Source organism: Nocardiopsis sp. iso_40, assembly GCF_056173285.1.
In genome coordinates, this window is sequence record NZ_CM149666.1 from 4,468,361 (window position 1) to 4,583,703 (window position 115,343).

Genomic DNA, 115,343 nt, shown 5'->3' on the forward strand with positions numbered 1-115,343 from the left:
AGGCGTTCTCGCTGCGCATCGCCGACGACGGGAACGAGGAGGAGTAGGCACCGGGCGGACCCCGCACCGGGGTCCGCCCGCGCCGCCTCCGCCAGGGCCCCTCGCCCCTTCGGCTCGGCTCCCTTCCGCCGAACGGGAACGGCGGAACGGAAGGTGACATGAACCTATCCACCGCCCGCGCGGCTATGGACTTCTCCACCGGGGTGGCGTACCACGGGAAGGACCTGGATCCGGTACCCAGAAGCCTTTCCCGCCCCGGATCCACACGACCGAGACCCGGCGCGGCCGGATTGGGGAGTGCCATGGCGAAGGCGTGGATGCCCGGTGCCGAGAGGATCGACGGAGGGGCCGTCCGAACCGCCACCGGGGCCGGCGCCCCGCGCGCAGTCTGGACGGTGACCGGATCGGACCCGAACGCGTGGTCGGCGCGGGAGGAGGCACACCGGCTGGTCCAGAAGGGGGAGGGCGTCCACCTGGTGTGGAACCCGACGACCGGTGCCGTGGCGCAGACCCTGGCGGCCACCCGGCGGAGCGGACTCGCCCTGGGCAGCACCTCCCGGCACGGACTGTGTCTGGAGCACGGCGACGAGGGCCGGGTCTGCCTGGTGGTCGCCGTGGTCGCCACCGAGGAGGAGCCGTTCACCGACGGCTCCCTCGTCGGACTGGCCCCGATCGTGGACTGGCTGGAGTCGTGGGGTGTGTCCAGGAGCTGGCCGGCCGGACCGCCCGGTGTCCGGGGCGAGCGTCCCCCCTCCCCGGAGGAAACGGTCAGGGTGTGGTCCCGGGGCGGCCACTTCGGCCACGACCAGGTTCCGGGTTCCCTGTCGGCCGCGCCCGGCCGGGTGGCGCCGGAGCGTGTGCTCACCGCCGGTCTGCGCGGGACGGTTCCGGCGGCGAGACCCTCCCAGTTATCACGGAAAGACCCTGACCCACAACCTTCCGTAACCACATGAGCGCCCAAGCAGGGGCATAAAAGCACCAAACCCCCACCATCGCGAAGAATCGGATACCACTGGTTAAGTACAGCGCCAAAACCCCTTAGTCTGTCGCCCATGGGTGGATCTATCGAGCCGGGTTGGTACGCCGACCCGCAGGGCGACGCGCAGACGCTCAGATGGTGGAACGGTGACGAGTGGACGAGGCATACCCGTTCACTGAGCGAACTCCAGGGCGGCGCCGACGGCTCCGACGAGGAAGCCGCCACCACCGACCTGGGCGACCAGAACAGGGACGGCTCCCCGTTTCCCGACGACGACGAGGAGGACACGGTCCGCCTGGGCTCCTCCTCGCCGTCAGCACCGGTCGACGACGAACCCAGCACCATGCGGATCAGCCCGTCCTGGGAGCAGACCTCCGCGCCCTCGCAGCCCTCGTCCTCCACCCCCACCCCCACCCCCGGCGACGACGAGCCCAGCACCATGCGGATCGACCCGTCGTGGGCCCGACAGGCCTCGGAGCCGGACAGCGCGGCCGGTCCCCCCGCGGCACCGGTCGACGACGAACCCAGCACCATGCGGATCAGCCCGTCCTGGCGCCAGGACCCGGCCGACGAGGAGCCGACCGCCGACCTGGCCGACGACGAGGCGACCGCGGACCTGGGCGGCGGCCCCGGAGCCACGATGCGGGTCAGCCCCTCCGACCTGCCCGGCGCGGGCGACGACACGCCCGATGCCGGTGACGACGAGGTCCCCACGGCCAACCTGGCCGACGAGGGCATCGGCGACACACCCCGCACCGCCGTCTTCGACCCCGGCAGCATCGGGGACACCCCGCGCACCGCCGTGTTCAACCCCGGCGGCGACCAGCCCGGCGGGCCCGGCGGCACCGCCGTCTTCGACCCCAACGACCCGGCGTTCTCGGGCGGTACGGGCGAGGACGACGGCAAGGGCGGCAAGTTCAACAAGTTCCTCGGCAACCTCAAGGAGGGTTGGTCGGACCTGTCCGAGGAGCGCAAGGAACAGCGCCGTCAGGCCGAGGCGGAGGCCGCCCAGAAGCGCGAGGAGGAGCGGGTCCGCAGGGAGGCCGAGGCCAAGCAGCAGGCCGAGGAGGAGCGCAGGCGGGCCGAGGAGGCCCAGCAGCAGGCCCCCGCCGCCCCCGAGCAGCCCCAGGCCGGCGCCCCGCAGTCCGCGGGTGTCCCGCCCGCCGGATGGACCCCGCAGAACCCGGGCCAGCCGCAGCCCCCCTCCGGACCGAACCAGCCCCCGTCGGGCGCGAACCAGCCCCCGTCGGGCGCACAGCAGGGCCACGGCCCCGCCGTGCCCCCGGGCGGCCCGGCCCAGGGGGGTTTCCCGGGCCAGCAGCCGCCGTCCGGCCCGCAGCACCCGCAGTCGGGGCCGAACCAGCCGCCCTCCGGTGCCCAGTACGGCTACCAGCAGCAGGGCTACCCGCCGCCCGGACAGCCGCACCAGCAGTTCGGACCGCCGCCCGGCGGCTTCCCGCCGCAGCAGCAGATGGGCCACCGGCCCCCGATGCCCCCGCAGGGTCCGCCGCCCGGGCAGTGGGGACCGCCCGGCGGCCCCGGGCCACGCCCCGGCCAGCCGCACATGGGCGGCCCTCCCGGAGGTCCGCCGCCCGGAGGCCCCGGCCGTCCGCCGCAGGGCTCCATGGGCGGCCCTCCCGGCGGACCGCCCCCCGGCGCCCCCCAGTGGGGCCCGCACGGCGGCCCCGGGCAGAACCCGTACGGGCCGCCGCCCCAGCAGCCGCCCACACCACCCACACCGCCCAAGAAGAAGCGCGGTTGCGGCTGCGGCTGCTTCTTCCTGGTCCTGATCGTGCTGGTTCTGCTGGCGCTGGCCTACCTCCAGTTCTGGGACGTGTGGGACTGGATGTACGACATCTTCGATGTCGGTGAGCCGCAGGGCGTCTCAGACCCCTACGTCTGGGACTGACCCGGCAGCGAGCAACGATGAGGGGCGACGGGCCGAGGCCCGCCGCCCCCTTCGCGTCTGCGGGCCGGTCCGCCCAGCCTCTAAGCTGACCGGTATGAATGACAGTTTGGTGTGGATCGACTGCGAGATGACAGGCCTCGACTTCGAGAACGACGCACTTATCGAGGTGGCCTGTCTGATCACCGACGGGGACCTGAACATCCTCGACGAGGGTGTGGACGTCGTGATCAAGCCGCCGCAGGAGGCCCTGGACCGGATGGGCGACTTCGTCCGGGACATGCACACCAGCTCGGGGCTCCTGGAGGAGCTGGACAAGGGCGTGACCCTGGAGGAGGCCGAGGACCGCGTCCTCGAACACATCCGCCAGTACGTGACCGAACCGCGCAAGGCACCCCTGTGCGGCAACTCCATCGCCACGGACCGCACCTTCCTGGCACGCGACATGCGCCGGATCGACGATTTCCTGCACTACCGGATGGTGGACGTCTCCTCGATCAAGGAGCTCCTGCGCCGCTGGCACCCGCGTGTCTACTACGCCAGCCCGGAGAAGAAGGGCGGCCACCGCGCCCTCGCCGACATCACCGAGAGCATCCGTGAGCTGCGGTACTTCCGCGCCGCGGCGTTCGTCCCCGAGCCGGGACCGAGCTCGGCCACGGCCCGCGCCATCGCCGCCGAGGTCGTCGACGGGGGCACCGGTCTGACCGCACGTGACGCGGCTCTCGCCAAGACGGACCCGGAAAACTGATCGAAGCACTCCTCGGAGTCCGCTAAGCTTTCATACGTACGCAGGGCCGAGAGGCCAGGCGGACGTGGTGGGTGTAGCTCAGCCGGTAGAGCACTTGGTTGTGGTCCAAGAAGTCGCGGGTTCAAGTCCCGTCACTCACCCCAGAGGCTCAAGCCCCTGACCAGCGACAATGTCGCAAGGTCAGGGGCTTTTGCGTTGTCGGGGGTGCACCGGAGGGTGCACGGGACCCAAAACCCGGGCCGGTGAGTGCGCACCACCCATCCCGTCACTCACCGATGTGGTGAGGGTGCACGCCCGTGCACCCCCGGACCGGACCCGCCCCGAAGCCGCACAGACCCGCCACCAGTAGGCACTTGCGGATCGACCGGACACCCGTCCTGGCCTGTGGAAAGATTGTCGAGAACCTCCACCCGCCCCTTCTCCACGAGCATCCGCGCGGGTCCGTGGATCCCCTGGACCGGACACTTGCCTTGTGAAACAAAACGTATACAGATAATGTTACCTGTATACGGAACGGATCACGGAGGTGAGCGCCTTGGAGATCGTGCGACCCAAGCAGACGCCCGACCTCGGCATGTCCAAGAGCACCCTGTACCGCGCCGCCCACGAGGGAAAGTACGAGCGCATCGCACGAGGCATCTACCGCTCCGCTGACGCACCGACTGCGGACTGGGATTGGATCGAAGCAGCGAGCCGCCGACCCGAGGCAACGATCTGTCTCACCTCCGCGCTGGCCTACCACGACCTGACCGACTCCATCCCGGACGCCGTGGACATCGCGATCCCGCGCGGCACCCGCATTCCGGCAACCCGAGCCGCGATCAAGTGGCACCTGCTCGCGAAGCAGACCTTCGGCCTCGGACGCTCTGAGATCCCCATTCCAGGGTCGGAACTGCACATCGGCATCTACTCGCCCGAGCGCAGCATCGCGGACGCGTTCCGGCTCCGGGGCGACCTCGGGTACGAACTGGGGAGGGACGCCTTGCGCGAATGGCTCCGCCGTGGCGGCAAGCCAGCCCGCCTCATGTCGGTCGCCGCCCACCTTCCCCGGGCGAAGGGCCCGGTCCTGCAAGCACTGGAGGTGCTCACGTGACCAGTGGCGATGAGGTGTTCCGGCAGATCCAGAAGAAGGCCAGGGCGGCCTCGGCCACAGAAGGCAGACCCGCACCGACCGCCGAGTACCTCACCAGGCACGCGCTCGAATCGTTCCTCGACCGGCTGACCCGAACGGCGCACAAGGACGACTTCGTATTGAAGGGCGGCATCCTCCTCGCCGTCTACGGAGTCCGTCGTCCGACCAAGGACGTCGACGCGGAGGCGATCAGGACCACGGTCACGCCCGAGGTCATCACTCAGGTCATTCGTGACGCGGCTGAAGTCCAGGTCCCCGACGGCCTGGTCTTCGATCTCGACACGATGCGCGTGCAGGAGATCCGCGACCAGGCGGACTACCCGGGTCTGCGCATGCGGGTCACCGCCTACATCGGCTCCCAGAAAACCGTCATCGCCTGGGACATCTCGACCGGAGACCCGATCGTCCCGTCACCGAAGCCGGTCAGAGTACCCCGCATCCTCGGGGGCGAGATCGAGATGCTCGGTTACGCCCCCGAGACAACGGTGGCCGAGAAAGGCGTGACGATCCTGGAACGCGGCATCGCCAGCACCCGCTGGCGCGACTTCGTCGACATCGTCCAGTTGGCCGCACAGCACGGCCTCGACGAGGAGCAGCTGCTGGAGTCCGCGCGAGCCGTCGCCCGCTACCGCAGGGTCGAACTCGGGCCGATCTCACCCGTGATAGAGGGGTACGGCGCCGTCGGCCAGACCAAGTGGAAGGCGTGGCGGCGCAAGGAAGGCGTTGAGGACATCAGCGAGGCCAGCCTCGACGACCAGATGGCGAAGGTCGCGGAAGTGATCGATCCCGTGTTCTCGCATGGCCCGGGCACCGCCAGCGCAAAGACATCGACCACAGGGATCTAGCGAGAGTCGGGCGTACGGAACGACCACGCAAGGGCATCAAATACCGCGTCCTGGACATTAAGGCGATCAGCTGAGGAAACGGTTACCCGCCCTGGCCTGCGCGAAGATCTTCGAGGACCTTCGCGGATTCCCTTCGCTTTGGCCCGCACCCAAGCGACGGTCCACCCATGGCAACCATCAACCAGCGCACCCTGGCCGACGGACGCACCCGCTACTGGGTCAAATGGCGGCTCGGCGGCACCCGTGGCGGGCCGCCCCAGTCCGAACCCTTCGACACCCGCGCCGACGCCCACACCTTCAAACTCCACGTCGGGGCCACCCTGCACAGCCACCGGTAATCCGTTACGCGACGACCTCGCCGTTCTCCAGGTAGAGCGTGGTCCCCTCACGGCGTGCACGGTCCCCCTGAGCGATCCTGCGGGCGAGCCGGGGGATCGTTACCGTCCCAACAGCGGCCACCTCGTGGAACCCGTACCCCGCCAACTCCTCCTGGTCGAGGACGATCCGGTCCAACCAGTGTTGGTCGAGCATTCCACCGTCGAAGACGAACAACTGCTTGTCCCCCTCTGCTGGTGTGGGCGCCCAGTCCACGACCAGCAACCGCCCGATCGGCGGGATGATCCCCAGTTCTTCCTCCACCTCACGCGCCACGGCCTGAGTCGGTGTCTCCCCGTGCTCGATGTACCCGCCGGGGATCTCCAGATGGTCCTTGTAGGTCGGGACCACCATCATCACCAGCCCCAGCTCATCGAAGAACAGAGCACCGGCAGCCACCCGGGGGCGAGCGAAGGATTCAGCGGGATCAGAGGCCATACCCCGACACTAACGATCTTCGCATCAGAGCATCCGTATCCGGTGTGCCAGATCCGCCAGCCTCCCGTCCCGCCTACCTGACGTGGTCCGCAGCATGCGTCCCACGACCTGATGGCTCATCGCATGCTGGTGGACTTGGAAGGCGACCGCCCCCTCTGTCCGCTGCTGGCCTACGCAGGACCCTCACCGTCCAGGCGGGACCACACAAGCAGTATCCGGGGCGGTTTCCCCAGGTCCGTCCATGCCCCGCACGGACTGCTGTCCACCGGCCGCGGGGTCGTCGCACGCGGGGCTCCGGCCGTCCGGCCCGGCATCGCGCTCCCGCCCCGCCCCCACCGCCCGATGACAGCGGCGTATCCACCGCCACACGGCCGGTACTCCTCAGAGCAGACCTCGGTACCAGTCGAAGGTGGCGGCGAGGCCGCCTTCCAGCTCGGTCGGGTGCACCCCGAACTCGCGCTGGAACCGGGAAGAGTCCATGATCTGGGGCTCGGTGTGCTGGTAGAACAACTCGGCGTACTCGTTCATGAAGACCTCGTCGAAGGGGCCCCACGGTCGCGGTTCGGCCATGACGTGCACGTCCAGGGGCCGTTCCGCGTGGGTTCCGATGAGGCGGTGCACATCACGGGTCGTCACGGCCTCGGCCGTGGGCAGGTGCCAGACGCGCCCGTCGCCGCGGGGGTTCTCGCCGAGCGTGGCCAGGCCCGCGGCGACGTCGCCGATGTAGGTGTAACTGTGCGGCAGGTCGATGTCGCCGAGGCCGAGAACCGTCTTGCCGGTAAGCGCGCCGGGGAAGACGGCACCGCCCAGGGTGGAGTTGAGGACACGGGGCCCGTAGAAGTCCGCGGAGCGGCCCAGCACGACCCGGGCAAGGCCTTCGTCATGGGCGCTCAGGTAGGCACGGTCCAGTTCGGCGCGCATCCGGCCCTTCGCTGTCGTGGCGTTCCAGGCGGTGTCCTCGGTCATTACCGCCCCGCCGGTGGGGCCGTAGGGGTAGAGGGTGTCGAGCACGACCAGGCGTGCGCCTTCCCTCTCCACCGCGGCCAGGACGGCCCGCTGGATACCCGGCATGAGTTCGACCTGGCGGTGGTAGACGACGTTCACGGCGTGGTAGACGACCGCGGCGCCGTCGACGGCGTCGAGTGCTCCGCGTTCGGTGCTGACATCACCGACGACGCGGGCCACACCAGGGAGGGGATCACCGCCGTGGGAGCGGCTGACGAGGCGAACCTCGTGGCCGCGGTGAGCGAGCTCCTCGGCGAGTGCGGTGCCGGCCGGGCTGGCGCCGAGAACGACGTGCAGGTCGCGAGACGGGGTTCTGGCTCTCATTGCTGCTCCTGGGTCGTGGTGAGGGGAGTCGCGAGACGAGTTAGTTACAAATCCTCACTTTAGTTACGAGTCGTAACTATTGCTAGGCTGAATCGCAGAAATGTGCGCCTTCTCACCGAGGTGAGGGCGTGAAACGAGAGGAAGAGCCGATGTCTCCGGCGCAACACGGCCCCCGAGCCCGATACCGGGAACACACGAAGGAGGAGATCAAGCAGATCGCACTGGCACAGATCGCCGAGGGGGGCATCGGCTCGGTCGCACTGACGCGTGTCGCCAGGAGCCTGGGCATGTCCGGACCGGCGATGTACCGCTACTTCGCCAACCGTGACGACCTGATCAGCGCGCTGATCCGCGACGCGTACGACGACGTGGGCGCTTCCACCGCCGAAGTCCCCACCGACGTTCCGCCGCGCGAGCGCCTGCACCGGATGAGCGCCGCCTACCGCGCCTGGGCCCGGAAGGAACCCCACCGCTACCTGCTGATCGCCGGTGACCCGCTACCCGGATACCAGGCCCCGGCGGACACCCTGCTGCGGGCCCGCGCCGCGCTGGGGCCGTTCCTGACGGTCTTCGCCTCTTCGCGGCCCTCAGAACACGTACTGCCCCTGGCACGCCAGATGACGGCGTGGGCTCTGCGGGAGCCGGCCGTCTCGGAGTGGGTGCTCAGCTACACGGGCGGAGACGGTGATCCGGAAGCTGTCGGCAGGTCCCTCGCCGGCGGGCTCCTGGCCTGGACTCGGATGCACGGGCCGGTCAACCTCGAAGTCAGCGGCCACTTCGAGGGGATGGGCTTCGATCCCGAGGTGCTGTTGCACAGCGAGTTCGAGGCCTTGGCCGACCTGTTCGGCCTTCCCTGAGCGTCAGCGGCAACGAACCGGCCGCCCGGCGTGACACCCGCACCCGCCTGTGGTGGGCACGCCCGGACACCCCGGGGAAGAAACTCACCCGCTGGCGGCAAGAGCATCCCGCCCGCGACCCGCGGGGGCGCGGGCGTCCGCATGTGCCCGGCACACCCAGACACGAAGCGTGTTCGAATGACAACTACACTACGCTTTGCACCTACTTCAGCGGTTCCGTCCCGCGAGCCACGGCACGAGCCGACCGCGGCGGGGCTCCCCTCATCCTCACCACGAAGGCCCCCATGTACCCCCAGCCTCCGCAGCCCGGCCCGACCCCCTCCCTGGAGCAGGCCCCCGCTCCCGGCCCGGTAAACATCGTGGCCGTGATGCTCTGGCTCACCGTGACCGTCGCGCTGATCGTCCTCACCGTCAACATGGCCACCGCGCCCATGGCCGGTGTGGAGCCCGGTTACGCGTTCGGCGCCTCTCTGCACCACCTCGTGATCGCCGCGCTCCTGGGTGTGACCGCGGTCCCCCTCATCCGCGGCCACTCCTGGGCGCGAACCATGACCAAGGTCGTCCTGATCATCCAGATCGTCCTGCAGTCGCTCTCCCTGCTCGGCGGAACCGGTTTCCTCTGGGCGCTGCTCCTGCTCCCGATGGCCATCACCGCGCTGGTCCAGCTGCACCACCCCCTGTCCAAGTGGTTCTTCGCGGTCCACAACCCGGCAGCCAACCAGGAGTACCTGCGCCAGCACGCGGTGTCCTACTACCCACAGCAGCAGTACCCGCCGCAGGGTTACGGCCAGCAGCCCCCGCAGTACGGCCCCTGGAACCAGAACCCCCACCAGCAGTAACGTGGTCGGTGTGCACACCGGCCACGGCGGAGAACCGGTCAGGTGCTGTCGTGGTTCCGTGGGTGCTGCCAGGACTGGCTGGACCACTCTCAGCGGAACGCCCCCGCCCCCCTCCGACCGAGGTCAGCTCTGGATCAGACGGCTGTCGAACCCTGATGCGACAAGGGCCCCGTAGGCCTCACGTACCGCCCGGGGGACGTCCTGCCCGATAGCGAACCCGAGCTTGGGATACTCCATCACCCGCTGGAGGTCACCGACCATCATGTCGATGACGAGCCCGGCGTCCCCGATCTCCCTGACGTAGTCGCCCAGGCCCAGCGGCGCGGAGGCACACACCACCTCGACCTCGGGCCACAGTTTCCGCGCGGTCGCGAAGGCACGCCGTTCCATGTAGGGCATGCAGACCAGGAGCACGGTGGTGGGGATGATGCCGTTCGTCGCCAGGGCCCTGCGGGAGAAGGTGATGTTCTGGCCGGTGTTCGATGCCTCCGGCTCCACCAGGACCACGGAGTCGGGGACACCGAGTTCCAGGGCCCGCTCGCGGAAGTGCACCGCCTCCCCCGACGGGAACACCTTCGCCGTCGAGGGGCTGTTCCCTCCGGTGAACACCAGAGCCGGAAAGAGCCCGGCGTGGTACAGCTCGGCGGCATACTCCGCGACGCCGATGTCGTTACAGCCCAGAGCGATCGCCACGTCACACCGCCGCACCCGGTGGCGCATGCGGTGGTACTCCCAGATCGATTCCGCGTGCCGCCACTGCTCCCGGGTGATGGCCCCCATGTACCCCTCCTCTGGTCATCGGACCAGGTCTCCTGCTCGACCCCGCGGCCCACCGGCTTCCGTCTCCACCACACCTCGGCCCGCTGGCCGGACTGGTACTGCTGCCGGTGTTCGGCGTCGGGGCCGGGGCACTGTCGTTCACACTGACAGTTCACCCCGAGAAACAGCAGACCCTGTTCCGAAGGAAAGACCATGACAACACGGACCGTGGACTTCTGGTTCGACCCGGCCTGCCCCTACACCTGGCTCACCTCGCGGTGGCTCCTGGAGGCGGCGAAGGTCCGGCCCCTGGAGGTGCGCTGGCGCATCATGAGCCTGTCGGTGCTCAACGAGGACCGCGACGACGATCCGGAAGGCGACCCCGAGGGCTACCTCTGGATACCCGTGCGCATCTGCGCGGCGGTGCTGCGCGAGCACGGGCAGGCGGCACTCGGCGAGTTCTACGCAGCGCTCTGGGCGGACCGCGGCGGCGACGGGAAGCAGTGGCTCAATGATCCCGCTACCGCGCTGATCCATGCGGGGCTGCCCGTGGAGCTGGCCGAGGCCGGGGCGTCGTACGCCTACGACGGTGCGGTGCGCGCCTCGCACGCCGAGGGCGTCGCCCTGCTCGGCGAGCGCACCGGCACCCCGATCGTCGCCGTCGCGGCGCCGAGGGATGACCCTGGAGCACCGGTCGCGTTCAACGGTCCCGTCATCTCCCGGGTCCCCCGGGGTGAGGAGGCGGGGCGCCTGTGGGACGGGGCGCTGTTGATGGCGGGCGTTCCGGGTTTCCACGAGCTCAGGGGTACGCCCGCCGACCCGAACCCTGACGTCGGCGGCTGGGACGCCGGTCCGGCGTAACGGGACCCGTGGTGGGCGCATGGCAGCAAGCACTTGGAAACCACCAGAAACATCAGCCACACGGGCTGATGATCGGCACACCAGCCAAAGAGCGACCACGGGCACCAATTTCCGAGAATAGCTTTTTGTTGAACTGACAAGAAGTTAGGCTCACGGCATGCCGAACGAAACGTGGCAACCACCCCCCGTCCTGCTGACCGTGGATCTGGTGATCCTGACCCTGCGGTCATCGGCCCTCCACGTCCTGGTCATCGAGAGGGGCATCGCCCCCTACAAGGGCCGCTGGGCCCTTCCCGGAGGGTTCATCTCAAACGCGGGCGAGGACATCGTCGACGCGGCACGAAGGGAACTCCGCGAAGAGGCCGACCTCGACGCGACCTCGCTGCACCTGGAGCAGTTGGGCACCTACGGCCGCCCCGACAGGGACCCGCGCGGGCGCATCGTCTCCGTCGCCCACCTCGCCATCGCGCCGGGGCTGCCGGAACCGGAAGCGGGCACCGACGCCTCGGCGGCCTCCTGGTGCCCCGTCGAAGAGTTCACCTCGGGTCGAAGACCCCTCGCCTTCGACCACCACCAGATCCTGGACGACGGCCTGGAACGCGCCCGCACGAAGATCGAACACACCTCGCTGGCCACGGCCTTCTGCGACGAGACCTTCACCATCACCGACCTGCAACGCGTGTACGAGGCGGTGTGGGGCTTCGAACTCGACCCACGCAACTTCTACCGCAAGGTCCAAGCGGTACCCGGCTTCCTCACCCCCGTCGGCTCGGACAGACGCACCACCAGAGGACGCCCCGCCCGCCTGTTCCAAGCCGGTCCCGAGCACCTGCTACGCCCCCCGATGATGCGTCCCCTCCCCCCGGACCAGAACCCCCCGACCCAGAGCGAGACGGAATGACGAGCAACGACCTGGTGGTGGTCCTGACCGCCCTGAACCTGGAATACGAAGCCGTACGCGAGCGCCTCACCTCCCCCGAGGTGTACCGGCACCCCCGGGGCACCCGGTTCGAAATCGGTTCCCTGCCCGGCGGCCGCGGACGCGTCGTCCTCGGTCTGACCGGCAAGGGCAACCAGTCCTCCGCCGTTCTGACGGAACGGGCCATCCAGGAATTCTCACCCGCCGCCCTGCTCTTCGTCGGAGTGGCCGGAGCCCTGTGGAACACACCGCTCGGTGACGTGGTCGTCGGAACGCACGTGTACGCCTACCACGGCGGGACCAGCGAGGACGACGGGCTCAAGGCCCGACCCCGTGCGTGGGAGTCACCGCACGGGATCAGCCAGACGGCCGCGCACCTGGCCAGGATCGGTACCTGGGACCGGTTCACTCCCGCGGAGCGGCCCCGGCCACGGGTGCACTTCGGCCCCATCGCCGCCGGGGAGATCGTGCAGAACTCCCGCGTCTCCCACGAGGCCGAATGGATCAGGCAGACCTTCAACGACGCCCTGGCGGTGGAGATGGAGGGGGCGGGGATCGCCCAGGCAGGACACCTGAGCGCGACACCGGTGGCGATCGTGCGCGGAATCAGTGACCGCGCGGACGGCGCGAAGGCCACCGAGGCGGATCGGAAGTGGCAGCCGATCGCCGCCGCGAACGCCGCCGCCTTCGCCCTCGAACTCGCCACCGAACTCATCGAAGCGGAGCCCTCCAGCATGCGCGAGAACAGCACCCCCCGCGACTCCGGCAGTGTCACCAACACCGCCCATGGCAGCGTCGGGGTCCAGGCCGGCCACGTCAGCGGCGGCACGTTCCACGTGGCGCTCAACTCCGCCGATCCCACCCCCGTCGACCTTCCCGACCAGCTCGCTTCGCTGCGGGAGGAAGTGTCCCGGGAGCGTTCCGCGGGCCGCATCGACGAGGAGACCCACGAGGCGGCCTCGAACGAACTCGACATCGCGAGCAAGGGAATCGAGGAGGCCACTCCTCAGAGCAGGAAGACCTCGCTGCTGGCCCTGAAGCGACTCATGGGGCTCCTGGGAGATCTGGCGTCGCTGGCCACCAAGGTCGGAACGCTGATCACCGCGGTGAAGGGGCTCTCATGAACGGATACGACACCTTCAACACCGCCGGACCACACTCCTGGGTCGGAGCCCAGGTCGGGCACATGCACAACTCCAACATCTATGTGGTGAACCCCGACGACCCGCCCGAAGAGGACTACAAGGTGGGCGTGCGCTACCTCGCCGACGGAGTCCCGAGCAAGGCGAGGGAGCACCTGGAACAGGCCCGCGCACGCGGCTTCGCGGGCCCCGAGGTCCTCTTTCACCAGGCCCTGGCCGTCCTCAGCAAACGCTCCTACCGGGACCTGGCGAAGGAGGACAAGGCGGTTCTGGCGAACCTGTCAGTCCGCGCAGACCCGGCCTCCCACGACGAATGGAGCCAGGGGCTGGTGGTCGTCTTCGCACTGCTGTCCTGCGTGGACGGATCCGATGGCGACACCGGGGCCGCGGTGAGCGAACTGGAAGCCCTACCCGCCGCGCAGCGCGACCTGATCCTGCGCCACCTCGACCTGGTTCTCACCGGCAGCATGAAACAGTCCGTGTGGCACCGGGTCCGGAAGAACGCCAAGGAGGAGCGGTTCTCCAACGACCGGGTGAACCGTGTCTGGGCTTATTTCGAAGCCGAACCCGCAGGGCCCCGGACAGAGCACCCCAAGCCGTGCTCGACCAGTGGCCGGGACTTCTTCGGCGGGCTGCTCCTGGCGGCGGCGGCGCTGACCCCCGTCGCGGTCATGACCGGTTCCGCCCTGGCGCAGGGAAGCCTGACAGCACTGCTCGCCTGCCTCACCATGCTCGTCCTCGGTCCGGTCGCGGGATGGCACGTCGCCTCCTGGCACCACCGGTACCGACGCAGGGTAGCCCTGGAGCGCGCATACGGTTACGGGTGGTCGCCCGCAGCACCCCCCAAAGGCGGTTTCGCCGATCAGGTGGATCGCGAGTTCGACCACTACTTCGCCAAGTACGCTCCCGAACCACGCGACGAGAACGCCTGGTTGGAGCGGACGAAGGGCGTGCGCCGTTCCCTGCGTGACGAGGTGGTCCGGATCTACCGGGAGACCGGGATCGAAGCCGATCGGGTGAAATGGCTGATCCGGTTCCTGGTGCGGGACGTGCGCAAGCGCCTGCGCACAGGGCAGCCCGTGGAGCCGGACGAGATCCACCGCGTGGATTCGACGCTCAAGGTCCGCTGCGCGCTCCTGTGCCTGTCCACGGCCGTGGCGACGGCGTCAGTCGTGGGCATCGCGCTCCAACAGGCGCCGGTTTCCACCGTGGGCTGTCTTCTGGTCAGTATGGTCTCCGCCAGGTTCGCTGTCCCCCTGTGGCTGAGGATCCACAGTGAACGCCGACGTGTCAGTGAGGAGTCCCAGGAGCGTGAAGCCGTCGACGCCGCCCGCAAGGCGGAGCACGAGCGGTGGAAGAACAGGCTCGGCCGCCTGCGTCCCCGTGAGGATGAGATGGAGGCCTGGCTGAGCGCGGACAAGACGCTGATCCTCGACGAGACCCTGCGGAACCACCGTCTGGTCTGGCACGAGATCGTCGCCCACGCCTTTCTGCCGACCCCGAAACAGCCCTGCAAGTCAGCGCACGTGAGCAAGGGCCCCTGGCGCTATTCGAGGTATGAGATCAGGGTCTTCCTGGTCACCCAGGAAGGCGTCCGGGAGGCCAAGGCCGTGCTCGATTTCTCGCGGTCCCGATGGCGGATCACGTCACGGAAGAACTACAGGTTCGACGCGGTCTCCTCGGTACAGGTGGAGATAGCCAGCACACGCCGCTACATCCTGAACATCACCCTGAACAACGGACCGTCGGAGAGCATCGTGGTGTCCGAGGCCGCCAACCTTGACGCGGCAGTGGACGAGGAGTCACAGACCGAAGAGCCCGACATCAACCTCGAAACCGCCGGGTTCTCCCACACGCTCCGGGTGCTCGAAGGCATCGCGGCCGAGGGCAAACCCTGGTTCGAACGCACGACGGAGCCTCCCCCCGCCTTCGTGTCCGACCGCCCCGAGACCGATGCGTCTGCAGCGGGCACCGCCTCACCAGCACAGGACGACACGTCACGACCCGAGCGGTCGGCTCGGCCGCTTGCGGGCCGGGTGGCTCCTGTGCCGTGAGCTCGTGGTGCACCCGCGGAGGTGCTGCACACCTTCCGATCAGAAACCGGGGACCACGGAGACGACGGCCGCTGCCGTGATAGCCGTTGACAGACACAGCCTCCCCCCTCTTCCCCGGCCAAGGGCCGGGTCCGCCCGGGGCCGCCGAACCCCGCGCGGACGCCGGTGGCGGCCCGGAACCCTCCTGTGTGGTGCCCACGCGCACAGGTGGTTCCGGACCACCGCGGCTCCCCAGCCAGAAGCCCTACCCGACTCCAGGCGTGGGTGCGTCCGGTCTCTGGGACGGACATCCTGTCGGCTGCGCGGAATCGTCCCGTCACCGCAGACGGCCACTGCGCCCTGTGGCCGGTGCGGCTGGGGCACGACTCCTCGACCGTCCCGGGCCCCGCCCACCGTGGGGCTCGGGGAACGGCCCGCCCGACTTCCTCGGGTTGCCACCGATGCGGTCCGCCGCCCAACCGGATCCGCATCGGGAGAGGGGGTGTCGTCTGTCAGCCGGTTTCCCGCGGTCGGTGAACCGGGGGGTGTCTTCACTACGGCGTGGTGACCGGAGGTCCCCGGGCCCTGGGCGCGGTGTCCCCGGCCTGCCGCCGGTGGCCGTCCGGAGGGATCGGACGGCCGATGCGTTCCCCCTGCTGGGAACGGTCCGGCTCACCACCGGCCGGGAGCCGAGCGCCGGAGTCCGGTTCCCGGACACGGGCGTCGTCCGCTCCCCCGGACCTGGGGACGGTGTCGACGGAGTGGGCCCCGCCCTCCGCGGCCTGTTGAGGCGCGGGGGCTGAGGCGTGCTCTTCATGGACGGTGGCTTGACCGCCGGGGGACACGGCTTCCGGTGGCCCGCCCGGGTCAGGGGGCGGGGCCGGGGTTCGTGACGGGCTGTGGTCGACGACCAGCACCGGAGGGTTGTCACGGACGTCGAAGCGGCGCCAGGCCGCGCTCCCGGACTCGTCCCGTTCGCCGAGCCGCAGGTGGATGTGGGCCTCTCCGTTGTCCACGGCCCGCTGGTAGGCCTCGGTCACGTCGAACTCCACACCGCCGGTCGCCGGGCAGGCGGTGTGCCCGCCCCTGACGTTTCGCGTGTCGAGCAGGGCACGAGCCGTCGGCTGGTCGTTCCAGGTGGTTCCGGTGTGGAAGGGATCGACCCGGTGCAACTGCACGAAGGAGTCGCTGCCGCAGTCATAGGACCACGCCACCTCGGCGCGGAGCACGGCGGAGTCCACGACGGTCTCGGGGCCGAGGGCCACCGGGAACCGGAACAGGGCCCTGCGGATGTAGACGCGGTCCCATGCGAGGCGCCCCGTACCCACGGTGTCGGTTCCGGTGCCGCTGTGGGGACGGTCGGGGGAGGCGCGGTCCACGTAGGTCCACAAGGAGTTCTCGACCTCGGTTCGGCCACCGCCGGAGCTTGCCGGGACGCGGGTGCCGTCCGCGGGGGCGCCGTCGGATCCGGTCGGACCCGCGGTGATCTCGTCGGTCGGCGCGGGCCAGGCCTGTACGCCGACCGGGCCCCCATAGGCAACCGTGTCCTCGGGGGTGGCGGGAGCCTCCTCGCCGACCGTGCCGGGCGCGGGTCCCCCCAGCAGAAGGGCCAGGGCGCAAGCCGCACCAACTGCCGTCGCGCGGGCCAGGGAACGACGCATTACGGGTGGTGCCTACACATTCCATGTATGACTGAAAAGAATTCTGGCGGGGCCTGTGCACCCCGCTCCAACCACAAGGAATTTACCAAACTCCCACAGCACCCCACAAACATCTGGAACATAAAAGCAGACCAAAAACCAAGGTTAATGACAACAGAAACATAGACGCCAAACACCCCTTCGCAACCACCCGAAGCCACGGCGTTCTTCATTCGGCAAACACCGAACACCAGTTCACTTCGGACCAAAACCCAGCACCCCCGAAGGGCCGACGAACTCCCGCGTCAGACACGCCCTCGCACCGGAACGGCGCCCCGCCGGAGCTGTTTCGGTCCGGCCCTCACCGGCGGACGGGCGACCCGGCCGCCGAGCACGGCGGTGTCCCGCCCGCTTTCTCGAAGACACCCGGACCCAGGATGCGGCCAGGCCGGAAAGCACGACGGGAGAAACACCCCAGTTCCACACGGACACCGATTTCGGAGAGCCCACGAGGAAGCGGTGGCAGCAGAAGCACCTCGACCTGTTTCAGCACGCCGAAAAACGCGCATACGCGAGCACCAATTTACGTGGAACCTTTTTCCGTCCCGTCGGAAACCGGATCCGCCCATCACCCCCGGGCCCGCCCCTCCGGGCACCGCCCGCGCCGAGGGGGCGAGGGTCCCGAGCCCGGGGGCGGCGAACCCTCACCGAAGGACACGGCGGCACGGCAGGGAGGCAGCTCGTACCGGCCCGGTCGAGAACCGGCCGGGAAGTTGTGAGAGTTGCCATGTGAACCGGAGGGCGCCAAGGGAGAGGTGTTGTCCGCAGGGTCCTGGCCGCCAACGATGCCCGCACCCGTGAACAGCCTGTTCGCCGGAGGGTTCACGGAGGTCCGGTCTCCGCGCCCTGGAGGCGCGGAGGGCCGCCAGTGGTTTTGATATACCCGATTTGTGGACTTGGATGATTCCGGACCCGTCACCGCCGGAAGGCGTCTGCCGAACCCGGCGGCCGCGACGGGGTCCTTACCTCCACATCTCCCACGCTGACTAGGGAACCCCTGATGCCGGAATCCCCATCCCGCTCCTCTGCTCTCCGGAGGGGCACCCGCCTGAGCGGGGCCGCCCTGCTCGCCTTCGCCCTGGCCGCTCCGGGCACCGCCGCCGCAGACACCACCGTCAGCCCCCTGGCGGGCGGCAACGGCTTCCTCGTGCTCGTCGAGGGACGGGCCGAGCTGGCCGGAAACGAATCCGAGGGCCCCGTCGCCGTCGGTGGCGACCTGGCCTTCGGCTCCTACAACGTCGCCGCCCACACTCCGGGCACCTACGTGGGCGACGGTGACGAACAGCCCTCCGCGCTCGTCGTCAACGGCGGCGTGGACCTCGACGGCAGCGAAGGCCACCTCAAGGTCCTGCAGGACGGTCATGTCAAGGTCGGCGACCCCACCGGGGCCGAGATCAGCACCACCGACGCCAACGGGGCACAGGTCTCCACCGTCGTCTCGGCCCCCGGCGGGCGCGAGTCGACACCGCGCATCTCCCTCACCACCGGGCAGCCCGAGGAATCGGTCACCGCGGAGGCGTTCGACGTGGCCGCCCTGTTCCCCGAGTACCGGCAGCGCGCCGCCGGCATGGCGGCCTGCCGGGGCAACCTGATCCCGGTGCGGACCGGCGACGGGGAGGAGGCAGCCCCTCCCTTCGGTTCGGGGGCCAACGTGACCCTCCCCCTGGCCTCCGGGCCCAACATCTGGAACGTGGACGCCGCGGACCTGGCGGACCTGGAGGTCATCACCTTCGAGGACGAGCCCTCGGCCGACGCCCCGTTGCTGGTGAACGTCGACACCTCCGGCGTCGACGGTGAGTTCGAGTGGCGCACACCCAACATGGCCGGTGTCGGCCTGGCGGAGTCGCGGTACGTCCTGTTCAACTTCGGCGACGCCACCGGGGTCACCTTCGCCCCCGACAGCCGCACCCTGGAGGGCACGGTCTTCGCCCCGGACGCACGCGTGCGGTGGCTGTCCCCGTCCAACGTCGAGGGCGCGGTGGTCGCCGCCTCCTTCGAGCACGGTTCCCTCGCCGAGGGCGTCACCGGCAACGGTGAGCTGCACAACGGTGCCTTCGAGGGCGAACTGCCGCTCTGCTCGGGCGGCGGGGACCCGGAGAAGCCGGAGAGCCCCGAGCCCACACCGCCCGCCGACGAGCCCGGGGAGCCGACCGAGGAGCCCGGCACGGAGGAAGGCCCCGGGCAGGAGGTGCCGGATTCCGAGGAGCCCGGCACCGAAGCCCCGGCCGACGAGCGGGCCGGTACGGACACCCTGCCGGTGACCGGTGCGAACCTGGCTCTGCTGGTGGTCGCGGCCGTGGCCGCGATCGCGGGCGGGATCGCCGCCTTCGTCGTGGGCCGACGCAGGAGGGCCTGAGTCGGCCGCCGCTCCCCCGTCGAACGAACCTTGATGTTGGGAGCGGTCCCGGCGGTACTGGAGGCACCCGCGGCCGAGTTGTGGTCGGCGGCGGGTGCCTTCGCCGTTCCCCCGGCGGGCTCGACCGCGGTGGGGCCCGTGTTCCCCCCGGGACCGCTGGTCCGTCGCATGAGGGCCGAGCGCTCTGTTCGAGGCGGAGCGGCGGAGCACCGGTCCGGGCATCGCTGTAGGTTGCGGGTCGTGACTGACGAACACGGCACCGAAGGTCTCACCGTCGCGCAGATGGCCGAACGGACCGGGGTCAGCGGCCACACGCTCCGCTACTACGAGCGGATCGGCCTGCTCCGGCCGGTCGGGCGTTCGGCCGGGAACCACCGCCGCTACCGGGACGAGGACATCGAGTGGTTGCGGTTCCTGCTCCGGCTCAGGGAGACCGGGATGCCGCTCGCCCGGATGCGCCGCTACGCCGAACTCCGCGAACAGGGCGCGGGCACCCTGCGCGCCCGGATGGAGATACTGGCCGACCACCACGAAGACCTCCGTGAGCGGATCTCGCTCCTGTTGGGCCACGAGAGGGCCCTGGAGGCCAAGGTCGCGGCCTACGAGACGCTCATCGACGCCCGAGAGGGTTGCGGGACGGGCGAGGGGGCCGGGTGAGCCCGGCCCCCGCACCAGGGCCGTCCCGCACCGGCCGTCTCATACGGGCCGCATGACCCAGTGCTCGACCACCTCGGTGAACTCGTGTTCCAGGTACGAGCGCGTGTGCCGGTACTCGAAGTGCCGCCGGAACGCCTCCTCGTCGGCGAAGACCTCCCACAGCACGAACGAACCGGGTGCTCCGGTCTCCTCGTGTACCGAGAACGCCAGGCAGCCGGGCTCGGAACGGGTCTGTTCCGCCAGGGCGCCCAGGGCGGTGCGCGCCGGTTCGGCACGGTCGGGGTCGGTGCAGCGGATACGGGCGGTGACCTCGTAGGGCGAGGCGGTGGTCTGCTTCATGCCGGGAACGTTAGGACTTCGAGCGCGCTCGAAGTCAATCCGCTTCCGGACGCGGGGCGGGTTGTGCCTCCCCCGTTACGGTGCCCTCCTGGCGTTCGGCGTGCCGACGGAACCAGTCGAGCGCGAAGCGGTGCGCCGCGATCCCGTAGTCGAGTGTCGCGAACTGGTGCCGGGCGACGTCGCGGAGCCCCTCCGGGATGTCCCGGCCTTCGAGGTGTTCGCTGAGTCCGGTGAGCCGGGCCAGGTCCGCCTCGATGCGCGCGGTGATGCGGTGGAGCACCGGTGCGCGCTCGTCCGGCTCCAACAGCCCGAGGAAGTAGAGCCTGGGCAGCGCCACGGCCTCCAGGTCCTGCCCTGCCGGTTCCCCCGTCATCCACGCGCGGAACTCCTCGTGGCCGGCTTCGGTGACGCGGTACACCTTTCTCCCGCGCGCCCCGGGGTCGACGCTGGCGACCTCGATGAGCCCCTGCCTGAGCAGGTTGTCCAGGGCGCGTTTGATGCTGCCGGAACTGGCGCTGTAGAAGAGCGAGACCCCCGCCTCGAACGCCTTGACGAGGTCGTAGAGGCTCATCGGGGAGATCAGGAGCAGGCCGAGGATCACATGGGACATGGCCCGAGTCTAAACCGTTGACTCTAATAGACATGTCTATTAGACATATAGAGCAGAACGCCCCCTCCGACCCCCCGATGAGGTGTCCTGCCATGCCCTCGACCACGACCCGCCACGCAGCGAACCGCCTGCGGACCTGGCTCGAACGGACCGCCCGCCGCCGCCACGGCATGCCCGAACCCCAGGTACTGGTCCGGGCGCCCGGGCTCGGGTTCGACTTCGGCGACCTGTCCACGCCCTTCCACGCCGCCAGCGTCGGCAAGCTCATGACGGCCGTGCTCATCGCCCAGCTCGCCGAGGAGGGCCGCTTCGACTTCACCACGCCCCTCGGCGCGTTGCTGCCCCCGGGCGACCTCACCGGCCTGCCCGCGGCCCCCGGCGCGGACGTCGCCGCGGACGTGACGGTCGATCACCTGTTGACGCACACCAGCGGGATCCCCGACTACTTCGAACCCCCGGGCCGCGTTCGGACCGCCGCGTCGAGCAGCGCGGTCGCCGCCGACCGCGGCCGCCGCTGGCGCCCCACGGACCTGCTCGACCAGGTCAGGGGGCTCCCAGCCGCCGGACGTCCCGGAGAACGCTTCCACTACGCGGACACCGGCTACGTCCTGCTCGGGAGGATCGCCGAGGAGGCCGCCGGCGGACGGTTCTCCGACCTCCTGCGCGGACGGGTCCTCGACCCCGGCGGCATGACGGGCGCCTCGACGCCCTACGACCCCGACGACGCCCCCGAGGACCTCGCCGGACTCGACGTCGCACCGTTCTGGCTCGACGGCCACGAACTCAGCCGCGCCCACTCCGTGAGCATCGACTGGGCCTGCGGCGGCGTCGTCGGTACCGCCGAGGACTTCCTGCGCTTCCAACAGGCCCTGCACGGGGGACTGCTCGTCTCCCGGGAGAGCCTGGACCACCTCCTCCGGCCCCGCCGCCGGTTCCGCCGCGGCATCCGCTACGGCGCCGGCTCCATGACACTGAGGTTCGGCGAGTTCCTCCCCCCGCTGATGCGCGGCCTCCCCCAGCCGGTGGGACACAACGGCGTCTGGGCCACGCACCTGTACCACTACCCGGAGCAGGACGCCCACGTGGTGCTCAACTTCCACTCCACCCGCCAGGTGAACCCGAGCTTCATGGCGCACGCCCGCATCGCCCGGCTGCTGACCGGGCTCGACTGCTGACCGGTCCCGGCTGGGCCCGGGCCGCCCCCGCCTCCCTGTCCCCGGGGTGCACCGCGGGTGTCCGAGGACCGCCGATCGGGTGAACGTCCCATGGTCGCCCCCCGCACGTGTGGACACCGGCGGCCCGAGCGCAGCAGGATCGGTTCCCTGCCGGACCACCGAAAGCCCACAAGCCCGGCACACAAGGAGAATCCAGACGTGCGGGAGGGTGACGGTGAACCGACGGTCCGACGGTTCGGGCGTTCCCCCGCGTCGGCAGTGGCGGCCGGTCCACACCGGACTGGTCGGCGGGCTGGCGACGCTGGTCGGCCTGGGCACGGCGGCCCAGGGGGTCCCCGACCTGGCACCCGGGGACGGCGGGCTGCTGCTCGCGGCGGTCGGACTGCTCGGGACCGGGACCGCGGTCACCGCCCAACTGCTCCTGGAACGCCTCGACCAGGCGCCAGGTTCCGAGGACGCCCCGGCGCTGAGGCGCCGCCTGCCCCCGCCGGTGGACCACTTCACCGGGCACGAGGCGCTCATGGCGGAGCTGGTGGAACAGTTCGAGCGCTTCCCCCGTACCGGGGCGCGCGGCCTCCTGCGCCGCCCGTTCCGGCGGGTTCCGGGGCGCCGCTCCCGCGGTCCGCTGGTCATCGCGGTCACCGGGGAGGGCGGCACCGGGAAGAGCCAGCTGACCGCCCAGGTCGTGGACCGGGTCGCCGACCGCTTCCCCGACGGCAAGATCGAGTTCGAGCTCTACGGTGGCGCGGACCGTGGTTCCTCGGGGCGCCGGGAGCCTCGCAGACCCGAGGACGTGCTCGCGCAGATGGTCGCCGAACTCGGCGGGCGGCCCCCGGACGGCGCTTCCCTGGACGAACTCTCCGGGCTGTGGAAGACCGCCACACAGGACCGCAGGCTGCTCGTCGTCCTCGACAACGCCAAGGACTACGCCCAGGTGGAGCCGCTGCTTCCCAGCGGTCGGGGATGCGCCGTGCTGATCACCGGCCGCAACGGTTTCCCCGACGCCGAACAGCCCATGCTGCAGCGCGGACTCGCCCCGCTGTCCCCGCGGGAGAGCCTGGAACTGGTCAACCGGCTGGTCGAGGCCTCGGGGCGGAAACTGGCCGCCGCGGACCGGGACGCCCTGCCCGAACTGGTCCGGGCCTGCCACGGGCTGCCCCTGGCCCTCTGCCTGGCGGGGACCCAGATCACCAGGGAGGACGGCCCGGGAGCCGCGGACCTGCTGGACCACATGAGGGGGCTGGACGTCCCCGGCCCCCGGGCCGTCGCACGGTCGCTCGCCTTCAGCCTGCAGCAGTGCGAACCAGCGGAGCGGCTGCTCCTGAACAGGCTGGCCGCCACCGGGCTGACCACCTTCGCCGCCTGGGCTGCCGCCGCCCTGCTGGACACCTCCGAGGACGAGGCCAGGCGGATGCTGTTGCGGATGAGCCACCGCTACCTGGTGACGTACCTGTACAGGACGGGCGGGTTCGACCGCTTCCAGCTGCACGACCGGGTCCGGGACACCCTGCTGACCGCGGGCCCGCACGTCCTGGGCGTCCCGGAGGAGGAACGGACGGACTGGTCCGCGGAGGCGCTCGCTCCGGCGGTGGATCGGCTGCTCGGCGCCTTCGAACGCATCGGTGAGGCCGCCGCCCGCCGCGCGGCCCCGCACGAGTGGAACTTCGGCGCCCCGGTGCCCGGCCGGGGCGGGGAGCGCGTGGCGCCCTCGGCGTCCGTGCCCGGCCCCGCGGATCCCCTCGCCTGGTTGGAGTCCGAGCGCCGGGGGTTCGAGGTCTGTTTCCGGTGGACCGCGCCCGGCGGGGACGGTCCGCGGTTACCCGCGCACGGATGGCGGCTGCGGCGGGCCTTCGCGGTCCTGTGCCGGACCGGGCGCACGCACTGGGACGCCGTACGCGGAGCCACCCGCCAGGCCACCGGCCTGGCCCTGGAGATGGCGGACCCGTTCGCCTACGGGGTGGCCCTGCTCGACAGGGCCGAGGTGGCCAGCGGCCACGGCGACCACGACACCGGCTACGAGCGCGCCCTGACCGCCCTGTACGTGCTGGAGCAACTGGACCCCTCGGTGGACCCGCGCTGGTCGGCGCGGGCGCACCGGGCCATCGGGGTGAACCTGTACCGCCGCGGTGACCTGGACGACGGCCGGGCCGAGATCGAGCGGGCGGCGCGGATCTTCGAGGAGCACGAGGACCGCTGGTGGTGGGCGCGGACGCTGTGCAACCTGGCCGAGGTCGACCGGTTCCAGGGGCACCTGGAGCGCGCCTACTCCCTGCTCTCCCGGGCCGAGGAGCTGCTCGTGGGGTCCCGGGACGTACCCGAGCAGCGGGCGAGGGTCCAACTGCAGCGGGGCGAGGTACTGCGGTTGCGCGGGTACACGCTGAACGCCTGGTTCGTGCTCGCCGACGGCCTGGAGCAGCTCTCCCAGGCCCCGAAGGAGAACTGGTACCGGGCGCGCTACCTGCGTTCGCTGGGCCAGCTGTCCACCAACGAGCTCAACCGGGAGGCCTGGGCGTGTGAGCTGTTGCTGAGCCCCGGGCGGGAACGGGACCGCCGTCGGCTGACCGCGCGGGACCCGGAGTGGCCGGAGCGGCAGCGCGCCAGGGTGGCCGGGCTGTTCGTCGACGGCTCCGCCGGGTACGCGCAGCGGTGTGCCGAACCGGGGCCGGGGCGGGGACCGCTGCGCGGCCGGAGGGAGCTCAGGGACGCCTGGCAGGGCGAACGGCAGCTCGACCGGTTACGGGAGGCGGAGCGGGCGTTCGAGGAGATCGGTGATGAATGGGGGCGGTGGCGTACCTGTCTGGTGCTGGGGCAGGTGTTGCTGGCGCACGACCGCAGCCGGGGCAAGGAGGAGTTCCTGCGGGCCGCCCGGGGGTTCCGGGAGCTGGGTGACAAGTGGTGGCACGCCAGGGCCCACCGGATGGCGGCCGAGTCGTTGCAGCGGGTGGGTCGGCTGACCGAGGCCGAGGAGCTGGCGCGGGTGGCGATCGAGGGGTACCGCGGGTTGCAGCACCGCTCGGGCCAGCTGCGTGCGATGCGGCTGCTGGCCGGGATCGTGGCCCGCCGCGACCTGTTGGAGGCGTGGCGGATCCTCAACCGGGCCGAGGAGCTGGCACGGGAGGGCGTCCGGCTGGGGATCGTGCCGGAGTCGCTGCTCGTGGAGGTGAAGGACATGCTCCGGGTCGTCGAGCACGGCTCCGACTCGGCGCTGGGCGCGAACCCGGCGGAGCGGGCTGGCCGGAAGGCACACCCTGACTTTCGACGGGCGACGCGGCGGGGTCGGGCGGGTTAGTTTCCGGGGTATGCGTCCTTCCCGCGTCCCCTGGGGCCGCCTGGCCCCGGCCGCCGTGCTCGTCCTGCTGGCCTCGGCCGTGTTCTGGCCGCCGCTGCTCCTGGCCGTGCCCCTGCCCGCCCTGCTCACCGGCCGCCTGTCCGGGGACCCGCGGGTGGCGGGTTGTGCCTGGCTGGCGGCGGCCGCCGTGGGGGCGGCGGCCCTGGCCCTCGGCGGTCAGCCCCTGGGCATGTGGGTCACCTCCGGGATCCTGGCGGTGTTCACCGTGCTGCTGCCGTGGCTGGTGGGGTTGTACATGCGCAGCACCTCCGCACTGGAGCGGTCGGGGTGGGAGCAGGCCCGGATCCTGGAGCGCGAGGGCGAACTCATGGCCGAACGGGCCCGGATGCGGGAGCGCTCGCGCATCGCCCAGGACCTGCACGACGCCGTGGGGCACGAGCTGAGCCTGCTCGCCCTGGGCGCGGGTGCCCTGGAGATGGCGGAGGACCTCACCGGGGAGCGCCGGGCCCAGGCCGGTCGGCTGCGGGAGGTCGCCGGTCGGGCGGCCGATCAGCTCATGGACGCGGTCGGGGTCCTGCGCGCCGACTCCGGGGCCGCCCCGCTCGACCCGGCGGGCGACGGTGTCGCCGCGCTGGTGCGGCGTTCGGTCGAGGCGGGCATGGACGTGTCCCTGGAGCGGGAGGGCGAGTTCCGCGAACTCCCCGTGCTGGTGGACCGGGCTCTCCGCCGGGTGGTCCAGGAGGCCCTGACCAACGCCGCGAAGCACGCGCCGGGGTCGGCGCCGCGGGTGGTCCTGGCGGGGTCGCCGGACGCGGTGTCCGTGCGGGTGGCCAACACCGTGGCGGCGGGCGCCCGTTCCCCCGACCGTGCTCCCGGCGCCGGAAGCGGACTCGTGGGCCTGCGCGAACGGGTGCGCCTGGTGGACGGTGAACTTTCCGCCGGACCGGAGGGCGGCCTGTGGGTGGTCTCGGCCCGGATGCCGGTGCGCGGACCCGGCTCCCGGACGTTCACCGGGCAGGACCAGCGGGAGGACTCCGGAGCGCGCCGGGCCGAGGGGGCTCCCCGGGTCCACGCGCGCCTGCTCGGCTACCGCCGGGCCCGCCGTCGGGCACTGTGGGCGATCGGTGTGGTCGTGGGGGTCCCGGCCCTGGCCGCGGTGGCGGGGTACGTGCTGGTGCTGGTGCTCACGGCACACCAGGCGGCCACCGCCACCCTCGCCCCCGATGTCTTCGAGCGGCTGCGGCCGGGACAGGACAGGGCCGGGGCGGAGGCGCTGCTCCCCGAGGGGGAGCTCTACCCGGAGCCCGCCGGGGAGGGCACCCCTCCCGGAGCCCGGGAGGGGCTGGAGTGCCGCTACTACCGGTCCAGCGCCGACGTCTTCGCGGGCGGGTACGACCGGTACCGTCTGTGCTTCGGCCCGGAGAGACTGGTTTCGGCCGAGGTGCTGGTGAGGTGACGGGAGACCGGGCGTGATCAGGGTTCTGCTGGTGGACGACGAGGCGATGGTCCGTGCGGGTGTGCGGGCGATCCTGGCGAACGACCCGGAGGTCGAGGTCGTCGCCGAGGCCTCCGACGGCCGGGAGGGCGTCCGGATGGCCGGGTCCCACCGTCCCGACGTGGCCCTCGTCGACATCCGGATGCCCGGGATGAACGGTCTGGACGCGGCCGCCGAGATGCGTCGGTCGGCCCCCGGGACCGCCGTGGTCATCCTGACCACCTTCGGCGAGGAGGAGTACGTGGTCCGCGCCCTCGACGGGGGCGCCGACGGGTTCCTCCTCAAGACCGGTGACCCCAGGGAGCTGCTGCTGGGCGTGCGGGCGGTGGCGGAGGGCGGCGCGTTCCTCTCCCCCAGGGTGGCCCGACGTGTCCTCGACAGCCTCGACCACGCCCGTTCGACCGGCCGTCTGGACGCCCGGGAGCGGTTGGCCGGGCTGACCGACCGCGAGCGCGAGGTACTGGCCCTGCTGGGTTCGGGCCTGTCCAACCAGGAGATCGGCACACGGCTCTTCCTCGTGGAGGGCACGGTGAAGGGCCACGTCAGCACGATCCTCAAACGCCTGGGGGTGCGCAACCGGGTGGAGGCCGCCGTCCTGGCGTACGAGGCGGGCCTGGTCGGCGAGGACCGGGAGCGGGACTCCTGAGGGGCTGACCGGATACGTCGCCGGTGTGGGCCAGGGGTCCCCTCGTCGGTGATCCTGCTACCAAAGGCGATTTCAGCGCCGAAGTTGCCCCTGGTAGCAGGATCACCGCGGTCGGGCCGGGCCCGGCCCCGGTCAGTCGCCGCTGAGCCCTTCCGCCGGAGCGATCCGGGCGGCACGGCGGGCCGGGAACAGGGTGGCGGCCGCCCCGATCACCAGGGCCGCGACCAGTACCAGCCCCAACCGTCCCCAGGGCACCGCCACCACCAGGGGCGCCGTCCCGCCGACGATCGCGTCCACCCCGACCACCCCGTAGGGCACCCCGACCAGGACCCCCAGGACGGCACCGAGCAGGGCGATCACCACCGCCTCGACCGCCAGCGTGCCGCGGAGCCCGCCCCTGGTCAGGCCCAGTGCCCGCAGCAGCGCCAACTCCCTGGTCCGTTCCAGGACCGACAGGCCCAACGTGTTCGCCACCCCGACGCTGGAGATGACCACGGTGACGAGCAGCATCACCAGGGCCAGGTTGACCATGATGTCGAGGACCTCGGTGATGTCGGCGCGTTCACTGAGCGCCCCGCTGAGAGCGATGTCCGGGTCTGCCCCGGCGACCAGGCTCATCTGCGCGGCGAGGTCGTCGGCGTCGGCCCCCGGGGCGGCCACGCCCCACACCATGCCGCGTTCGCCGCCCCCGGCCACGGTGTCCAGGACGTCGGCGCGCACCACCGGGGCCGGGGTACCGGAGGCGGTGGCCAGGTGGGACGGGTAGACGGTGAAGGACCGCCGGACGCTGTCCACGGTGAGTTCGACGGTCTCCCCCGCCTCGGCCCCGAGCTCCTTCAACTGTGCACCGGAGACCAGCACGACCGGGGTGTTCACGGCCTCCGCCAGCTCCCCGGCGCCCGTCGCGGCGGCCAGCTCCGGGGAGATCCCGACCAGGGTGACCTCGTCCAGTCCGGCCACCGCCACCCGTTCGGTGCGGGGCGCCTCGACCAGTTCGAGCCCGTCGACGGCGCGGACCGCGGCCACGGTCTCCGGAGCCACCGAACCCTCGTCCACGCGCGCGCTGACCTCCACCGGGTAGCGGTCGCGCAGGTCGCTGTCGATGGTGGCGCGGCCGGTCGCCGCGGCCGTGGTGAGCGCGCAGATCAGGCCGAGCCCCAGGACGAGGGCGAGCGCGGCTGTGGCCGCCCGGCCCGGGTCGCGTCGCAGGTTGGCCCCGGCCAGTTCGGGGACACCGCCCATCCGGCGCAGCAGGGGTTCGACCGCCCCGAGGAGGCGGGCGATCAGGTAGCGCAGGGTCAGGAGCAGGCCGAGCGCGCCGACGGAACCGCCGCCGACCGCCAGGGGCAGGGTCTGCGCCGCGACCCCGGCGGCCATGGCGGCCGCCCCGAGCAGCGCGGCCGCGGCACCGAGGACGTGCACCGGGCGCAAGCGCACCCCGCCCTGGAGGGGCGCCGCGCGCAGGGCCTCGACCGGAGCGGTCACCGCCGCCCGCCGCGCGGGGAACCAGGCGGCGCCCACGGTGGTGGCCACACCCACCAGGAAGGCTCCGAGCAGGGCGACCAACCGGACCTCGGGACCGCCGCCGGCCAGCCCCGCCAGGGAGGCTCCCGCGTAGCCGACACCCACGCCCGCGCACACGCCGATCAGGGAGCCGACGGTACCGACGATCAGCGCCTCGGCGACGACCAGGTTCCGTACCTGGGACCGGTCCGCGCCCACCAGGCGCAGCAGGGCGGTGTCGCGGCGGCGCTGGGAGAGCAGGATCGTGAAGGTGTTGGCGATGACCGCGGAGGCCGCGAGCAGGGCGATGAGCGCGAAGACCAGCAGGATCATGCCGAGCTGCTGTGAGCCCCCCGCGAACCGGTCGGCGGCGAGCCGCGCCTGTTCCTCCGCGGTCACCGGGTGGAGGCCCTCGGGCAGGGCGGCCCCGAGGTTCGCGACGGCCTCCGGCGCGGAAACGCCGTCGGCCGTGTCGGCCAGGACGCTGAACGCGCTGTCGCCCTCGAAGTGCGCCTCGGTGGCGTAGAGCGTGTACTGGACCCCGGTCAGCGGCTGGAAGCCCGGGTCGGTCGCGCCCACCACGGTGGCCCGGGTGTCCTCCCCCTCCCGGGGCAGGATCCGTACGGTGTCGCCCACCGAGATCCCCAGGGCGTCCAGTGTCGCGGTGTCGGCGACGATCTCGTCGAGGTCGGTGGGCCAGACGCCCTCTGCCAGGTCGAACCAGCGCAGCGCGGGGTCGTCGGCGAAGCTGTAGACGTTGGCCTCGCCCCGCCGTTCCCCGGTGGCGAGTTGGACGGTACGTGCGTGGTGGGCGGTGACGGCGCCGATGTCGGGATGGTCGGCGACCACGTCGGGCCAGTCCGGCCCGGGGTCGGCCGACTCGGGGTCGCGGTCGACGACCACGTCGGCGGCGGCCAGCGGTGCCGCGGCCACGGCGCGCATACCGGCGTCGGAGGTCGCGGAGAACACGGCGGTCGCGGCCAGGAAGAGCGTGCCCAGGACGATGGCCGTCAGTACGGCGGCCAGCCGGGCGGGATGGGTTCGGGTCTGTGCCCAGGCGAGGCTCAGCACCGGCTCTCCGCCCGGGCCACGGCCGCCAGGACCTGCTGGGTCGTGGGGTGTTCGAGGGTTCCGTGCAGGGCGCCGTCGGACATCAGCAGGACGCGGTCGGCGTAGGTGGCGGCGACCGGGTCGTGGGTGACCATGACGATGGTCCGACCGAGTTCGCTGCTGGCCGTGCGCAGGCGTTCGAGCAGTTCACGACCGTTGGTGACGTCGAGGGCCCCGGTGGGCTCGTCGGCGAGGAGCACCGCAGGCCGGGTGAGCAGGGCCCGGGCGAGCGCGACGCGCTGCTGCTGTCCGCCGGACAGTTCCGGGGGCCGGTGCCCCAGCCGGTCGCCGAGCCGCAGGGAGCGCACGACCTCGTCGAGGCGGTCGCGGTCCGGGCGCTGTCCGGCGAGCCTGAGCGGGAGCAGGATGTTCTGTTCCGCGGTGAGGGCGGGCAGCAGGTTGAAGGCCTGGAAGACGAAACCGATCCGCTCGCGCCTGAGCCGGGTCAGTCTGCGGTCGTCGAGCCGGGCCAGGTCCTGCCCCTCGACCAGCACGCTCCCCGAGGTGGGGGTGTCCAGCCCGGCCAGCAGGTTCATGAGCGTGGACTTGCCGGAGCCGGAGGGGCCCATGACCGCGGTGAACTGTGCCGGTTCGAATCCGAGGCTCACCCCGGCCACGGCGGTGACCGCGGTCTCTCCCGCGCCGTACCTCCTGACCAGGTCGACCGTCCGGAGTGTGCTGCTCCGCTGCCCTGTAGGTGTGTTCATCCGGCCCTCTCCGCCCGCACCGCGTCCCGGCCTCGGCGGCCTCGGCGGTGCCTGCTCCCTCGCGTGTCCTGCTGTGCGTGGACAACGCTAGGAATCGGCGGCCCGGGGGCGACAGTGGCGACCGACGGGGCACCACCCTGACGAAGGTCAGGGTGCGGTGCGGGCCCGGGGGCGGGTCGGTGTGCGGGTACGGGGCCGGGGTCGTCCTCCGCGGAGCGCGTGCCTGAGGACGTCGGCGACCCCGGACCCGGTGAGTTCCTCGTCCCCGAGAAGGATCCGGGCGCGACGACCGGATCACCCGTATCCAGGCCGCGGGGGTCGCCCTCACCGTCACCGGGGTCCTCGCCCTCCGACTGGGCGGCTGAACCGGCCGGGAGGGACGGGGCGGGCAGGAGGGCGGTCCTACTGTTCGGGATACACCGACTGGATGCGCTCGGCGACGTGGCCGAAGCCGGTCCGCTCCAGGATGTCCACCTGTTCGCGGACGAAGGCGGCCCGCTCGGCCTCGTCCTCGACGGAGTCGATGAGCCCGCGCAGGATGGCGACCTGGACGTCCTGTTCCATGGCGTCCGCGCCCTCGCCCGCCTCCTGCTCGGCTGGCCACCAGTAGCTCTCGTAGCCCTCCTCGTCGACCCCGCTCCCGGGCATCGGGATGTCGGGCTCGGGCGGCTCGAGGTCGGACAGCCCGAGCACGTCGGGGTCCTCGTGCCCGGCGTGGTGCGGCCGGGCTTGCGGGGGGAGTTCGGGGGACGGTGTCGGCCCGGGCTCACCGGACACCGCCGCGCGGCCCCGCGCGGCCTCGTGCTCGGCGGTCCACAGGGCGCGGTCCTTGCGCAGACGGGCCATGCTGCGGAGGCGTTCGTCGTCCTCGGCGGACAGTTCCAGCCGGACCTCGTCCGCCCACACCTGGATGGTGCCTCCGGCGACGGGGGCCTCCACCGCGAACACCGACCCGAGTTCACTCTCGGTCACCGAGCGGTCCTCGGGGTGCACCTCGCACAGGATGTCCCGGGCACGCAGCACGATCGAGTGGACGGCCGGGCCCGCGGGGTTGCGCAGGCTCAGGTCGACCCGGTGGGCCCAGCGCCAGTGGACGAGCGCGGAGAACTCGAACACGTAGTCGTCCAGAGCGCTCGGCAGTTCGGTGCGGCGCGTGCGGACCCCCCGGGTCCCGCTCTCGCCGCGCGGCGCCTCGACGGGCGCGGGCTCATCGCCCCGGTCCGGCCGGTCCGAACGGCCCCGGAGGTCCTGCCCCGGAACCCGCACGTCCCCGGCCTTCCCGTCCCCGGCCGGGCCCCCGCCCGTCACCAGGCCCAGGAGCGCCTCCAGGGCGGCGTCCAGCGGGGCGGGGCGTGCCAGGGCCGCGCCCAACAACATCAGGGCGAACGGCAACCACAGGAGCACCCATGGCCCGACCAGCGGAAACAGCACCGCGGGGACGGTCAACACCACGATGACCGCCACGAGGCGGGTACGGGCGAAGGTGGCCACGGGGGTGTCTCCTAGGTACGGGGGCAGGGGGCTCGCGACAAAGGGTCCTCTGGCAAGTGTGCCCGAGAACCGGCGTGCACGTGCCACCAACGCCGACTCCGGGGCACTCCTCCCCCTGCCTGTTCGCCGTTTCCCGCACCGATCACTCGGATATGACCCCGTTGTCCCGGCCTCCCCGGAACACCGGGAAAGGACCTGGCCGACGAGAACGGCGGAGCAGGCCGACGGCGAAGACGCCGGGGTTCCCCTCCGGAGTGCGAAGAATCGGGAAACACTCGCGAAAGGCCCTGCTTTCCCCTTCGCACGGCCGGCCCCAGCACACATGATGACCCCATGCGATCACCCCATTCCCCTTCGCCAAGGGCCGTCCTGTCGAGTCGGCCGGGTCAGCGCGGACACGGGAACCTCTTCCGCCCCGAGGTCCAGGGGCTGCGCGCCGTCGCCGTACTGCTGGTACTCGTCTACCACCTGGACCCGGACCTGCTCCCGGGCGGTTACGTGGGCGTCGACGTCTTCTTCGTCATCTCCGGTTTCCTCATCACCTCCCTGCTCCTGCGGGAGGTCCGCGCGCACGGGCGGGTGTCACTGGCCGGGTTCTACGTGCGGAGGGTCCGGCGCCTGCTGCCCGCCGCCACGGTGGTGCTCCTGGCGACGGGGGCGACCGCCCTGGCGGTGCTGCCGGTCACCCGGCTGGGTGACACCGCCTGGCAGTTGTTCGCCTCCGCCGCGTACGTGGAGAACCTCTACCTGGCCGACCAGACGCTGGACTACCTCGCGGCGGAGATCCCGCCCAGCCCCGTGCAGCACTTCTGGTCGCTGTCGGTGGAGGAGCAGTTCTACCTGCTGTGGCCGCTGCTCTTCCTGCTGTGGGCGCTCCTCCTGCGGCGGCGTTCCGGGGCCGGGACCGGGGCGCTCACCGCGGTTCTGGCCTCGGTGTTCGCCGCCTCCCTGGTCTGCTCGGTGGTACTGACCGCCGGCGGCTCCCCCGCCGCCTACTTCCTGCCGACCACCCGTGCCTGGGAATTGGCGGCGGGCGGCCTCCTGGCGGTGTTCCTGTCCGGACGGGGCCTGCCGGGACCGCTCCGGCTCCCGCTGGGCTGGGCGGGCCTGGCCGCCATCGTCGCCTCCGCCGTGCTCTACGACTCCAGCACCCCCTTCCCCGGGTACACCGCCTTGCTGCCCGTCCTGGGATGCGCGGCGGTGATCGCCGCGGAACGCTCCCCAGGCCCGTCGGCCTCGACGCTGCTGAGCACGGCGCCGGCCCGGTTCGTCGGGGACATCTCCTACGCCCTGTACCTGTGGCACTGGCCGCTCGTCGTGTTCGCGCTGGTCCTGCTCGGCCGGGACACCCTGGGGCCGCTCGGTGTCACCGGTGTGGGGGCCCTGTCGTTCCTGCTGGCCTGGGCGACCAAGCTGTGGGTGGAGGACCCGGTGGCGCGGCACGGCCTGGTGCGCACGGGGCGCGGCGCCTCGGCCGTGGCCCTGGCCGGGATCCTGGCGGTGGCCGCGGTCACCGCCGCGGCCCTGGTCCGGGTGGACCGCTTCCAGTCGACCGAGTTCGACCCGGAGGTGCACGTGGGCCCGGAGGCGATCGGCCTACCGCCGTCCCAGGACGAAGCGTGGATGTACCCCTCCCCCGTCGAGGCCGAGGACGACGTCCCCCAGGCCTACGCCGACGGCTGCCACGCGGGGTTCGACCAACGGGCCCCCTCCGAACCACCGTGCGTCTACGGCCCCGAGGACGCGGCCACCACGGTGGCGCTCACCGGGGACTCGCACAGTACCCAGTGGTTCCCCGCGCTGGCGCAGATCGCCGAGGAGCGGGGGTGGCGGCTCACCGTGTACAACAAGTCGGCCTGCGCGTTCACCGCGGTCCCCGTCAGCAAGGGGGGCGAGCCCTACCCCGAGTGCCAGGAGTGGAACAGGGCGGTGGCCGAGGAGCTCCGGCGGCTGAAGCCGGACCTGCTGGTCACCAGCTCCTCGGCGGCAGGGGTGCCGCACGGCCACGAATCCGGATCGGAGGCGCGGAGCGCCATGGCCGAGGGCATGGCCGAGCAGTGGGAGCGGGTCACCGCCGCCGGTGTCCCCATCCTCGCGATCCGGGACACGCCCCGCACCAGCTCGGACGTGCTGGACTGCCTGGCCTCCTCCACCCGCGACCTCTCCGCCTGTGACCGGCCCGCCTCGGCGGCGCTGGAGCTCGACGACCCCCAGGAACTGGCGGTCCGGGAGGTCGAAGGGGCCGAGCTGATCGACCTCACCGACCTGATCTGCACCGACGACACCTGCCCCGCGGTGGTCGGCAACGTCGTGGTCTACCGGGACTCGCACCATCTCACCGAGACCTACGCGCGCCTGCTCGCCGACGCCCTCGGCACCCGGATGGACGAGGCCCTGGGCCGGGACTGACCGACTCCGGATCTCCGCGCCCCGGCTCCGAGGCCGGGTCGCCGCCCACGGCCGAGGTCCTGTTGAACACCGGCGCCATCCCGCTGGCACTGCCATCCGGAGCCCCGGCGTTCCAGCGCGGGAAGACGCGGGGCGGGAAGAACCCGGAAAGGCACCGTCCGAGCCAAAGGCACTGATCCTCCTTTTATTCCGTGATGTCACCTCTTCTTCCGCGATGGAACCGAGAATCCGTTTTCCTCGTGCGGCATCCACCCCGAAGCCGGATCGTTACCGGTTCGGGGACCGCCCCGAAAATCCACCCCTGGGACAAAATTCGCGAACAATCACACCTCGCCCCAACCAGACTGACACCCGACACCAACGGACATCACTCCACCAGGACCTTCAGGAACCCGGAAGGCAGACAACAACCGGGATACCGGACACGGAGTTAAAGGACACAACAATTCGCCGCAGCCTTTCCCGGGACAAACCCGTCTGCCCGTAAACGGAAAGGCGTTTCGGCGCGTTCGGACAACACGCTCCGGAGTATGCTCGTGCAGACCTCACCGGCGGGGCCCCACATCCGCCGTTCTCGGCCCGCCCCGTCGGACACCCCAGCCAGAACGGCGAAAGGCCGCCCGATGGAGACCACCGACGAACCGGAGCGTCAGGCCCCCGAGGCCACGACCTCCCCCTCCCCCTCGCCCGAGACCGCGCCCGTCCCCGCCCCCGCATCCGAGCCCGGCACCACCGGGGTCCGCCGTCCGATCCCGCGCCCGCGCCGCGGACCGGGTCGCCGCCACCGGGCGCGCGGCTACGTCCGTCACCTCCCCGACGCCAACGAACCGCTTCCCGCGACCGCCCAGGAGGAGTCGGCCGCGAACCGGCCGGAACAGGCGGCGGCAGGGGCCGGCACACGGGGACGAACCGGTTCGGCGGTGACCGCGATCCGCGCGACCGACAGGAGCGAACATGGCCTGGGACCAGCGGATCCACAGCCGGGACGAGCGGCGAGCGCAGGAGGACCCCCGGCAGGGGGAGGTGCCGACGGACCGGTCCGGTGAGGACGCCCCCGGCCGGAGCCGTGGCGGCTCCGGCCCGGACACCGCCTGCCAACGGTTCCAGGCGCAGACCGCGACGGAGGGCGGGGCGGCCGTCGAACCCGCCCCGCCGCAGGAGGCGACAGCCCGGGTGGACGGGCGACGGGTGGTGGTGACGTGGCGGCCCGGCACCCGCCCGGGCGAGCGGGCCTCCTACCGGGTGACGCGGCGGACCGGGCACGGGGCGACCGCGCGGGAGAGACCGGTGGGCGAGGTTTCGGGTACCCGGGTGGTCGACGAGGATCTTGCCGTGGGCAGTGAGGCCGTCTACACCGTGGTGGCGGTGAGCGACGGCCCCGGTACGTCCTCGGCCGCGCGGAGCCAGCCGGTGATGATCACACCCGAAGTCGCCGACCTGCGGGTACGGTCCGACGAGACGTCGGTGACCGGTTCCTGGCGGACGCCGCCGGAGGCGGTCCGGGTGGAGGTGCTGCGGGCGGAGGGCGGCCCGCCCCGGGGAGCGGGCGACGGGGTGCCGATCGCCCACGACGGGACCGTGTTCGTGGACACGGACGTCCTCCCGGACACGGAGTACCACTACCGGGTGCGCGCGGTGTACGTGACCTCGCGGGGCCTGGCCCGGAACTCGGCGGGACTGGTTCGCCGGGCCAGCCCCGGACCCGTACCGGCCGCGGTGCGGGACCTGACGGTGGACGCGGTCGGGGCCGGGTTCGTCGCCTCGTGGTCCGCGCCGCCCCGGGGCCGGGTGGTGCTGTTCACCTCCGAGCGGCCGCCGCCGTGGCCCCCGGGCCGGTCCGTGCCCGCCGAACGCTGGGCGGATCTGGGTTCACAGGTCCCGGGAGAGGTGTCGACCGGTCCCGACGGCCGGGCCGCAACCGGACTCCACCTGCCCGCGGGCACCGTGTACGTGCTGGCCGCGACCGTGGCGGGCGGTCAGGCGGTGGCGGGCGCCCGGACCCGGGTCGTCGCCGCTCCCCCGGTCACCGGCCTGCGCGCCGAACGGTTCGACACGGTGGTCCGGCTGAGCTGGGACTGGCCCGAGCACACCGCCACGGCGGTGGTGTCCTGGCGGGACGCCCGGAGCTCCCCGGACGCCCGGGACCGGAGCCCCGCCGCTCCGCTGGAGGGTGCTGGCGCCGGTTCCGGCACGGTGCGCGGATCACGGCTGCGCTACGAGGCCGAGGGCGGGTTCGAGGCGCACACGGGTCCCGGGCCGGTCGTGGTGACGGTCCGGACCGCAGTGCCCTCCGAGACCGGTGAGTCGCTCAGCGCCCCGGTGACCGTGCACGTGCCGGGCAGGGCGGTGCTCGACTACCGGGTGGAGGCGGTCGGGCTGCTGCGTCGGGAGCGGGTGGTGCACCTCAGTTCCCGGGACGCCTGCCACATGCCCGAGGTTGCGGTCGTGTACACGTCGGGCAGGGTGCAGCCGCACTCGGGGGAACAGGGCCGGGTACTGGCCACGTTTCCGGCCCGGCCCCTGGCCGCGGGCGAGCGGGTGTCGGTACGGGTCCAGCCGCCCCGGGAGCCCGGACCGGCCTGGCTGATGTGCTTCCCCGCGGACGGGGGCACGGCTGTGGGTCTGCGCCAACCCCCGGTGAGGGAGCTGCGCCTGTGAACCCGTGGGACGGGCCCCGGCTGGTGTGCCCCTACTGCTACTCGGCGTTCCCCGAACGCCGTATCCGTTTCCGCTGCCTGGGCAGGCCGGGCCCGTCGGGCGAGATCTGCCCGACCGCCGAGGACCAGGCGCTCCGGAACCACCTGGGGCGACGCGAACGGCTCCCCCCGGTCTTCGAGGCCAACGGCAGGCGCCCCAGGGCGGTGTGCCCCGCCTGTTCCGGGACGACCGACCGCAAGGTGTGCGCGGTGTGCCACGCTCGGATGCCGGTGAACTTCGGACGGATGCGCGGCCGCACGATCGCCCTGGTGGGGGCTCGGGACGCGGGCAAGACCGTGTTCATGACGGTGCTCATCCACGAGCTGAGGAACCGGGTCGGTGACCGGTTCAACGCGTCCGTGGGCGGTTCGGACGACCACACCCGGCACCGTTTCGGCCCCGACTACGAGTCACCCCTGTACGAGGAGGGCCGACTGCTCCAGGGGACGCGCCGGGCCGCGGGTGCGGCCCGCGCCCCCCTGCTGTTCCGGTTCACCGGGCGGCGGCGAGGACTGGCCGGACCCCGCCCCAGGCACACCCTGTTGTCGTTCTTCGACACGGCCGGGGAGGACCTGAGCGACGAGGAGAGCGTGGAGGCCAACCTGCGCTACCTCAACAACGCGGACGGGGTGATCGTGCTGTTGGACCCGCTCCAGATGGAAGGCGCCCGCCGGGCGGCCGCGTCCGGGACCCGGCTACCCGTGCCGGAGGGCCCGGAGAACCAGCCCGTGCACATGCTGGAGCGCGTCACCGACCTGCTGATGCGCCGGGAGGGCAGACCGAACCGGCTGATCGGGGTGCCCATAGCGGTGTGCCTCACCAAACTCGACGCCCTGCGCGCGGAGATGGACGAGGGGTCGCCGCTGCACCGCCCGCAGCCGGGTGCACCGTTCTTCGACGAGTCCGACAGCCAGGACGTGCACGCCCAGATCCAGCAGCTCCTCCACCGCTGGGACGGGCCGGAGATCGACCACCACGTGCGCAACCACTACCGCAACGCCCGCTACTTCGGGGTGTCCGCGCTGGGCGGTGCCCCCACCGGAGACAACAGGGTCCGGGGCGGGGTCCGGCCGTACCGGGTGGCCGACCCGTTCCTGTGGTTGCTCTCGGAGTTCGGGGTCGTCCCGGCCGGAAGCGCGCCCCGGCCCCCGCCCTGACCGCGGTGTCCGTACCCGCGCCCCGCAGCCCGCGCGTCCCACACCCCCGCACCGGCCTCACGGAAAGGGCACGGCCGATGGGTTCACCCCAGCTCTACTACACCTCGTGCGAACACGGCCTGTCGGGTTGCTCCGGCTACCAGTTCAACGCGGCGACCCCAGGGGTGGACCCGCGGGTACTGCGCGAGGTGGAGCGTTTCACCGTCTACGAGCCGCCTCGGCCGCGGGACGCCGAGGACGTCGGCCGACACCCGGTCAACCTCTGCTACTCCCCCGACCTGGCCGGGTACCCGGTGCTGAGCCGGGTCGTCTCCAGCGGCGAGGACCCCTCGGGCCGACCGGGGAACTACTTCGCGCACAGCCTGCTGCTGGTCGAGGGCGGCGCGTTCCTGCCCGCCGAGCAGTGGGGGGCGGGCTTCTGGGCGAGCGCCCCGGTGACGGCCCCGGACCTGCCCGGGATCGTGCTCCCGCCGGGTCCGCTGGACCGGCGGCGAACCGCCCTGTGGCTGCTCGGCCGCCCGGAGCACCTCCTCGGGCGGCTGCTGGCCGCGGTGGACGGGGCGATCGACGGCGGTCCCCCCGTGCTGCTGCTCGCCGACGACGAGGCCGCCGCCCACTGGGTGGCCGCCCTGTCCCACCTGCTACCGCCCCGGCGCGCTCGGGCGATGTCGTTCGCCACCTACAGCGGCAACCCCGAGGACTCCCCGGTGCACGTGGTGGCGGTGCCCCCGCACACCGACACCCGGCTGCTCCGGAGCAGGTTCACGGTCTTCGACCCCGACGGTGGGCACCGCACCGGCCCTGCCGGGGGGACGGCCCCGGACGGGACCGCCGCCACGGAATCCGCCGGAGCGCCCCGCCCGGGCGCCGAACCGCCCGGACCCGACACCGCGGCCGTGGTGTCCCTGCTCCTCGCGGCGGGGGTGGAGGGCGCGCCCGCGCTGTGGGCCGCCGCCCGCCCCTACTCCTCGGGGGCGGAGCGGTCGTTGGCCGACTGGCGTCCGGTGCTCGCCGCGGCCTCCCTCGCCGAGGGCTCCGACCGCGGTACCGGCCCCGACCTGGGCGCGGTACGCGCCTGGCTGCCCGGGGCGGTGTCCTGGCTGGCTCCGGGACGGGCCCGTCTCCTCCTCGGGCGGCTGTTGGACACCGGCACCGGGCACCTGCGCGACGACGAGCTGGTCCGGTTCCGGAAGGCGGCCCTGGACGCGGGGTCGACCGAGCTCACCGCACGCCTGGAGGGGGAGGCCGTGCACCGGTGCCTGGAACGGATCGCGGCCGGTTCCCCGGCGCCGCAGGCGCCACCGGTGCGCTCCGAGCGCGTGCGGGAGGCCGCCCGCGACCGTGTCCGCGACCTGCTCGACGGTGCACCCGGCCGGGTGCCGCCGCCGGAACGGGCGGTGGAGCTCCTGCGCTGGGCACGGACCGCGGGCATGGTCCCGCCAGCACCGGCCCTGGCACGGTACGGGCGCGACACCGTTGCCGCGCGCCTGGCCGCCGCCCCGCCGGACGCCGAACCCGACCCCGTCCTCGCCCGTCTGGTCCACGGGTACGAGGCGCTGCGCGGGGGCGCCGCCACGGGGCTGGCGGCGCTGCCGCGGCCGGTGCTGGCGGACCTGGCGGCGGGCCCGACGGGGGCGCTGTTCACCGAGGACCGGAGCGGTTCGTCCGCCGTGCTGCGCGAACTCCGGCTGCTCGCCGCCGGTGACGATGAACCGCTGCACCTGCTGCGCGGGGTGGTGGCGCTGCGGCAGGAGGCCCGCACCTGGGACCCGCCCGGGCCGGCCGCCCACGACCTGGACGAGGAACTACTGCTCCGGGTGTGGGGGCCCGGTCAGCGCCCCGGCGCGGTGTCGGCGGTACTCGGGCTGGCCGGTGAGCAGACCCTGGTCTCACCCGGTGTGGGCCGCTGGATCGCCGGGGCGCTGATGGCCGAACCGCACGAGGACGAGGACGGCGACTGGCAGCGGGCACTGCACGAGCTGGCCCGGCACCGCCTCGGGCGGCGACTCCCGGAGGACGCCCGGAGGCTGGTCGACGGATGGGCCGGGGCTTCGGCGGCGCTGGCCGACCTGGACCGGCCCGGGGACGCGGAGGGGTCCGCACGGCTTCGGCCGGTCGCGGCGGCCGTCCTGGGGGGCGAGGACCGGTTGGTCGCCGCGGTCGCGTTGCGGGGGGTGGCCGCCCGGTTGCTGCGGTGGCGCCCCGAACACGCCGCGGAGGCGCTGGCCGACTGTGCCGAGGAGGTGTTCGGCGCCTACTGCCGGGCGGCGTACCGGCGGTTGGCCCTGCCGCCGAGGCGGGGGCTGGCGGGCCTGCGGAGGCGGCCGTCCGAGACGGAGCTGGCCGTGCGCGTGTTCCGGACCGCCCTGGCCCTGGGTGCGGGAGCTCCGCCGGACCCGGCCGCTCGGAACGCCCGCCTGCTCGGGCAGGTGCTGGGACCGGCGCTGCGCACCTGGTCCCGGCGTGAGACCGGTCGGGCCCGCAGGGCCTTCGGGGCCGACGGTAGGGGACAGGAGTTCGGGGCGTGGGCGCGGTCGGTACGGGACCGGGGCGGGGGCGGCGGCCTGTTCGGGCGCCTCCGGAAGGAGTCTCGCGGAGCTTGAACGGACACTCTCCCGCCTCCGCCGCCTCCGATTTCCTGGTGCCGGGGCTGATCGTCCTCGTGCCCGGGTTCGTCGTGGCGCTGGGCGTCGTCTTCGGAGGGGACCCCGCCAAGGTGCTGGCCTTCCTGCTCAGCACCCTGACCGTCGTGGCGTCCATTGCCCTGGCCTGCGGTTTCGCCGTCCTCACCCGGGTCTACGTCCGGGCCGTCCAGGGGGTGCTCTTCCACGGGGACAACCCGCGTGTGCCCGAACCCGGGCCGGAGGACCCCGCCGAGTTCGGCTATCACGGCGGCCCGGCGTGGTGGGACCTCGCCGAGGTGAGCTCACGGGTCGCGGTCGGTACCGGCCCGTTCGCGGTCCTGCTGTTGCCGCACCTGGCCGTACAGGCCGTGCTCGTGCTCGCCCACCTGGCCTGGGCCTGGCCCGCGGTGGCCGTTCTTCGGCTGGTGGACGGCGGGCTGCTGCGGTACCGCAGGATCCGCATGCTGTGCCCGCGCTGCTTCGAGCACATGACCTACCCCTCGCACGAGTGCGACCGCTGCGGACGGGTGCACCGCGACGTCCGGCCCGGCCGCCGGGGGCTGTTCCGGCGCCGGTGCCTGTGCGGGCGGAGCATGCCGACACTGCTCCTCCTGGGCGCCGCCGGGCTGGGCGCGCTGTGTCCGCACTGCGGTCAGGGCATGGAGCACCGGCCGGGGGAGGCGCGGGAGCTCCCGGTCGCGCTGTTCGGGGGGACCGGGGCGGGCAAGACCCGGCTCACCCACGGGCTGTACGCGGCTCTGAAGCACGCCGCCGCTGACCGCCCCGGGGCCCGGGTGGAACCGGCGGGCGAGGACACCCGGCACCGGTTGGGGGACAGCGCGCTGGCTCTCTCCCCCGGACGGAGGGTGCCCCCGACCCAACCGGGGCGCCGGGCGCGCGGGCTCGCGCTGCGGGTGACGGCCGGGCCGCGCACCCTGCTCCTGCAGGTGTACGACGCCGCCGGGGAGTGGTTCGACCGCACTGACCGGACCGAGGAGCTCACCTACCTGGGCCGGACCGGGACGTTCGTACTGGTGGTGGACCCGTTGTCGGTGCCCGCGGTGTGGAACGCGCTCGGCGCCGGGGAGCAGCGGCGCCTGGCCGGGGAGCGTTCGCTCACCCCCGACCCCGAGCGGCCGTACATGCAGGTGCGCGACGAGGTCCAGCGGCAGTGCCTGACGTCGGGGCGGGGGCCGCGGCGGACCCGGCTGGCGGTCGTGGTCACCCGGGGCGACCTGTTGGCGGGGACGTCCCTCGCTCCCGCCGGAGTGCCCGCGGAGCGGTGGGTGCGGGGGGTGATGGGGCTGAACAACCTGTTGCGGGCGGCCCGGAGCGACTTCGGCTCGGTGGAGGTGTTCGTGACCGGGGCGGTCGTCGGCCCCGGGGGAGACCCGGACCCCAGTCTCACCACCCTGCTGCGGTGGCTGCTGGCCCCGGAGGCGGAGACGTTCACCGGTCTCGCGGGCCCCGGCCCCGCACCGCCCCCGCTCCCCGGATCCGTTCCGGGCCCGGGTACGCACACCGCGCGGGCAGAGCCGGCGCGGACGGGGCGGGCCCGGTGACCGGGTCCGGTCCGCGTCCGCGCACCGCACGCCGGGCCACCGCGGTGCTGCTCCACACGGTGACGGCGGTGTTCGCGGCCCTGGTCCTGGCGGGCCTGGGCGCGGTGGCGCTGTGGCTGGTCGGGAGGATCTGGGAGGGCCTCGTCGGCCTCTGAGCCGTCCGCTCCCATAGGATGGCGCCGCCCCTCACGGACTGCCCCTGGAGTGACCGTGCCCGAGCCCCGCCCTGCCCGCTCCCCTGCGGCGGGCATGGACCCTGTGCCCCGGAACGGACGGTCGGCGGTGCCGCGTGCTCCGGGGACTGGACCGGCCATCCGACCGGTGCGGCCCGGTGGCCCGGCGCGGGTCGGCCCGTACAGCGTGGTGGGTCTCCTGGGATCGGGCGGCATGGGAGCCGTCTACGCCGGTCTGGGGCCCTCCGGTACCGAGGCCGCCGTCAAGGTGGTGCACCGCGAGTACGCCGCCGACCCCGACTTCCGGGCCCGGTTCGACCGCGAGGTGAAGCTACTCCGCGAGGTCCGGAGCCCCTGCGTGCCCCGGTTCCTGGGTGCGGACACCGATACCGGACGGCCCTGGCTGGCGATCGAGTACGTGCCCGGACCGACCCTGCGCCAGCACCTCCGGGCCCACGGTCCGCTGCGCGGCGGCGCCCTGTGGGGGTTCGCGGTCGGGGTGGCGGAGGCTCTGGTGGCCGTGCACGCGCGCGGTATCGTGCACCGCGACCTCAAGCCCGGCAACGTCATCCTCGGTTCGACCGGACCCAAGGTGCTGGACTTCGGGATCGCCCGGGCACTGGACGGCACTGCGATCACTCGGACCGGCGGTGCCTTCGGCACACCCGGCTGGGTGGCGCCCGAGGTGTACACCGGCGGACCGCCCGACCCCGCGGCCGACGTGTTCGTCTGGGGCTCCCTCGTGGCCTGTGCGGCAACCGGACGCGACCCGTTCGGCACGGGCGGGGCCGAGGCCAAGGCGCTGCGGATCGTCCGAGGCGAGGCGGACCTCGACGGGGTTCCCGAGGACCTGCTGCCGATCGTGCGGGCCGCCATGGGCCAGGAGCCCGCGGCGCGGCCGGACGCGGTGGCGGTGCTGCGGGAGGTGCTCCGGGTGCGTACGGGCCGGGTGCCGGAGTCCGCCCGTGCGGCGACCGTGGTCGTCCCCGACTTCCTCGGCCAGGAGTGGAGCCCGCCTGAGGAGACCGCCACTGGCGCACTGGTCTGGCGCGAGCACACCGACCGGCACCTGCGGTCCCGGGTGCGGCGGCGCCGGTTCCGAGCAGTCGCCGCGGCGGCGACGGTCCTGGTCGTCTTGGCCGGTGCCACCGTCGCCGGGTCCCTGCTCCGATCCGGCCCCGGAGAGGACGGTCCCGGCTCCGCCGGAGCCGGTTCGGGCGTGTTCGGTTCGGAGGAGGCAGGTCTGGCAACCGATGTCGACGGGGAGGCCGACGACGTGTCGGACGCCCCCCTGGCCCCCACCGGCGGCAAGGCCTTCGACGAGGTCGGGGTGGGCACCAACGACGGCGGTGACTTCCTGGTCTACGCCGCCGAGGACGGCGGGATCGGTGTAAAGCCGGGGCTGAGTGAGTACGGGATCACCTCCCACGAGGTGGAGGGCTCCCGACCCCGCCTCAACAGCGACCAACGCGCCCAGTACCAGCAGGCGATCCTGCGCTTCCACACCAACGAACGGGACGGGGACGGTGCGGCGACCTTCACCGCGGAGGCCGCGCTCCTCCACGAGGCCGGTTCCTTCACCATCCGGGAGGGCGACTTCACGGCCTACGACGGCTTCCCCCGGGGCTCCGCACCACTCGGAGGGGACCAGTTCCCGCCCGACCCCAACAGCCCGGAGCACGGGAGTGTGACCGTACGCGCCCCGGATTCGGACGACGTCCTCGCTGTCCTGACGCCCGGTGAACCGGAGGCGGAGATCACGGTGACCATGCCCGACGCCGCGGCCTACGGCTACCTCGTCTACCGGCCCGAACCCGAACGTGTGTGGGGGCCGGCCTACGTGAACGCCGCCCTGGAATGGACCCACAGCTGTTACGTCCTCCCGGAGGCCCGCGAAGGGTTGTTCTCCGGACCCTTCAGCGGCAGCCACCACAACAGAGCGTGTCAGGAGCCGATCTCATGACCGACACTGCCGCAACCGTGTGGAACAGGCGTTCCGGCCCGGCTGTCGCCCGCTTCGCCCCGCTCCTGCCGGGCGACCCGAGAAGGGTCGGCGGGTACCGGCTCCTGGGCCGGGTGGGCAGTGGCGGTATGGGAACCGTGTACGCGGGCCGCCGCCGACGCGGCGGGATCGCGGCGGTCAAGGTGGTCGGCCCGCATCTGGCCGACGCCCCCGAGTTCCGGGCCCGTTTCGCCCGCGAGGTCACCCTGGCCTCCCGGGTCTCCGGCTTCCGGGTACCGGCGCTCCTGGACGCTGGACCTTCCGACAGCGCACCCTGGATGGCCACCGAGTTCATCCCCGGCCGCACCCTCGCGGAATACGTCGGTCGAGGCGGCGCTCTCCCCTCGCATCTCGTGGACGGGCTCGCGATCGGGGTCGCCGAGGCGCTGCGCTCCGTCCACGGAGCGGGGATCGTCCACCGGGACCTCACTCCGGGCAACCTCGTGCTCTCCGAGCGGGGGCCAGTGGTTCTGGACTTCGGGATCGCGCGCGCTCTGAACGAGACCGGGCTGACCCGGACCGGAGGGCTGGTCGGTACCCCCGGATGGATCGCCCCGGAACTGCAACGCGGAGCCCCGGCCACCCCCGCCGGTGACGTCTTCTCCTGGGGAGCCCTGGTGGCCTACGCCGCCACCGGCCGTCCGCCGTTCGGTGCCGGGCCCCCGGAGGTACTCGCCTACCGGATCGCACACGAGACACCGGACCTGGACGGGTTGCCTGACTACCTGCTTCCCCTGGTGCGGGCGGCGTTGCAACCCGAACCGCAGCTGCGTCCGACCGTGGACCAGGTCCTGGGCGAACTCACCCGGGGCGAGCCCCCCGAAACGTACCTGTCGCGTACATGGACCAGTGTGCGCGCGCCGGTCCCGCGTCCACCGAAGAGGCCCCGCCGTGCGGTGCTCCTCACCGTCGCCGCGGCACTGCTCGCCCTGGTCACCCTCGCCGGATACCTGGGCGGACGGGCTCTGGAGCAGGAGGGGGCCGGGTCGGCTTCCCCGCGGGGAGGGGCGTCGACCGGCAGGGCCGCCGCGGAGGGCTCGGCGGAGGCGCTGGAGGAGCCCTCGCCAGGCTGGGGCGACCCAGTTCCCGTAGAGGAGGACGAACACGCGGCCTACGGTGCCCGGGCGGGTTTCATGACGGTGGAGCCCACGGACGACCGGGGTGTGGCGGCCCTCGTCGAGCACGGGTACGAACCGGAGGACGAGTTCGCCTACCTGTCGTCGTACTCGACCACCGGCCGATACAGCAGGTTCCTCGCCCTGACCGGCGTACGGCTGACCGACACCGGTGTGGAGGTCGTCGGGCTCACCACGACCAACCCGATGGGCATCACCGTGGGAGAGGTGGCGGAGATGATGACCCTGCGCGGTAGGGACGGCGCCTCGGTTCGCCACACGAGCACCGAACCGGACAGCGAACAGGGAAGCGGTGTGTGGGCAGACACGGTCATCCGCTTCGACGGCGCCCCCGAACGCGGCCTGATCACCTACATGGACGACGCCTATGAGGAGAACGTGGAGGGTTCTCCCCCGGTCAGCATCTGTTATGACGCGGTCGAGGGCAGCTTCTCCACCGACTTCGACAGCTGCGGGTGAGGCGCGGTCGCGGAGCAGGACCGTCCGGGTTCAGGGAGTCCAGTCGGCGGAGGCGGTGATCACGTCGGCGATGGCCGAGGCGGGGTCGGTCACCGGGATCGGCCAGCCCGTGTACGCCTCGGCGAGGCAGCTCCGACCCGCCCTCGAACCCGTGACCTGGTCGATCTCGGCGAGCTGACGGTGCAGCCCGAAGGGGTCCCCGTCCGCGGCCGTGTGCAGCATGGACGTCATCCACCAGGAGAAGTGCTGGGCCCGCCAGACGCGGTCCGCGGCGGTCCGACCGTAGGCGGCGAGCAGGTCCGCCGAACCCCGGTGGAAGAAGCGTTCGAGCGCCTGGCAGAGCACGGCGGCGTCGGCGACGGCCAGGTTGAGGCCCTTGGCGCCGGCGGGCGGGACGACGTGCGCGGCGTCCCCGGCGAGGAGGAGGCGGCCGTGGCCCATCGGGGCCAGGACGTGGCTGCGCATGGGGATGACCCCGCGCTGGATGATCGGGCCCTCCCTGAGCTTGAACCCGTTGCCATTGACCCGCGCGCGCAGTTCCGTCCAGATCCGGTCGTCACTCCAGGCTCGGGCGTCCTCGACGGGATCGCACTGGAAGTACATCCGCTGCACGCTGGGGGTGCGTGAGCTGATCGGCGCGAACCCGCGCTCGGAGTGGGTGTAGACGAGCTCGTCGGAGCTGGGCGGGGCCTCGGTGAGGATGCCGAACCAGCCGTGTTCGTAGGCCCGGAAGTAGTCGGTGCGCACTCTCTCGGGGACGGCGGAACGGCTGACGCCGCGGCTGCCGTCGCATCCGGCGACCACGGCGCAGGAGAGTTCGATGCGGGTGCCGTCGGCGTCGGTGAAGTGTACGGAGGGGGTGTCGGTGGTGGCGTCGTGGACGCTGACGCCGCTCACTCCGAAGCGCACGTCGCCCCGGGCCGCGATGAGGTCCTTGAGCACCTCGTGCTGGGGGTAGAGGTGAACGGAGCGCCCGGTGAGGCCGGAGAGGTCGATCCTTCGGATCTCGCCGCGGCTGCGGATTCCGATGCCGCCGTGGCACTACCCCTCGGAGAGCGCGCGTTCGCCCACCCCAATACCGGTCATGAGGTCGACGGTGCCCTGTTCCAGGATCCCGGCCCGGACGGTGGTCTCGATGTCGGCGCGTTCGCGCAGGTCGATGACGACGGAGTCGATACCAGAGAGGGAGAGCAGGTGGGAGAGCATCAGCCCCGCGGGCCCGGCGCCGACAACGGCAACCTGGGTCCTGATCTGGCGGTGTTCCGTGTTCATCGGTTCGTCTTCTCCGTCCCTGGGTGCCGGGTCCGCCCTCAGCATGGGCGCAGGGAGCCGGTCGGCACCAGGCCTGGTTCCACTGGGCGAGAAACGGAGCCAGCAGAAGTTCACCCAAAGGACACATGTACGCTTTGCGCACGAACAGGAACGGTGAAGCAGCGGAGAGGTGGACACGGCCGTGCCGACGACAGGAGATTCCGTGCTCAGCCGCGCCATGCGGATCCTGCGCACCTTCAACGCGCCCAGCGCCCCCGGGGCGGGCCCGCCCTCCGGTTCCGCCCCCTCCCTCACCGCCTCCGAGGTCTCAGCCGCGCCGCCCTCCCCTACATGGAGGGCCTCCAGGCGGTGGTCCGGGGGCACACCCAGATCGGTGTCCTGGAGGGGTCCGACGTCCTCTACCTCGAACGCCTCTCCCACCCCGAGGCCGGGCGCAACGTCGCCGCGGTCGCCGGGCGGCTGCCCGTCCACGCCACCTCCACCGGCCTGGTCCTGCTCGCCCACGGGTCGGCCGGGTTCCAGGAGCACGTGCTCGGCGGGCGGCTGCACGCGGTCACTCCGTACACCGTCACCGACCCCGCCCGACTGCGCCGCCTCCTCGCCGGGATCCGCCGCGCGCGGGGTGTCCTGCACCATGGGCGCCCCGCCTCCGGGGAGAACATGATCCGCACCCAGGGCTTCCGGCCCGTCCGGGACGGAACCGAGTGACCTCGGGCCAGAGGCACTGACGGGCCTTCCGCGCCTGCCGGCGGGGCCGTGCCGTGCGGGAGCGCACCCGAGAACGAGCGTGTCCGAGGAGGACCGGGCCTCCTCGGACACGGTCCGGCTCGACAGGGGTACGCGGCTCGGTAGTGGTGCGCAGGCGGAGATGTCGGACCGACCACGTCCTCGATCCTGACGCCCGTCAGGGCTTCTGGCCTAGCGGGCCGAGGGCTCGGGAGCGCGGCCGCCCTGCCCGCCCGGGCTCCCGTCTCCCTGACCGGACTACCGGCCCTGCGGGGCGCTCCGTCCGGGCTGCCCGGAGTACTGGCCCCGCTGGTCGGCGCGGGCATGGGACCCCTGCGGGTTGGCCCGGTCGAAGGCCTCCTGGGCCTGGTGCTCGCGCTCCCAGATGACGAAGCGCTCGCTCTCGCCCAGCGCCATGGTGGTCAGCCACACGGCGACGGCGATGTCGTCGACCAGGCCGAAGACCGAGAGGATCAGCTCGGGGACGAAGTCGATCGGGGAGACGACGTAGCCGACCAGCACCAGCATCATGAAGAGCTTGCCGCCGCTGAGTTCGTGGTAACGGCCGCGCAGCTTCGCCCCGATCATGCGCGGAACCGCGCGGGCGCGCTGCCACACGGAGACCCGACCGTCGGTGTTCTGGATGACCTGCCAAGCGGCCGCGCCGGCCGCGGCCCGGTTTGCCTTGCGCATCGTGTTCGTCTCCTCAGGGGGCATGTGACTTCTCAAGATATGACGCGAAGTCCTCCTGATTCGTTCCCACCTGTCGGGGAGGACAACCCCGAACGAGGCGCACGTGCCACCGCCCCCGACCTCGCCACCGCCCATCACCCGCTTTCCGGTCCGTGGCGGCTGGTGCCTGAGGGGCGCAGGTGGCTCCGCTCACGCCGCCGGGGGGCGCTTCCACGACGGATTGTCCACAGGAATGGCCGGTGGCCCTGGTGGGGACCGGCGCGGGGAGGCATCCTTGGATGGGCTACATCCTTTCCTTCCGCCTCCTCATGGCCCTCTGCCCCGGAGCGGGTCGCCCCCCTTCGCCCTGAGCCGCCGACCAGCACGACGGCACGACCCACGAGACAAAAGCAAAGGGATAAAAAAGAACTTTTAGTAAAAAAGGCGCAACACCGGGTGGCCACATGCGGCCACCTCCGTCCACTCCCCCTACGAGGTACGCCAGATGCGGGCACGGAAACCCGGCCCTCTCAGCCAGCACCGGAGGCCTGACGCCGTCGACCGGGCCGCACCGTCCCCCCGGCAGAAACGGAACCGCGCCACAACACCCGTTTCCCAAGGCGGGGAATACCGGACCTCCCGCTCCGCCACACCCATTCGTTACGATGCGTCCGAGTGGCACCTACAGACGCGGGGCGCCTCTGCAGCATCCGAAACCGTCCGAGTGCGTAGATCCGATGGAGCTTTCCCAGTGTCCAATGCCCTACCTCGGTCGGTGACGACCGTAGCCCTGTTGGCGGACATCCCCAGCACGGGCCACGTGGGCGAGGCCGGAGCCCGACGGTTCACCATGCGGGGTGACGGTGTCGGCGCGCGCAGCGCCGCCTTCGTCGCCTTCGCCAGGCAGGAGGTGGGCGCGGGCCGCAAGGTCGTCGCGCTCTACCCGGCCTGGCAGGCCTCGGACGCCCAGCGGGCGGTCAACTTCGCCCGGGGCTCCCTGCGCACCGACCACGTCGCCGGGATCGGTGTCGACCTGTCCCCCCTGGCCCTGTCCCTGGTCGCCGACCAACTCGCCTACCTGTCCCCCTACCTGCCACCGGGCGTGGTCGCAGCGCTCTGCGAAGAGCTCCCCAAACACCTGCTGGCCGGGGCCTGGCTGCGTACGGTCTCCGGGCTCTCCACCCTGCCCACGAGCCTGCGCCAGCACATGGGCTCGTACGCGCCCACGGTGTCCTTCCTCGCCTACTGCGCCCCCACCGCGCAGGTGGGCCGGCTGCGCCCGGCCGAGGTCGCGTCCGGACTGCCCTTCCGCCCGGTCCAGCCGGTACAGCTGCTGTACTCCACCCCGGACCCGGGCATCACCGGAGTGTTCGACGAGAACCTGCCCCGGGCCGTGCAGCCCGTGGCCACCCGGCTCCTGCCCGCCCAACCCCTCGGCAGCGCCTACTGGGGCACCGCCAAATACGTGGAGTTCGTGGCGTTGAGCGCCCACCCGCAGGCCCTCGCCTACGCCGCCGGCTCCATCAGGGCGAGCGCCTGTTCCTGGTGCGGTGAACCCATGTCCGCCAAACCCTGCCCCTTCTGCTCCGCCAACTCGACCACGGGTTCCGCCCAGGCGCCCCGCCCGGGCCCCGCCGCGGCCCACGGCGCGCACTCCCGCCCCCCGAACGGACACCCCGTGCCGGGAGGGGACCCCGTACGGCGCCGCGGCGCCGGCCCGCCCGCCGCGGCGCCCGGGAACCCCGCCGCCCCCGCACACCGCCCGAACACCACCGCCGGACCGGCCAACGGACACGCCCCTCCCCCGGGACGCGGGTCCCTCGCCCCGCCCGAGGGACCGGCGTTCCCGGGTCGCGCCCCGCAGCCGGACCCGCCACGGACCTACTCCCGCTAGGGCCCCGCCGCTCCGTCCCCGGGCGGACGGCCCACGACGACACTGGAAACGGAAACCACCCCCTATGAACCCCCGTCAGCGACGCGGTGTCCTGCTCATGGTCGTGGCCGCTATCGGCGCCGTCGCCGTGTTCGCCTCCGTCTTCGCCTACCTCAACGGCCAGCAGGAACAGATGGGCCGGTTCTCCACAGTCCTGCGCCTGGCCGAACCCGTGGAGGCCTACCAGCCGATCGGCCAGGACTCGGTCGAAAGGGTCGAGGTCCCCGCCGCCTACTTCGACCCGGAGGTCTTCATCACCGACCTGTCCGACGTCGACACCCCCTCCGGCCAGGAGCTGGTGGCCTCCACCCACCTGGAGGCCGGGGCCATCCTGCAGCGCGGCATGGTCGAGCCGCAGCCCACCCTGACCACCGGCGAGCGTGAGATCGCCATCATGGTCAACGCCGAGACCGGCGTGGCGGGCAAGGTGCAGCGCGGTTCGGTCGTGGACATCTACGGCACCTTCCAGGCGCGCGACCACGGTGAGGCCTGCGCGACCCGGGTCATCACCGAGGTGGAGGTCCTCGACATCGGGGAGCTGCGCAGCCAGGAGGAGGAGGGCGGCGGGGTGACCGGCGTGGTCCCGGTGACCTTCCGGCTCGACCCCCAGGCCGCCCTCCAGCTGGCCTACGCCGAGGAGTTCTCCACCAAGCTCCGGTTGGCCCTGGTCAGCGCCGCCGGCGGTGGCGACGCCGGAGAACCCCAGGTGTGCAGCGGTGACTTCGACGAGATCATCGAGGAGATCGCTGACGGCCAGGGGGCGCGACCGTCCGATGGTGAACAGACCGAAGAGCGGCGTACGCCGCAGGGGGAGTAGGTACCGGTGAACTTCCGAGTCCTGGCGGGGATGCCCACATCCGAGACGGAGATGGTGTTCGCCGCGCGTTTCGAGGAACTGGCCGCGGCCGACCTCGTGGCCACCCGGCGCACGGGCACGGACCTGATCAACGGGGCCGGCGAGTACCCCGATCTCGACGTGGTCCTGGTCCACCAGGACCTGGGTCCCGCCCCGGTCCTGGAGACCGTCCGCGACCTGTCGCACCGGCACCCGCAGTTGGCGATCCTGCTCGTATCCTCCGCCATGGACCAGGAGACGTTCACCGGGGCCATGGAGGCGGGCGCCCGGGGCGTGCTCTCCGCCGACTCCGGGCTGGCCGAGCTGGAGACGCGGATCGCCAAGGCCGCGGAGTGGTCGCGTACCCTCCGGCGCCACCTGGAGTCGGCGGCGTTCGACCTGCCGGCCTCGGGGGTGCGCGGCCGGATCGTGACGGTCAGCGGTGCCAAGGGCGGGGTGGGCACCACCACCTGCGCCGTGCACCTGGCGATGGCCGCGGCCCGCCGGGACCGGGTGGTGTGCCTGGTCGACCTGGACCTGCAGGCCGGCGACCTGCCCGCCTTCCTCAACCTCCAGCACCGCAGGTCCATCGCGGACCTGGTGGACGCCGCCGACGACATCAGCCCCGGCATGCTCTCCGAAACCCTCTACGTGGACCCGCGCGGCCCGCACGTGCTGCTGGCGCCGGAGCACGGTGAACGCGGTGAGGACGTCGACGCCCGGGCCACCCGCCGGATCCTGAGCGCCCTGCGCTCGCGGTACGAGATGGTGATCGTGGACTGCGGATCCAACATGAACGAGGCGACCGCGATGGCCGTGGAACTGGCCGACAGCGCGGTGGTCACGGTGACCCCGGACGTCCCCGCGCTGCGCGGCGCGCAGCGGCTGATGGCGATGTGGGAACGACTGCAGATCCGTTCCCACGAGGACGTGTACTCGCTGGTCACCCGGCACAGCCGCAAGAACGAGATCCAGCCGGACTTCCTGCAGCAGTTGTTGGGGACCAAGGTGCTGCGCACCCCCGTCCCCGCCGCCTACCGGGCGCTGGAACCGGGTGAGAACAACGGCGACCCCACCAAGGTGACCGACGAGGGGCTGCGCAAGGCCTTCGCCCGGCTCGCCTCGGAGCTGGACCTGCTCGCACCGCCGACCGCCGGCGGCAGTGGCAGCAGGATCGGCAACACCACGGCCTCCGGCGGCCTCCCCCCGGGGCTGGCAGCGCTGTCCTCACGCGCGCCCGGTACGCAGACCGGCCCCTCCACCCGGGACGTGTCCGGCTTCCTCGACGCCTCGGGTCCGCAGCAGGTCAACGGGTACGGGGCCCGGACGGGCACGTCCGACCCCTGGGGGCAGGGGTCACCGGGGCCGAGGGGAGGTTTCGGTGGCTGAGGACCGCCGGAGCCCGGGGCGAACGCGGGGTACTCGGGGCCGCCGCGGTTCTCGGCGCTCCGGGCAGGACCGCGGCGCGGTCTTCGTGGAGTTCGCCGCGATGGTGCCGTTCATGATGCTGGCGCTGGCCCTGGTCTGGCAGGTGCTGCTGCTCGGCGTCACCGCCATGTACGCCTCCCACGGGGCCGCCGAGGCGGCCCGGCAGGCCGCGGTCACGCCGGACGACCTCGAACGCATCGACGAGGAGGCGCGTAAACGGGTACGGGCGCCCTGGGACGCCGAGGACGTGCTGTCCACCGAGATCGTCGAACGCGACGGCGGCCGCTACGCCCGGGTGAGCCTGGACATGCCGGTGTTCCTGCCCGGCACGTCGGGCCCGTGGCAGATCGCCGGTGAGGCGAAGGTCGTCACCGAGGTCACTCCGCGCGGACTGCCCGACCCGGGGGAGGCGGACCGGTGACCGGACCGTCCACCGCCCGCCGACCGCTGATCGGCCGCCGACCCCGCCGTCTGCTGTTCGGTCGCGTCCCCGGCCGGGACCGCGACCGGGGCGGCCCCATCCTGGAGTTCGCCGCGATCCTGCCGATCCTGCTGTTCGCCGTGGTGGTGGCGATCGAGGCCTTCCTGGCCTTCGTGGCGATGGAACGGATCGAGTCGGCGGCCCGGGCCGGGGCCCGGGTGGCCGGAACCGAACAGCTGACGGGCGCCGAGGCGGAGGCCCGCAGCGCCCTGCCCGACTGGTTGGACGACGCGACCGTCACCAGCGGCACCAACGACAGCGACGGTTACTACGTCGAGGTCTCGCACCCGCTGCCGATCGTGTTCTCGTCGGTGGGGTTCGACCTGGCGCTGACCAGGCGGGTGGACATGCCGAACGTGTGAGGCGGAGCGGGCGCCCCCCGCACCACCACGGCACCGCCAAGGGAGGAGACGAGGAACATGGGGCTGAAGGACCGGTTGGAGGAGGACCGCGCCGTCGAGGACCGCGCGGACCGCGGCAGCGTGACTCACTGGCGCCGCCGCCTGCTGAAGGAGATCAACCTGGAGGACCTGACCCGGCTGACCCTGGCCCAGCGCCGGGTCCGGCTGGAGAAGGTCGTCGGGCACATCCTGTCCCGTGAGGGCCCGGTGCTGTCGGACCGCGAGCGTTCGGTGCTGATCCGCAGGGTCGTGGACGAGGCCCTGGGGCTGGGTGTGCTGGAGCCGCTGCTGGCCGATGAGAGCATCACCGAGATCATGGTCAACGGGCCCGACAACGTGTTCGTGGAACGCGGCGGCCGGATGGAGCGCGTCGACGCCGCCTTCAACGGCGAGGAACAGCTCTACCAGACCATCGACCGCATCGTCTCGCTGGTCAACCGGCGGGTGGACGAGTCCTCGCCGATGGTGGACGCCCGCCTGCCCAGCGGCGAACGGGTCAACGTGATCATCCCCCCGCTGTCGCTGTCCGGGCCGGTCCTGACCATCCGGCGCTTCCCCAAGCCCTACCCCATCGAGGACCTGGTCCGGATGGGCAGCCTGGACCAGGCCACCGGCGTGCTGTTGTCGGCGATGGTGCGGGCCCGGTTCAACATCGTGGTGTCGGGCGGTACCGGCACCGGTAAGACGACCTTCCTCAACGCGCTGTCGGCCTTCGTCCCCAGCAGCGAACGGATCGTCACGATCGAGGACTCCGCGGAGCTCCAGCTCATGCAGGAACACGTGGTGCGCCTGGAGTCGCGCCCCGCCAACATCGAGGGGCGGGGGGCGATCGCCATCCGCGACCTGGTGCGCAACGCCCTGCGGATGCGCCCGGACCGCATCATCGTCGGTGAGGTCCGTGGCTCCGAGACCATCGACATGCTCCAGGCGATGAACACCGGCCACGACGGATCCCTGGTGACGGTGCACTCCAACTCCGCGGACGACGCCATCCACCGGTTGCAGACCCTGGCGACCATGGGTGAGGGCCAGATCCCCTACGAGGCGATCCGCGACCAGATCAACAACGCGGTGGACGCCATCGTGCACCTGGGCCGCTGGCCGGACGGCTCACGGCGGATCAACGAGATCGCCGTGGTGTCCTCGCGCAGACGCGAGGAGTTCCGCCTCGACCGGCTGATGGAGTTCGCCGCGCTGCCGATGAACCCCGACCGCGCCGTGCAGGGGCGGTTCCGGCACTACCCGCTGCCGCGCCACGTCGCCGGTCGGATCTACCAGGTGGGCGAGAGCATCCCCTCCTCGTTCGGGGTCGTCGCCGACGAACGAACCCAGGGCCGCCGGTGAGCGCCCGTACCGCGTCCGTCCGGACGGCCTCGACCCGAAGGGAGACCGGGTGAACTGGCAGATAGCGGCCATCCTCGGCGGCCTCGCCCTGGTTCTGCTGCTGTTCCTGTGGGCGGTCCGGGAGTTCGTGACCAGTGCCGAGCAACGGCGGATGATCGCCTCCCGCAGTGCCCTGGCGCAGGCGGACTACGCCGCCTCCACCCCCATGGCCAGGCTGGACGCCAGGCTGCACCGCACCCAGTGGGGCGCCCGGCTCAGTCGCAGGCTGGCCCGCTCCGGCACGGACGTACGCCCGGTCACGTTCGTCGCGGCCCTGGTCGCCGGTTCCCTGTTGGCGGTCGTGGTGGTCTGGCAGGTGCTGGCTCCGTTCTTCGGGCTGCTGGCCGCCGGCGGGGTGGCGTTCCTGTTCTTCTCCTACCTGCGCCGGGCCGAGGCCAAGCGGCGCGAGGAGTTCACCAACCAACTACCCGACCTGGCCCGGGTTCTGGGCAACGCGACCTCGGCCGGGCTGGCGCTGCCGACCGCGGTGGCGATCGCGGCGGACGAGCTGGACGGTCCGGCCGGAGAGGAGCTCGGCCGGTTGGCGGAGTCGATGAAGCTCGGCGCGACCTTCGAGGAGGCCATCTCCGACCTGCGCGAACGTATGCCCTCCCGGGAGCTCGGTGTACTGCTGTCCACTCTGCTGGTGGCCTCCAGGTCCGGTGGTTCCCTGGTCACCGCGTTGCGCAACATCTCCGCCACCCTGGAGAGCCGCAAGGAGACCCGGCGCGAGGTGCGGACCATCCTCAGTGAGACGACGTCCACCGTGTGGGCCCTCGGGTTCATGTCGGTGGGCGCGCTGTTCCTGATCAACGCGATCCAGCCGGGGATCATGCGCACGATGACCGGCAGCGCGGCCGGTATCGCGGTGCTGTTGGTCGTGGCGGCGCTGTTCGCCATCGGTTTCGTGCTGGTCTCCCGGATCACCAAGTTCAGGTTGTAGCCGCGGCCCCTCCCCGTAACCCGCCCTCCGCCCCGAAGGACACCCCCGATGAACCTTCTGCCCCTCGCGGCCGCGCTCGTCTGCGCCCTGGTCGTACTGATCGGCGTCTACGGTCTGTACCTGACCCTGTCGCAGACTCGGGTCCCGGTGGACGACCCGGTCGAGGCCCCGGTGCGTACCAAGAGCGACGAGACCTTCTTCCTGCACCGGATCACCGAGGCGATCGGGCGCCCCTTCTCCAGTTCGGTACTGGCCTCGCTGAGCACGAAGCAGAGGAGCTCGATCGCCGCCCGGATCGAGGCGGCGGGGCGCCCGGACGGGCTGACCGCCGAACGGTACGTGCAGCGCAAGATCGGCGAGGTCACCATCTACGGCACGCTCGCGCTGCTGGTGCTCGTCTCGGACACCAGTCCGTTCCTGGCCCTGTTCGCGGTGGCGTTCATGGGCCTGACCGACCTGAACCTGTACGTGCAGACCCAGGAGCGCGCCGACCAGGTGCAGACGCAGCTACCGGACTTCCTGGACGTACTCGCGGTCACGGTGAGCGCGGGGATGTCGTTCCGCGCCGCGGTCGGCCGGGTCGCTGCGTCGATGCCGGGCGTGCTGGCGGACGAGTTCACGATCGCGCTCCGCCAGATGGAGCTGGGCATCTCCCGCCGGGAGGCCTTCGACTCCCTGCGCCGCCGCAACCGCAACGATTCGCTGAGCAAGTTCGTCACCGCCATCCAGCAGGCCGAGGAGCTGGGCGCCCCGCTGAGCGACACCCTGGTGAACATCAGCAGCGACATGCGCCGGGCCGACGCCCAGTACATGCGCCGCAAGGCCCAGCAGCTCAACCCGAGGGTGACGATGGTGACCGCGGTGACCCTGCTTCCGGGCCTGCTGATCCTCATCGTCGGTTCGATGTTCCTGGGCACCGAGGTCAATATCGGCACCATCCTCGGCGGTTAGGGGCCGGCGCACTCACACCGGACGCGTCCGGTGTGAGTGCGCCGGGGTGTGGCCGGGCCCGGCCACACCCCGCGGCCACACCCCGCGGCCGCTACCGCGCGGGCCCCGGGGGCGGGAACGGGATCTCGGACAGGGCGGGGATGAGCGCCTCCTCCTCGAACTCCAGGTGGGCTCGGAGTTCCTCGGTCAGCCGGTCCAGTTCCGCCATGAACCGCACCGGGTCCGCCGTCTCCAGGTCGGTGAGCAGACCCTCCAGTTCGCCCCGGATCCGGTCGAGAGCGCGGTGTTCGGCGATCAGCCGCTCCACCGGTTCCCGCAGATGCGGGAAGCCCTCGGCGAGCTGCGGGAACGCCGTGTCCTCGCTGGTGTGGTGGAAGTGCAGGGACTCGCAGAAGGCCAGGCAGTGCTGGCGGATCCGCAGGTTCAGCCCCACCGGGTGCGCCGCCCCGGCGGACTCCCGTTCGGCCAGGTACAGCTCCGCCTCCCCGCGCACGTGGACCAGCTGGCCGCGCAGCCACGCGTGGATCTGGAACAGCTTGTCCGCCAGGTTGTCGATCTCGGCGGGGCCGGAGACGTCGGAGCGCTGCAGCTCCACCACCGGCAGCCTCCGCTCCACCTGCTCCTGGTACTCGCCGAACCCGGGTTCGCGGCGGACGATCTCCTGGAAGACCCGGTCCCGCTCCTCCCCCTGCACGGGCACGGCGACAGCCTCGTGGCTGTCGTGGACCGGCATCTCCACGGACACCATCGGGTGGGCGAGCAGGTTGCGGTACCAGTCGGGGTGCCTGGGTGAGCCGCCCGCGGAACCCACCACGTAGACGCGGCCGTCGATCCGCAGGAAACCGAGCGGGGTGGTGTACTCCCGGCCCGAACGCGCCCCGGTGGTGGTGAGCAGCAGCAGATCGCCGCCCTCGAACACGCCGCCCACCCGGCCGCCGCTGGCGCGGAACTCCTCGACCACCGGCTCGTTCCACGGGCTCACCACCGGTTCGGAGTGCGGGTGCGGTGCCGGTGCGGGCGCCCGTTCCCCCTCCCCGGGCCGGTCTCCCCGGTCGGCCCGGCCCCCGCCCGTGGCCGCCACGGCGGCGGTCTCGTCGTCGGGGTTCTCGTTGTTCGGATTGTTCTGGTCGTTCTCCGTCAAGGGACGGTCCTCTCACCGGGTTCTGTGGAGGCGGTCGTCCCCGGGGGCACACCTGTGGCACGGTTCGCCTGCGCGCGGGCAGGAGCACGGCAGAGCGGAAGCGTGTGGTCCGGTGCGCCGGGGCGGAGCGGCGCAGGGCCGTGCGGCCGGGGGCACCGGGAGTGTGCTCGGGGAGACCGCCGGAATCGTCTGCCTGTGCCGACAGGCGGTCGAACGGCCGGTACGCGGTCCGGGGGCGGGCGCACGCCGGGCTCCACGGGCCCCTGGGCCCCGCGGTCTCGGCGGCCGCACCTCACCAGCGCCGCGAACGGCTCAGCCGATCAGATTCGGTACGCGAAGTGTGTGCCCACGATTGGCTCCCCGAACATGTCAAGGCGCCTCCATACGATCCGACCGGCCCACTGCTCTTTGGTCGGACGCACGCGACGCACGAGCAATATAGGCAGCTGCCCGACCGGGGGTCAAGGCGTCTGTCGTCGGGCCGCGGAACAGACGGGGGCGACCGTTCCGTCAGTTCCCGGCGCCGTCACCTTCGCCGGCCGGGCACCGGGTCATGTCGCTCTCACCAGGCGCACCGCCCGGCAGGGCGAAGAACTCCGAACCCAGCCGGTCCTGGTCGCGCCACTCCAGGGTGCCGTCCACGTCGTAGCAGTGCCCGCTCACGTCACCGGCCAGCGCGCCCGAGTACGCCGCGGGCCGGTAGGCCACTCCCGCCCGTCCCGGGGCGCCCTGGACCTGCACGGTGACCTCGGCGGAGGGGTTCTCCGGGTCCAGCACCACCAGCGTCGTCAACGGGACGCTGAACTCACTGCCGCTCCCGCCGCGGAGCACCTCCCGGTCCGACCCGCCGCTGGTCTGCGGATCGAGCGGTGTGAGTGTCAGGAAGTCCTCCGCGTACACGGGGTGGGAGCCCACGTTCGGGTGGTAGGTGAGTTCCGCCGTGAACTCGACCCCCGAACCGGTGTCCCGCACCCCGGTCATGCACACGCTCACCACCGGGAAGGCCTCCAGGCCCGTGGAGACCAGGCCGAAGTCGACCGTGTCGTGGTCGAGCGGCGAGACGAACGGCCAGGCGTCGGGGTTGGTGTTCGGCTGGCCCTCGGGCCCCGGGGTGAGGAGCGCGGCGTACACGTCCGGGGAGGCCGCTTCGGGGTCGAAGGGGCGCCAGGGCGCGTGCGCCTGCTGGCCTCCCGCGCGTTCGGCGTCGTCGCAGTCCGGAGCCCCGGGGGCGGCCGCGTCCCCGGGGTCCTCCTCGTCCCCTGACCCGCCCGGATCCGCTGTGGGTTCCTCGGCGACGACGGTGTCGGCGGGTGACTCCTTCAGGGAGTCGAACAGCAGGTAGCCGCCGCCGAGGGCCGCGGCCATGCCGAGTGCGCCCACGCCGAGCCACACACCGAGCCTGCTTCGGCGACCGGTCGCCTCCCCGTCGTCGGGGTCGAGCCCGTCGCCCATCGCGGACAGGTCCTGTTCGCCGGTCTGCGCGGGTCCGAACAGGTAGGCGGCGGCCCCCTGGTCCTGGGCCGCACCCGTCCTGCCGGAGCTGCTCAGCCCCGGGACGGGACCGTTCTGACCGCCGGAGAGCCGTGCGGGCGGGTGGCCGTAGGCCTCGGCGGCCGATTCCGGCCCCCACTCCCCGTTCGCGTCGGCCCCCGGACCGGTGCCCGCGGCGGCGCCCTGTCCCCCCGGAGCGTCGGGGGCCTCCCGGTCCCCGGCGCCTGCGGAGCCGGCCCTCGCGCGCTCCTGCTCCAGGGCGAGCGCGGCGTCGGTCCACCGGGCCGGGTCGTGCCAGCTCAGGTCGGGGACCGGCCAGTGCTGGCCGATGAGCGCGCGGAGCTCCTCCGGCCAGGTCTCGGCGGTGGCCTGCTCGTCGATACCGAGCATCAGCAGGCATTCCAGGTACGCGTCCTCCGCGGAGGGGCGCTGGGCCGGGTCCGGGGAGAACGCGCGTTCGATCAGGGGACGCAGCTCCCGCGGGAGCGCTCTCAGGTCAACGCGGGCCTCGCGTGCCCGACGGGCCATCTCCCACAGGATCTGCCCGGGGATCCGCCCCGGGGTGTGCCCGGCCGGGGAGGTCCCGAACGGCGGCTCGCCGGTGGCCGCCAACACCACCAGGCAGGCCCAGCCGTGGACGTCGGAGGCCCGGGACGCGTCCGTGCCCTCGTAGCGTTCGGGGGCCAGCCAGCCCAGGCTCTTGGCGCTCTGCACGGGCGCGGCACCGTCGATCCGCGCCGTGATCCCGAAGTCCAGCACCTTGGGGCCGTCGGCGGAGGCCACCACGTTGCCGGGCCGCATGTCGCCGTGCACGGTACCCGCGGCGTGCATGGCCGCGAGCGCCTCGGCGATCCCGGCGGCCAGCACCAGCAGCGCGTCACCGCTCAGGCGTCCGTGTACCCGCACGTGCTGCTGCAGCCCGAGACCGGGTGCGTACGCGATCGCGGACCACGGGCGCCCCTCGTGGGTGCCGCTGTCCCGCACGCCCACCGCGCACACGCCGCCGAACAGGCGCGCGGGCACGACCTCACCGCTCACACCGGCTTCAAAGGCCCACTCGGTACCGGCGATCATGAGGACCGTCGGCTCGTGGTCGGGGGAGACCCCGGCGAAGAGGGTGCCCATGGCGTCGGCGCCCAGACGCCCGATCAGCCGGTAGCGGCCCACCTGGAGCGGGTCGCCGTCGGTCAGAGGGGTGACGTTCGGCGGCAGAGCGGGAAGGGAAAAGTCCATTGGGGGCAGCTTTCCACACATCAGGGACGGTTGTGGTGGGCTGTGCCGGGATAGCACATTCAATCCCGTGGTTCTGTGAATCTACCTAATTTGCGGGGCACCCGATGCCGTGATCCCCCTTTTCCGTGTGCGCGCGGGACCGATTCACACCGGCTCGCGCCCTCCTCCCCGGTGCCCTCGTGCCCCGTCCGGGGCACCGGAAGCGCCTGTTCGCCAAGGCCCCGCGCCTTCGCGCGTGCGACCCGGAGCGGCCTGCGGAGCGGGCTCAGGGTCCGCGCCCGCCGAACACCCTCGGTGAGTCCGTTATGAGAAGGAAAGGAAATCGGTGCAGTCCGCCGCCAACCACCCGCCCCGGCCCGCGCCACCGCCCCTCGCCTGCCGCCGGATCCGTTCCGCGGCCGTCTCCCGCCCCTGCCGCGGCCCGGCCGGAGCGCGGCCCGGGTTCGTGCGCGCACCCGCTCCGAAACCACACGAACATCCCCGGTCACACCGTCATCGCTGACCGCACTGGCCGCTTCTGGTCACTTCCGCCCCGGACCAGGGCGGGGTGGGCCCCGCGGGCCGTCCCGCGACCCGCTCCGCGGCGACCGTCCGTACCTGCGGTCATCCCCCGCGGCCCGGGGTCGCACCCACCCGCGAAAACACCTTTCCGAGAAAGGGGGAATCCTCGATCAGAGCACACAGCGAGCGCCGAAGCAAAAACTCAAGGAACCTTCGAAAAAGGCGCTGATAACTTTTTCGGGAAACCTCCGAGACCGCTTCGACAGGAAAGCCATGGCCGACCAACGCCCACGGGGCGCCACCGATCACACCCCCGGGCAGCAGCCGGGACCCCCGTCGGAGCCCCCGTGTGAAGCCCCCGCCGCAGCCGCCGGACCGACACCCGTAACCCCGCTCACCGGGGAACCCCGGCCCGCCTTCCCCCAACTCGTCGGTAACATCGCCGGAAAGGCCTTTCCGCTCTATCTCTCCATGGCCGCCACGGTCTTCGGGACCATGGTCACAGCGGGCGTTCTCGGCCATACCGGGACCGCCGTGCTCGCCGCCTACGCGATGACCGTCGCCCTGTACAACCCCGCCTCCATGGTGGTCCAGGGCGCACTGCGCGGTTCCATGCCCTTCGTGGCGGGCAACGCCGAGGATCCGGCCGCGCTCGCCCCCACCGTCCGCAACGCCCTCTGGCTGGCCCTGTGCGCCGGCCTCCTCGGCAGCGCCGTCGTGGCCTCGGTCCCGTTGGTCGCCCGTCTGATCGGGGTCCCCGACCAGACGGTGGCGGCCTTCGGCCTCCTCCCGTACCTGATGGCGCTCGCCCTGCTCGCCAACGCCTTCCAGGCCTGTGCGACCACCCTGCTCATCGGCCTGGGCCGCTCCGGACAGGCGATGACGGTGGGCCTGGTCGGCACCGCCCTGTCGGTGGTACTGGTGCCCGCACTGGTCCTGGTGCTCGGACTGGGCGCCACCGGCGCTGGACTCGCCGTCCTGCTGACCGCGCTCGCGGTCACGGCCGTGGCCCACACCCTGCTACGGCGCGGAACCGTCCTGGCAGGGCAGAACCTCGGCCCGGGCTCCCCGGACTGGGCGGGGATCCGGCACATCGCCCGGGTCGGCCTGCCCATGGGTTCGACGATGCTCATCAAGTTCGGGGTGCTGGGCCTGCTCGCGATGGCGGTGGCCCGGACCGGAGCCGCCGAGGCCGCCGCCCACCAGGTCATGGTGACCCTGGCGACCTTCGTCTTCCTGCCCGCGACCGCGACCGGCCAGGCCGCGGTCCCGTTCATGGCCCGCGCCGCGCGGGCGGCGCCCCGGAACACCCCCCGGGCTCCCGGCCGGTCCTGCCCCGCGGGGGAGGAGGCCCGCGCAGACGAGGGGTTCGCCGAGGTCAGGCGGACACTGCTCGCCGGTCTGGCCCTGGCGCTGCCGGTCATCGCACTGACCATGCTCCTGCTCGGGGCGGCCGTCGGCCCGGTCCTCGGGGCCCTGACCCCCGACCCGGAGGTCGTGGCACTGGTCACCGCGCTGCTCCCGGCCGTGTTCGTGGTGGTCCTCGCCGACGGTGCGCAGGCGATGCCCGGGATGGGTCTGCTCGCGCTCAAGCGCACCGCCCCGACCCTGTACGCCTTCGCGGTGTGCTTCGGCCTGCTGGCCCTGGCCGCCTTCCCCGTGGCCGCGGCGGGCGGCCTGGCCTGGCTCTGGTGGGCCTACGCGCTGGCCAACCTCGGCCTGGTCCTCGGCCAGGGCGGGAGTTTCCTCCTGCTGACCCGCACCCCGCCCGTCCGCTCCCCCGCGTGAGGCGGGCCCGGGCACCCCCGCCGAGCGCCTGCCCGGAAGTACTGTTGAGACCTCCGCAGGTGCGAACAGCAGCCCGCACCCCGAAGCCTCGAACAGGGGAGATCCTTGCGACCCTCCGACCTCGCCCGCGAGCACGGCCTCTCGGCCCAGGCGGTCCGCAACTACGAGCGGGACGGGTTCATCCCGCCCGCCGAACGCACCGGCAGCGGATACCGGGTCTACACCGAGGTGCACGCGGCGGGGCTCCGCGCCTACCTGGCCCTGGTCGCGGCGTTCGGGTACGCGTACGGCGGCCGGATCATGCACGCGGTCCACGAGGGGGACCTCGACCACGCCTTCACGGTCATCGACCACGGCCACGGCCAGCTGCTCCGCGACAGACGGACCCTCGACGCCGTACGCGAGGCCGTGGGCCACCTGACCGCGACCGCCCGGGAGCAGGAGCCCGGCCCCGGAGCGGACTCCGTTCCGGCCCCGGGCCCCGGAGCGGAAGGGGGCACCGCCCCGGGGCGCCCCGGGGACCCGGGCCTGCGCACCATCGGCGAACTCGCGCACCGCCTCGGCGTGACCGCGGCGACCCTGCGCAACTGGGAGGAGGCCGGCATCCTCACCCCCGTGCGGGACCCCGGGACCGGGTACCGCGGTTTCGGGGCGAACGACGTCCGCGACGCCGATCTCGCCCACCTCCTCAGACGCGGGGGCTACCCGCTGGAGCACATCGCCACGGTGGTCCACCAGATCCGCACCGCCGGGGGCACCGACGAACTGGTGGGAGCCCTGGACGGCTGGCAGCGGAAGCTGACCGCGCGGGGACGCGCCATGCTCACCGCGGCCACCCGGCTGGACGCCTACCTGAACACGCTCGGCCCCGCCCCCTACAGGTAGTCGTCCAGGCGCTCGTCGCCGCGTTCGGCCGTGTTCTGCGCGGCGCTCCCGCTCGGGGACCACTCCAGCGTGGCCTCCGGGTCGCCCCCGAGGGCCCCCTCGCCGGAGCGCTCCCCCGCCCCCGCCGACGGGCCCGGTTCCCCGCCGCCCGCGGACCCGGCCTCCGTACCGCCCGTCCCGTCCGGGTGGCCCGCGACCGGAGGCTCCGCGTCCTCCGGCAGGTCGGCCAGCTCCTGGCGCACCCGCCGCACCGACTGTTCGTGGTCGCGGGCCATCAACGCCCCGATCACCCCGAACAGCGCCCCGGCCACCCCCAGAACCACCACCAGGGGTGCCAGGCTGTCCCAGTACACGACGCCCGCCAGCACACCGAGTACCACCAGCACCGCGCCCAGGCCGTAGAAGAACCGCACCAGCGTCCCCGGGTCGCGCCGCCCCAACCGTTCCAGTTCGGCCGTGACGCGCTTCCGCTCCCCGGCGATCCGCTCAGCCTCCGGCTGCGCCCTGCGGTACTCGTTCACCTGCTCGACCCGCTCGGCCAGCGCACGGAAGTCGTCGCGGTGGGCGTGGAAGGCGACCGCGGCGGGCCAGGGGTCGTCGGCGTTGAGCACGGCCCGGTACACCTGGTCGCGTTCGGAACCCTCCGGGATGCCCCTGACCGCCCAGGCCGCCAGCTCGGGCGGCCCCTGGCCCGCCCTGCGGTCGGTGGCCAGGGTGTGGACCAGGTCGCCGCGGCCCGGCGGCGGGATCTCGGCGGGGGCGAGCCCGAACCCCTTGCCGAGCTGCTCCAGCCACGCCTCGCACTTGCGCAGGTTGTCGAACATGACCGGGGCCTGGCGGGCGACCCGGGCGAAGCGCCCGCAGCCGCGGTCCGTGCCGCAGTCGTGGTCGGTCTGGACGCAGTGGTGGCGGCTGAACGGTTCGAGGAGGTTGCCGTGTTCCACGAGGTGGACGAGGCGCTGGTGCGCCCTGTCCCGGTAGGGCCAGGCCCTCCCGTCCCGGGTGCCGAACAGGGCGCCCCAGGACATGTCGAGCCCGTGGAAGAGCGGGGGCAGGGCCGGATCGAGTTCGGCGATGAGGTTGGCGGCCTGCACGTCGGCGCCGCCCCAGTCCTCCGGGAGCTGGGCGACGATCCGGCGGGCCTGCTCACGCTCCTCCGGCAGCCAGCGCAGCAGGTCCTGCCGCAGCGGCGCGCTCCGTAGGAGGTCGAGTGCCTTCTCCCAGTCGCGCTGGATGCCCCGGGCGAGCGCGGCGACGCTGGAGTAGGACTCCCCGCCGAATTCGAAGAGCTCGTCCCGGTCGGGCGGGGCGTGGGTGATGGTCGGGATCGCGGAGATGTCTATCGTGCCGCTTCCCTGGCCGATGCGTGTGCCCATGGCCATGATGTCGGGCCCGGGGCGCCCGCCGATGCCCGCCAACATGTCGGGGGAGTTCCCGCTGTCCGGTTCCTCCACGCCCAGGAGGGTGGCGAGGAGCCGGTCCGAGGTGGGGCGCAGTTGGGGGTCCTTGTACAGGCACCAGCGCACGATCGCCGCGAGGTTCTCGGGCAGGCCCTTGAGGTCGGGTTTCTCGAACAGGACCTTGCGCAGGGTCACCGCCAGGTTCTCCCCGGCGAAGGCGTCCTTGCCGGTTCCGGCGAAGGCGATGACCGACCCCCAGGCGAACACGTCGATCGCGGGGGTGACCCGGGTGCCGAGGAACTGTTCGGGTGCCATGTAGCGCGGGGTCCCCAGGAGGGCGCTCGCCGAGACGGGGCTGTTCTCCAGGGCGCGGGCGATCCCGAAGTCGATCACCCGGATGCCGTCGGGGGCGACCATGATGTTGGAGGGGGTGAAGTCGCGGTGGATCACCCCGGAGGCGTGGATGGCGGTGAGCGCGGTGGCGGTGGCGACGGCGATCCGGTAGAGGTCGCCCTCGGAGCGGGGGCCGCCGTCCTCCCCGTCGGCGTGCACGGCCTGCCGGAGGGTCTGCCCCTCCACGTACTCGGTGACCACCCACGGCGGGTCCCCGTCGGGGTCGGCGTCCAGCACCCGGGCGATGCAGAACTCCGCGACCCGCTTGCTGTTCTCGACCTCGGCCCTGAACCGGGCCCGGAACGTCGGATCGTCGGCGTAGTGGTGGTGCAGCACCTTGACCGCGCCGAGTGCACCGCTGCTGTCGCGTCCGAGGTAGACCGTGCCGAACCCGCCCCTGCCGAGTACTTCCAGGATTCCGTATCCGCCGAGTTCATCGCCGATCTTCACAGGTGATCTCTCCAAGCCGGGGGGAAGCGCAGAGCGTCGTTCGGGTGGTGTGATGCCGGGAAGGCACACATGGTGCCACGAAACACCCGGTTTTCGGGGTTTTGCCCCTCACCCCTTCCCCTGACCGGCCGTTTCACTCAGGTCCGCCAACGCCCGCCCGGAGCCGTCCGGGGCCGCGGCCACCCGCTTGCGCTCCGGAGCGCACCTTCCGCACCGCACCGCCGGGACCCTTCCGCCCCTGTCCCTCGGATCTCTCGGACAGCGGGCCCGTCGGACGGCGACCCCCATGCGGGACCCGCATATCCCTTGACCCGCGAGGAGACGGGACGGCACCGACCGGGCGGGGCACGGGGCGGGTCAGGGCGGCCGGGGACGGGAGCCGGACGCGCCCCCGAAACCCGAGCAGCCGTTCTTCCTGCTCCGGAGAACAATTCCCACCCCGGGAAAGCCACCCGGGAAAGCACTTTCTGTTTTTCCGGCATCCCGCCTCCCCCGGCCTTCCGAATGGCGTGCCCCGGCACCGCCGTGGCCCCCCGGCCGCCGCGTCCGGCGGACACACCGCGGCCTGCCGCCCGCGCACGAACGGCCCGTCCCCCGGGAACGGCGATCGACTCGCCCCCGCGGGGACCACGGGGCGAACCCCGGGACAGCCCGGCGAGCACCAAGCGATCACTTAAGAGCCCAAACCACCAACAAAAGGCGATCCGCCCCACCCGCTTCGACCAATCCGGGACCGGTGGGGCCGAGCACGGCCGGCTCTCCCGGCCCGCCGAACAATCAAGTTGGGAAATTGCCGCTGAACGCCTGCGGACCACCGGCGTTCTCAGGCATACTCAGAGCGTCGGCCGGCAGACCGAAGCGGGCTTTGCGCCCGCAGCAGTCGCGACACCGGCAAGACGCATACGTCGTTCCGTGCATTCGTCCGTTTTCGGGGTTCGTCGGATGGTTCGCGTTCGCCATCAGCCATACCCGAGGAGCAGGTGCAGAATGGTTCCGCGAGACGATATAGTGCGTCTACAGGGACCCGCTTTCCCACGTTCGTCACACGAGGGGAAGGCGGACCGAAAAGGGGGGATCCTTGCGGAAGTGAATACTTAGGGGGACTTCCGAAAGGATCAACCCGCCCGTGAGCGAGGGCATCGGATTCGGGGGAATTCACGTTCGCCAAGCACGTGGATGTGCCACTCGCCACCAAGGGGTCTCCGAATCCTCTGGTCACCTCCCGGCCGCAGTGCCGCCGGAGGGGCGCCAAGGGGAACGGAGGGGACGGAGACCCCGGTCTCAAAGGGGGGTGGATGTCCCTCGGTCCTGCAGCAAGGGGGAACCAGGACTGGGGGGCATCCTCTGCCTGACCGCGGAGACGGGCCGTCCGAGCGGAGAAAGCCGACCCCGCACCGGGAACTCAGCGGGTCCGGGCTGCGTTGCGCCTGCGTGAGTGAAGACATGACGCGTCCTGGTCGCCGGAGCCGCCCGGGCCGCGTTCGGCGGCCACGCGCCCTGACCCTAGGGCGCCTGCGGATCCCGGCAGTTCAGCACCGTCTCCAACAGGCCGGGGAACCGTCCCTCGACCTCGTGGTCGCGCAACGAGACGTAGCAGCGCGTGCCCTCGGTCCGGTTCTGCACGAGACCGGCGTTGCGCAGGATCTTCAGGTGGTGGCTCAGGGTCGACTGCGCGATCGGCAGTTCGATGTCCTTCCACGCCCGCTCGCCCTCGAAGTCCGCGAGCATGCACACGATCCGCAGCCGGGTGGGTTCGGCGAGCGCGGACAGGACCGTGACCAGATCCACGTCGTCCAGAGCCGGGTGCCCCTGCCCCCTGGACACCCCCTTGGGCGTTCCCCCGGAAACCAAGCCCCCACCTCCACTTCCGCTGCTGTGCGGCCACTGCGGTCGCCCGCCCGGAGGCCCGTCGGCCCCTCCACCGGACCCCCATCACCCGCCTACGGTGCGCGGACGGGATTTGGTATGCGCCCAGTACCGAGTGTACCGTCAATGTTCGATGATCGTCGATCGTCGAACATTCGAGGTCAGTGGGGGTAACTGAGATGTCGGAAGCAGCTGGAAAGCCTGAGGTGGCGACCGGGGCCGCAGCCGCGCCCGCGGCCGGGCCCGCGCTGTCCGTCCTGGACCACGCCAGCATCGTCGAGGGCTCCACCCCCGGCGAGGCCATCCGCGACGCCCGCGAGCTGGCCCAGAACCTGGAGCACTGGGGCTACAACCGCTTCTGGCTGTCCGAGCACCACAACATGCGGGCCATCGCCAGCGCCGCCACCTCGGTCTCGCTCGGCTTCATCGCCGAGGGCACGTCCACCATCCGGGTGGGTTCGGGCGGGGTCATGCTCCCGAACCACTCGCCCCTCGTCATCGCCGAGCAGTTCGGCACCCTGGAGTCCCTCTACCCGGGGCGGATCAACCTCGGCCTGGGCCGTGCCCCCGGCACGGACCCGCGCACCATGCGCGCCCTGCGCCGCGACAACAGCTCCTCCTCGACCTTCCCGCAGGACGTCCAGGAACTCCAGGCGTTCTTCGAGCCCGCCGCTCCCGGCCAGCCGGTGCGCGCGGTCCCCGGCGAGGGCCTGCGGGTGCCGCTGTGGATCCTCGGCTCCAGCCTGTTCGGCGCCCAGCTCGCCGCGCACCTGGGACTGCCGTACGCGTTCGCCTCGCACTTCGCGCCGAACGCCCTCTACGACGCCCTGGCCGCCTACCGGGAGGGCTTCACCCCCTCGGAACAGGCCGCCCAGCCGTACACGATGGCGGGGATCAACGTGTTCGTAGCCGAGACCGACGCCGAGGCGCAGAACCTGTTCACCTCCATGCAGCAGGCCTTCCTGGGCACCCTGCGCAACGCGCGCGGCCTGCTGCAGCCGCCGGTGGAGCGCAGCTCCCTGGACACGGTGTGGCGCCCCGGGGAGAAGGAGCAGCTGGACATGATGCTGCGCTACTCCTTCGTGGGTTCCCCGGAGACCGTGAAGCCGAAGATCGACCAGTTCGTCGCCGACACGGGGGTGGACGAGCTGATGGTCTCGTCGATGATCTACGACAAGAAGGCCCGCTTCGCCTCCTATGAGGCGCTGGCAGACATGTTCGGCCTCCAGGCGCCCGCGGGCGGCTGAGGACGGATAGCGGCCGACAGCGGGCCGCGCAAAGCCCTGACCGGGGGTACTTGGTCAAGGGTGCGGGACCGGACCAGGCAGGGTCCGGAACCGTTTTCCCCGGTCACCGGGGTGCGGGGCGGGGTCGCGAAGGACCCCGCCCCGCGCTTTCACCCGGGCCGCCCGCAGGGGCGGGCCGACACGGGAATCCGGGCTGTCCGGGGCGCGGGAGAACTGGTTGACTGATTCCGGCATCACACCCAGCGCCCCTGAACCCAGCGCACCCCCTGTTCCCGGTCAAGAAGGCAGGCCGTGCCCCTCCCCTCCCCCGACACACCCCCGATGACCCCGTTGGAACCCGCCGACCCGCGGACCGTCCCACCGTTCGACCTCCGGGGCCGGTTGGGCGCGGGCGGGATGGGTGTCGTCTACGCCGCCCTGTCCCCCGACGGCCACTGGGTCGCCGTGAAGGTGATCCGCCCCGAGTTCGCCGCCGACCAGGACTTCCGCCAGCGGTTCACCCGCGAGGTCCAGTTGATGAGCCGGATCCGGGCGCGCTGCATCGCCTCGGTCCTGGCCTACGACACCTCCGCCGAACAGCCCTGGTTCGCGACGGCGTTCCTCCCAGGACCGACCCTGAACGAGCGGGTGCGGTCGGAGGGGGCCCTGCCCGAGGCCAAGGCACGGGTCCTGGCCGCGGGTATGGCGGAGGCGATCGCGGCCATCCACTCGGCCGGGATCGTGCACCGGGACCTGAAGCCGTCCAACGTGATCCTGGCCCCCGACGGGCCGAAGGTGCTCGACTTCGGGATCGCACACGCCCTGGACGGCACCCAGCTGACCAGGACGGGCGGGCTGATGGGCTCCCCCGGCTGGATGAGCCCGGAACGCTTCCGGGGCGGCGCCGGGCCCGGGGCCGACGTGTTCTCGTGGGGCGCGCTGGTGGTCTACGCGGTGACCGGGCGGCCGCCGTTCGGCAGGGGCTCGGCCGAGGAGCTGATGTTCCGGCTGCTGAGCGAGGAGCCGGACCTGAGCGGGGTTCCGGAGGACCTGCGGGAGGTCGTCGCCCGGTCACTGGCCAAGGACCCCGGGGACCGGCCCAGCGCGGCGGAGCTGGTCCGGAGCCTGGCGGGGGAGGCCGAGGCGGGTCCCGCACCGGCTTCGCCGGACGAGATGGCCACCATGGTCAACACGCTCATCGCCAGGGACTGGACGGGGGCGTCCGTGTCCCCGGCCTCGTCAACCTCTTCGACCCCCCAGCCCTCTCCGGCCACACGGTCCTCTCCGGGCCCCCACGCCCCGCCACCCGATGCCGCACCCGACCGGTCACACACCGCTGTCCCGTCCGGGCCGCACTCCCCGCCCCGGTCGGGCCCACAGGCACCGCCGCCTCCGCAGGACTCTCCCCACCCGCACGGCCCGCCCCCGGGCTCTCCTCCCCCGAACTCCCACGTTCCGTCTGCTCCCCTGCCGGATTCTTCCTCCCCGGACTCCCGCACCCCCTCGACTCCCCTGCCGAACTCCGCCAAGTCAGGCACCTCACGCCTGCTGCTGGGGCTCGTGGCCGCCGCGGCCACTCTGCTCCTCATCGGAGGCGTGACCGGCTGGCTGCTGCTGCGCGACGGCGAAGAAGGACAAGCGGCCGACGGCGGGGAGGGAGCCGAGGTCCTGGAGGGAGCCGCCGAGGACCAGTCCGAGCCGTTCGTCTTCGCGACCTCCGACCGGATCAAAAGCCTCGACCCGGCGCTGGCCACGGACAGCACCACCTTCCGCTACAGCCGGCAGGTGTTCGAGACCCTGCTGCGCCACGACCCCGCCGACGGCCAGATCGTCGGTGGTCTGGCCGAGGACTGGGAGCACTCCGACGACGGCACCGAGTGGACCTTCCACCTGCGTGAGGGCGTGCGGTTCCACGACGGCGAGGAACTGGACGCCGCAGCCGTCTGCGCCAACTTCGACCGCTGGTACAACCTCACCGGCATCTACCAGCAGTCCAGGTACACCTACCACTGGCAGTCGGTGTTCGGCGGGTTCGCCGAGAACATCAACGCCGACCTGCCGGAATCCAACTACGTCCTCTGCGAGGCCGCCGACGACCTGACCGCGGTCATCACCGTCGACGAGTACCGACCGGCCCTCCCCGGCGGCTTCACACTCGCCTCCTTCGGCATCATGAGCCCCTCCAGCGTGGCGGAGGTTGCCGACGAGTCGCTGATGGGCCCTCTCGCCGACTACTCCTCGAACCCGGAGATCATGGCCGGGAGCGGACCGTTCCGGATCACCGCATGGGACCACATACAGAAGGTGGTCACCCTGGAGCGGTTCGACGACCACAGGGACAGCTCCCCGGGGATCGACACCGTGGTCATGCGCAGCATCGGCAACGAGGCCACCCGCCGTCAGTCGCTGGAGTCCGGAGAGATCCACGGCTACGAGCTCACGAACCCGGAGGACAGGGCACCACTGGTGCAGGCCGGTTTCCAGGTGCCCTCCCGAGACCCGTACGACCTCCTCTACCTGGGTTACCAGCAGGAGGCGCACGAGGCCCTCAAGGTTCCGGAGGTCCGTGAGGCCCTGGCGCGGGCCGTCGACCGCCAGCGCATCGTCAACGCGGTCATGCCCTACGGCAGCGAGGTCGCCACCCAGTTCGTGCCCCGGGCCGTCAACGGTTGGTCCCCGGATGTGCGGGCCATCGAACACTCACCGGAAGCGGCCCAGGAAATGCTCGCGGACGCGGGCCACGAGGATCTGACACTCGAGTTCTGCTATCCGGACGACATCACCCGCCCCTACATGTCCGCCCCGGAGGAGATCCAGGACCTCATCACCCGGGACCTGGAGGCCGTCGGCGTGACGGTGGAGCCGGTCGCCCAGCGGTGGAACGACTACGTCGAGAGTGTCCAGGCCGGAGACTGTGAGCTGTACCTGCACGGGTGGACCGGTGACTACAACGACACCCACAACTTCATCGGCCCCTACTTCTCCGGGCACACCCCCATGTTCGGGTTCGAGGACGAGGACCTCTTCGGGGCCATGGCCGAGGCCGCTGCCCTCCCGGAGGCGGGCGCGCGTACCGCCGCCCACGAGGACCTGAACGAGCAGATCATGGAGGTGCTGCCGGGCCTGCCGATCGCCAGTTCACCGTCGGTAGTCGTGTTCTCGGGAAACGTGCAACCCCCGACGATGGGCTCACTGCCCGGCCACGAGGACCTCAGCGAGGTCTTCTGGAAGTAGGGCCCTTGGGTCGCCCTGCCCGTTCCTACGGGCGGGGCGGGGTCCGCCTCCCGGCTCAGCACTCCGTGAACGGGATGGTCCGCCCGGATCACTCCAGCGGCAGAACGAAGACCCCCATCCCCCGCACCGTCTGAACGCGGCCTTCGTCCTTGAGCACCTGCACGGCCTTGCGCAAGGTGTCCCGGGCAGCACCGAACTCGTCTTCGAGCTTGACCAGGGAAGGCAGGGCACGCCCTGGCGGAATCTCTCCGCTGTCGATGCGCGCACGCAGCGCGTTGGCGACTTGGACGTAGGGCGGAACTGGGGATTCGCGGTCGATGGCGGGCATAGAAACGAACCTAGCCAGCCACCTATGTCTAGCCATAGCCACCCACGGGGGTAGTCAGGGGTAGTACACCTAGCTATGATGTGACCTTGACCTACTCATGAAGCGGCCCGGCGGTGCTACCAACACCCCGGGCCCGGACAAGCGAACGGAGCGCTTGCCGTGTCATACGTTACTGCCTTGTTGTCCCTAATCGTCAGGCTCACGCGGCCCACACAGGGCACGCACACCAGTCCGTGCGGCTACCTGTGGGAACTGGGAGCCGAAGCCCGGCGCAACCGTTCCCGCCGAGTGCGCCGGTACGCCCTACCCGTCAGGCCCGCCGAGCCCGCACTCACCCGGCCCGAGCCCGTCGAACCCGCTCCCCCGGCGCCCGCCCCCTCGGTTCCCGCGCCCAGGCGACCCGTCGAGGACAGCTGTGCCACGGCCCACCCCCAGGCCGAGATCGTGCGCGGCCCCTACCGGGCCTGGGAACGCCACCGGTCCACCCTTCGGGGGCTGGTCGCATGAACCAGCACACCGACACCCGCTCAGACGCCCTGGCGGACCGGCTCACCCGGCTGCTCAACGACCCCGGCCTGCCCGACGACGCCGTCACCCGGCTGATCTCGGCCGACGCGGTCTTCGGACACCTCGACGGCCTCCTGCGTTCCGGCGACGAACTCCCCCTGCGCTGGGCCACCCGGCTGGGCGGCGGCACGATGGAAGCCCGTGAGGTGACCGACCACTACGACGCCCTGTCCGAAGCCCTCCGGGCAACCGGCGAGAACGTCCCCTGCTGGCGCGCCCTGTGCAGGGCCCGGGACCGCTGGGCTCTGCTGAAAGCCGCCCTGGCCTCCGGTTACCCGCTGCCCGAGCCCTGGGAACGCTGAACACTCCCAGGAGCACCGAACCCTCCGAGAACACCCGTGGCCCGGCCGGGAGTCCCCTCCCCGCCGGGCCACGGCCCCTGACGGGGTTTCTCCAACCTCCCCGGAGACTTCGGAGAAGGTGGCCGTGACGTCAGAAGAAGGCTGTGCTGGCAGAAGATTCCGTGGTGTCAGAAGAGCACGCGGTCGGCGCGGCAAGCAGGAACACGGCGGCGCTGACTAACGGACACGAAACCCGTGCGGGTCGCGGGCTGAACGCAGGGGCGGGACCGCAGTCACCTCTACCAGCCGACCTCTTCTGTTACGGCCCACACCGAAACCCGCTCTCCTTCGGGAAAGCTGAACACCACACTGCGGTCGACGTTCTCACCCTGCTTCGCTGACGAGCATCTGCGAGGCTCAACGAGTTCCGTTTCCCCGATGAAGTGCCGCTCGTGCTCTTCCTTGGGTAATTCACCCCCGGACACGACACGGTGGTTACCGATGTCTCCGCTCTGGCAGAAGGCTCCGGCCTCCTCCTCACTGGGCAGGGTGAAGGTGGCGACATACGTCGGAAGCGAATCGACGTCACCGACGGAGAACACCTCGAACGACTCGGCGGAGTCGGGAATCTCGGCGCCGGAGAGCTCCTCGAAGTGGCTCGGATCGGCTTCCGCGGTGGGCTCAGCAGGGGGTTCGGGGACCTCTTCGGTCCCGAAACAGCCAACCAGGAGCACGGACAGAAGTACGGCCGGTGCAGGGGCGGTGCCTCGTGGCGTCATCAGCTCTCACCTGACCCCGAACCGCTTGCCAGTCCCCCGTCATGCACACCGCCGGCAAAAGGGTTGGTGGCCCCCAAGACCCCGTCACCCTCCCCGCACCAGTCACGCTTCGGACTCAGGAAACCCATGCCGTTCCCTCCCGGCGATACGCCCGATGGGTTCTGTCGAAGGCTATTCCGATCTCGTGCACCTGACTCGGGAGCCCCCTATGCACCATCCGCATAGGGGGTTCGATACGGACCCTCGGCAGGGTTTTCGGCGCTCTCCCCGGGGACCTAGGAGGACCCGAAAGCGAACCTCGAGGCCGTTGGGGCAGATAAAGCGGACACCATCGGACTCTTCGACGTTCTTTCTGGAATCCCGGGTGGGTCATGGGAGCCGGACCGACGGTGGAAGCCCTTCGCAGCCCGCCGGCTCAGTCACCGCCACCGCCGCCACCGCCGTCTCCACCGGAGTCACCCGAGTCACCGCCTCCCCAGAAACCCCCTCCACCGCTGTCGCCACCCGAGGAACCGCCGCTGGAAGCAGAACCGGACCCGTCCACCGCGCACAGGTCAGCGATCTCGCAAAGGCTGCCCCAGTCGAGCTCGAAGCCCTCGCGCGGCTCCGGGGTCTGTTCCCCGACCCTTCGCGGACTCTCTTCGAGCACCTGAGCCGAACCGGTGTGCGTCACGACGCGAACGGCGTCATCGCCGGAACCGTCCCGTCCCCGGTCTCTCGGTGAGGCTTCACGACCCATCCGGCTGATCCCGAGCACAGCGGTGTAGCGCAGCGCCTCCTCGCGCTCCATCGTCCGCCCCTCAGCGGCGGTGGCCTCGTAGGTGTCCGACGCCGCCCCGAGGAGCCGCTTCCCGGCAGCGGTCGCGGTCGAGGCGTTACGGCCTCCGTAGCCCAGGTACAGACCCCGGGCGAGACCGCCCAGCACCGCGAGCACACCGCCCAGTATGGCCAGCGCGACCGTCCACGCGTCCCGCTCGTAGGCGTTCGTCAGCACCACCCCCACGGCGAACAGGGCCACACCCGAATAGGCGAGGACGCGGGAGACCCACCCGCCGTTGTGGAAGTCCGCGAGTGCCTTGGCGAGCCCTTCGGAGCGGGCGATCAGGTGTCGTTCAGCGAGCTTCTCCCGCACCCGGTCGATGCCCCGACTGGACGTGGCGGTCTGGATGAGCCCGCGCGCAGTCAGGCCGGTCCGGTCCCTGAACGCCTTGACCAGGTCCCGACGGACGGGGTCCTTCTCGGTGACGTAGGCGTTCGAGGGGCCCACGAGCGTGAAGAAACCACCGCGGACCTGGCGGCGGATGCGCCCCGAGAGGAACAGGTCCATGAACGCGACCTCCCCGACCCGGGTGGCGCCGCCCACCAGGTAGGCGAGCTCCGCTGGAGTGAGGTCCTCAGGGGTCAGCGGGAGCTTCGGTTCGGGGACCACGGCGACCTCCGCCCTGATCGACCGGTTCGCGGTGAACACCCTGAAGAACGGGAAAGCGCCAGCGGCCAGGCCGAGCAGCGCCCCCAGGAGGGGGATCAGCAACATGGCGTTCAAGTTCGGGGCCTTTCTGTCAGGTCGGCCGGTGGGAGAGGGCCGGATGGGATGAGGCGAGTGGGGCAGGCGGGGGCTGGGCGGAAGCGGATGGGGCGATGGGAGCGGTCAGGAGCGGCCGAGGAACAGACGGGGAGGCCGGGAGGCGCGCGGGGGGGCGTTCGGGACGGGGCGGGCTACGGGGGAGGCTCGTGTTCGGCTGACCTCTGCGGTGTCCCACAGGAGAAGCGGGGAACATGGGAACCCCCAGCCTCCGGGCTCTGCGCACCACCCGCCCGGGCCCACAGGGTCTCCGAGACCTCCGAAGCTGCTCAGGCCACACAGAGCGAGTGGTGCCCCTTCTGACCGAGGGCCGGTGTAGGGCTTGGCGCAAGGGGAGAGAATCATGGGACCCGAACAATTCAACACTATGAGCAGGCCAGGCTCTCGGTTGCCCGGGCTTTCACGCCCATCCATGACGGTGACCGAGGCAACATGCAATCATGGTGACCCGTTGAACACAGATCGCTACCCCTGGCGGCCGAATCATGCAGACCCACCCCTTGGAAACCAGCTCCCACCTGGGAAGTCTCCGTTTTTCAGGGAGAGCGCCAAGACCTACAGGGACAGCGGGACGCACAAGTTGCATGGCCACATCCGGTCAAGGCAAGGGGCAACCGACCACGCTGATCCGATAGTGGGGTTCGTGGTCCCGAGGTTGGCCCCAGGTCAGCGATGAAGTCAGGCCCCAGATCCACCGGTCAACAACCGCTCTGCCGTGGCGAAGAAAACCATCTCCCCCAGGAGCTAACTCCATGAACAGCTTGCACAAGATATGGGTGACCCTCAGCGCCCTGACCCTCCCGCGGCCTGGACACGACAGGGACAAGGGCGCCGGCTTCGTCGAGTACGCCGCTGTCCTCGTTCTTGTTGTCGCGATCGCTGGCGCAGTAATGGCTATCGGAATTGAAGCCAGAATATCCCAGGGAATCATGAAAACCATTACCAGAATATTTGACACTGAGCAAGGCTAAAATCAAAAAATTGCAACACAAAACCCCAAAAAGAGCCATCGACGCCCAGAAAACAAGGCAAACAATAAAATCGCAAACATAAAGGAAAGACTTGCGACCCCCAAGGAACGAACCCCTTAGAAAAGGGAACAGACGCCGATGGCCAGCCACAGCGATAGCCCTTGCCATTATTTCTTCCTCTGGCTGCGTAGTTAGCTCAGACACCCCTCAGGATGACCCAAGCAAAAATCCAGCCACCATTCCAAATGAATCAACTGGCAATTCAGGTAATGAAAAAATCGAAACGCTGGCAAGCTCGATATCTACCTCGACTAGTATTGGATCAGATCTCCAGATCGACGTGCACTCCCTAGAGAGGCTAGAAAACAACCTCCTACGCCTCCGCATCGGAGTCACAAACAGCTCGCTCGAACAATTTGATATCGGCTTTGGCCTATCCGAGCCTTCTGACATGTTCACGGCAAGTGGGATTAGCCTCATCGATGGCGTAAACCAAAAGCGCTATATAAGCTATGACCACAGCGACGGAAGTTGTTTCTGCAATGAACTGGAAGGCCCCCTCAACCCTGGCGCCACTGAAACCTTATGGGTAATATTTCCCGAAGCGCCAGAAAACTTGGAAAGAATGACTGTAACCACTCCCCTAACTCCACCTTTTTTTGACATTCCGATTAGCACCTCTTCGGAGTCGATTGAGAGCACCAACCTAAGTGACCCTCAAGTGCTCGATTTGACTCGAATTTCTGAAAGCCTCAAAGAAGACCAGACTGGGCGCACGGAGAGCGGGGATGAGATCAGCATCATCCTATCCGCAGATGTTCTTTTCAGCACCAATAGCTCCGACCTCAACGATGAGGCCCAAGAAATTCTAGAGCAAGTGGCCCGGGAAATTGACGACGCAACTTCCTCCACAGTATCCGTAGATGGCTATGCGGACAACACTGGAAATGACACCATCAATATTCCGCTTTCTCGAGAACGCGCGGAAAGCGTTGAAACTACTTTGAATGAACTCATTACTCGAGGAGGAATAAAATTTAACGTGGAGGGCCATGGGTCCGCAGACCCCATTGCTGACAACGAGACCAAAGAAGGTCGCGAACGAAACCGTCGCGTCAGCGTGACATTTGAGAAATAGGACAGCAATGAGCAAAAAAACTCGAACCTTAAGCATTGCCACTATTGCAATAACACTTCCCCTGGCTATAACTTCAGGGGCGAACGCCATCCCCGCCCCCAAGACCGAAGATCTAGAGTCCCTTGGAACGGCAGAATCCAATGATTCCATCAGCTCTGGCCTTTCTGCAGAAGTTCACTCCGCAGAAAAGAACAAATCAAAATCACTTCTCGCCGTAACCTGGAGCATTGAGAATAATGGTGATGCAGATGTCTCATTTACGTGGCCCTCAGGAAGAACCTACACATACCAGAGCCACGCCTCTTACTCCGGCGTCACAGCAACATCGCCCGAGGCAAGCACAAAATACCATCCCCTCATGGACATAGATGGCAATTGTCTTTGCTCTGGAGATACTTCCCTGGAAGTTCAGACCATCATAGATCCAGGGGAAAAGGTCGCCTACTGGTCGATGTACTCTGTGCCCGAGGACGTTGATTCCATCGACCTTGAAATCCCCGGGTTCGAGCCCATCGAGGACATCCCCATCTCCTGACTCTCTCCTGACTCCTGACGCGCCCCCACGCTCCCCCACGCACGCCACCCCGACCACACCCCCACTCCTGGACTCTTCTGGAGGCGGAGTTGACCACCCCCCACCACCCTGAGCTCGGGGATCCCCGACGGCCCTCGCCGAACCGGCCGCCCAACCGCACTGACGAGCGGGGGCGCCCGCCGCGGATCGCCACCCGCCGAGGTGTCGGCAGCCCCTTGCGCTGGCTACGGCCGGAAGCCGGGAACCAGCGGGACCGCGGAGCGGGGTTCGTGGAGACAGCGGCCGCAGCGATCCTGGCCGCACTGATCATCACCACCGTCTACGCCTCGGAAGTGAGTTCCACCTTCAACGAAGGTGTCCGGCAGATGGTCTGCCTGGTCAACGGCCCCGGCTGCGGGGAGGAGACCTGGGTGGACCACGACCGCCCGGAGGAACCAGAGGAGTACGAGTGGGGCACGGGCGACAACGCCAACCTCAGTGACAACAAGAACCTGGGGATGCAGGCGGCCTCCGCCGACCCGTACAACTGGACCGACCAGGAGTGGACCTGCCTGGACAACCTGTGGTCACAGCAGTCGGCCTGGGACCACAACGTGCTCGACCAGCAGACGGGCGCACGCGGGATCGTCGGCTTCAACCCGGCACTGCACGGTGAGATGCCCGCCGGGTTCCGGGACAGCGCGTCGACACAGATCGACTGGGGCCTGGACTACATCCAGCAGACCTACGGCACCCCCTGCGAGGCCTGGGACTACTGGCAGAGCACCAGGACGTACTAGCCCCCTGACGGGACGCGCACCACCCCGATGACGAGTCAGCCGGGTGTTCCTCAGGTCGAGGGCTTCGGCGACCACGGCTGTGGAGGCCACCGAGGCCGTGGAGGACCCGACCGCGATGGTGGCCACCTTCCGGCCTCTGTACCGGCCGGACCGGTGGACGCAGTCGGTGATGAGCAGGCCCGGCGCGTAGCCGACCACGAACGAGGCGACGACGTCGACGGCCGGATCCGCCTCCCCGAACCGGCGGGTACCGGAGCTTTCGGCCGGCCGGTCCACGCACCCCCACGTCCTCCTCCGAAGCCTCCCGATCCGTTCAGGCCGGGTTCCCCGGAGGTTCGGGAGGGGGTGCTTTCATGCATCCCGTGCGGGCCTGCCCGGCTCCCCGTACCCGGGCAGGGCGACCGGTCAAGGGTCTGTTGTCGTCGGAACGGGGACCTTCGGCGCTACGGGCCACCAGCATGACCTCCTAGATTGGAGTTATTCCAGAAAAGTGTTTCAATGGGCGCATGCGCCAGCCGGGAACAGGCCCTCCCCGGGAGGGCTTCGCCATGGGTGCTCCGCCTCCGGAGCGACCGGCCCGGGAGGACGAGGCCGTCTCCCCGGCCGACGGGCCACGGCTCGCCGCAGGCCGGGGGTCCGGCTCGGGACCGCGCGGACGCAGGTCCGGGCCCGCCCCGGCACCGAGGCCCACGCATGACCGGCTCTGAGAGCGCAGCGCCACAGAGATCGAGGACGAGGTAGCAATGTCGCACGACAACACCGATCCGCTGACCACAGCCGCCGGCGCCCCCGTCGCGGACAACCAGAACAGCCTGACGGCCGGACCCCGCGGGCCCATGCTGCTGCAGGACCTGTGGTTCCTCGAGAAGCTCGCGCACTTCGACCGCGAGGTCATCCCCGAGCGCCGTATGCACGCCAAGGGTTCCGGTGCCTTCGGTACCTTCCGGGTCACCAGGGACATCACCCGGTACAGCAAGGCCGCTCTCTTCTCCGAGGTCGGCAAGGAGACCGAGGTCTTCCTCCGCTTCTCCACCGTCGCCGGTGAGCGCGGTGCCGCCGACGCCGAGCGCGACATCCGCGGCTTCGCCCTGCGCTTCTACACCGAGGAGGGCAACTGGGACGTGGTCGGCAACAACACCCCGGTCTTCTTCTTCCGCGACCCGCTGAAGTTCCCCGACCTCAACCGTGCCGTGAAGCGCGACCCGCGCACCAACATGCGCTCGGCGGAGAACAACTGGGACTTCTGGACCAACCTTCCCGAGGCCCTGCACCAGGTCACCATCGTCATGTCGGACCGCGGCATCCCCGCGAGCTACCGGCACATGCACGGCTTCGGCTCGCACACCTTCTCGTTCGTCAACGAGGCCGGTGAGCGGTTCTGGACCAAGTTCCACTTCCGCACCCAGCAGGGCATCAAGAACCTCACCGACCAGGAGGCCGCCGAGGTCATCGCCGGGGACCGCGAGTCCTCCCAGCGCGACCTCTACGAGGCCATCGAGCGCGGCGACCACCCGAAGTGGACGTTCTACGTCCAGATCATGCCCGAGGCGGACGCGGAGCACTACCGCTTCCACCCCTTCGACCTCACCAAGGTCTGGTCGAAGAAGGACTACCCGCTCATCGAGGTCGGCGAGTTCGAGCTCAACCGCAACCCGGAGAACTACCACGCGGACGTCGAGCAGGCCTCCTTCACCCCGGCCAACATCGTGCCGGGCGTCGGCATCTCGCCCGACCGCATGCTCCAGGGCCGCCTGTTCTCCTACGGTGACGCCGCCCGCTACCGCTTGGGCGTCAACCACCACCAGATCCCGGTGAACCAGCCGCGCGGCGCCCGGATGGTCAACACCTACCACCGCGACGGTGCGATGCGGGTGGACGGCAACCAGGGCGGCGTCCCCGGTATCGAGCCGAACTCCTACGGCCGCTGGAGCGAGCAGCCCCGATACGCCGAGCCGGCGCTGGCCGTGGGCTCGACCGCCGACCGGTTCGACTACCGCGAGGACGACGACAACTACTTCGAGCAGCCCGGTGACCTGTTCCGCCTGATGAGCCCGGAGCAGCAGCAGGCCCTGTTCGAGAACACCGCCCGGGCGATCGACGGTGCCTCCGAGGCCACCGTCGAGCGGCACATCGGGAACTGCGCGAAGGCCGACCCGGCCTACGGCGAGGGTGTCCGCAAGGCCGTCGAGGCCCACCAGGCGGGCAAGCTCGCCTAGGGTTCCGGCGCCCCTGCGGGGTGCCGGGGGCCGCCCCGGGGCCGGGCCCTGTGCCCGGGCCGGGGCGGCCTCCCCGGCCCGGGGCGCCTTCTCCGTCGGGGACCGCGGTTAGCGTGGGGGCTTCGGCAGACCCGCGACCCAGGAGGTCCTGAAATGACCAGTAGGTTCACCGAGCTCGGGATCGACTGCGCCGATCCCGACCGGCTCGCCCGGTTCTGGTGCTCGGCCTTGGACTACGAGGTGCTGGAGCGGGACGAGGAGGACGGGGCCGTCACCATCGGAGCTCCGGCGGGGCAGGGGGCCGAGGCCCCATCGGGCCCGGTGCCGCCGACGTTGACGTTCGCGCGCGTGCCCGAGGGCAAAACCGTCAAGAACAGGCTCCACATCGACCTCAGCCCGGCCGACAGGGGGCAGGACGAAGAGGTGCTCCGTCTGCTGGGCCTGGGCGCCAGCCGCGCAGGCGTCGGCCAGGGCGAGGAGAGCTGGGTCGTGCTCACCGACCCGGAGGGGAACGAGTTCTGCGTCCTCGCGGGCCGCCGACCCTGATCAGGGCCCGCGCCCCGCTTCCAGGGCCGCGGGCCGCGCCGAAGGCGGAACACCGGACCGGACCTGCGGCCGATGCCCCCGGCCGTGGCCTGCCCCGCCCGGATGTGACCATTCTGGCTTTATCGCCTAATACAGGTGAACTCGCCGCAAAACACCAACAGGTGGCGGCAAACCTTTGGACACTCCCGAACAGATACGGATCTTTATCGCCATTCCACCCATAGCCTGAGCGCTCAAACACCCACACCGCCCCCGGCCAGGGGCGCGGACCGGTGTGGGAGCAACGGGGTTCGGCGCCGCGGCGCACAGCGTGCGCGGGGCGGCGCCGAGAACACGGGGGCTCGATGAAGATCGCCTATCTGATCAACGACATGTACGGCATCGGCGGAACCGTGCGCACCGTCGCCAACCAGGCGGCGGCGCTGTCCGCACGGCACGAGGTGGAGATCGTCTCGGTGTTCCGACACCGCGCCGACCCCGTCCTCCCCGTCCCCGCCCAGGTCGGCCTGCGCCCACTCGTCGACATCCGCCAACAGGGCGACCAGGCGACCGGGATCGGCGGACGACCGCTGTACGAGGGGTCGGAGCGGGCCGGGCTCCCGCCACTGCTCTTCCCTCCGGAGGACGGCCGGGGCAGCACCCACAGCCGCCTCACCGACGACCGCCTGGAGGAGTACCTCGCAACCACCGACGCCGACGTGGTCGTCGGCACCCGCCCGGGGCTCAACGTGGTGATCGCGCGGGCCGCGCCCGGCAGGATCGTCAGGGTCGGCCAGGAGCACCTCACCTACGAACAGCACTCCGAGGAACTCCGGCGGGTCATGGCCGCCGAGTACCCGAACCTCGACGCCTTCGTCACCGTCACCGAGGCCGACGCGCGCACCTACGCGGAGCAGATGCCGATGCCGGGGGTGCGGGTGCTGTCCATCCCCAACTCGGTGCCCGCACCGCCCTTCACCGTCAACGGCCACGACACCCGCACGATCGTCTCCGCCGGCAGGCTCGCCCCCAGCAAACGGCACGACCTGCTGGTGCAGGCCTTCTCCATGGTCAGCGAAGAGTTCCCGGACTGGACGCTGCGGATCTACGGTCGGGGAAGCCGACGCGGGCCGCTCGGCAGACTCGTGGGTTCGCTGGGGCTGCAGGACCGGGTGTGGCTGATGGGCCCGCACCCCAGGGTCGAGGAGGTGTGGGCGCAGGGGGCGTTCGCGGCGGTGACCTCCAGCGAGGAACCGTTCGGGATGACCATCGTGGAGGCCATGCGGTCCGGGTTGCCGGTGGTGAGCACCGACTGTCCGCACGGCCCGGCGTCGATCATCCGGGACGGGGAGGACGGGCTGCTCGTCCCCAACCGGTCCGCACCGGGCATCGCCGAGGGGCTGGCCGAACTGATGGGCGACGACCAGCTGCGGCGCCGGATGTCCTCGGCGGCGCTCACCGACTCCGAACGCTTCGACCCGGCCAACGTGGTGCTGTTGCACGAGGAGCTGTTCTCCGAGCTCGCGGGGGTCGGCCCGCCGTCCCCGGCCGCACTGACCGTGCCCGCGCCCCGGCCCGAACCGCCCGCGGCCTGCCGGGTGGAGTCCGGTCCGGACGGGACGTCGGTGCTGTCGTTCGGCCCGGGGACGGGGTCCCCCGGGGCCGCACAGGTTCCCGAGCGGGTGGTGCTGGCCAAACCCGGCAGGCGCGTCGAACTGTTCCCGGACGCCGAGGGCCGCGTGGTGGTGGACGCGTCCCGGGGAACGGAGGCCGCACCAACGACGGACGCCGGGGCGCGTACGCGGGCCGGGGCGGGGGCCGCGACGGTGACGGGTCCCGGCCGGGCGTCCGGGAGGGGCGCGAGGGCCGGGAGGGGCACGGGCCTGGTCACCGGCGAGTGGCAGGTGTTCCGAGTGGACCGGGGTGTGGAGACCCCGGTGCGGGACGTGGAGATCCACCAGCACGGGTACCCGCTGTCGCCCGCCCGCACCAGCGGGCTCTGTCTGGTCGTTCCCGCCCGCTCCGCGAAGGGCCGCCTGGTCCTGCACGTGCGCCGTTCGGCGCACCACGCGGAGATCGAACACGTGGAGATCGCGGACGGGCTGATCACCGTTCAGGGCCGGGTTCTGGGGCAGCAGGGCCCCGACGCCCGGGCCCGCCTGGTGGTGCGGCTTCGCTCCTCTCCCCAGACCCGCCGTGAGTTCCCGTCGGCGGTCGCGGCCGGCGGCGAGTTCACCGCCGTCATCGACCCCGAGCAGGTGGTGCGCGGGCGGGACGGCGACTCCGAGAAGTGGGAGATGCGGGTGCTGCTGTCCGACGGCGGTGAGTGCACGGTGGGCAGGCACCTGTCCGGGGTCGTCGGGTACAAGCAGATCATCGAGTACGCGTCCCAGCAGGTGAGGCCCGCGCGGGGGGTGGGCACCAGGGTGCGCCCGTACTACACGGTCAACGACCGCCTGGGGCTGCTGACCTCCCCGACGGCCCCGACCCTGCCGGTCGACCGGGTGCGGGTCCGCCCGGCTGGCCGCCACGGCGGCCGGCTGCACTTCGAGGTGTCCCTGGGCACCCCGGTCCCCGAGGGGGTGGCCTTCGCGGTGGAGGTCGTGCGGGGCACCGGGGCGGGTCACCGGTATCCGCTCCAGGCCCTGCCCAACCGTGCCGGCCGCGAGGAGGGGCGCCTGGTGGGGATGGTGCCGCTGCTCGACCACATCGACTACCGGGGCCTGTCCGTGCTGCGGACGTCCTGGCAGTTGAGGTTGAAGGCGGGCCCCGCCGGGGCCATGGCGAAACTGGGCGCGAAGGCCGTCCCGGACAGCACGGCCCGCAGGTGGAGCCACGGCGCGTACGTGCGGTCCGCGACCGTCGCACCCATGGGCTCGGGGGATCTGAAGGTGACGGTGGCCGACGTCCACGTGGTGGAGGCCCTGAACCGCCGGATCCACTGAGGGAGCCAGTGGAAGGACGCCGTTCGGCGGGCGGGGCGGGGTGCTCTCCGCGCCCCGCCCGCCGAACGGGACACCCCGGCCCGCCCGGCTCCGAGTGACCCCGGCCCCCGCACCCGGGAACACACCGCTACAGTTCCCCTCATGAGCGGGCACACCACCACACACCGGCTGCGCGCCCTCGCGGCGCCGTTGGTCGCGCTGGTCGTGCTCTGCTTCCTCTGCGCCCTGTGCCATCCCGGCGCCGTCATCCCGGGGGCCGGGAAGGCGGGGACCGCCTCGGTGCAGGGGGCGGAAACGGCGGCTCCGGACCAGAACGCGGACTCCCCCGGCCCCGTCGGGGACCAGGGGTCCGAACACACCTGCCCGGCGCCGGACGAACAGGGACTCCTCACCGCCCACCCCGTGCTCGCGCCGGGCCCCGCGCTTGTTCCGTGCGCCCCCGCCGCCCCGAGGGCCGGCCCTCCGGTGCTGAGTCCGCACCGGGACGCCGCCGCCCCGTACGGCTTCGGGCTGCTCACCCTCCTCTGCGTCCAGCGGGTCTAGAAGCGCCGGTGCACCCCGCCGCCGCGGGGTCCGCCACCGTGCCCGAACCCGCAAACACCGGACCGCTGGGATCACCCGTGAGCAAGAACCTGATCATCACCCTCTGCCTCCTCCTCGTCGCCGCCCTCGGAATCGGCCTGCTCGTCTACCTCGACCGGAGCGGGGAGAGCCCCGCCGCGCAGGACACGGCCGGACCCTCCCCCGGGGAACAGCCCACCGCCCCCGCCGAGGTGCTCGTCCGGGAGGACAGCCGCCACCTCGACCGGGTGGACGGCGCCCGGGTCACCGTGGTGGAGTTCCTCGACTTCGAATGCGAGGCCTGCCGCGCCCAGTTCCCCGTCATGGAACGGGTCCGCGAGGACTACGACGGCCGGATCAACATGGTCATCCGCTACTTCCCGCTCCCCGGACACCTCAACTCCGGGCCCGCCGCGGCGGCCGTCGAGGCCGCCGCCCAACAGGACGCCCTCGAGGACATGTACGCGCGGATGTACGAGACGCAGGGCGAGTGGGGCGAGTCCCGCCGGGACCAGAGCGAGGTGTTCGTGGACTTCGCCGAGGACCTGGGCCTGGACACGGACGAGTTCGTCGAGACGATGGAGTCCGAACAGACCCGGGAGCGGGTCCAGGCCGACTTCGACGACGGACTCGCGCTGGGCGTGCAGGGCACCCCGACCATCTACGTGAACGGCCGTCTCGCGCCGAGCATGCCGAGCTACGAGGTCCTGTCCGCGATGATCGACGCGGAGCTGGAGCGATGAGCGCCCGCACGGCCCAGCGCACCCCGGGCCCGCGCCCCGGCTCGGACGTGCCCGTCATCAGCCGGGCGCTGCCGTGGGTGCTGGTGGTGGGCGGGCTGGTCGGGCTGGTCTCGGCCACCGCGCTGCTGGTGGAGAAGATCCGCTCCCTGGCCGATCCGGACCACGTGCCCGCGTGCAGCTTCAACCCGGTGCTGTCCTGCGGGACGGTGATGTCGACCCCGCAGGCCGAGGCGTTCGGGATCCCGAACCCGGTCGTCGGGGTGGCCTGCTTCGCCGTGGTCACCACCGCGGGGGCGGCGCTGCTCGCCGGCACCGGCCCGGAGCCCGGGTTCCGGCGGTGGTTCTGGCTGGGCCTCCAGGCGGGCTGTGTGTTCGGGGTGGTGTTCGTGCACTGGCTGATCTTCCAGAGCCTGTACCGGATCGGGGCGCTGTGCCCGTACTGCGTGGTGGTGTGGGCGGTGACGATCCCGCTCTTCTGGTACGTCACGCTGCACAACGTCCGGAGCGGGCACCTGCCGACCCCGGCCCTCCTGCGCCGCCCCGCGGGCGTGCTGGCCCGCAACCACACGGTGGTTCTCACGGTGTGGGGGCTGGTGATCGCGGCAGCGGTGGCCCAGGCCTTCTGGAGCTACTGGACGAGCCTGGTGTGAGGGGCGGGCTTTCCGGGTGCTTCCGGCTCCACCTGGGAGAACGGTGACGGGTTGTCCACAGAGGGCGAGCCCGCCCCTGTACCTGGGGAGCGGGGCAGGTTAAGCTGCGCCGGACAGGACTCCGCGCGAGACGGGGTCGTTCGCACACGGACCCGCCGCGCACGGCTCCCCCGCCAACCAGACTGTTCCCCCGTCCCCTCGGGGGTCGACCCCCCCGGACAAGCATGCGACGGACCTCCCCCCATTCGGTACGCGGAAACCAACTCCAGGGGCGCCGCGACGACGGCCAGGCGAACATCCTGCTCCTCTTCGGGATGACCCTGGCCCTGCTCGCGCTCACCGTCCTGTTCGTGCGCGTGGGCGGCGCCAACGACATGCGTTCGCGGGCGCAGACGGCCGCCGACGCCGCCGCGCTGGCCGCGGTGGGCGCCCTCCGGGACCACGCCGCGGCCCAGCTCGCGGACGGTGTCTACCCGATGCCCCGGTTCGACGAGGAGGTCGCGGAGAACCGCGCCGAGAGGTACGCGCGCGACAACGGGGCCGTGGTCACCGACATCCGGGCCAGCGACAACGTCATGGGGCGCTCCGGCAACATCGTGCGGGTGGAGGTCCGCGGCGCACTCTGCCAGAAGGAGCTGGCCGAGGACGCTTCGCGGGACTGGAACGACGTGGTGTGCGACGGCGAGGAGGACGATTCCTCCTCCTTCAGCGGTACCGCCTCGGCGATCGCGATCATCGAACTCTCCTCGGAGTGCGGCCGTGACACGGACGGGCTCTCGTGCGACGACCGGGCCGTGGGCGACGCGGGGCAGGCCTCGGGCATGTTCGACGTGCACCTCGTCGACCAGGAGGGGCAGTACCGGTTCGACCCGAACGCCGTGTTCGGCGGCGGGGCGATCGTGGACTGCGGTTCCCTGGGCGGTCTGAAGCCGCCCATGTGTGCCACGCACAAGGTCCTCAACCAGGAGTTCCCCGGCTTCTACCTCAGCGCGGGCGGTTACCGGGACGAGCAGGACAGCGACCACGGCCACGGCGAGGCCGTGGACTACATGATGGCCGATCTGGGTGCGACCCCGACCCCGGCCATGCACGCGACCGCCATCGAGGTGATCGACTTCCTGATCCAGAACCACCGGGAGCTGGACGTCAAGGGGATCATCTACGACTACCACATCTGGAACCCGCTCAAGGACGGTGTGGGGCCGTGGATGCAGGTCCGGCGGCAGGCCGGCTACAGAGGCAGCCCGACCCAGAACCACGTGGACCACATCCACCTGTCGGTCGGGCCGCCGCCCTTCCGGTGACCGGGGCGGCCGCGGGGCCGCATGGGGCGGTGGGGCCGCTCCGCCACCGCCCCATGCGGCCAGGATGCCCGGGGCCGACCGGGCCCGTCCGGGTTTTCCACAGGTTCTGACGGGGTCTTGTCCGGGGTGCCCCGGAAACCGAACCTGGAGGTATGAAGCCAGAGCACGCGCCCCCTCCCGGCTGTCCCCCGCTCTTCCCGCGGCCTCGCCCCGCCCTCCGCAGCCGTACCCGTCGTCCCGCGGCTCCGACCGGTCCTACCTCACCGCTCACCGGCCCGCCGCCCGACCACGACCTCCTCCTGCGCACACTCCGCCCCGTCCTCGCCCACCTGTCCGCGGAGGCAGTCGCCTTCGGGCGCACCGCCGCCTACGTGTGGGGGGTGGACCTGTACCCGCGGGGCACCGCCGTCACCCGCAACCGGCTGCACGTGGCCGTACCCCCCGGGGTCCCGGGGACCGGCGGAGCCGGGGTCGCCGCGCACCGCGAACGCGTCCCGGAGTCCTCGCGCACGCTGGTGCGGGGGGTGCGGGTGACGTCTCCGGCCCGGACCGCGCTGGACGCGGCGGCGGGCGCCTCCTCCCTGTACACGGCCACCGCCGCGCTGGACCGCTTCCTCTCGCTGCGGCTCACCACCGGCCCGGAACTGCACGACGCCCTGCGGGTCCACCCCAGGCGCGCCCAGAGGCGGCTGGAACGGGCCCTGCGGCTGTCCGACCCGCGCGGCCAGTCCCCCGCGGAGAGTTGGGCCCGGGTCCTGTTGCACCAGGCGGGCCTGCCGCCGGTCCGGCCGCAGTGCCCGGTGCACACCGCCCAGGGCCTGTTCCACGCGGACCTGGGTTGGCCCCCGTACCGGGTCGCGGTGGAGTACGACAGCGCCGAGCACCACTCCGCCCGCCACGAGATGGCCCGTGACCGGCTGCGGTACGCCGCCATGGCGGAGGCGGGATGGCTGGTGGTCCCCATCGGGGTGTACGAACTGTGTGCGCACCCCGCCGGGTTCCTACGCCGGGTGCTGGCCGCGCTGACGGACCGCGGCTGGTCGGCACCGCCCGAGCGGACGGCGGAGATCCGGCGTGCCGTCCGCCGCTTCGAGCACAGGCCGCCACGGCTGGGGTGAGGGGGTGACCCAGCCGCCGCAACGGACGTATGACCCGGTTCGTCACCGTCAGCGGAGATGATGTTCGCCCGGTATCCGAACGGGGCGGTGAGTCACGGCGTCGTACTCCGCGTAAGCGGTACCCCCCGAACCCGAACCGCAGAATCGAGGCGCTGTCAGTGTCGACGTCGATGCCGTCCACCGGGCAGGAGCCGGACGACGAGGGTCCCGGCCGGCCCAACTGGCTGCTGAGTCTGCTCGTGGCCCTGGCCTGCCTGGCCGTGGTCGTCAGCGGATGGAGCGTGGCCCGGCTGACGCTGGGCGGTGCCGGACCCGCGGTGGAGGAGGACGGCCCGCCCCGGCTTTCGCAGACGTCGGCCGCGGAGATCGACCCCCGGGACGCGGAGGCGTTCCTGGAGTCGGCGGCACGGGAACTGCGTGAGGCGCCCTCCTTCCACATCAGTTACACGCAGAGCACGGACGGGGAGGAGACCGGGCGCGGTTGGGCCCGCCACGAACCCGACGCCGACGCCGCGTTCGAACACTTCTTCAGAACGGCCTCGGGGATCCGGGTCCACCGGTACGACCTGCCCGGTACCGGGTTGATGATGACCGCGGACCAGGGCCTTTCCGGGATGACGGTGCTGGACCCGCCCTCGGAGGCGGACCTGCGCCTGTGTTCGGTGGAGTTCGCGCTGGCCACCCTGGACGAGTTGGCGGACTCCGCCGAGGACCTGGAACTGGTGGGAACGGAGGAGCTCACCCTGCCGGCGGGCACGGAGGGGGTCGCGGCCAGCACACACACCGCCCACCGGTACACGGGGACGTTCCCGGCCCCGGTGGGCGGCTACGACCCCGAGACCGGACGCAACACCCTGACCCGGATCGCCGGGGCCGAGTTCGACCTGTGGGTGGACGATGACGGGCATCCGCGAAGACTCAGCTTCACCTCACCGGAGGGGATCGGCGGGACCTACGACTACCACGCCCCGTCCGACTGATCCGGTGGGGCGCCGGCCCGCCCCTCCGGCCGGCGTCGCCCTCGGCCCGGCGCTGTTCCCTCAGTCGGCACCGGCCTCGTTCATGACCAGGTCGGGGACGCTGACGGTGTCGTCGAGCTCGTAGGCGTAGGGCGGGTCGGGCACGCTGCCGCGCAGCTCGGGCTGTTCGGAGTCGACCAGCAGGTTGGCCCGGGTCACCACGTTGCCCGGATCGTCCGGTTCGGTGGACACCGAGACCGGGGTGCCCTCGAAGTAGTTGCCTTCGACCAGCACGTTGGATCCGTGGGCGGACTGGACGCCGTACTCGGGGTTGGCCCGGAAGTAGTTGTTGAACACGTGGACGTGTTCGGCGTTGCGGGCGCGCGGGTGCCGACCGGAGGTGCCGTCGAAGAAGTTGTGGTGCACGGTCACCCGGAGCGCCCCGGGTGCGTCGTCGTCGGCGCCGATGCCGACCGCGGACTCGGCGTCGCTGAAGTGGTTCCAGGAGAGGGTGACGTGGTCGGCCCCGTCGGTCACCGAGACCAGCGCGCCGTCCCGGCCGCCGGAGAACGTGGAGCCGTCCACCCACACGTGGTGGGCACCGCCGCGGACCGCGACCGCGGTGCCGTCGGAGTCCATGCCCAGATTGGCGAGGATGACGTTGCTGGAACCGTCCACGGACAGTCCGCCACCGGTGAGTTCGGCGCCCTCGCCGACCCCGATGAGCGTCTTGTCCGAGGCGATCGGGACGGTGCCGTCGAGGTCGATCTCGCCCTCGACCTCCACCACCAGGGGCTCCTGAGCCGCCAGGTGTTCGGCGAGCTGGTGGGCGTCGGTGGCGGTCACCGTCTCACCCCCGGCTCCTCCGCTCACGCCGGGATGGAGGGCGGGTTCGGCGTCCGCGCCGCCGGTCTCACCCTCGGTTTCCTCCGCTTCCTCACCTTCCTCCGCGTCCGTTTCCTCCTCCGCCTCCGCGGAGGGTTCGGGGTCCGTCACCGCCATGGGCTGGCCCGCCCAGCCGACCGGGGTCCCGAAGGGCCACTCCCCCTCCGGTTGCGGGGGCGGACCGGCCTCGCCGGTCTCCTCCGGGGGCGGGGCGGCGGCGCCGGCCGCCGCCTCGACGGCTTCCGCGTCCTGCTCCGGACCGGAGCAGGAGGACAGGGCGGCACACAACAGGACGGCCAGGCACGCGGCGGCGAGAGGGTGGGGTCGCATCTGGAACTTTCCAACGAACGGGGCGGGGGGCGGTGTCGGGCTCCACCGATTCTGTCAGGCGGGGAGGGAACACCGGCACACCAGTCGCGCGTTCGGGGCCGGGACGCGGGCACGGCGGAGGGCGCCGACCCCCTCGGAAGGGGGCCGACGCCCTCGCTGTCGGAAACGCTCACCGCACCGGGTCAGGGGTGCCGGCGGCTCCGGTCGCACTCACCCGGGGGTGACTACTCCTTGACCCAACCGATGTCCTCGTAGACGTAGTCGGAGGCCACGCCGTACTCACCCCAGTTGCGCAGGTTCTCGTCCATGACCCAGAGGCCGGGACGCTCGAACATGGGGATGGTCAGGACCTCGTCCCAGACCAGGGCGTCGATCTCGTTGGCGAGCTCGGCGTAGCGGTCCGGGTCGGTCTCGGCCTGGAGTTCGCTGAACTTGTCGTTGATCTCCGGCGTGGAGTGGAAGCTGAGGTTGTTGCCCCACTCGGCGTCCTCGCCCTCACCGCTGACCGGGCCGCCGTAGTTGCCCTTGCTGTCACCGGCGTAGGGGTTGGAGCCGACGTAGACGAACGTGGCCAGCTGGTAGTTGCCGGGGATGACGTACTCGGAGAACAGCGCGTTGCCGGGCACCTGCTGGACGTCGACCTCGATGCCGATCTCGGCGAGCATCTCGCGGCCGATGTCGGCCTCGTTCTGGGCCAGGGTGAAGTCGTCGGAGGCCACCCAGGTCAGCGTCAGGGTGTCGCCGTCCTCGTTGGTGCGGAACTCCTCGCCCTCCTCCAGGGTCCACCCGGCCTCGTCGAGGAGCTCGGCGGCGCGCTCGGGGTCGTGCCCGCCGAGCTCACCGCTGTTGTCCTCGAAGCCGTGCTGGGTGGAGCGGAGCAGGCGGTTGACCTGGCCGGTGATCGGCCAGTCGATCGGGCCGAGCGCGGCCTCGGCCAGGGTGTCGGTGTTGAGCCCCAGGGACAGGGCCTCACGGACGCGCACGTCCTCCAGCTCCGGGCTGCCGGCGTTCACCGAGACGAAGCGGTGACCGTGGTTCACGGCGCGGGTGAAGTAGGCGCCGTTGCCCTCGCGCTCCTTGAGCAACTCGTACCCGGCGGCGTCGTAACCGAGGTAGAACCCGTCGATCTCGTCGTTGTCGAACGCGGTCGGCTGGCCGTCGATGGCCATCGCGTCGAAGATGATCCGGTCGAGCTTGGCGGGCTCGCCCCACCAGTCGTCGTCGCGGTTGACGATGATGCGCTGGGTGGTGTCGTCGAACTCCACGTCGCCGAACGGGCCGGCGGTGACCGGGTAGGCCTTTTTGTAGCCCTCCTCGAACTTCTCCTCGTCCTCCATGTACTCCGCCGGGTACAGCGGGGAGAACAGGGAGGGCCACTCGGCGTAGGGCTCGGAGTAGACCAGGGTGAAGGAGTACTCGTCGTCGCCCTCGACGAACTCGTCGACCAGCTCGTAGCCGGTGGTGCCGCCGATCTCGAACTCGCCGTCGCGCTGGCCCGACCAGGTGAGGTACTGGGCCTCGTAGTCGGCCGAGGTGATCGGCTCGCCGTCGGACCACTCGGCGTCCGGGTTCAGTTCGTAGGAGACCTCCAGGCCGTCGTCGCTGACCTGGGCGTCCAGGACGTAGTCGGTGATCACCTCGGGCAGGCCCTCGGCGTCCCAGCGGAACGGACGCGGCATGACGGCACCGGCCACACGGCGCACGTTGGCCATGTTGCCCTGGGTGTGCGCCATGTTGTGCTGCTCGTCGTAGTTGGTGAGGGCCCAGACGAAGTCTCCGCCGTCCTCGAGGTCCTCACGGGGAGCGGAGTTGAGGTCCTGGGCGGGCAGCGCCGCCAGCTCCTCCTGGGCCTGCTCGGGGTCGTTCTCCTCAGCGCCACCGCTGCACGCGGTGGCGACCATCACCAGGGCGGCGACGGGGGCGAGGTAGCGCACCTTCCCGATTCGCATGGGGATCTTCCTCTCAGGGGTGAGATGGCCAGCGCGCGGGGCGGCTCTGGCCGTGCCGTGTCGGGCCGCAGTCAGACGGTCTGCCGTCCCTCCGCGAAGTGGCAGGCAGCTCCCTGGTCGCCACTGTCGGTGGCGAGGATCTGCGGCTCGACCGTCATGCACTGCTCCTGCTCGTGAGCGGAGAGAGTGATGAACTTCTGGCACCTGGTCCGGAACCTGCACCCCGTCGGTGGGTTGGCGGGGCTGGGCAGGTCACCGTCCAAGACAATGTGGGTGCGTGTCCGCTCCTTCTCCGGGTCGGGGATCGGGATGGCGGACAGCAGCGCCTGGGTGTAGGGGTGTGCGGGCCGGGTGTAGATCGACTGCGTGTCGCCGATCTCCACGATGCGGCCGAGGTACATGACCGCGACGCGGTCGGCGATGTGCCGTACCACGGACAGGTCGTGCGCCACGAACAGGTAGGCGAGGCCGAGCCGGGCCTGGAGTTCCTCCAGGAGGTTGACCACACCGGCCTGGATGGACACGTCCAGGGCGGACACGGGTTCGTCCAGCACCAGCAGCTTGGGCTCCAGGGCCAGGGCCCGGGCGATGCCGATGCGCTGGCGCTGGCCGCCGGAGAACTCGGCCGGGAACCGCGTGACGTGCTCGGTGTTGAGGCCGACCAGGTCGATCAGCTCGTACACCCGTCGGCCGACCTCGGCCGCGGACACGCCGTGCGTGCGCAGGGGTTCGGCGATGATGTCGAAGACCGGCATACGCGGGTCGAGCGAACTCATCGGGTCCTGGAACACGATCTGCATGTCCCTGCGCAGGGAGAACCGTGTGGGCCGGTTCAGCCCGGCCACGTTCTGGCCCATGACCTCGACCGTGCCGCGCTGGGGCTTGCTCAGCCCCATGATCTCCATGAGGGTCGAGGACTTGCCGCAGCCGGACTCACCGACCAGGGCGAGGGTCTCCCCCTCCCTGATGTCGAAGTCGACCCCGTCAACGGCGTAGACCGTGCCCACCCGGCGCTTGAAGACGGTGCCCTTGGTGAGCGGGTGGTGCTTGATGAGGTCGGTGACCCGGAGCATCTCCGCGCGGTCCTCGCGGCGCAGGGACGCGCCCTCCGGCTCGGGGATGTCGGGGATCGGGTAGATGTCCCGGGCGGTCCACTCGTTGGCGTCGATCTCACCGGAACGGATGCAGGCCGACCTGTGCGCATCCGTGTCGTGCGCGCCGGCCTGCGCGGTCCGGGACGCCTCGGGGCCGTCCGCGGCGGGCTCCCGGGGTTCGCTCCGGGTCTCCTCCGCGGAGGGCTGCCCGCCGATGGGGAGCAGGTCCGGCTCGGCGAGTTCGCACTCGGGCCGCGCGATGGGGCAGCGCGGGGCGAAGGTGCAGCCGGGGGGCAGGTCGGTCAGCGAGGGCGGGTTGCCCTTGATCGGGACCAGGGCGCCCTGGCGCTCCAGGTCCATCCGGGGTACGGCGCCGAGCAGGCCCATCGTGTAGGGCATGCGGCTGCTGTAGTAGATGTCGTCGACGTCGCCGATCTCCACGGGGCGTCCCGCGTACATCACCAGGACCCGGTCCACGAACCCGGCGACGACGCCGAGGTCGTGGGTGATCATGACGATCGCGGCGCCGGTCTCGCGCTGGGCGGTGCGCAGCAGCTCGAGGATCTGCGCCTGGATGGTGACGTCCAGGGCCGTGGTCGGCTCGTCGCAGATGATGACGTCCGGGCTGTTGGCCATCGCCATGGCGATCATGACGCGCTGGCGCATACCGCCGGAGAACTCGTGCGGGAAGGAACGGTAGCGGTCCGCGGGGTTGGGGATGCCGACGAGGTCGAGGAGTTCGACCGCGCGGGCGTGCGCCTTGGCCTTGCCCGCCTTGGGGTCGTGCACCAGGACCGCCTCGGCGAGCTGGTCGCCGACGGTGTACACGGGGGTGAGCCCGGACAGCGGGTCCTGGAAGACCATGGAGATGACCTTGCCGCGCTTCTTGGCCATGGCGCGGTCGTCCAGGCCGAGGATCTCCTCGCCGTGCAGGCGTACGGAGCCGGTGATCTCGGCGTGTTCGGGCAGCAGGCCCATCGCGGCCATCGAGGAGACCGACTTGCCGGAGCCGGACTCGCCGACGATGCCCAGGACCTCGCCCCGGCGGACCGCGTAGCTGACGCCGCGCACGGCGCGCACATCGAGGTTGCCGTTCAGGCCGGGGAAGGTGACGTTGAGGTCGTTGACCTCCAGGACGGGGGCGTTGTCCGCGCGTTCGTCGGGCGCGGTGCCGGTGGTCGTCACGGTGTCAGTGCTCATGTGTGTCTCCCCCTAGGACCGGCGCGACTTGGACGACGGGTCGAGGGCGTCGCGCAGCCCGTCCCCGATCATGTTCACGGCCAGCACCATCACGACCAGCAGCAGCGCGGGGAACGCGAACATCCACCAGGCGGTGGTGGCGAACCGCGAGCCGGCGGCGATCACGACGCCGAGGCTGACGTCGGGCGCCTGGACGCCCAGGCCGAAGTAGCTGAGCGCGGTCTCCCCGATGATCGCGGCGCTGACCATGATGGTGGCGTCCGCGATGAGCAGGGAGGACATGTTCGGCAGGATGTGGCGCAGGATGATCTTGTGCGGGGGGACGCCCATGAACCGGGCGGCGTGGATGTACTCGCGTTCGCGGAGGGAGATCGTCAGTCCGCGGATCATCTTGGACGTGACCATCCAGCTGAACACGGCCAGCAGGAGGACCAGCACGAACCAGCCGCCGTCACCGGAGAAGTGGGTGGACAGGATGGCCAGGATGACGAAGTTGGGCAGGACCAGGGCCAGGTCGGCCACCCACATCAGGCCCTTGTCGAGGAGGCCGCCGAAGTACCCGGCGAAGGAGCCGACGACGGCCGCGACGCCGGTGGTCAGGACGGCGACGAGCAGACCGATCATCAGCGACTTGCGCAGGCCCGCGGTGGTCTGCGTGAAGATGTCCTGACCGGTGCTGTTGGTGCCCATCCAGTGGTCGGCGGACGGGCCGCCGAGGATGTCGGTGAAGTCGCGCTCGCCGACCCCCCAACCGCTGACCAGCGGGCCGAGGAAGGCGAACAGCGCGAGGAGGGCGAGCAGGACGAGGCCGACGATGACGCGCCGGGTCCCGAGGAGTTGGCGGCCCAGGTCCTTGAGCCGGTTGGGAGCCGGGGGCGCGGTCGGCGCCTTCGTGGGCTCCGCACTCTCTTGGATCGTGCTCATGACGTGGTCTCCAGCAGGGGCGCCGCTGCGATGCGGGACGGAACGTGGCGGGTGGGTGTGCGGGGAGTCTGTGTCACGGTCACACCCGCACCCTCGGGTCGAGCCAGGCGTAGAGGATGTCCGACAGGAAGGACGCCGCCATGATGGTGATCGCCATGAACCAGGAGACGGCGGCGACGACGTGCACGTCCTGGCTGAAGATCGAGTCGATCATCCATGCGCCCATGCCGTGCCAGCCGTAGATCTTCTCGGTGAAGGTGGCCCCGGACACCAGTGCGCCGAAGGTGAAGGTGAAGTAGGTGATGGTCGGGATCAGGGCCGTGCGCAGCGCGTGCTTGAACAGGGCCGCTCTGCGGGTGAGCCCCTTGGCCATCGCCGTGCGCACGAAGTCGGCGCCCAACACGTCCAGCATCATGTTCCGCTGGTACCGGGCGAACGCGGCGAACAGTGCGACGGCCAGGACGAAGGTGGGCAGGATCGCGTGGTGGACGCGGTTGAGGAACAACTCCCATGCGCTGCCCTGGAAACCCGCCGAGTACTCACCCGAGTAGGTCAGCAGCTGGAACCCGAGGAGGTCGTTGACGGCGTTCGCGCCGACCTGCACGGAGAGCGCGATCACGACCGTGGGTACCGACAGCACGAAGAACGACGCGGCGGTGGCCGCCTTGTCGAAACCCCGGTACTGGCGTACGGCGGCGTAGGCGCCGATGATGATGCCGATGGCGCTGCCGAGCACGGTGGCGACGGTGATGAGCCGCAGCGTGACCCCGGCCTTCATCCACATCTGGGCGGTGACGTCGCCGCCCTGGATGGTCTGCCCGAAGTCGCCGGTGAGGACACCGCTGATCCAGGTGACGTAACGCTGCGCGATAGGCGTCTGGTCGTTGAGGTTGAGCGCGTCCAGTTGGGAGTTGACCGCCTCGGGGGACGGGGGTGGCTGCATCTGCTCGAAGTATCCGCGTGGATACAGGTTGGTGGCCGCGAGCAGGTAGGCGAAACTCGTCGCGAGAAAGATCAACACGACGTAGTTCAACAGCCGCCTGGCCAGGAACTTGCCCAAAACTATCTCCGAACCTCACAGCCGAGCCCGGCGCTGGCATCTGTTGTGATTCGTCCGCACGGGGAGTGGCCTCGGGCGGGCAGGGGGCGCACGCCCCGGTCGGTTAGCCCGGGTAAGCGTTCGCGCTCCGCCAACACCACGAGGATCACTCTCAGTGACTGCCGAAACACACTGACTTCCGATTCACGTTCAGTGACCGGAATGTCAAGAGTCTGGGGGATCGCTAGACACTTGACGGTAACTGACGCATCAAGAAAGGACAACGGTGGCAATTTGGACAGCAAGTTTCCGCTTAATTGTCAAGCTTTACACTCATGGCTACCACATCGGCACTTTGAGTCACAAGATGCCACCTGGCCTGCAAAAACAGAGACTCCGGACCCTCATTGCGTAAACGTCGTTTACAAAACTCGACGCTCCCCCTCGAATCCGACCCCCATTCGTAACGGTTCGCAATCCGAGGGAAACAATCACGTCTCCGCCACGGCCGCGACCACCGAGAACACCTCCCGGAGCATTACGCCGGGTCACAGGCGGGGGCGGGTCCCACCCCCCGGCCCCCGACGCACTCATCACCTTGGGTGAGCGGTGTTAACCACCGCTAACGACAGCAGCTGGCGCCGGCTTACGAACCTGGCCGCCTGAACCCCTCTCCACCTGCGAGGACACCAGTGACGTGGCCGACACCGAGGGGCGTCGCCGGGGCAGCAGCGGGGCCGGCGAACGGGCCCGGGCCGCGCCCCACCACGTCCCCGCCGAGCGGGCCGCGTCACCGGCCGCGGACATCCCCGTCCACGCGAGCGGGCCCACCAGGGCGGTGCCGTGGTGGCGCCGCCAGGACACCAGGTGCGGGACCGTCAACACGGCGCCCGCGGCCAGCGCCCAGCGTCCCGGCACCCGCACGCCACCGGACCGGCCCACCCGGGACACGGCCCCGCCCACGGCCACCGCGGCCAGCACCGGCCACCAGACCGTGCGCGCCGCACGCGCCCCGGTCCGCGCCGTGTGCACCAGGTCGGCGACGACGGGACGCACCGTGTCCGCCAACGGGACAGCGGCTCCGCTCGTCATCGCCCGGGCCGTCATCGCACCCCCGACCGCGCACACCGCCAGACCCGCCGCGGGCCGCCCGGCCAGCACCAGCCCCAGGCCGAGCGCGCCCGGCAGGGACAACTCGGGGCCGACCGCGCGCCGCCCGCGGCGACGGGCCAGCGGCCCGGCCGCGGCCCCGGACTCGAAGCGCACGCGCAGGTAGGAGCCGAGACCGGTCGGCATCGGGACCCGCACCTTCGAACGCGGTTCGTACCGGACCGACCAACCCTCCTCGGCCAGGCGCCACAACATCTCCGTCTCCGCGCCCGCGCCCAGGGAGGGGTCGAGGTCGGCGGCGCCCCGGCGCACCAGGAGCGCGCGGACCGGGGCCAGCGGGTCGGCCGAGGCGTGTTCGTTGGGCGGGGCGGGGTGGCCGAGGCCGCGGCGGGCCTGGCCCCAGGGCAGGACCGGCGCGGGGTCAGCGCCCCGGTCCACCGCCTGGGCGTGCAGTGCGGCGACGGCCATCGCGCCGTGCCCGCAGCGCTGTCGCACCGGAAGGACCCGGGGCAGCACGGCGGCGACACCGGGGTCGGCGAAGTGGCCCAGCGCGACGTCGAGCCAACCCGGCTCCGGTTCGGCTCCGGTCTCCAGCAGGGCGACGATCCCGGCGTCGCAGGCTCCGAGCGCCGCCGCACGGGCTCCGGCCCCGCCGGTCGGCCCTTCCACCACCCGCAGGCCGCGCCGTCGTGCCGCCCTGGCGGTCTCGCCGGTGGCACCGACCACGAGCGGGCGCAGGTCCGGGTGCTGCCGTCCGATCCGGTCCAGGGCGCGTTCCAGTTCGGCGGGTTCGGCCCGGCCGGTGAGAGCGAGCTGCACGTCCTCGCCCGGGGGTAGCGGCGCGGGGCGCGGGTGGGCGAGCCCGGCCCGGACCAGCAGGCGCGCGAGTCGGCGCTCACCAGCGTGGCCGGGATCGGCTCCGCTGAGCCAGCGGATGACGGCACTGACGCCTTCAGGGGGCAGGCGAAGGGCCCGGGGAGGAGAACCGCCGACGAGGACGTGACCCTCGTCGGTGAGCCGGACGGCGCGGTCGATCTCCACGCCGAGGCCCACGGGCAGGGGATCGGGGGTGGGCGAGGCCATGCCACATACCTTGTCGGGAGACACAGGCCACGCGCAAGACCGAACAAAGCAGCAAAATTCAGATGACCTTCACCAAATCGTTATTTACCCCCGGAGGGCCCCAGGGGCACGCATCCCCGCCGATATCCGTCTCCTGTCAGCCTTCCCGGTCTTACGGATACCCCCTTTACCCAGCTCAGGCAGGGTTACCCTGTGCGAACCAGGTCGGCCGGGTCGCAGGGAGGCACGGAGCGTATGCTGAGCGCAAGTAGGCCCTTCAGTGTCGTAGGGCATGCCCCACACCAGACATGACCATCCTCCACGGGCCGCCCCCGGGCCCCAACACCGCCCAGTGTGAAGCCCAGCGGCTTCTCCCCCACCGTGTGCCGCCACCCTCGTACCGCGCCCCCAGCGATACCGAGCCGTGTCCCTCCCTGCCCCAGGGGGCTTCGCCCCGTGTGTCCACACCGCGCCGTGACCCGTACCGGGCATGGACGCCTCGAGGGCCAGGCGCCAGTTCAGCCCTGCCCTCGAACACACATCCCCTGGGAGTGAACCCACATGTGTGAGACCGCAGCCCCCCGTTCCGCGCCCTCGGACCCGCTCCAGACCCAGCTCCAGACGATCTCGGCCCCCCTCCACCGTCCCCAACGCCCGGCGAGTTCCATGGAAGAGTCCAGTAGCACCTCGTACCGAACCAGCACGGACCCCCGGTCGTCGCGCAGGCGTTTTCCCGGCCTGCCCAGCCAGATCGCCTATGCGCGCAGATTCGTCGCCCGACAGTTGGCGGACTCACCGGAGCTCACCACCGCGACGCTGTTGACCAGCGAACTCGCCACCAACGCCATCACCCACAGCGACTCGGGCCGTGCCACCGGAAAGTTCGAGGTGTGTGTGCACCGCGCACCCGGGTGGGCGCGGGTGGAGGTCCGGGACCTGGGCAGCACGACAGAGGCGCCCCGGCCACAGCACCGGGACCCCTATGACACGGCCGAACACGGCCGTGGCCTGGATCTGGTCGAGGCGCTGGCCGGCAAGTGGGGCGCCGAACCGCGCCGGGACGGCCGCGGCCGCCAGGTGTGGTTCGAACTCGTGTGGGACGGCGACGGGCCGGACGGGGACGACAGGACCGGTTGAGGGCCACACCGGCTCCGGAGCGGAACAGCCCTCCGGGCTCGCGTCCGTACGTCGCCGTGCCGGGACGCGCCACGGCCGTTACTCCTCGGACGCGGGCGCGGCGGGGGCGGCGTCCTCTGTGGCGGGCAGCCGGTAGCGCTCGTAGAGCTGGCGTGCGTAGTCCTTGGCCTCCTGGGACGGCTCGTCACCGAGCTCGTCACGAACGAGGTCTTCCAGGCTCTTCTTCGAATCATCCATGTGAGGCAGCCTGCCTGGACTGCGCGGATAGCACAAATCGGCACTCCGGTCACACAGCGGAAGGGTGCCGGATGTCCTGTTCTGCAGCTCTTTCCGATGATCCGGCCCGGCCCCGTACCCGGGCGTGTCGCGCCCTCGGCGGGCGGTCCGGGCGCCCGGGAACAGGACGGAGCTCATGCTGGAACCGTGTCGACCAAGACCACAGTTCAGCAGGCGCTCCGTTGGACACCCGGTCCGCCCTCTCCCGGCGGTTAGCAGTCACAGCGGGGGCATTCGCCCCAGGCCACCCCGGCGAACTCACCCGCACCCCCTTCGACATGGTCGACGAAGCATTCGCGCAGGCTCCAAGGACGGAGAACGGGTCCGGGTCCCCGGCCTTCCGCGTGGTGGTCTACCTCCTGCTCTCCGGGGACCGGGCATGCGCCCGACCAGGCCCGCCACCGCGAGCGCCGGCGCGTCCGGGCCTCGCTGCCGGGCGCGCCCGTCCGGTCTACCCGGACCGCTCGGGCGTGTCCGGCGCGGCCGTGGAGCGCGGCGACGCCGGCCTCCGCGAAGGATCGGTGGTTGGCGGGGCCGTGCGCTTGGCTCATGGACCGGTCCCCTGGTCGGATGCCGCCGACCGCTGCCGGGGTGATCGGACCGCCCGGGGTGCGTCACGCCGCGAAGTGCTGCGGACACGGTCCTGGCTCCGGTCCGGGGCAGGATTCGTGGCCGGACGCCCGAGGGGCTGGCGCTCCGCCCACAAAATGGATTGGATCGTCCAGTGACACGGAGATACGGACGGAGAGCGGCGCCTATGGGCCACAGCAAGACCTTCACGGCGATCGAGATCGGCGACGGCGGCGACGGCCGCTGGGGCGATTACGCGCGCGCCCGGTGGCCGGAGATCTCCTCGTGGCTGGACCCGGATCGGCGGACGCCGGAACACGCGGCCCGGGGCCGTGACCTGTTCGCGGCGCACATGCCGGAACTGGTCGGTGTCCGCGAGCGGCTCGCCGGTCAGCTGGACCGGCCCGACGGCGACTCCTTCCTCACCTTCGCGAACATGCGGACGTCCTTCGCCGGCTGCACCCAGATCGGGACCACGGGGCGGCTGCTGCGCAACTACGACTTCGCACCCCAGCAATGTGAGGGCACGATCGTCCACTCGCGCTTCCTGCGCCCGGTGATCGGGACACAGGAGGCGGGCTGGGGCCTGCTCGACGGGATGAACGACGCCGGTCTGGCGGTCTCACTCACGTTCGGGGGACGATTCGTCCACGGCACCGGCTTCGCCGTCCCCATCGTGTTGCGCTACCTGCTGGAGACAAGCGAGACCGTGGCCGACGCGCTCGACCGGCTGCGGACGATACCGCTCAGCACCGACCAGAACCTCACGCTGGTCGACGCCCACCGCGCCGTCACGGTGTACGCGGGGCCGGACCTGCCGTTGACCGAGGCACCGGACGCCTGCGCAGCCAACCACCAGCTGGAGCCGGTGCCCGAGGCGCAGGAGCGCTTCACCCGGACACGGGAGCGGCTGGAGCGTGTGCGCGCCGCGGGCACGGATGTGGCTGCGATGTTCCGGCCGCCGCTGTACCTGACCGCATACGACGAAGGCTTGGGCACGCTGTACACCGCGGACTACCGCCCGACCGAGGGGCGGGTTACCTATCACTGGCCGGAGGAGCGTTGGGAGCAGTCCTTCGACTCGTTCACGACTGGCGCGCGCACGGTGGCGCTGGGCACGGCCGCCTGAGTTCGCGCGGTCCTCGGTTGAGCGGGCGTGGGGCCCGGCCGACGAGGCGTCGTTCGCAGTCCCGGTGGAACGCGTGCCCGGCGGTCCGGCGGCTGTGCCCGCCTGGTTCGGCCCGGGGCCTTGCCGTTCGGAGCCGAACCCGGGTGCGGCGCGGCTCCGCCCCGCCGGGGCGGAGCCGCGCCGGAGTCAGCCGGTGGCGCACTCCGCTCCGTTGAGAACGAAGCCGGTCGGCGCGCCGGCGTCGCCGGTGTGCGAGGCCTGGTAGCCGATGCCCACCTGCGCGCCCGGAGCGATGGTGGCGTTATAGGCGGCGTGGGTGGCGACGACCGCCCCATGGTCCGGGCTGTAGGTGGCGTTCCAGCCGGAGGCCAGGCTCTGCCCCTCGGGCAGGGTGAACTCCAGGGACCAGTCCTCGGCGGGGGCGTCGCCGGTGTTGGTGATGGTCAGCGCGGCGGTGAGCCCGGTGCTCCAGACGTTGGTCGAGGCGGTGACCCGGCACTCGCCCTCCCCCGGGTCGGGCCCGGGACCGGTGCCCTGGTCCAGTCCGAAGAAGGTGATCACGTGGGCGGCCATGCCGGACGTGATCACGTTGTGCCCGACCCCCTCCACGCTGATCGCCTCGACCGGGGCCTGGTCGCCGACCGCGCCGTAGCGGGTCCGCTCCCAGTCGGACTGGGGCCGGTCGGTGGCCGCGGGGTCCGTGCCGAGGCCGTGGACGTTCGTCCACTGCTCGACCTCCTCGGTGAAGTTCGCGTAGTGCAGGACGTCGTCCTCGCTGCCGTGCCACAGCTGCATACGCGGACGCGGGCCCTCGTAGCCGGGATAGGAGTCCCGGACCAGGTCGCCCCACTCCTGCGGAGTGCGGTCGATCCGTCCGTTGGAGCACTCGCTGTTCCACCCCGAGCCGTCGGTGGTGGCGAAGCAGCCGAACGGTACTCCGGCGAACGCCGAGCCGGCCGCGAACACGTCGGGGTAGTTGGCCAGCATCACGTTGGCCATCATGGCGCCGGAGGAGACGCCGGTGACGAAGACGCGCTCGGTGTCGGCGCCGTGGGTGCGGACGACGTAGTCGACCATCGAGCGGATGCCGACCGGATCGCTGCCGCCGTCGCGCCTTAGGGCCTCGGGGGAGGAGACGTCGAAGCACTGGCTGCTGCGCGTGACGGACGGGTAGACGACGATGAAGCCGTGCTGGTCGGCCAGGGCGGCGTACTCGGTGTTGGCGTGGAAGACGGGCCCGGTTCCGGTACACCAGTGCTGGGCGACGAGGACCGGCGGGTCCTCGGCGGCGTCGTCGGGGACGTACAGGAACATGCGCAGGTCGCTGGGGTTGGGGCCGAAGTCGTCGATCTCGGTCAGGGTGGCGGCCGACGCGGCCGGCGCGGCGCACAACAGGGCCGCCAGCGGTGGCAGGACGGTGGCGGCGAGGATGCCGGTCAACCTGGCCAGGGGGTTCTTGCTCTGGTTGGTCACGTGCCTGGACCTCTCCCGGCTGCGTGGGGTGGGGGTCGTTCGGGCGCCGCTCCGACGAAGCCGGTGTGCCGCCGGAGGGGCCCAGCGCGCCCGGCGGTGGGATCGCCGCATGGGAGCGCTCCCGAAAACCATCCGAGCCCTCGCGCGCCCTGTCAACCCCCGCAGTGACGGATCGTTCACACTCGGGCCCAAGTCGTGCCGATCACACCCCCGTGGGCACGGGTTACTACCAATCGGGTAAATCCGAATACAGAAAGTCATAACCAAGCCGCTCAAGCTCCACATCCTGGCTGGAAAGCGAGAGACCGTGTCGCCCGGAGGAGCGAACCGCCTCATGGCCCCGATGGTGTTTCCGAGTACCCCGCGTGGCGAAGAAGACGGTTTGCGCCTGTTGGAGGTCGCGGGGGCTCAAGGGAATCCGTGTCGGCAAGCGCCTGCGCTTCCGTGAGCGCTCCGTGGAGGATCGCCTCACCCGGAACACGGTCGTCCGACAGCCCCGGTTTTCAAGCGCCGCCCCTGCGCCAAGGGCCTCAGCGACGAGAAGAGGGACCGCGTCTGGAAACCGGGCCGCACCCCGGGCACGGCGCGCGGCCCGGGACAGCGAAGGGGCGCCCCGCACGGAAGATCGTGCGAGGCGCCCCGGACGGTGCCGACGGACTACCTGTCGGCGTGCTCCCCGGCGGTCTCGCCGGAGGCGTCCTTGGCCGCGGCGTTCCCACCGTGCTTGGCGGGGCTCTCGCCCGCCTCGCCCTCGGCGGTACTGCCGTTGCCCGACGCCTTGGCCGCGGCCCTGGCCCGACGCCTGGCGCGGCGCCGCTCCTGGCGGGCGGCCGACCTGGCCTCACGCCTCTCCCGGAGCACCTCCACCAGCTGGTAGAGGACCGGGACCAGGATCAGGGTCAGCAGGGTCGAGGTGACCAGGCCGCCGATCACCACGAGGGCGACCGGGGCGGAGATGAACGCTCCGCCGCCCGCGAGGCCCGTGGCCATCGGCAGGAGCGCGGCGATGGTACCCGCAGCGGTCATCAGGATGGGCCGCAGACGGTGCCTGGCGCCCTCCACGATCGCCTCGCCGAGGTCCATCCCGTTCTGCCGGTTCTGGTTGATCAGGTCCATCAGCACGATGGCGTTGGTGATCACGATGCCGATGAGCATCACCATGCCGATCAGGGCCGCGGCGCCGATCGGGGTGCCGGTCAGCATCAGCAGGCCCAGCGAGCCGGTGGCGGCGAACGGAACCGAGATGAGCAGCATGAGCGGCTGCATCAGGCTCTTGAACGTCGCGACCATGATCAGGTAGCAGATGACGATGGCGGCGAGCATCGCCAGGCCGAGCTGGGCGAAGCCCTCGGTCTGGTCCTGGCTGACGCCGCCGAGGCTGGCGGTGGCGCCCGAGGGCAGGTCGAGGGAGTCCAGGACCCGCATGATCTCGGCGCTGACCGCTCCGAGGTCGGAGGCGGTGGGGTCGGCCGAGACCGTGGTGCTGGTGACCCCGTCGATGCGGGTGAGTTCCGGCGGCTGCTGGACCTCGGCGACCTCGGCGACCTCGGACAGCTCGATCTCCTCGCCCGTGGGGGTGCGGATCGGCAGTTCCTCGAGCTCGGCCACGCTCTGCGGCGCGTCCTCCACGAGGACGACGACGTCGCGGCGGACGTCATCGATGGTGGCGGTGCCGACGCCCTGGCCGTTGAAGGCCGCGGCGACCGTCTGACCGACCATGGCCTCGCTCAGACCGAGCTCGGCGGCCTCCTCCCCGTCGACCTGCACCTCCAGCGAGGCCTGCGAGGCGGTGATGCCGCTGTTGACGTCCTCGGCGCCGTCGATCGCGCGCAGCTCCTCCTCGACCATCCCGGCGGCCTCGGCCAGGGTCTCCTGGTCCTCGGCGGTCACCTGGACCTCGATCCCCGAGCCGCCCATGCCGCCGCTGGAGTCCAGGCGCGGCCGGTACTCGGTGTCGAGTTCGTCGAAGGTCTCGCGCAGCACGTCGCGGTTGCGGAGCTGGTCCGTTTCGGGGTCGGCGGTGATCGTGTAGTCGATCTGGTCCGTGCCACCGCCCATCAACGGGTTCCCGCCGATGTTGACCTGGTAGGTGTCGATCCAGGCCATCCCCTCCAGGGCTTCCTCGACCTTGACGGCCTCGGCGTCCGCGGCCTCCAGGGACATGCCCGGTTCGAGCTCCTGGACGACCGTGTAGGTGTTCTCCTCGGCCTGGCCCAGCCAGTCCGTCTCGGAGCTGGCGGCCATGACGGCGGTACCGCCGAAGATCGCCACCGAGGCGGCCAGGGTGAGGACCGTGGCGGTCTTGCGCCTGGTGGTGATCCAGCGGATCACCGGCAGGTAGGCGCGCTGCAGCGGAGTGCGGATCTCCCGGTCGTGGGCCTCGCGCTCGATCTGCTCGCGGCTGGCGTCGCCGACCTCGGCCGGACGCAGGAACCAGTAGCACAGCACCGGGGTGATGGTCAGGGCCACCACCAGGGATCCGGCCAGGGCCAGGCTGCTGGTCACGGCGAAGGGCATGAAGATCTCGCCGACCATGCCGCCGACGAAGGCCAGGGGCAGGAAGACGGCGATGGTGGCGAAGGACGAGGAGGCCACGGCCGTGGCGACCTCGCGGACGCCGTCCCTGACCGCGCTCAGCCGTTCCTTGCCGTAGTCCATGTGTCTGCGGACGTTCTCCAACACGACGATGGAGTCGTCCACCACCCGGCCGATCGCGATCGTGATCGCCGCCAGGGTGAGCATGTTCAGGGTGAACCCGAACGCCTGCATACCGATGAAGGACACCAGGACCGACACCGGGATGGAGACCGCCACCACCAGGGTGGAGCGGATGGACAGCATGAAGACCAGGATCACGATGACCGCGGCGGCCAGACCGTAGGCTCCGGCCTCGAACATGTCCGTGATCGAGTCGTTGATGAAGGGGGCCTGGTCGAAGACGACCGCGAGGTTGACGTCCTCACCCAGCAGGTCGGACTCCCCGTCGATGACGTCCTGGACGCCCTCGGAGATCTCGACGGTGTTGCCGTCGGGGGTCGCCATGATCATCAGGGCGACGCTGGGGTCGCCGTCCAGGCGGGCGATGGAGGAGGACTCCTCGGTCACCATCCCGACCTCGGCGACCTCGGAGATCCGCACCGGCTCGGGCTGCGGGGCGGGAGGGGCGCCGGGCACGGCGGCCGAGGAGTCGACCCCCTGCGAGGGCCGCACCCACACGTCCTCGATCTGTTCGAGGCCGGTGAGCTGGTCGCCGGTGGTGACGCTCAGGGTGCGGCCGTCCTCGTCCACGGTGCCGCCGGCCATGAGCAGACCGCTGGACTCCAGCGCGTCGGTCAGGTCCTGGGTGGTGACCCCGGCGTCTGCGAGCTCGTCCTCGTCCGGGGTGACCTCGACCCGCTGTTCGGGCACGCCCATCAGGTTGGCCGCGCGGACCCCGGCGACCGACTCCAGTTCGGGGATGAGCACGTTCTCGATGGAGGAGGCCATCGCCTGCTCGTCATCGTTCTCGCTGCTCGCGGCGAGGAGCATCACCGGCATCATGTCCGTGCTCATGGACGTGACGGAGGTGTCGGCGTCCTCGGGGAGCATCCCGGAGACCTGGTCGACGGCGACCTGGACCTCGCGGACCAGGGCGTCCTGGTCGCGGCCGTAGTCGAACTCCGCCATGACCTGTGTGGAACCGGTGCTGGTGGTGGACGTGACCGAGTCGACGCCCTCCACCCCCTGGACGGCCTGTTCCAGGGGTTCGGTGACCTGTCCCTCGACCACCTGGGGTGTCGCCCCCTGGTACTGGCCGGTGACCATCACCATCGGGAGGTTCACTTCGGGGAAGAGTTCGCGTTTGGCCGAGACCGCGGCGAGGACACCGAAGAAGAGCACGGCCAGGGTGATGAGGAGGACCAGCGCCCGGTTTCCGAGCGACATGACCGATAGGCGGTTCACGCGTTCGTCCCTTCCGACTGGTGGGCGGGAGCCCCGTTTCGGGGTCGCTCCGCGCAGAGGGCCGTTGTGGCCGGTCTGGACATGAGAGGTGCTCGCTCCTAGCTCGCCGTGTGTGGGACGGCCGGACCGGGATGTGCGGCGCTCGTCGTCGGGCGCGCACTCACTGGCTCGGTCTCGGGGCCGATCCGCGAGGACGTGGGTGGGGGTGCGGGGCGCTCATCCGCGCGGCGCGGGGCCCGTTGGCAGGGCTGCGCGTCCGCTGGGCGCACCACTCACCATACGTCGCGTTATATCGGAAGTTGAGCCGCCCCAGGCCGGTTCAGGGATCTCTCAGGGAGATGTCAGCCTTCTGTCAGGGTCGCCCCCGACCAAAGTTGGGGACATCTTCCGGAAGTCGGTGTCTCCCCGTTCCGAAGTGGGGCTTCACGCCCCACCGGTCGACGCTCGGCCTGTAACGGACGTCACGTGGCCGATTTCGGACATCCCGGAAAAGGACACCCGGGGTGAGCACCGGGCGCAGCGAAGCGCCTCCCCCGGGTGAGAACGCACGCCCCTGGCGGCTCTCCGGACCCAGGGGGCACGACAGGCGGTCCGCCGAAGCGGTTCCGGCCGCCCGCGACGGCGCGGCGCGGTGGCTCAGACAGCCGGAGCCTGTTCCCCTGGGGTTTCCAGCGGCTCGTGGGGCTGTGCGGTGCCCCAGACGACACGGAGGAGGTCCTCCAGCGCGTGGGCGAGGGAGTCGTCGACGAGTTCGTAGCTGACCTGACGGCCGCGGGCATGGGTCCGCACCAGTCCGCAGTCGCGCAGGCAGGCCAGGTGATTGGAGACGTTCTGCCTGGTGAGACCGAGCCGATCAGCGAGCCCGGCGGGATAGTCGGGCCCCTCCAGCAGGGCCAGCAAGAGGCGGCACCGGGTGGGATCGGACAGGGCGCGCCCGAGACGCTGGATCGCGGAGAGGCGCTGCTCGGAGGTCAACATGAAAATCATTATACATCGTTTGCTGTATAGACAGCACAGACTGTATAAACAGTGAAGGCTGAACTGTTCGGCCGCAACACCCCCGACGGCGTACCGGCAGGGGCAGCGAGCACCACCGAAGCACCACGAATCGAGGAGGGGACCATGGGCGCGGGACACGACCACGGACGAGTCACCGCCGGGGCCGCCAACAGCGGAAGGCTGGCAGTGGTCCTGGGCCTGATGCTCACGGTCGCCGCGGTGCAGGTCACCGGAGCCGCCTTCAGCGGCAGCCTCGCCCTGCTCGCCGACGCCGGGCACACCGTCACCGACTCCTTCGGGGTCGCCCTGGCGCTGGCCGCGGTGTGGATCGCGGCGCGGCCGGCCACCAGCAAGCGCACCTTCGGCTTCCAACGCGCCGAGATCCTCGCCGCCGCCGTCAACGCGATCGTGCTGTTCGTCCTGTGCGGGTTCATCGTGCTGGAGGCCGTGGACCGCCTCCGCGAACCCGCCGAGGTCTCCGGGGCCGGGATGGTCGCCGTCGCCGCCTTCGGCCTGGTGATGAACGTGGTGGCGCTGCTGGTCCTGCGTTCGGGCGCCAGGGAGAGCCTCAACGTCAGGGGCGCCTACCTGGAGGTCATGAGCGACGCCCTGGCCTCGGTGGGCGTGATCGTGGGCGGCCTGGTGGTGTGGTTCACCGACTGGCAGCAGGCGGACACCCTGGTCTCCCTCGGCATCGCCGCGATCATCGTGCCCCGGGCGTGGTCACTGCTGCGGGAGGCCGTGCACATCCTGCTGGAGGCCACCCCCGAGGGGATGGACCTGAGCGAGGTCCGCACGCACCTGATGGGCCATCCGGCGGTCATCGACGTCCACGACCTGCACGCCTGGACCATCACCTCCGGAGTCCCCGTGATGTCCGCGCACGTGGTGGTCGCGGAGGAGGACCTGCGGGACGGCGGGAGGATGCTCGACGAACTGCACGAGTGTCTGACCGGCCACTTCGACGTGGAACACTCGACCCTTCAACTGGAGCCCCCGGGCCACGCGGAGCACGAGGGCGCAAGGCACCCCTGACACCGCGCCCCGGCCCGGGTCCGCCCCCGCCACCGCCACGCGCTCCGACCCGCACCACCGTGCCGGAGCCTCGTCGTCCCAGGCCACCGGATCTGGCAGAATTGCGCAGGTTCGGCAAGACCCCAGCTAGTGACGACAGGTGAGCACGGGATCATGTGGTGGAACTCCACCACACCCAGGGCGACCAGGACCCGGGTGTTCGTGGCAGTACTCGAACGGGTGAGAACCCTGTGGGACCGGCTCCCCGTCCCCCGGAGCGGGCTCCGGGGCACACCGCCCATGCAGAAGTCGCGCACCGCCTGGGGCAAGCCCGCCCGCGCCTTCCTGCTGATGTTCGTCCTGGTCGACCTCCTGGGCACCGGGTTGCTCATGACCCCCGCCGCGACCATCGGCCCGGAGGAGTTGACCCTGGTCGAGGCGACGTTCACCTCGACCACCTCGCTCGCCGTGTGCGGGCTCAGCGTGATCTCCATCGGCGGCGACCTCTCCGTCTTCGGGCAACTCGTGGTGCTGGCGCTCATCCAGGTGGGCGGGATCGGCATCATGACCCTGGCCTCGCTGCTGGGCGCCGCCCTGGTCCACCGCTTCAGCCTGCGCATGCAGCTCAACGTCCAGGCGGAGAACCGGGCCCAGGCCGTGGGGGACGTACGCAGCATCGTGAGCCGGGTCGTCATCGTGTGCCTGACCATCGAGGCCGTCACCTTCGTCATCATCACTCCGCGGATGTGGCTGGGTCACGACCTGAGCCCGGGTGAGGCCCTGTACTCGGGCCTCTTCCACTCCGTCTCCGCCTTCAACAACGCCGGGCTGTCGCTGTACGACGAGAGCCTCACCCGGTTCTCCGGCGACGGGATCATCCTCTTCACGGTGGCGGTGGCGGTCATCCTCGGCGGGATCGGCTTCCCCGTGCTCCTGGAGCTGCGCCGCCACTGGCGGACCCCCGGCGCCTGGGGCCTGCACACCAAGATCACCATCGTCACCAGCGCCCTGCTCTTCGGGGTGACGGCGCTCCTGGTCATCATGATGGAGTGGAACAACCCGCGGACCCTGGGCGAACTGCACTGGTGGGCCAAGATCTCCGACGGGTTCTTCCACGGGGTCATGCCGCGGAGCGGTGGCTTCAACGTCACGGACACCGGCGCCATGTACGACTCCACGCTGCTGCTCACGATCATGATGATGTTCGTGGGCAACGGCAGCGCGGGAACCGCCGGCGGCATCAAGGTCGCGACCCTCGCCGTGATCTTCCTCGTGGTGTGGTCCGAGGCACGGGCCCACACCAGAGTGCACGTGTTCGGCCGCCGACTCGCCCCCGACGTGATCCGGCAGTCGCTGAGCCTGACCTTCCTCTCCATGACGGTGGTGGCGATAACCACGGTGTTCTTCCTGCACACCACACCGTTCACCTTCATGCAGACACTCTTCGAGGTCGTCTCGGCCGTGGGTGTGGTCGGTCTCTCGACCGGGATCACCCCCGCCCTGGCCCCCTGGGCCCAACTGACGCTCGCGTTCCTCATGATCGCGGGGCGTATCGGCCCCATCACCTTCGTCACCGCGCTGGCCTTCCGCGAGCGCAAGCGCCGTTACGACCTGCCCGAAGCCCGGCCGATGATCGGCTGAGGCCGCTCCACAGACAAGAGGTAGAACCCCGTGCCGCAAAGCAACAAGCTCTCCGACAAACGCATCCTGGTCATCGGGCTCGGCCGGTTCGGCAGCTCACTGGCCCTGGAGCTGGTCAACCACGACTGGGAGGTCCTGGGGGTGGACTCCAACCCCCGTGTGGTCCAGATGTTCGGGGAGTCGCTCACGCACACCGTCATCGCCGACTCCACCGACGACGAGGCCCTGAGACAGATCGGCGCCGCCCAGTTCAGCCGGGCCGTGGTCGCCATAGGGACCCACCTGGAGGAGAGCATCCTGACCACCTCTCAGCTGGTCGACCTGGGGGTGAAGGACATCTGGGCCAAGGCCACCAGCCGACGGCACGGCCGCATCCTCGAACAGGTCGGGGCCCACCACGTCGTCCTGCCCGAACACGACATGGGCGAGCGGGTCGCCCACCTGGTGTCGGGGCGCATGCTCGACTACGTGGAGCTGGAGGAGGGGTTCTCCCTCATCAAGACCAAGGCCCCCCAGGCGCTGATCGGCCGCTCCCTCAGGGAGACCAAGGTCAGGCAGCGCTTCGGGATCACGGTGGTGTCGGTGAAGCGGGTGGGGGCCTCCTTCACCTACGCCACGGAGGAGACGGTGCTGCACAAGGGCGACGTGATCGTGGTGGCCGGCCGCACGAAGGACGTGGAGCGGTTCGCCGAGAACAGTTGACCGGGGCCGGCCATGACCGGAGGGCACGGTCCCGGACGGACCGGTGTACCCGCAGGGCCGGAGTGACCGTCAGGGCAGCGGTCGGAGGGGAGTCCGGGGGCCGTTCCCCGAGGTGACCGACCCCATGGACAAATACGGCAAATTGACAACCGTTTTCATTCTCCCGATGATGGTGTCCATGCGAACTGCCACCGTACGAGCCGCCGTCCTCGGCGCCGCCACACTCATGATCGTCGCCGGGTGCGGAAACGACGGAGGTGGGTCCAGTGACAACGGAACCTCCCCCGCCGACGCCGACCTCACCGTCGTCACCGGGGTCTACCCGCTGGAGTGGTTGGCCCAGGAGATCGGCGGGGACGGCGTCGCCGTCGTCCAGCTCACCGAGCCGGGCACCGAACCACACGACCTGGAGCTGACCGGCCGCCAGATCGCCGAGGTCAGCGAAGCCGACATCGCCTTCTACGTCGAGGGCCTCCAGCCCGCGGTGGACGAGGCGGTCGAACAGGAGGCCGCCGGGGCCGCGCTCAACGTCGCCGACACCGTCCAGCTCCGCCCCGCCGACGACGGCGCGGCCGAGGAGGACGGGCACGGGCACGACGAGGAGGAGCACGGACACGAGGACGAGGACGGGCACGAGGAGGACGGGCACGAGGAGGACGAGCACGACCACGGCGAGTACGACCCGCACTTCTGGCTGGACGTCGAACTCATGACGGAGGCCGCCGAGGCCCTCGCCGCCCGGATGGCCGAGGCCCACCCCGAGGGCGCCGACCTCTACGAGGAGGGGGCCGAGCGCGTCAGCACCGAGCTCGCCGCCATCGGCTCGGAGTACGAGGAGAACCTGGCTTCCTGCGAGCACCGTGAGGTGGTCGTGGGGCACACCGCCTTCACCTACCTCACCGACCAGTACGGTCTCGAACAGATCGGGGTCAGCGGCGTCGACCCCGACACCGAGCCCTCCCCGGCCCAGATCGCCGCGATCGCCGACACCGTCAACGAGCGCGACATCACGACGATCTTCACCGAACCGCTGATGCCCGCCGCCACCGCGGACACCATCGCCGCCGAGACCGGAGCCCGGGTGGAGGTACTCGACCCGCTGGAGGGCGTCACCGACCAGTCGCCCGGCGACGACTACCCGTCGATCATGCGCGGCAACCTCGAAACCCTGTCCGCCGCGCTCGTCTGCGAGTAGCCCCCCGCCCCCGAAAGAAACGTCCGAGGGCGCTTTCACGAGCGCTTTCGACACCCGCGTTCGACCCCGCCGGTACGCCGGCGGGGTCTTTTTCCGGCACGGAACGGCCGGCCCGGCCACCTGGGAGGATCGGTTCCGGGACCGCCACACGGTCGCTCTGAGCTGGGTGGGAAGACCTCCGGGGGTCCTGTGGACCACATCCTGGTCACATGGCGCTTACATCCTTCGAAACCCAGGGACAAGTGGCGATGGTCACGCTATGCTCGTGAGAGTGACAGTGCCGATGCACGTGCATATGGCAGTGCATCCGCACGCACGTCCCCTCAGCAAAACACAAGGAGCTAGGCGAAATGACCCCACACAACGGCATCCGCGCGACTGAGCTGACCGAGGTCTCCTGGCAGAAGGCCAAGCGCAGCAACTCGCAGGGCGCCTGCGTCGAGATGGCCCGTCTGACCGACGGTTCGATCGCCGTGCGCAACTCACGTTTCCCCACCGGTCCGGCCCTGGTCTACACCCAGGAAGAGATCGACTGCCTCATCCTGGGCGCCAAGGACGGAGACTTCGACAACCTGCTCGGCTGAGCCCCCGCAACACCC

89 protein-coding genes, 1 tRNA gene and 1 pseudogene (1 of these 91 cut by a window edge) are annotated in these 115,343 nt (G+C 71.2%); 63 read left to right on the forward strand and 28 right to left on the reverse strand.

All coding sequences use genetic code 11. The features are described 5' to 3' along the window. From AC0VYD_RS19395 to AC0VYD_RS19430, 8 genes are all read left to right on the forward strand, one after another. Positions 1-47 carry the 3' end of a substrate-binding domain-containing protein gene (locus AC0VYD_RS19395; RefSeq protein ID WP_475476891.1) on the forward strand. The gene continues 1,717 nt to the left of window position 1, outside the view, so the window shows 47 of its 1,764 coding nt (coding positions 1,718-1,764); its start codon lies beyond the left edge, outside the window; its stop codon occupies positions 45-47. Positions 48-302: 255 nt separating this feature from the next. Next, positions 303-953, forward strand: a complete 651-nt coding sequence (locus AC0VYD_RS19400) for a hypothetical protein (RefSeq protein ID WP_475476892.1) — start codon at positions 303-305, stop codon at positions 951-953. A gap of 99 nt (positions 954-1,052) precedes the next feature. Next, entirely contained in the window at positions 1,053-2,888 is a 1,836-nt protein-coding gene (locus tag AC0VYD_RS19405; RefSeq protein WP_475476893.1) for a hypothetical protein, read from the forward strand. Positions 2,889-2,982: 94 nt separating this feature from the next. Further along, complete coding sequence (orn, locus tag AC0VYD_RS19410) at positions 2,983-3,633, forward strand: oligoribonuclease (protein ID WP_475476894.1); 651 nt, start codon at positions 2,983-2,985, stop codon at positions 3,631-3,633. Positions 3,634-3,700: 67 nt separating this feature from the next. Beyond that, a tRNA-His gene (locus AC0VYD_RS19415) sits at positions 3,701-3,776 on the forward strand. A 401-nt stretch (positions 3,777-4,177) separates the two neighbouring features. Further along, the gene (locus AC0VYD_RS19420) at positions 4,178-4,726 is read left to right on the forward strand and encodes a type IV toxin-antitoxin system AbiEi family antitoxin domain-containing protein (RefSeq protein ID WP_475480312.1); all 549 of its coding nucleotides are present in this window, start codon (positions 4,178-4,180) and stop codon (positions 4,724-4,726) included. Beyond that, positions 4,723-5,610 carry a nucleotidyl transferase AbiEii/AbiGii toxin family protein gene (locus AC0VYD_RS19425; protein ID WP_475476895.1) on the forward strand — a complete coding sequence of 296 codons (888 nt, stop codon included), beginning with the start codon at positions 4,723-4,725 and terminating at the stop codon, positions 5,608-5,610. The genes AC0VYD_RS19420 and AC0VYD_RS19425 overlap by 4 nt, the downstream gene beginning before the upstream one ends. Before the next feature lie 167 nt (positions 5,611-5,777). Then, positions 5,778-5,948 (forward strand): hypothetical protein, encoded by a 171-nt coding sequence (locus tag AC0VYD_RS19430; protein ID WP_475476896.1) that lies wholly within the window; start codon positions 5,778-5,780, stop codon positions 5,946-5,948. 4 nt (positions 5,949-5,952) lie between these two features. Here the strand turns inward: AC0VYD_RS19430 and AC0VYD_RS19435 are convergent, their stop codons facing one another. After that, on the reverse strand, positions 5,953-6,423 hold the full coding sequence (locus AC0VYD_RS19435; RefSeq protein ID WP_475476897.1) for an NUDIX domain-containing protein: 471 nt from the start codon (positions 6,421-6,423) through the stop codon (positions 5,953-5,955). A gap of 381 nt (positions 6,424-6,804) precedes the next feature. Beyond that, positions 6,805-7,752, reverse strand: coding sequence for an NAD-dependent epimerase/dehydratase family protein (locus AC0VYD_RS19440; protein WP_475476898.1), 948 nt, complete (start codon positions 7,750-7,752; stop codon positions 6,805-6,807). 149 nt (positions 7,753-7,901) lie between these two features. Between AC0VYD_RS19440 and AC0VYD_RS19445 the strand changes: the two genes are divergently transcribed. Both AC0VYD_RS19445 and AC0VYD_RS19450 read left to right on the forward strand, forming a co-directional pair. Further along, positions 7,902-8,609 (forward strand): TetR/AcrR family transcriptional regulator, encoded by a 708-nt coding sequence (locus AC0VYD_RS19445; protein WP_475476899.1) that lies wholly within the window; start codon positions 7,902-7,904, stop codon positions 8,607-8,609. 284 nt (positions 8,610-8,893) lie between these two features. Continuing rightward, positions 8,894-9,448 (forward strand): hypothetical protein, encoded by a 555-nt coding sequence (locus tag AC0VYD_RS19450; protein WP_475476900.1) that lies wholly within the window; start codon positions 8,894-8,896, stop codon positions 9,446-9,448. A gap of 123 nt (positions 9,449-9,571) precedes the next feature. Here AC0VYD_RS19450 and AC0VYD_RS19455 read toward each other — a convergent pair whose 3' ends face one another. Further along, complete coding sequence (locus AC0VYD_RS19455; protein WP_475476901.1) at positions 9,572-10,228, reverse strand: YdcF family protein; 657 nt, start codon at positions 10,226-10,228, stop codon at positions 9,572-9,574. Positions 10,229-10,420: 192 nt separating this feature from the next. Between AC0VYD_RS19455 and AC0VYD_RS19460 the strand changes: the two genes are divergently transcribed. The 4 genes from AC0VYD_RS19460 to AC0VYD_RS19475 all read left to right on the forward strand — a co-directional run bounded on the left by AC0VYD_RS19460 (position 10,421) and on the right by AC0VYD_RS19475 (position 15,183). Then, positions 10,421-11,068: a mycothiol-dependent nitroreductase Rv2466c family protein gene (locus tag AC0VYD_RS19460; RefSeq protein WP_475476902.1), complete on the forward strand. Its 648-nt coding sequence runs from the start codon at positions 10,421-10,423 to the stop codon at positions 11,066-11,068. A gap of 157 nt (positions 11,069-11,225) precedes the next feature. After that, positions 11,226-11,969, forward strand: coding sequence for an NUDIX hydrolase (locus AC0VYD_RS19465; RefSeq protein WP_475476903.1), 744 nt, complete (start codon positions 11,226-11,228; stop codon positions 11,967-11,969). After that, the gene (locus tag AC0VYD_RS19470) at positions 11,966-13,111 is read left to right on the forward strand and encodes a 5'-methylthioadenosine/S-adenosylhomocysteine nucleosidase family protein (protein ID WP_475476904.1); all 1,146 of its coding nucleotides are present in this window, start codon (positions 11,966-11,968) and stop codon (positions 13,109-13,111) included. The genes AC0VYD_RS19465 and AC0VYD_RS19470 overlap by 4 nt, the downstream gene beginning before the upstream one ends. Beyond that, complete coding sequence (locus AC0VYD_RS19475) at positions 13,108-15,183, forward strand: hypothetical protein (protein WP_475476905.1); 2,076 nt, start codon at positions 13,108-13,110, stop codon at positions 15,181-15,183. Before AC0VYD_RS19470 ends, AC0VYD_RS19475 begins: the two co-directional genes overlap by 4 nt. Positions 15,184-15,716: 533 nt before the next feature. On the opposite strand, the gene AC0VYD_RS19480 is transcribed toward AC0VYD_RS19475, so the two are convergent. Beyond that, positions 15,717-16,823: a DNRLRE domain-containing protein gene (locus tag AC0VYD_RS19480; RefSeq protein ID WP_475476906.1), complete on the reverse strand. Its 1,107-nt coding sequence runs from the start codon at positions 16,821-16,823 to the stop codon at positions 15,717-15,719. Positions 16,824-17,862: 1,039 nt separating this feature from the next. Here AC0VYD_RS19480 and AC0VYD_RS19485 point away from each other — a divergent pair. Both AC0VYD_RS19485 and AC0VYD_RS19490 read left to right on the forward strand, forming a co-directional pair. After that, complete coding sequence (locus tag AC0VYD_RS19485; RefSeq protein WP_475476907.1) at positions 17,863-19,218, forward strand: collagen-binding domain-containing protein; 1,356 nt, start codon at positions 17,863-17,865, stop codon at positions 19,216-19,218. Between the two features lie 240 nt (positions 19,219-19,458). Then, complete coding sequence (locus AC0VYD_RS19490; RefSeq protein ID WP_475476908.1) at positions 19,459-19,875, forward strand: MerR family transcriptional regulator; 417 nt, start codon at positions 19,459-19,461, stop codon at positions 19,873-19,875. Between the two features lie 39 nt (positions 19,876-19,914). Here AC0VYD_RS19490 and AC0VYD_RS19495 read toward each other — a convergent pair whose 3' ends face one another. Both AC0VYD_RS19495 and AC0VYD_RS19500 read right to left on the reverse strand, forming a co-directional pair. Beyond that, on the reverse strand, positions 19,915-20,214 hold the full coding sequence (locus tag AC0VYD_RS19495) for a putative quinol monooxygenase (RefSeq protein ID WP_475476909.1): 300 nt from the start codon (positions 20,212-20,214) through the stop codon (positions 19,915-19,917). A 34-nt stretch (positions 20,215-20,248) separates the two neighbouring features. Next, positions 20,249-20,824 carry a PadR family transcriptional regulator gene (locus tag AC0VYD_RS19500; protein WP_475476910.1) on the reverse strand — a complete coding sequence of 192 codons (576 nt, stop codon included), beginning with the start codon at positions 20,822-20,824 and terminating at the stop codon, positions 20,249-20,251. A gap of 92 nt (positions 20,825-20,916) precedes the next feature. Between AC0VYD_RS19500 and AC0VYD_RS19505 the strand changes: the two genes are divergently transcribed. The 4 genes from AC0VYD_RS19505 (at position 20,917) to AC0VYD_RS19520 (ending at position 27,429) form a co-directional block, all read left to right on the forward strand. Further along, positions 20,917-21,999 carry a serine hydrolase domain-containing protein gene (locus tag AC0VYD_RS19505; protein WP_475476911.1) on the forward strand — a complete coding sequence of 361 codons (1,083 nt, stop codon included), beginning with the start codon at positions 20,917-20,919 and terminating at the stop codon, positions 21,997-21,999. 214 nt (positions 22,000-22,213) lie between these two features. Next, positions 22,214-25,288, forward strand: a complete 3,075-nt coding sequence (locus tag AC0VYD_RS19510) for a tetratricopeptide repeat protein (RefSeq protein ID WP_475476912.1) — start codon at positions 22,214-22,216, stop codon at positions 25,286-25,288. A 10-nt stretch (positions 25,289-25,298) separates the two neighbouring features. After that, complete coding sequence (locus tag AC0VYD_RS19515; protein ID WP_475476913.1) at positions 25,299-26,744, forward strand: sensor histidine kinase; 1,446 nt, start codon at positions 25,299-25,301, stop codon at positions 26,742-26,744. A 13-nt stretch (positions 26,745-26,757) separates the two neighbouring features. Beyond that, entirely contained in the window at positions 26,758-27,429 is a 672-nt protein-coding gene (locus tag AC0VYD_RS19520) for a response regulator (RefSeq protein WP_475476914.1), read from the forward strand. Positions 27,430-27,561: 132 nt separating this feature from the next. On the opposite strand, the gene AC0VYD_RS19525 is transcribed toward AC0VYD_RS19520, so the two are convergent. From AC0VYD_RS19525 to AC0VYD_RS19535, 3 genes are all read right to left on the reverse strand, one after another. Continuing rightward, a complete protein-coding gene (locus tag AC0VYD_RS19525) occupies positions 27,562-30,003 on the reverse strand; it encodes an FtsX-like permease family protein (RefSeq protein ID WP_475476915.1) in 2,442 nt (813 codons plus the stop codon). Beyond that, positions 29,997-30,749, reverse strand: coding sequence for an ABC transporter ATP-binding protein (locus tag AC0VYD_RS19530; RefSeq protein WP_475476916.1), 753 nt, complete (start codon positions 30,747-30,749; stop codon positions 29,997-29,999). Before AC0VYD_RS19530 ends, AC0VYD_RS19525 begins: the two co-directional genes overlap by 7 nt. Positions 30,750-31,151: 402 nt before the next feature. Beyond that, a complete protein-coding gene (locus tag AC0VYD_RS19535; RefSeq protein ID WP_475476917.1) occupies positions 31,152-32,240 on the reverse strand; it encodes a hypothetical protein in 1,089 nt (362 codons plus the stop codon). A gap of 333 nt (positions 32,241-32,573) precedes the next feature. Between AC0VYD_RS19535 and AC0VYD_RS19540 the strand changes: the two genes are divergently transcribed. The 8 genes from AC0VYD_RS19540 (at position 32,574) to AC0VYD_RS19575 (ending at position 46,459) form a co-directional block, all read left to right on the forward strand. Next, positions 32,574-34,649, forward strand: coding sequence for an acyltransferase family protein (locus AC0VYD_RS19540; protein WP_475476918.1), 2,076 nt, complete (start codon positions 32,574-32,576; stop codon positions 34,647-34,649). 954 nt (positions 34,650-35,603) lie between these two features. Further along, complete coding sequence (locus tag AC0VYD_RS19545) at positions 35,604-37,307, forward strand: SaeA-related protein (protein WP_475476919.1); 1,704 nt, start codon at positions 35,604-35,606, stop codon at positions 37,305-37,307. Further along, positions 37,304-38,503, forward strand: coding sequence for a TRAFAC clade GTPase domain-containing protein (locus AC0VYD_RS19550; RefSeq protein ID WP_475476920.1), 1,200 nt, complete (start codon positions 37,304-37,306; stop codon positions 38,501-38,503). The genes AC0VYD_RS19545 and AC0VYD_RS19550 overlap by 4 nt, the downstream gene beginning before the upstream one ends. Before the next feature lie 77 nt (positions 38,504-38,580). Then, positions 38,581-41,106: a GTPase-associated protein 1-related protein gene (locus AC0VYD_RS19555; RefSeq protein ID WP_475476921.1), complete on the forward strand. Its 2,526-nt coding sequence runs from the start codon at positions 38,581-38,583 to the stop codon at positions 41,104-41,106. Further along, positions 41,103-42,689: a TRAFAC clade GTPase domain-containing protein gene (locus tag AC0VYD_RS19560; RefSeq protein ID WP_475476922.1), complete on the forward strand. Its 1,587-nt coding sequence runs from the start codon at positions 41,103-41,105 to the stop codon at positions 42,687-42,689. The genes AC0VYD_RS19555 and AC0VYD_RS19560 overlap by 4 nt, the downstream gene beginning before the upstream one ends. Beyond that, entirely contained in the window at positions 42,686-42,844 is a 159-nt protein-coding gene (locus AC0VYD_RS19565) for a hypothetical protein (protein WP_475476923.1), read from the forward strand. The genes AC0VYD_RS19560 and AC0VYD_RS19565 overlap by 4 nt, the downstream gene beginning before the upstream one ends. A gap of 94 nt (positions 42,845-42,938) precedes the next feature. Further along, entirely contained in the window at positions 42,939-44,825 is a 1,887-nt protein-coding gene (locus AC0VYD_RS19570; protein ID WP_475480313.1) for a serine/threonine-protein kinase, read from the forward strand. Next, complete coding sequence (locus AC0VYD_RS19575; RefSeq protein ID WP_475476924.1) at positions 44,822-46,459, forward strand: serine/threonine-protein kinase; 1,638 nt, start codon at positions 44,822-44,824, stop codon at positions 46,457-46,459. Before AC0VYD_RS19570 ends, AC0VYD_RS19575 begins: the two co-directional genes overlap by 4 nt. Positions 46,460-46,489: 30 nt before the next feature. Here AC0VYD_RS19575 and AC0VYD_RS19580 read toward each other — a convergent pair. After that, positions 46,490-47,731: pseudogene (locus tag AC0VYD_RS19580) on the reverse strand (4-hydroxybenzoate 3-monooxygenase). 330 nt (positions 47,732-48,061) lie between these two features. Here AC0VYD_RS19580 and AC0VYD_RS19585 point away from each other — a divergent pair. Beyond that, positions 48,062-48,439, forward strand: a complete 378-nt coding sequence (locus AC0VYD_RS19585) for an IclR family transcriptional regulator domain-containing protein (protein ID WP_475476925.1) — start codon at positions 48,062-48,064, stop codon at positions 48,437-48,439. Positions 48,440-48,715: 276 nt separating this feature from the next. On the opposite strand, the gene AC0VYD_RS19590 is transcribed toward AC0VYD_RS19585, so the two are convergent. Next, on the reverse strand, positions 48,716-49,150 hold the full coding sequence (locus AC0VYD_RS19590; RefSeq protein WP_475476926.1) for a YkvA family protein: 435 nt from the start codon (positions 49,148-49,150) through the stop codon (positions 48,716-48,718). A gap of 829 nt (positions 49,151-49,979) precedes the next feature. Here AC0VYD_RS19590 and AC0VYD_RS19595 point away from each other — a divergent pair. The 8 genes from AC0VYD_RS19595 to AC0VYD_RS19630 all read left to right on the forward strand — a co-directional run bounded on the left by AC0VYD_RS19595 (position 49,980) and on the right by AC0VYD_RS19630 (position 57,484). Continuing rightward, complete coding sequence (locus tag AC0VYD_RS19595; protein ID WP_475480314.1) at positions 49,980-51,023, forward strand: hypothetical protein; 1,044 nt, start codon at positions 49,980-49,982, stop codon at positions 51,021-51,023. A gap of 64 nt (positions 51,024-51,087) precedes the next feature. Then, positions 51,088-51,879 carry a Flp pilus assembly protein CpaB gene (gene cpaB, locus AC0VYD_RS19600; protein ID WP_475476927.1) on the forward strand — a complete coding sequence of 264 codons (792 nt, stop codon included), beginning with the start codon at positions 51,088-51,090 and terminating at the stop codon, positions 51,877-51,879. Between the two features lie 6 nt (positions 51,880-51,885). Then, positions 51,886-53,286, forward strand: coding sequence for a CpaE/TadZ family protein (locus AC0VYD_RS19605; RefSeq protein ID WP_475476928.1), 1,401 nt, complete (start codon positions 51,886-51,888; stop codon positions 53,284-53,286). Between the two features lie 85 nt (positions 53,287-53,371). Beyond that, positions 53,372-53,746: a pilus assembly protein gene (locus tag AC0VYD_RS19610; protein ID WP_475480315.1), complete on the forward strand. Its 375-nt coding sequence runs from the start codon at positions 53,372-53,374 to the stop codon at positions 53,744-53,746. Further along, entirely contained in the window at positions 53,743-54,168 is a 426-nt protein-coding gene (locus AC0VYD_RS19615; protein WP_475476929.1) for a TadE/TadG family type IV pilus assembly protein, read from the forward strand. The genes AC0VYD_RS19610 and AC0VYD_RS19615 overlap by 4 nt, the downstream gene beginning before the upstream one ends. A gap of 57 nt (positions 54,169-54,225) precedes the next feature. Next, positions 54,226-55,551 (forward strand): CpaF family protein, encoded by a 1,326-nt coding sequence (locus AC0VYD_RS19620; protein WP_475476930.1) that lies wholly within the window; start codon positions 54,226-54,228, stop codon positions 55,549-55,551. 49 nt (positions 55,552-55,600) lie between these two features. Continuing rightward, entirely contained in the window at positions 55,601-56,533 is a 933-nt protein-coding gene (locus AC0VYD_RS19625) for a type II secretion system F family protein (protein WP_475476931.1), read from the forward strand. 48 nt (positions 56,534-56,581) lie between these two features. Continuing rightward, the gene (locus tag AC0VYD_RS19630) at positions 56,582-57,484 is read left to right on the forward strand and encodes a type II secretion system F family protein (RefSeq protein WP_475476932.1); all 903 of its coding nucleotides are present in this window, start codon (positions 56,582-56,584) and stop codon (positions 57,482-57,484) included. 91 nt (positions 57,485-57,575) lie between these two features. Here AC0VYD_RS19630 and AC0VYD_RS19635 read toward each other — a convergent pair whose 3' ends face one another. Both AC0VYD_RS19635 and AC0VYD_RS19640 read right to left on the reverse strand, forming a co-directional pair. Then, a complete protein-coding gene (locus tag AC0VYD_RS19635; RefSeq protein ID WP_475476933.1) occupies positions 57,576-58,625 on the reverse strand; it encodes a nitroreductase/quinone reductase family protein in 1,050 nt (349 codons plus the stop codon). 510 nt (positions 58,626-59,135) lie between these two features. Further along, positions 59,136-61,349, reverse strand: coding sequence for a protein kinase domain-containing protein (locus tag AC0VYD_RS19640; protein ID WP_475476934.1), 2,214 nt, complete (start codon positions 61,347-61,349; stop codon positions 59,136-59,138). Between the two features lie 774 nt (positions 61,350-62,123). Here AC0VYD_RS19640 and AC0VYD_RS19645 point away from each other — a divergent pair. Next, the gene (locus AC0VYD_RS19645; RefSeq protein WP_475476935.1) at positions 62,124-63,638 is read left to right on the forward strand and encodes an MATE family efflux transporter; all 1,515 of its coding nucleotides are present in this window, start codon (positions 62,124-62,126) and stop codon (positions 63,636-63,638) included. 105 nt (positions 63,639-63,743) lie between these two features. Next, the gene (locus AC0VYD_RS19650) at positions 63,744-64,523 is read left to right on the forward strand and encodes a MerR family transcriptional regulator (RefSeq protein WP_475476936.1); all 780 of its coding nucleotides are present in this window, start codon (positions 63,744-63,746) and stop codon (positions 64,521-64,523) included. On the opposite strand, the gene AC0VYD_RS19655 is transcribed toward AC0VYD_RS19650, so the two are convergent. After that, on the reverse strand, positions 64,514-66,766 hold the full coding sequence (locus AC0VYD_RS19655; protein ID WP_475476937.1) for a serine/threonine-protein kinase: 2,253 nt from the start codon (positions 66,764-66,766) through the stop codon (positions 64,514-64,516). The genes AC0VYD_RS19650 and AC0VYD_RS19655 overlap by 10 nt on opposite strands. A 1,503-nt stretch (positions 66,767-68,269) precedes the next feature. Further along, positions 68,270-68,554 carry an ArsR/SmtB family transcription factor gene (locus tag AC0VYD_RS19660; protein ID WP_475480316.1) on the reverse strand — a complete coding sequence of 95 codons (285 nt, stop codon included), beginning with the start codon at positions 68,552-68,554 and terminating at the stop codon, positions 68,270-68,272. A 257-nt stretch (positions 68,555-68,811) separates the two neighbouring features. Here AC0VYD_RS19660 and AC0VYD_RS19665 point away from each other — a divergent pair, with 257 nt between their 5' ends. Together AC0VYD_RS19665 and AC0VYD_RS19670 are read left to right on the forward strand one after the other, a co-directional pair. Continuing rightward, the gene (locus tag AC0VYD_RS19665; RefSeq protein WP_475476938.1) at positions 68,812-69,879 is read left to right on the forward strand and encodes an LLM class flavin-dependent oxidoreductase; all 1,068 of its coding nucleotides are present in this window, start codon (positions 68,812-68,814) and stop codon (positions 69,877-69,879) included. A gap of 291 nt (positions 69,880-70,170) precedes the next feature. Further along, positions 70,171-73,092, forward strand: coding sequence for an ABC transporter substrate-binding protein (locus AC0VYD_RS19670; RefSeq protein ID WP_475476939.1), 2,922 nt, complete (start codon positions 70,171-70,173; stop codon positions 73,090-73,092). An 88-nt stretch (positions 73,093-73,180) separates the two neighbouring features. Here the strand turns inward: AC0VYD_RS19670 and AC0VYD_RS19675 are convergent, their stop codons facing one another. Continuing rightward, the gene (locus AC0VYD_RS19675; protein ID WP_191275039.1) at positions 73,181-73,420 is read right to left on the reverse strand and encodes a GntR family transcriptional regulator; all 240 of its coding nucleotides are present in this window, start codon (positions 73,418-73,420) and stop codon (positions 73,181-73,183) included. A gap of 177 nt (positions 73,421-73,597) precedes the next feature. On the opposite strand from AC0VYD_RS19675, the gene AC0VYD_RS19680 reads away from it, so the two are divergent. Together AC0VYD_RS19680 and AC0VYD_RS19685 are read left to right on the forward strand one after the other, a co-directional pair. Then, positions 73,598-73,927 carry a hypothetical protein gene (locus AC0VYD_RS19680; protein WP_475476940.1) on the forward strand — a complete coding sequence of 110 codons (330 nt, stop codon included), beginning with the start codon at positions 73,598-73,600 and terminating at the stop codon, positions 73,925-73,927. After that, the gene (locus AC0VYD_RS19685; RefSeq protein WP_475476941.1) at positions 73,924-74,289 is read left to right on the forward strand and encodes a hypothetical protein; all 366 of its coding nucleotides are present in this window, start codon (positions 73,924-73,926) and stop codon (positions 74,287-74,289) included. The genes AC0VYD_RS19680 and AC0VYD_RS19685 overlap by 4 nt, the downstream gene beginning before the upstream one ends. A gap of 278 nt (positions 74,290-74,567) precedes the next feature. Here the strand turns inward: AC0VYD_RS19685 and AC0VYD_RS19690 are convergent, their stop codons facing one another. Together AC0VYD_RS19690 and AC0VYD_RS19695 are read right to left on the reverse strand one after the other, a co-directional pair. Then, positions 74,568-75,047: a hypothetical protein gene (locus AC0VYD_RS19690; RefSeq protein WP_475476942.1), complete on the reverse strand. Its 480-nt coding sequence runs from the start codon at positions 75,045-75,047 to the stop codon at positions 74,568-74,570. Between the two features lie 415 nt (positions 75,048-75,462). After that, on the reverse strand, positions 75,463-76,581 hold the full coding sequence (locus AC0VYD_RS19695; RefSeq protein WP_475480317.1) for a TIGR04222 domain-containing membrane protein: 1,119 nt from the start codon (positions 76,579-76,581) through the stop codon (positions 75,463-75,465). Positions 76,582-77,381: 800 nt separating this feature from the next. Here AC0VYD_RS19695 and AC0VYD_RS19700 point away from each other — a divergent pair. From AC0VYD_RS19700 to AC0VYD_RS19760, 13 genes are all read left to right on the forward strand, one after another. Next, a complete protein-coding gene (locus AC0VYD_RS19700) occupies positions 77,382-77,600 on the forward strand; it encodes a hypothetical protein (RefSeq protein ID WP_475476943.1) in 219 nt (72 codons plus the stop codon). Positions 77,601-77,940: 340 nt separating this feature from the next. Continuing rightward, positions 77,941-78,738 carry an OmpA family protein gene (locus tag AC0VYD_RS19705; RefSeq protein ID WP_475476944.1) on the forward strand — a complete coding sequence of 266 codons (798 nt, stop codon included), beginning with the start codon at positions 77,941-77,943 and terminating at the stop codon, positions 78,736-78,738. 7 nt (positions 78,739-78,745) lie between these two features. Beyond that, positions 78,746-79,273 (forward strand): hypothetical protein, encoded by a 528-nt coding sequence (locus AC0VYD_RS19710; RefSeq protein ID WP_475476945.1) that lies wholly within the window; start codon positions 78,746-78,748, stop codon positions 79,271-79,273. Between the two features lie 269 nt (positions 79,274-79,542). Further along, positions 79,543-80,052, forward strand: coding sequence for an aggregation-promoting factor C-terminal-like domain-containing protein (locus tag AC0VYD_RS19715; RefSeq protein WP_475476946.1), 510 nt, complete (start codon positions 79,543-79,545; stop codon positions 80,050-80,052). Between the two features lie 743 nt (positions 80,053-80,795). Then, positions 80,796-82,268, forward strand: a complete 1,473-nt coding sequence (locus tag AC0VYD_RS19720; protein WP_475476947.1) for a catalase — start codon at positions 80,796-80,798, stop codon at positions 82,266-82,268. A gap of 153 nt (positions 82,269-82,421) precedes the next feature. Then, positions 82,422-82,814 carry a VOC family protein gene (locus AC0VYD_RS19725; RefSeq protein ID WP_475476948.1) on the forward strand — a complete coding sequence of 131 codons (393 nt, stop codon included), beginning with the start codon at positions 82,422-82,424 and terminating at the stop codon, positions 82,812-82,814. Positions 82,815-83,158: 344 nt separating this feature from the next. Beyond that, the gene (locus AC0VYD_RS19730) at positions 83,159-85,738 is read left to right on the forward strand and encodes a glycosyltransferase family 4 protein (RefSeq protein ID WP_475476949.1); all 2,580 of its coding nucleotides are present in this window, start codon (positions 83,159-83,161) and stop codon (positions 85,736-85,738) included. 141 nt (positions 85,739-85,879) lie between these two features. After that, a complete protein-coding gene (locus AC0VYD_RS19735) occupies positions 85,880-86,281 on the forward strand; it encodes a hypothetical protein (RefSeq protein WP_475476950.1) in 402 nt (133 codons plus the stop codon). 77 nt (positions 86,282-86,358) lie between these two features. Beyond that, positions 86,359-87,042, forward strand: coding sequence for a DsbA family protein (locus AC0VYD_RS19740; protein WP_475476951.1), 684 nt, complete (start codon positions 86,359-86,361; stop codon positions 87,040-87,042). Further along, complete coding sequence (locus AC0VYD_RS19745) at positions 87,039-87,692, forward strand: vitamin K epoxide reductase family protein (protein ID WP_475476952.1); 654 nt, start codon at positions 87,039-87,041, stop codon at positions 87,690-87,692. The genes AC0VYD_RS19740 and AC0VYD_RS19745 overlap by 4 nt, the downstream gene beginning before the upstream one ends. A gap of 224 nt (positions 87,693-87,916) precedes the next feature. Next, complete coding sequence (locus AC0VYD_RS19750; protein WP_475476953.1) at positions 87,917-88,996, forward strand: VldE C-terminal domain-containing protein; 1,080 nt, start codon at positions 87,917-87,919, stop codon at positions 88,994-88,996. 152 nt (positions 88,997-89,148) lie between these two features. Then, positions 89,149-90,114, forward strand: coding sequence for a hypothetical protein (locus AC0VYD_RS19755; protein WP_475476954.1), 966 nt, complete (start codon positions 89,149-89,151; stop codon positions 90,112-90,114). Positions 90,115-90,272: 158 nt separating this feature from the next. Beyond that, complete coding sequence (locus tag AC0VYD_RS19760; protein ID WP_475476955.1) at positions 90,273-91,094, forward strand: hypothetical protein; 822 nt, start codon at positions 90,273-90,275, stop codon at positions 91,092-91,094. 60 nt (positions 91,095-91,154) lie between these two features. On the opposite strand, the gene AC0VYD_RS19765 is transcribed toward AC0VYD_RS19760, so the two are convergent. The 6 genes from AC0VYD_RS19765 to AC0VYD_RS19790 all read right to left on the reverse strand — a co-directional run bounded on the left by AC0VYD_RS19765 (position 91,155) and on the right by AC0VYD_RS19790 (position 100,687). Then, the gene (locus tag AC0VYD_RS19765) at positions 91,155-92,288 is read right to left on the reverse strand and encodes a pectate lyase family protein (protein WP_475476956.1); all 1,134 of its coding nucleotides are present in this window, start codon (positions 92,286-92,288) and stop codon (positions 91,155-91,157) included. 224 nt (positions 92,289-92,512) lie between these two features. Continuing rightward, positions 92,513-94,237 carry an ABC transporter family substrate-binding protein gene (locus AC0VYD_RS19770; RefSeq protein ID WP_475476957.1) on the reverse strand — a complete coding sequence of 575 codons (1,725 nt, stop codon included), beginning with the start codon at positions 94,235-94,237 and terminating at the stop codon, positions 92,513-92,515. Between the two features lie 71 nt (positions 94,238-94,308). Beyond that, positions 94,309-96,531 carry an ABC transporter ATP-binding protein gene (locus AC0VYD_RS19775; RefSeq protein ID WP_475476958.1) on the reverse strand — a complete coding sequence of 741 codons (2,223 nt, stop codon included), beginning with the start codon at positions 96,529-96,531 and terminating at the stop codon, positions 94,309-94,311. Between the two features lie 12 nt (positions 96,532-96,543). Next, entirely contained in the window at positions 96,544-97,455 is a 912-nt protein-coding gene (locus tag AC0VYD_RS19780) for an ABC transporter permease subunit (RefSeq protein WP_473038502.1), read from the reverse strand. A gap of 79 nt (positions 97,456-97,534) precedes the next feature. Then, positions 97,535-98,515, reverse strand: coding sequence for an ABC transporter permease (locus tag AC0VYD_RS19785; RefSeq protein ID WP_475476959.1), 981 nt, complete (start codon positions 98,513-98,515; stop codon positions 97,535-97,537). Between the two features lie 591 nt (positions 98,516-99,106). After that, positions 99,107-100,687, reverse strand: coding sequence for a family 2 glycosyl transferase (locus AC0VYD_RS19790; RefSeq protein WP_475476960.1), 1,581 nt, complete (start codon positions 100,685-100,687; stop codon positions 99,107-99,109). A 645-nt stretch (positions 100,688-101,332) separates the two neighbouring features. Between AC0VYD_RS19790 and AC0VYD_RS19795 the strand changes: the two genes are divergently transcribed. Beyond that, positions 101,333-101,803, forward strand: a complete 471-nt coding sequence (locus AC0VYD_RS19795; RefSeq protein WP_475476961.1) for an ATP-binding protein — start codon at positions 101,333-101,335, stop codon at positions 101,801-101,803. Between the two features lie 78 nt (positions 101,804-101,881). On the opposite strand, the gene AC0VYD_RS19800 is transcribed toward AC0VYD_RS19795, so the two are convergent. Beyond that, positions 101,882-102,040: a hypothetical protein gene (locus AC0VYD_RS19800; RefSeq protein ID WP_191274995.1), complete on the reverse strand. Its 159-nt coding sequence runs from the start codon at positions 102,038-102,040 to the stop codon at positions 101,882-101,884. Positions 102,041-102,836: 796 nt separating this feature from the next. On the opposite strand from AC0VYD_RS19800, the gene AC0VYD_RS19805 reads away from it, so the two are divergent. After that, positions 102,837-103,778, forward strand: a complete 942-nt coding sequence (locus AC0VYD_RS19805; protein ID WP_475476962.1) for a C45 family autoproteolytic acyltransferase/hydolase — start codon at positions 102,837-102,839, stop codon at positions 103,776-103,778. Positions 103,779-103,964: 186 nt separating this feature from the next. On the opposite strand, the gene AC0VYD_RS19810 is transcribed toward AC0VYD_RS19805, so the two are convergent. From AC0VYD_RS19810 to cmtR, 3 genes are all read right to left on the reverse strand, one after another. Next, on the reverse strand, positions 103,965-105,251 hold the full coding sequence (locus tag AC0VYD_RS19810; RefSeq protein WP_475476963.1) for an extracellular catalytic domain type 1 short-chain-length polyhydroxyalkanoate depolymerase: 1,287 nt from the start codon (positions 105,249-105,251) through the stop codon (positions 103,965-103,967). Between the two features lie 657 nt (positions 105,252-105,908). Next, positions 105,909-109,175, reverse strand: a complete 3,267-nt coding sequence (locus AC0VYD_RS19815) for an efflux RND transporter permease subunit (protein ID WP_475480318.1) — start codon at positions 109,173-109,175, stop codon at positions 105,909-105,911. A gap of 654 nt (positions 109,176-109,829) precedes the next feature. Continuing rightward, positions 109,830-110,171 carry a Cd(II)/Pb(II)-sensing metalloregulatory transcriptional regulator CmtR gene (gene cmtR / locus AC0VYD_RS19820; protein ID WP_475476964.1) on the reverse strand — a complete coding sequence of 114 codons (342 nt, stop codon included), beginning with the start codon at positions 110,169-110,171 and terminating at the stop codon, positions 109,830-109,832. A gap of 144 nt (positions 110,172-110,315) precedes the next feature. Between cmtR and AC0VYD_RS19825 the strand changes: the two genes are divergently transcribed. From AC0VYD_RS19825 to AC0VYD_RS19845, 5 genes are all read left to right on the forward strand, one after another. Further along, on the forward strand, positions 110,316-111,227 hold the full coding sequence (locus AC0VYD_RS19825; protein WP_475480319.1) for a cation diffusion facilitator family transporter: 912 nt from the start codon (positions 110,316-110,318) through the stop codon (positions 111,225-111,227). Between the two features lie 153 nt (positions 111,228-111,380). Continuing rightward, on the forward strand, positions 111,381-112,847 hold the full coding sequence (locus tag AC0VYD_RS19830; protein WP_475476965.1) for a TrkH family potassium uptake protein: 1,467 nt from the start codon (positions 111,381-111,383) through the stop codon (positions 112,845-112,847). 30 nt (positions 112,848-112,877) lie between these two features. Further along, positions 112,878-113,549 (forward strand): potassium channel family protein, encoded by a 672-nt coding sequence (locus tag AC0VYD_RS19835; RefSeq protein ID WP_475476966.1) that lies wholly within the window; start codon positions 112,878-112,880, stop codon positions 113,547-113,549. A 178-nt stretch (positions 113,550-113,727) separates the two neighbouring features. Next, positions 113,728-114,744, forward strand: a complete 1,017-nt coding sequence (locus tag AC0VYD_RS19840; protein WP_475476967.1) for a metal ABC transporter substrate-binding protein — start codon at positions 113,728-113,730, stop codon at positions 114,742-114,744. A 350-nt stretch (positions 114,745-115,094) separates the two neighbouring features. Further along, positions 115,095-115,328: a DUF397 domain-containing protein gene (locus tag AC0VYD_RS19845; protein ID WP_191274985.1), complete on the forward strand. Its 234-nt coding sequence runs from the start codon at positions 115,095-115,097 to the stop codon at positions 115,326-115,328. Positions 115,329-115,343 lie beyond the last annotated feature (15 nt).

Excerpts from the sequence above, each read along its gene's own strand:
- AC0VYD_RS19730 (WP_475476949.1), top strand. The coding sequence starts at position 83,159 with ATGAAGATCGCCTATCTGATCAACGACATGTACGGCATCGGCGGAACC.
- AC0VYD_RS19435 (WP_475476897.1), bottom strand. The coding sequence starts at position 6,423 with ATGGCCTCTGATCCCGCTGAATCCTTCGCTCGCCCCCGGGTGGCTGCC.
- AC0VYD_RS19590 (WP_475476926.1), bottom strand. The coding sequence starts at position 49,150 with ATGCGCAAGGCAAACCGGGCCGCGGCCGGCGCGGCCGCTTGGCAGGTC.
- AC0VYD_RS19780 (WP_473038502.1), bottom strand. The coding sequence starts at position 97,455 with ATGAGCACGATCCAAGAGAGTGCGGAGCCCACGAAGGCGCCGACCGCG.
- orn (WP_475476894.1), top strand. The coding sequence starts at position 2,983 with ATGAATGACAGTTTGGTGTGGATCGACTGCGAGATGACAGGCCTCGAC.
- AC0VYD_RS19795 (WP_475476961.1), top strand. The coding sequence starts at position 101,333 with ATGGAAGAGTCCAGTAGCACCTCGTACCGAACCAGCACGGACCCCCGG.
- AC0VYD_RS19685 (WP_475476941.1), top strand. The coding sequence starts at position 73,924 with ATGAACCAGCACACCGACACCCGCTCAGACGCCCTGGCGGACCGGCTC.
- AC0VYD_RS19555 (WP_475476921.1), top strand. The coding sequence starts at position 38,581 with ATGGGTTCACCCCAGCTCTACTACACCTCGTGCGAACACGGCCTGTCG.
- AC0VYD_RS19805 (WP_475476962.1), top strand. The coding sequence starts at position 102,837 with ATGGGCCACAGCAAGACCTTCACGGCGATCGAGATCGGCGACGGCGGC.
- AC0VYD_RS19500 (WP_475476910.1), bottom strand. The coding sequence starts at position 20,824 with ATGTCCCATGTGATCCTCGGCCTGCTCCTGATCTCCCCGATGAGCCTC.
- AC0VYD_RS19400 (WP_475476892.1), top strand. The coding sequence starts at position 303 with ATGGCGAAGGCGTGGATGCCCGGTGCCGAGAGGATCGACGGAGGGGCC.
- AC0VYD_RS19480 (WP_475476906.1), bottom strand. The coding sequence starts at position 16,823 with ATGCGTCGTTCCCTGGCCCGCGCGACGGCAGTTGGTGCGGCTTGCGCC.
- AC0VYD_RS19645 (WP_475476935.1), top strand. The coding sequence starts at position 62,124 with ATGGCCGACCAACGCCCACGGGGCGCCACCGATCACACCCCCGGGCAG.
- AC0VYD_RS19495 (WP_475476909.1), bottom strand. The coding sequence starts at position 20,214 with ATGAAGCAGACCACCGCCTCGCCCTACGAGGTCACCGCCCGTATCCGC.
- AC0VYD_RS19735 (WP_475476950.1), top strand. The coding sequence starts at position 85,880 with ATGAGCGGGCACACCACCACACACCGGCTGCGCGCCCTCGCGGCGCCG.
- AC0VYD_RS19465 (WP_475476903.1), top strand. The coding sequence starts at position 11,226 with ATGCCGAACGAAACGTGGCAACCACCCCCCGTCCTGCTGACCGTGGAT.
- AC0VYD_RS19675 (WP_191275039.1), bottom strand. The coding sequence starts at position 73,420 with ATGCCCGCCATCGACCGCGAATCCCCAGTTCCGCCCTACGTCCAAGTC.
- AC0VYD_RS19570 (WP_475480313.1), top strand. The coding sequence starts at position 42,939 with ATGGACCCTGTGCCCCGGAACGGACGGTCGGCGGTGCCGCGTGCTCCG.
- AC0VYD_RS19665 (WP_475476938.1), top strand. The coding sequence starts at position 68,812 with ATGTCGGAAGCAGCTGGAAAGCCTGAGGTGGCGACCGGGGCCGCAGCC.
- AC0VYD_RS19710 (WP_475476945.1), top strand. The coding sequence starts at position 78,746 with ATGAGCAAAAAAACTCGAACCTTAAGCATTGCCACTATTGCAATAACA.
- AC0VYD_RS19800 (WP_191274995.1), bottom strand. The coding sequence starts at position 102,040 with ATGGATGATTCGAAGAAGAGCCTGGAAGACCTCGTTCGTGACGAGCTC.
- AC0VYD_RS19470 (WP_475476904.1), top strand. The coding sequence starts at position 11,966 with ATGACGAGCAACGACCTGGTGGTGGTCCTGACCGCCCTGAACCTGGAA.
- AC0VYD_RS19815 (WP_475480318.1), bottom strand. The coding sequence starts at position 109,175 with ATGTCGCTCGGAAACCGGGCGCTGGTCCTCCTCATCACCCTGGCCGTG.
- AC0VYD_RS19750 (WP_475476953.1), top strand. The coding sequence starts at position 87,917 with ATGCGACGGACCTCCCCCCATTCGGTACGCGGAAACCAACTCCAGGGG.
- AC0VYD_RS19430 (WP_475476896.1), top strand. The coding sequence starts at position 5,778 with ATGGCAACCATCAACCAGCGCACCCTGGCCGACGGACGCACCCGCTAC.
- AC0VYD_RS19745 (WP_475476952.1), top strand. The coding sequence starts at position 87,039 with ATGAGCGCCCGCACGGCCCAGCGCACCCCGGGCCCGCGCCCCGGCTCG.
- AC0VYD_RS19460 (WP_475476902.1), top strand. The coding sequence starts at position 10,421 with ATGACAACACGGACCGTGGACTTCTGGTTCGACCCGGCCTGCCCCTAC.
- AC0VYD_RS19765 (WP_475476956.1), bottom strand. The coding sequence starts at position 92,288 with ATGCGACCCCACCCTCTCGCCGCCGCGTGCCTGGCCGTCCTGTTGTGT.
- AC0VYD_RS19640 (WP_475476934.1), bottom strand. The coding sequence starts at position 61,349 with ATGGACTTTTCCCTTCCCGCTCTGCCGCCGAACGTCACCCCTCTGACC.
- AC0VYD_RS19825 (WP_475480319.1), top strand. The coding sequence starts at position 110,316 with ATGGGCGCGGGACACGACCACGGACGAGTCACCGCCGGGGCCGCCAAC.
- cmtR (WP_475476964.1), bottom strand. The coding sequence starts at position 110,171 with ATGTTGACCTCCGAGCAGCGCCTCTCCGCGATCCAGCGTCTCGGGCGC.
- AC0VYD_RS19505 (WP_475476911.1), top strand. The coding sequence starts at position 20,917 with ATGCCCTCGACCACGACCCGCCACGCAGCGAACCGCCTGCGGACCTGG.
- AC0VYD_RS19770 (WP_475476957.1), bottom strand. The coding sequence starts at position 94,237 with ATGCGAATCGGGAAGGTGCGCTACCTCGCCCCCGTCGCCGCCCTGGTG.
- AC0VYD_RS19530 (WP_475476916.1), bottom strand. The coding sequence starts at position 30,749 with ATGAACACACCTACAGGGCAGCGGAGCAGCACACTCCGGACGGTCGAC.
- AC0VYD_RS19845 (WP_191274985.1), top strand. The coding sequence starts at position 115,095 with ATGACCCCACACAACGGCATCCGCGCGACTGAGCTGACCGAGGTCTCC.
- cpaB (WP_475476927.1), top strand. The coding sequence starts at position 51,088 with ATGAACCCCCGTCAGCGACGCGGTGTCCTGCTCATGGTCGTGGCCGCT.
- AC0VYD_RS19620 (WP_475476930.1), top strand. The coding sequence starts at position 54,226 with ATGGGGCTGAAGGACCGGTTGGAGGAGGACCGCGCCGTCGAGGACCGC.
- AC0VYD_RS19485 (WP_475476907.1), top strand. The coding sequence starts at position 17,863 with ATGCCGGAATCCCCATCCCGCTCCTCTGCTCTCCGGAGGGGCACCCGC.
- AC0VYD_RS19450 (WP_475476900.1), top strand. The coding sequence starts at position 8,894 with ATGTACCCCCAGCCTCCGCAGCCCGGCCCGACCCCCTCCCTGGAGCAG.
- AC0VYD_RS19515 (WP_475476913.1), top strand. The coding sequence starts at position 25,299 with ATGCGTCCTTCCCGCGTCCCCTGGGGCCGCCTGGCCCCGGCCGCCGTG.
- AC0VYD_RS19445 (WP_475476899.1), top strand. The coding sequence starts at position 7,902 with ATGTCTCCGGCGCAACACGGCCCCCGAGCCCGATACCGGGAACACACG.
- AC0VYD_RS19790 (WP_475476960.1), bottom strand. The coding sequence starts at position 100,687 with ATGGCCTCGCCCACCCCCGATCCCCTGCCCGTGGGCCTCGGCGTGGAG.
- AC0VYD_RS19475 (WP_475476905.1), top strand. The coding sequence starts at position 13,108 with ATGAACGGATACGACACCTTCAACACCGCCGGACCACACTCCTGGGTC.
- AC0VYD_RS19440 (WP_475476898.1), bottom strand. The coding sequence starts at position 7,752 with ATGAGAGCCAGAACCCCGTCTCGCGACCTGCACGTCGTTCTCGGCGCC.
- AC0VYD_RS19725 (WP_475476948.1), top strand. The coding sequence starts at position 82,422 with ATGACCAGTAGGTTCACCGAGCTCGGGATCGACTGCGCCGATCCCGAC.
- AC0VYD_RS19630 (WP_475476932.1), top strand. The coding sequence starts at position 56,582 with ATGAACCTTCTGCCCCTCGCGGCCGCGCTCGTCTGCGCCCTGGTCGTA.
- AC0VYD_RS19700 (WP_475476943.1), top strand. The coding sequence starts at position 77,382 with ATGAACAGCTTGCACAAGATATGGGTGACCCTCAGCGCCCTGACCCTC.
- AC0VYD_RS19830 (WP_475476965.1), top strand. The coding sequence starts at position 111,381 with ATGTGGTGGAACTCCACCACACCCAGGGCGACCAGGACCCGGGTGTTC.
- AC0VYD_RS19720 (WP_475476947.1), top strand. The coding sequence starts at position 80,796 with ATGTCGCACGACAACACCGATCCGCTGACCACAGCCGCCGGCGCCCCC.
- AC0VYD_RS19455 (WP_475476901.1), bottom strand. The coding sequence starts at position 10,228 with ATGGGGGCCATCACCCGGGAGCAGTGGCGGCACGCGGAATCGATCTGG.
- AC0VYD_RS19595 (WP_475480314.1), top strand. The coding sequence starts at position 49,980 with ATGCGGGGTGACGGTGTCGGCGCGCGCAGCGCCGCCTTCGTCGCCTTC.
- AC0VYD_RS19585 (WP_475476925.1), top strand. The coding sequence starts at position 48,062 with ATGGAGGGCCTCCAGGCGGTGGTCCGGGGGCACACCCAGATCGGTGTC.
- AC0VYD_RS19690 (WP_475476942.1), bottom strand. The coding sequence starts at position 75,047 with ATGACGCCACGAGGCACCGCCCCTGCACCGGCCGTACTTCTGTCCGTG.
- AC0VYD_RS19695 (WP_475480317.1), bottom strand. The coding sequence starts at position 76,581 with ATGTTGCTGATCCCCCTCCTGGGGGCGCTGCTCGGCCTGGCCGCTGGC.
- AC0VYD_RS19575 (WP_475476924.1), top strand. The coding sequence starts at position 44,822 with ATGACCGACACTGCCGCAACCGTGTGGAACAGGCGTTCCGGCCCGGCT.
- AC0VYD_RS19755 (WP_475476954.1), top strand. The coding sequence starts at position 89,149 with ATGAAGCCAGAGCACGCGCCCCCTCCCGGCTGTCCCCCGCTCTTCCCG.
- AC0VYD_RS19775 (WP_475476958.1), bottom strand. The coding sequence starts at position 96,531 with ATGAGCACTGACACCGTGACGACCACCGGCACCGCGCCCGACGAACGC.
- AC0VYD_RS19840 (WP_475476967.1), top strand. The coding sequence starts at position 113,728 with ATGCGAACTGCCACCGTACGAGCCGCCGTCCTCGGCGCCGCCACACTC.
- AC0VYD_RS19545 (WP_475476919.1), top strand. The coding sequence starts at position 35,604 with ATGGCCTGGGACCAGCGGATCCACAGCCGGGACGAGCGGCGAGCGCAG.
- AC0VYD_RS19405 (WP_475476893.1), top strand. The coding sequence starts at position 1,053 with ATGGGTGGATCTATCGAGCCGGGTTGGTACGCCGACCCGCAGGGCGAC.
- AC0VYD_RS19540 (WP_475476918.1), top strand. The coding sequence starts at position 32,574 with ATGCGATCACCCCATTCCCCTTCGCCAAGGGCCGTCCTGTCGAGTCGG.